General features: G+C 42.8%; 91 protein-coding genes and 4 pseudogenes (2 of these 95 cut by a window edge). 51 read left to right on the forward strand and 44 right to left on the reverse strand.

Annotated elements, in window-relative coordinates:
• The 5 genes and pseudogenes from BROSI_RS05250 to rnk all read right to left on the reverse strand — a co-directional run.
• On the reverse strand, nt 1-127 hold the 5' end (the start) of the coding sequence (locus BROSI_RS05250) for a hypothetical protein (RefSeq protein WP_052562715.1). 686 nt of this gene lie to the left of the window's left edge; the window shows 127 of its 813 coding nt (coding positions 1-127); its start codon is at nt 125-127; its stop codon lies beyond the left edge, outside the window.
• 7 nt (nt 128-134) lie between these two features.
• On the reverse strand, nt 135-1,418 hold the full coding sequence (locus BROSI_RS05255; protein ID WP_052562716.1) for an ABC transporter permease: 1,284 nt from the start codon (nt 1,416-1,418) through the stop codon (nt 135-137).
• Between the two features lie 18 nt (nt 1,419-1,436).
• The gene (locus tag BROSI_RS05260; RefSeq protein WP_052562717.1) at nt 1,437-2,285 is read right to left on the reverse strand and encodes an ABC transporter ATP-binding protein; all 849 of its coding nucleotides are present in this window, start codon (nt 2,283-2,285) and stop codon (nt 1,437-1,439) included.
• A 159-nt stretch (nt 2,286-2,444) separates the two neighbouring features.
• Nucleotides 2,445-2,579 (reverse strand): annotated as a pseudogene (locus tag BROSI_RS21255) (group II intron maturase-specific domain-containing protein); the annotation flags it as partial.
• Nucleotides 2,580-3,161: 582 nt separating this feature from the next.
• Nucleotides 3,162-3,578 carry a nucleoside diphosphate kinase regulator gene (gene rnk, locus BROSI_RS05270; protein ID WP_052562719.1) on the reverse strand — a complete coding sequence of 139 codons (417 nt, stop codon included), beginning with the start codon at nt 3,576-3,578 and terminating at the stop codon, nt 3,162-3,164.
• 288 nt (nt 3,579-3,866) lie between these two features.
• Here rnk and BROSI_RS05275 point away from each other — a divergent pair, with 288 nt between their 5' ends.
• The 10 genes from BROSI_RS05275 (at nt 3,867) to BROSI_RS05320 (ending at nt 19,962) form a co-directional block, all read left to right on the forward strand.
• The gene (locus tag BROSI_RS05275; RefSeq protein ID WP_052562720.1) at nt 3,867-5,117 is read left to right on the forward strand and encodes a Glu/Leu/Phe/Val family dehydrogenase; all 1,251 of its coding nucleotides are present in this window, start codon (nt 3,867-3,869) and stop codon (nt 5,115-5,117) included.
• A 360-nt stretch (nt 5,118-5,477) separates the two neighbouring features.
• Nucleotides 5,478-8,915 carry a helicase-related protein gene (locus BROSI_RS05280; protein ID WP_052562721.1) on the forward strand — a complete coding sequence of 1,146 codons (3,438 nt, stop codon included), beginning with the start codon at nt 5,478-5,480 and terminating at the stop codon, nt 8,913-8,915.
• Between the two features lie 353 nt (nt 8,916-9,268).
• Entirely contained in the window at nt 9,269-10,018 is a 750-nt protein-coding gene (locus BROSI_RS05285) for a TIGR04255 family protein (protein WP_052562722.1), read from the forward strand.
• A gap of 2 nt (nt 10,019-10,020) precedes the next feature.
• Nucleotides 10,021-10,386, forward strand: a complete 366-nt coding sequence (locus BROSI_RS05290; RefSeq protein ID WP_157842398.1) for a hypothetical protein — start codon at nt 10,021-10,023, stop codon at nt 10,384-10,386.
• Complete coding sequence (locus tag BROSI_RS05295; RefSeq protein ID WP_052562724.1) at nt 10,383-10,802, forward strand: type II toxin-antitoxin system VapC family toxin; 420 nt, start codon at nt 10,383-10,385, stop codon at nt 10,800-10,802. The genes BROSI_RS05290 and BROSI_RS05295 overlap by 4 nt, the downstream gene beginning before the upstream one ends.
• A 5-nt stretch (nt 10,803-10,807) precedes the next feature.
• Nucleotides 10,808-13,903, forward strand: a complete 3,096-nt coding sequence (locus tag BROSI_RS05300) for a DUF1156 domain-containing protein (RefSeq protein WP_052562725.1) — start codon at nt 10,808-10,810, stop codon at nt 13,901-13,903.
• A 170-nt stretch (nt 13,904-14,073) separates the two neighbouring features.
• The gene (locus BROSI_RS05305) at nt 14,074-14,292 is read left to right on the forward strand and encodes a DUF433 domain-containing protein (RefSeq protein WP_052562726.1); all 219 of its coding nucleotides are present in this window, start codon (nt 14,074-14,076) and stop codon (nt 14,290-14,292) included.
• Nucleotides 14,293-14,345: 53 nt separating this feature from the next.
• A complete protein-coding gene (locus BROSI_RS05310) occupies nt 14,346-17,123 on the forward strand; it encodes a DUF499 domain-containing protein (RefSeq protein WP_052562727.1) in 2,778 nt (925 codons plus the stop codon).
• Between the two features lie 162 nt (nt 17,124-17,285).
• Nucleotides 17,286-18,557, forward strand: coding sequence for an MFS transporter (locus tag BROSI_RS05315; RefSeq protein ID WP_052562728.1), 1,272 nt, complete (start codon nt 17,286-17,288; stop codon nt 18,555-18,557).
• Between the two features lie 118 nt (nt 18,558-18,675).
• Nucleotides 18,676-19,962: an ArsB/NhaD family transporter gene (locus tag BROSI_RS05320; RefSeq protein WP_052562729.1), complete on the forward strand. Its 1,287-nt coding sequence runs from the start codon at nt 18,676-18,678 to the stop codon at nt 19,960-19,962.
• Nucleotides 19,963-20,108: 146 nt separating this feature from the next.
• Here BROSI_RS05320 and BROSI_RS05325 read toward each other — a convergent pair whose 3' ends face one another.
• Nucleotides 20,109-20,702 carry a hypothetical protein gene (locus tag BROSI_RS05325; RefSeq protein ID WP_052562730.1) on the reverse strand — a complete coding sequence of 198 codons (594 nt, stop codon included), beginning with the start codon at nt 20,700-20,702 and terminating at the stop codon, nt 20,109-20,111.
• Nucleotides 20,703-21,071: 369 nt separating this feature from the next.
• Here BROSI_RS05325 and BROSI_RS05330 point away from each other — a divergent pair, with 369 nt between their 5' ends.
• A complete protein-coding gene (locus tag BROSI_RS05330) occupies nt 21,072-21,827 on the forward strand; it encodes a DUF1264 domain-containing protein (RefSeq protein ID WP_082059051.1) in 756 nt (251 codons plus the stop codon).
• Between the two features lie 910 nt (nt 21,828-22,737).
• Here the strand turns inward: BROSI_RS05330 and BROSI_RS05340 are convergent.
• Together BROSI_RS05340 and BROSI_RS05345 are read right to left on the reverse strand one after the other, a co-directional pair.
• Nucleotides 22,738-24,606, reverse strand: a complete 1,869-nt coding sequence (locus tag BROSI_RS05340; protein WP_052565655.1) for a proton-conducting transporter transmembrane domain-containing protein — start codon at nt 24,604-24,606, stop codon at nt 22,738-22,740.
• Between the two features lie 240 nt (nt 24,607-24,846).
• On the reverse strand, nt 24,847-27,345 hold the full coding sequence (locus BROSI_RS05345) for a YbcC family protein (RefSeq protein WP_052562733.1): 2,499 nt from the start codon (nt 27,343-27,345) through the stop codon (nt 24,847-24,849).
• Between the two features lie 823 nt (nt 27,346-28,168).
• Here BROSI_RS05345 and BROSI_RS05355 point away from each other — a divergent pair.
• On the forward strand, nt 28,169-30,817 hold the full coding sequence (locus tag BROSI_RS05355) for a DUF2309 domain-containing protein (RefSeq protein ID WP_052562735.1): 2,649 nt from the start codon (nt 28,169-28,171) through the stop codon (nt 30,815-30,817).
• Between the two features lie 9 nt (nt 30,818-30,826).
• A complete protein-coding gene (locus BROSI_RS05360) occupies nt 30,827-32,824 on the forward strand; it encodes a proton-conducting transporter transmembrane domain-containing protein (RefSeq protein ID WP_052562736.1) in 1,998 nt (665 codons plus the stop codon).
• 151 nt (nt 32,825-32,975) lie between these two features.
• Here the strand turns inward: BROSI_RS05360 and BROSI_RS05365 are convergent, their stop codons facing one another.
• Complete coding sequence (locus tag BROSI_RS05365) at nt 32,976-36,032, reverse strand: radical SAM protein (RefSeq protein ID WP_052562737.1); 3,057 nt, start codon at nt 36,030-36,032, stop codon at nt 32,976-32,978.
• 346 nt (nt 36,033-36,378) lie between these two features.
• Between BROSI_RS05365 and BROSI_RS05370 the strand changes: the two genes are divergently transcribed.
• Complete coding sequence (locus BROSI_RS05370) at nt 36,379-36,939, forward strand: Uma2 family endonuclease (RefSeq protein WP_052562738.1); 561 nt, start codon at nt 36,379-36,381, stop codon at nt 36,937-36,939.
• A 12-nt stretch (nt 36,940-36,951) separates the two neighbouring features.
• Here BROSI_RS05370 and BROSI_RS19750 read toward each other — a convergent pair whose 3' ends face one another.
• Nucleotides 36,952-37,164: a DUF433 domain-containing protein gene (locus BROSI_RS19750; RefSeq protein WP_052565657.1), complete on the reverse strand. Its 213-nt coding sequence runs from the start codon at nt 37,162-37,164 to the stop codon at nt 36,952-36,954.
• A gap of 302 nt (nt 37,165-37,466) precedes the next feature.
• Between BROSI_RS19750 and udp the strand changes: the two genes are divergently transcribed.
• Nucleotides 37,467-38,234, forward strand: coding sequence for a uridine phosphorylase (udp, locus tag BROSI_RS05380; protein ID WP_052562739.1), 768 nt, complete (start codon nt 37,467-37,469; stop codon nt 38,232-38,234).
• A gap of 62 nt (nt 38,235-38,296) precedes the next feature.
• Here the strand turns inward: udp and BROSI_RS05385 are convergent, their stop codons facing one another.
• The 12 genes from BROSI_RS05385 to BROSI_RS05440 form a co-directional block, all read right to left on the reverse strand.
• Nucleotides 38,297-39,445 (reverse strand): glycosyltransferase family 4 protein, encoded by a 1,149-nt coding sequence (locus BROSI_RS05385; RefSeq protein WP_052562740.1) that lies wholly within the window; start codon nt 39,443-39,445, stop codon nt 38,297-38,299.
• Nucleotides 39,436-40,260, reverse strand: coding sequence for a glycosyltransferase family 2 protein (locus BROSI_RS05390; RefSeq protein ID WP_052562741.1), 825 nt, complete (start codon nt 40,258-40,260; stop codon nt 39,436-39,438). Before BROSI_RS05390 ends, BROSI_RS05385 begins: the two co-directional genes overlap by 10 nt.
• Nucleotides 40,257-41,582 carry an O-antigen ligase family protein gene (locus BROSI_RS05395; RefSeq protein ID WP_052562742.1) on the reverse strand — a complete coding sequence of 442 codons (1,326 nt, stop codon included), beginning with the start codon at nt 41,580-41,582 and terminating at the stop codon, nt 40,257-40,259. Before BROSI_RS05395 ends, BROSI_RS05390 begins: the two co-directional genes overlap by 4 nt.
• 14 nt (nt 41,583-41,596) lie before the next feature.
• Nucleotides 41,597-42,568, reverse strand: a complete 972-nt coding sequence (locus tag BROSI_RS05400) for a glycosyltransferase family 2 protein (RefSeq protein WP_052562743.1) — start codon at nt 42,566-42,568, stop codon at nt 41,597-41,599.
• Nucleotides 42,569-42,677: 109 nt separating this feature from the next.
• Nucleotides 42,678-43,793: a glycosyltransferase family 9 protein gene (locus BROSI_RS05405; protein ID WP_052562744.1), complete on the reverse strand. Its 1,116-nt coding sequence runs from the start codon at nt 43,791-43,793 to the stop codon at nt 42,678-42,680.
• A 250-nt stretch (nt 43,794-44,043) separates the two neighbouring features.
• Nucleotides 44,044-44,931 carry a glycosyltransferase family 2 protein gene (locus tag BROSI_RS05410; RefSeq protein ID WP_082059053.1) on the reverse strand — a complete coding sequence of 296 codons (888 nt, stop codon included), beginning with the start codon at nt 44,929-44,931 and terminating at the stop codon, nt 44,044-44,046.
• Nucleotides 44,932-44,961: 30 nt separating this feature from the next.
• Nucleotides 44,962-45,948, reverse strand: coding sequence for a glycosyltransferase family 4 protein (locus BROSI_RS05415; protein ID WP_082059054.1), 987 nt, complete (start codon nt 45,946-45,948; stop codon nt 44,962-44,964).
• Nucleotides 45,945-47,615 carry a lipopolysaccharide kinase InaA family protein gene (locus BROSI_RS05420; RefSeq protein WP_052562747.1) on the reverse strand — a complete coding sequence of 557 codons (1,671 nt, stop codon included), beginning with the start codon at nt 47,613-47,615 and terminating at the stop codon, nt 45,945-45,947. The genes BROSI_RS05415 and BROSI_RS05420 overlap by 4 nt, the downstream gene beginning before the upstream one ends.
• Nucleotides 47,616-48,776 (reverse strand): glycosyltransferase family 4 protein, encoded by a 1,161-nt coding sequence (locus BROSI_RS05425; protein WP_052562748.1) that lies wholly within the window; start codon nt 48,774-48,776, stop codon nt 47,616-47,618.
• Between the two features lie 684 nt (nt 48,777-49,460).
• Entirely contained in the window at nt 49,461-50,486 is a 1,026-nt protein-coding gene (locus tag BROSI_RS05430; RefSeq protein WP_052562749.1) for a hypothetical protein, read from the reverse strand.
• Nucleotides 50,487-50,635: 149 nt separating this feature from the next.
• Nucleotides 50,636-51,991, reverse strand: a complete 1,356-nt coding sequence (locus BROSI_RS05435) for a hypothetical protein (RefSeq protein ID WP_052562750.1) — start codon at nt 51,989-51,991, stop codon at nt 50,636-50,638.
• A 59-nt stretch (nt 51,992-52,050) separates the two neighbouring features.
• Nucleotides 52,051-52,662 (reverse strand): Reeler domain-containing protein, encoded by a 612-nt coding sequence (locus BROSI_RS05440; RefSeq protein WP_052562751.1) that lies wholly within the window; start codon nt 52,660-52,662, stop codon nt 52,051-52,053.
• Nucleotides 52,663-52,793: 131 nt separating this feature from the next.
• Between BROSI_RS05440 and BROSI_RS05445 the strand changes: the two genes are divergently transcribed.
• From BROSI_RS05445 to BROSI_RS05520, 16 genes and pseudogenes are all read left to right on the forward strand, one after another.
• On the forward strand, nt 52,794-53,681 hold the full coding sequence (locus BROSI_RS05445; RefSeq protein ID WP_052562752.1) for an MBL fold metallo-hydrolase: 888 nt from the start codon (nt 52,794-52,796) through the stop codon (nt 53,679-53,681).
• Nucleotides 53,682-53,770: 89 nt separating this feature from the next.
• Nucleotides 53,771-54,604 (forward strand): bifunctional hydroxymethylpyrimidine kinase/phosphomethylpyrimidine kinase, encoded by an 834-nt coding sequence (gene thiD, locus BROSI_RS05450; RefSeq protein ID WP_052565660.1) that lies wholly within the window; start codon nt 53,771-53,773, stop codon nt 54,602-54,604.
• 160 nt (nt 54,605-54,764) lie between these two features.
• Nucleotides 54,765-55,397: an HNH endonuclease gene (locus BROSI_RS05455; RefSeq protein ID WP_052562753.1), complete on the forward strand. Its 633-nt coding sequence runs from the start codon at nt 54,765-54,767 to the stop codon at nt 55,395-55,397.
• Between the two features lie 90 nt (nt 55,398-55,487).
• On the forward strand, nt 55,488-56,540 hold the full coding sequence (gene lpxK, locus BROSI_RS05460; protein ID WP_052562754.1) for a tetraacyldisaccharide 4'-kinase: 1,053 nt from the start codon (nt 55,488-55,490) through the stop codon (nt 56,538-56,540).
• Nucleotides 56,541-56,553: 13 nt separating this feature from the next.
• Nucleotides 56,554-56,724, forward strand: a complete 171-nt coding sequence (locus BROSI_RS05465) for a DUF362 domain-containing protein (RefSeq protein ID WP_052562755.1) — start codon at nt 56,554-56,556, stop codon at nt 56,722-56,724.
• 27 nt (nt 56,725-56,751) lie between these two features.
• Nucleotides 56,752-57,723, forward strand: a complete 972-nt coding sequence (locus tag BROSI_RS05470; RefSeq protein WP_052562756.1) for a GSU2086 family protein — start codon at nt 56,752-56,754, stop codon at nt 57,721-57,723.
• Entirely contained in the window at nt 57,716-58,333 is a 618-nt protein-coding gene (locus BROSI_RS05475; RefSeq protein WP_052562757.1) for an endonuclease III domain-containing protein, read from the forward strand. The genes BROSI_RS05470 and BROSI_RS05475 overlap by 8 nt, the downstream gene beginning before the upstream one ends.
• Before the next feature lie 168 nt (nt 58,334-58,501).
• A complete protein-coding gene (locus BROSI_RS05480; protein WP_157842399.1) occupies nt 58,502-59,788 on the forward strand; it encodes a dihydroorotase in 1,287 nt (428 codons plus the stop codon).
• A pseudogene (locus BROSI_RS05485) lies at nt 59,782-60,455 on the forward strand (NYN domain-containing protein). The gene BROSI_RS05480 and the pseudogene BROSI_RS05485 overlap by 7 nt, the downstream one beginning before the upstream one ends.
• On the forward strand, nt 60,439-60,876 hold the full coding sequence (locus tag BROSI_RS05490) for a VanZ family protein (RefSeq protein ID WP_052562760.1): 438 nt from the start codon (nt 60,439-60,441) through the stop codon (nt 60,874-60,876). The pseudogene BROSI_RS05485 and the gene BROSI_RS05490 overlap by 17 nt, the downstream one beginning before the upstream one ends.
• Before the next feature lie 353 nt (nt 60,877-61,229).
• The gene (locus BROSI_RS05495) at nt 61,230-62,180 is read left to right on the forward strand and encodes a UDP-glucuronic acid decarboxylase family protein (RefSeq protein ID WP_052562761.1); all 951 of its coding nucleotides are present in this window, start codon (nt 61,230-61,232) and stop codon (nt 62,178-62,180) included.
• Entirely contained in the window at nt 62,177-62,755 is a 579-nt protein-coding gene (locus BROSI_RS05500) for a flavodoxin family protein (RefSeq protein WP_052562762.1), read from the forward strand. The genes BROSI_RS05495 and BROSI_RS05500 overlap by 4 nt, the downstream gene beginning before the upstream one ends.
• Nucleotides 62,756-62,767: 12 nt before the next feature.
• The gene (locus BROSI_RS05505; RefSeq protein WP_082059059.1) at nt 62,768-64,300 is read left to right on the forward strand and encodes a phosphomannomutase/phosphoglucomutase; all 1,533 of its coding nucleotides are present in this window, start codon (nt 62,768-62,770) and stop codon (nt 64,298-64,300) included.
• A gap of 11 nt (nt 64,301-64,311) precedes the next feature.
• Nucleotides 64,312-65,190: a HEAT repeat domain-containing protein gene (locus BROSI_RS05510; RefSeq protein WP_052562763.1), complete on the forward strand. Its 879-nt coding sequence runs from the start codon at nt 64,312-64,314 to the stop codon at nt 65,188-65,190.
• A 346-nt stretch (nt 65,191-65,536) separates the two neighbouring features.
• Complete coding sequence (locus BROSI_RS05515) at nt 65,537-66,106, forward strand: winged helix-turn-helix transcriptional regulator (RefSeq protein ID WP_052562764.1); 570 nt, start codon at nt 65,537-65,539, stop codon at nt 66,104-66,106.
• A 153-nt stretch (nt 66,107-66,259) separates the two neighbouring features.
• The gene (locus BROSI_RS05520) at nt 66,260-66,937 is read left to right on the forward strand and encodes a DUF4159 domain-containing protein (protein ID WP_230400648.1); all 678 of its coding nucleotides are present in this window, start codon (nt 66,260-66,262) and stop codon (nt 66,935-66,937) included.
• A gap of 147 nt (nt 66,938-67,084) precedes the next feature.
• On the opposite strand, the gene ahbC is transcribed toward BROSI_RS05520, so the two are convergent.
• From ahbC to BROSI_RS05575, 11 genes are all read right to left on the reverse strand, one after another.
• Nucleotides 67,085-68,308 (reverse strand): 12,18-didecarboxysiroheme deacetylase, encoded by a 1,224-nt coding sequence (gene ahbC, locus BROSI_RS05525; protein ID WP_052562765.1) that lies wholly within the window; start codon nt 68,306-68,308, stop codon nt 67,085-67,087.
• A gap of 175 nt (nt 68,309-68,483) precedes the next feature.
• The gene (locus tag BROSI_RS05530; RefSeq protein ID WP_052562766.1) at nt 68,484-69,623 is read right to left on the reverse strand and encodes an outer membrane protein assembly factor BamB family protein; all 1,140 of its coding nucleotides are present in this window, start codon (nt 69,621-69,623) and stop codon (nt 68,484-68,486) included.
• A 21-nt stretch (nt 69,624-69,644) separates the two neighbouring features.
• On the reverse strand, nt 69,645-70,511 hold the full coding sequence (locus BROSI_RS05535; protein WP_052562767.1) for a LysM peptidoglycan-binding domain-containing protein: 867 nt from the start codon (nt 70,509-70,511) through the stop codon (nt 69,645-69,647).
• Between the two features lie 174 nt (nt 70,512-70,685).
• A complete protein-coding gene (locus tag BROSI_RS05540) occupies nt 70,686-74,222 on the reverse strand; it encodes a protein translocase subunit SecDF (protein WP_052562768.1) in 3,537 nt (1,178 codons plus the stop codon).
• A gap of 69 nt (nt 74,223-74,291) precedes the next feature.
• Nucleotides 74,292-74,666, reverse strand: coding sequence for a preprotein translocase subunit YajC (yajC, locus tag BROSI_RS05545; protein WP_230400649.1), 375 nt, complete (start codon nt 74,664-74,666; stop codon nt 74,292-74,294).
• Nucleotides 74,667-74,741: 75 nt separating this feature from the next.
• A complete protein-coding gene (gene tgt / locus BROSI_RS05550) occupies nt 74,742-75,845 on the reverse strand; it encodes a tRNA guanosine(34) transglycosylase Tgt (protein WP_052562770.1) in 1,104 nt (367 codons plus the stop codon).
• 21 nt (nt 75,846-75,866) lie between these two features.
• Entirely contained in the window at nt 75,867-77,054 is a 1,188-nt protein-coding gene (locus tag BROSI_RS05555; protein WP_082059061.1) for a SpoIID/LytB domain-containing protein, read from the reverse strand.
• Between the two features lie 33 nt (nt 77,055-77,087).
• Nucleotides 77,088-77,723, reverse strand: a complete 636-nt coding sequence (locus tag BROSI_RS05560) for an epoxyqueuosine reductase QueH (protein WP_052562772.1) — start codon at nt 77,721-77,723, stop codon at nt 77,088-77,090.
• A gap of 11 nt (nt 77,724-77,734) precedes the next feature.
• Nucleotides 77,735-78,760 (reverse strand): Holliday junction branch migration DNA helicase RuvB, encoded by a 1,026-nt coding sequence (gene ruvB, locus BROSI_RS05565; RefSeq protein ID WP_052562773.1) that lies wholly within the window; start codon nt 78,758-78,760, stop codon nt 77,735-77,737.
• A gap of 43 nt (nt 78,761-78,803) precedes the next feature.
• The gene (ruvA, locus tag BROSI_RS05570) at nt 78,804-79,394 is read right to left on the reverse strand and encodes a Holliday junction branch migration protein RuvA (protein ID WP_052562774.1); all 591 of its coding nucleotides are present in this window, start codon (nt 79,392-79,394) and stop codon (nt 78,804-78,806) included.
• 56 nt (nt 79,395-79,450) lie between these two features.
• Entirely contained in the window at nt 79,451-80,821 is a 1,371-nt protein-coding gene (locus tag BROSI_RS05575) for a tetratricopeptide repeat protein (RefSeq protein WP_052562775.1), read from the reverse strand.
• Nucleotides 80,822-81,141: 320 nt separating this feature from the next.
• Between BROSI_RS05575 and BROSI_RS05580 the strand changes: the two genes are divergently transcribed.
• The gene (locus BROSI_RS05580; protein WP_052562776.1) at nt 81,142-81,342 is read left to right on the forward strand and encodes a cold-shock protein; all 201 of its coding nucleotides are present in this window, start codon (nt 81,142-81,144) and stop codon (nt 81,340-81,342) included.
• A gap of 268 nt (nt 81,343-81,610) precedes the next feature.
• Here BROSI_RS05580 and BROSI_RS05585 read toward each other — a convergent pair whose 3' ends face one another.
• The gene (locus tag BROSI_RS05585) at nt 81,611-81,820 is read right to left on the reverse strand and encodes a ferritin family protein (protein WP_157842401.1); all 210 of its coding nucleotides are present in this window, start codon (nt 81,818-81,820) and stop codon (nt 81,611-81,613) included.
• Between the two features lie 201 nt (nt 81,821-82,021).
• Between BROSI_RS05585 and BROSI_RS05590 the strand changes: the two genes are divergently transcribed.
• Together BROSI_RS05590 and BROSI_RS05595 are read left to right on the forward strand one after the other, a co-directional pair.
• Nucleotides 82,022-83,719: a M4 family metallopeptidase gene (locus BROSI_RS05590; protein ID WP_052562778.1), complete on the forward strand. Its 1,698-nt coding sequence runs from the start codon at nt 82,022-82,024 to the stop codon at nt 83,717-83,719.
• A gap of 312 nt (nt 83,720-84,031) precedes the next feature.
• Nucleotides 84,032-84,460, forward strand: a complete 429-nt coding sequence (locus BROSI_RS05595; protein WP_052562779.1) for a hypothetical protein — start codon at nt 84,032-84,034, stop codon at nt 84,458-84,460.
• A gap of 178 nt (nt 84,461-84,638) precedes the next feature.
• Here BROSI_RS05595 and BROSI_RS05600 read toward each other — a convergent pair whose 3' ends face one another.
• Together BROSI_RS05600 and BROSI_RS18955 are read right to left on the reverse strand one after the other, a co-directional pair.
• Nucleotides 84,639-85,559: an SDR family oxidoreductase gene (locus tag BROSI_RS05600; RefSeq protein ID WP_052562780.1), complete on the reverse strand. Its 921-nt coding sequence runs from the start codon at nt 85,557-85,559 to the stop codon at nt 84,639-84,641.
• A 109-nt stretch (nt 85,560-85,668) separates the two neighbouring features.
• Nucleotides 85,669-86,043 carry a DUF481 domain-containing protein gene (locus BROSI_RS18955; protein ID WP_082059062.1) on the reverse strand — a complete coding sequence of 125 codons (375 nt, stop codon included), beginning with the start codon at nt 86,041-86,043 and terminating at the stop codon, nt 85,669-85,671.
• 895 nt (nt 86,044-86,938) lie between these two features.
• Between BROSI_RS18955 and BROSI_RS05610 the strand changes: the two genes are divergently transcribed.
• The 7 genes from BROSI_RS05610 to BROSI_RS05640 all read left to right on the forward strand — a co-directional run bounded on the left by BROSI_RS05610 (nt 86,939) and on the right by BROSI_RS05640 (nt 95,538).
• Nucleotides 86,939-88,963, forward strand: coding sequence for a hypothetical protein (locus BROSI_RS05610; RefSeq protein ID WP_052562782.1), 2,025 nt, complete (start codon nt 86,939-86,941; stop codon nt 88,961-88,963).
• A 494-nt stretch (nt 88,964-89,457) separates the two neighbouring features.
• Nucleotides 89,458-90,837, forward strand: a complete 1,380-nt coding sequence (locus BROSI_RS05615; RefSeq protein ID WP_162183221.1) for a flippase — start codon at nt 89,458-89,460, stop codon at nt 90,835-90,837.
• Nucleotides 90,834-91,766 carry a sulfotransferase domain-containing protein gene (locus tag BROSI_RS05620; protein ID WP_052562784.1) on the forward strand — a complete coding sequence of 311 codons (933 nt, stop codon included), beginning with the start codon at nt 90,834-90,836 and terminating at the stop codon, nt 91,764-91,766. Before BROSI_RS05615 ends, BROSI_RS05620 begins: the two co-directional genes overlap by 4 nt.
• Nucleotides 91,718-92,740 (forward strand): sulfotransferase, encoded by a 1,023-nt coding sequence (locus BROSI_RS05625; RefSeq protein ID WP_157842402.1) that lies wholly within the window; start codon nt 91,718-91,720, stop codon nt 92,738-92,740. Before BROSI_RS05620 ends, BROSI_RS05625 begins: the two co-directional genes overlap by 49 nt.
• A 35-nt stretch (nt 92,741-92,775) precedes the next feature.
• Complete coding sequence (locus BROSI_RS05630; RefSeq protein WP_052562786.1) at nt 92,776-93,672, forward strand: sulfotransferase family protein; 897 nt, start codon at nt 92,776-92,778, stop codon at nt 93,670-93,672.
• A gap of 46 nt (nt 93,673-93,718) precedes the next feature.
• Complete coding sequence (locus tag BROSI_RS05635; RefSeq protein ID WP_052562787.1) at nt 93,719-94,507, forward strand: class I SAM-dependent methyltransferase; 789 nt, start codon at nt 93,719-93,721, stop codon at nt 94,505-94,507.
• On the forward strand, nt 94,504-95,538 hold the full coding sequence (locus BROSI_RS05640; RefSeq protein ID WP_052562788.1) for a glycosyltransferase family 4 protein: 1,035 nt from the start codon (nt 94,504-94,506) through the stop codon (nt 95,536-95,538). The genes BROSI_RS05635 and BROSI_RS05640 overlap by 4 nt, the downstream gene beginning before the upstream one ends.
• A 264-nt stretch (nt 95,539-95,802) precedes the next feature.
• Here the strand turns inward: BROSI_RS05640 and BROSI_RS05645 are convergent, their stop codons facing one another.
• Both BROSI_RS05645 and mtaB read right to left on the reverse strand, forming a co-directional pair.
• Complete coding sequence (locus BROSI_RS05645; RefSeq protein WP_052562789.1) at nt 95,803-96,393, reverse strand: phospholipase D-like domain-containing protein; 591 nt, start codon at nt 96,391-96,393, stop codon at nt 95,803-95,805.
• Nucleotides 96,394-96,442: 49 nt separating this feature from the next.
• Nucleotides 96,443-97,903 carry a tRNA (N(6)-L-threonylcarbamoyladenosine(37)-C(2))-methylthiotransferase MtaB gene (mtaB, locus tag BROSI_RS05650; protein WP_052562790.1) on the reverse strand — a complete coding sequence of 487 codons (1,461 nt, stop codon included), beginning with the start codon at nt 97,901-97,903 and terminating at the stop codon, nt 96,443-96,445.
• Nucleotides 97,904-98,172: 269 nt separating this feature from the next.
• Between mtaB and ald the strand changes: the two genes are divergently transcribed.
• Complete coding sequence (ald, locus tag BROSI_RS05655) at nt 98,173-99,276, forward strand: alanine dehydrogenase (RefSeq protein WP_052562791.1); 1,104 nt, start codon at nt 98,173-98,175, stop codon at nt 99,274-99,276.
• Nucleotides 99,277-99,400: 124 nt separating this feature from the next.
• Nucleotides 99,401-99,598 (forward strand): hypothetical protein, encoded by a 198-nt coding sequence (locus tag BROSI_RS05660; protein WP_052562792.1) that lies wholly within the window; start codon nt 99,401-99,403, stop codon nt 99,596-99,598.
• Nucleotides 99,599-99,670: 72 nt separating this feature from the next.
• Here the strand turns inward: BROSI_RS05660 and argJ are convergent, their stop codons facing one another.
• Both argJ and BROSI_RS05670 read right to left on the reverse strand, forming a co-directional pair.
• On the reverse strand, nt 99,671-100,882 hold the full coding sequence (gene argJ / locus BROSI_RS05665; protein ID WP_052562793.1) for a bifunctional glutamate N-acetyltransferase/amino-acid acetyltransferase ArgJ: 1,212 nt from the start codon (nt 100,880-100,882) through the stop codon (nt 99,671-99,673).
• Between the two features lie 165 nt (nt 100,883-101,047).
• Nucleotides 101,048-101,593, reverse strand: coding sequence for a pyruvoyl-dependent arginine decarboxylase (locus tag BROSI_RS05670; protein ID WP_052562794.1), 546 nt, complete (start codon nt 101,591-101,593; stop codon nt 101,048-101,050).
• Nucleotides 101,594-101,978: 385 nt separating this feature from the next.
• On the opposite strand from BROSI_RS05670, the gene ppa reads away from it, so the two are divergent.
• A complete protein-coding gene (gene ppa, locus BROSI_RS05675; RefSeq protein ID WP_052562795.1) occupies nt 101,979-102,515 on the forward strand; it encodes an inorganic diphosphatase in 537 nt (178 codons plus the stop codon).
• Between the two features lie 96 nt (nt 102,516-102,611).
• On the opposite strand, the gene BROSI_RS05680 is transcribed toward ppa, so the two are convergent.
• A complete protein-coding gene (locus BROSI_RS05680) occupies nt 102,612-104,303 on the reverse strand; it encodes an electron-transfer flavoprotein:ubiquinone oxidoreductase (protein ID WP_052562796.1) in 1,692 nt (563 codons plus the stop codon).
• Nucleotides 104,300-106,381 carry an FAD-binding protein gene (locus BROSI_RS05685; protein WP_052562797.1) on the reverse strand — a complete coding sequence of 694 codons (2,082 nt, stop codon included), beginning with the start codon at nt 106,379-106,381 and terminating at the stop codon, nt 104,300-104,302. Before BROSI_RS05685 ends, BROSI_RS05680 begins: the two co-directional genes overlap by 4 nt.
• A gap of 167 nt (nt 106,382-106,548) precedes the next feature.
• Here BROSI_RS05685 and BROSI_RS21260 point away from each other — a divergent pair.
• The 7 genes and pseudogenes from BROSI_RS21260 to BROSI_RS05720 all read left to right on the forward strand — a co-directional run bounded on the left by BROSI_RS21260 (nt 106,549) and on the right by BROSI_RS05720 (nt 113,219).
• Nucleotides 106,549-107,832, forward strand: a pseudogene (locus BROSI_RS21260) (type I restriction-modification system subunit M).
• 239 nt (nt 107,833-108,071) lie between these two features.
• A complete protein-coding gene (locus tag BROSI_RS05695) occupies nt 108,072-108,302 on the forward strand; it encodes an antitoxin family protein (protein ID WP_052562798.1) in 231 nt (76 codons plus the stop codon).
• Nucleotides 108,286-108,675 (forward strand): type II toxin-antitoxin system VapC family toxin, encoded by a 390-nt coding sequence (locus BROSI_RS05700; RefSeq protein ID WP_052562799.1) that lies wholly within the window; start codon nt 108,286-108,288, stop codon nt 108,673-108,675. Before BROSI_RS05695 ends, BROSI_RS05700 begins: the two co-directional genes overlap by 17 nt.
• A gap of 129 nt (nt 108,676-108,804) precedes the next feature.
• Nucleotides 108,805-109,620, forward strand: coding sequence for a restriction endonuclease subunit S (locus BROSI_RS05705; protein ID WP_052562800.1), 816 nt, complete (start codon nt 108,805-108,807; stop codon nt 109,618-109,620).
• Complete coding sequence (locus BROSI_RS18960; RefSeq protein WP_082059066.1) at nt 109,550-110,578, forward strand: DUF559 domain-containing protein; 1,029 nt, start codon at nt 109,550-109,552, stop codon at nt 110,576-110,578. Before BROSI_RS05705 ends, BROSI_RS18960 begins: the two co-directional genes overlap by 71 nt.
• Nucleotides 110,579-110,671: 93 nt before the next feature.
• Nucleotides 110,672-111,684 (forward strand): annotated as a pseudogene (locus BROSI_RS21170) (virulence RhuM family protein).
• A gap of 296 nt (nt 111,685-111,980) precedes the next feature.
• Nucleotides 111,981-113,219: an IS110 family RNA-guided transposase gene (locus BROSI_RS05720; RefSeq protein WP_052562801.1), complete on the forward strand. Its 1,239-nt coding sequence runs from the start codon at nt 111,981-111,983 to the stop codon at nt 113,217-113,219.
• Nucleotides 113,220-113,454: 235 nt separating this feature from the next.
• Here BROSI_RS05720 and BROSI_RS19760 read toward each other — a convergent pair whose 3' ends face one another.
• Entirely contained in the window at nt 113,455-113,592 is a 138-nt protein-coding gene (locus BROSI_RS19760) for a hypothetical protein (RefSeq protein WP_162183222.1), read from the reverse strand.
• Nucleotides 113,579-115,343 carry the 3' portion of a ribonuclease R gene (gene rnr / locus BROSI_RS05725; RefSeq protein ID WP_082059067.1) on the reverse strand. Its footprint extends 428 nt past the window's final position, so the window shows 1,765 of its 2,193 coding nt (coding positions 429-2,193); its start codon lies beyond the right edge, outside the window; its stop codon occupies nt 113,579-113,581. The genes BROSI_RS19760 and rnr overlap by 14 nt, the downstream gene beginning before the upstream one ends.

Raw genomic sequence — 115,343 nt, forward strand, 5'->3', positions numbered from 1 at the left:
TACTTTCCGTTGGGTCATAGTGAATTGCCTTGGTTCTTGATGTATTACGGAAAGAGATAATGCATACGTTGACAAAAAAAATAGCACAAAGCAATACTAATAGAAAAATATACCTCTTCCCGGACATCAGATGTTTAAAAAAACTCTCTCTTTTTAAATATTATGGCGGATATAAAGAGGCAGATGCTTGCATAAATGGCAGTATATCCTAAAGAATATCCAACGGTTTCTAAAGGGATGTTTACGCCTTTCAGGAGAAATTTCAAACTGTCGAATCTTTTAAAATCCGGTAAAATAAAAGAAATCCATTCCAAAGGTTTTTTCATAAGGTAATCCATATATAAGAAAAGGATATTTGGTTTTTTTAACACCGACGGCAGGCCATGGTTATGTACATCCTGGTGTTGCATCAGCAAAGAGAAATCTTTGATGAATCCTAGGATATGCCCGCACAGGAAAACAACCAGGGCAGAAACGATACTCACAGGCGCAGAGAGATAGGTAGAACCCATCACTGCAATAATTACGATTAGCAAAAATTTTAAAAAGGTTATCGCAACGGCCTTTACATAATTAGATACAAAACCTTTTTGTGTGGAGAATACCGTAACATCATCGTGTCTTGCACCGATATAATCGGTCATGTGTACGGGGAAGACGGTGACATTTACGGCGCCATTCTCCTGCAAAATTTCAGGATCCAGCTTTACGGTTAACGGTTTATCTACCTTTGCCGATAAAACCTGAGTTTTACATCGGCCAGAAATAGTATTTTCTGTCCCTACAACTAGCGGTACCGCGTCAATAAACCCCCTGCCACACTCAATCTTCAGTTTTAACTCTATTTCAAAGGTAGATTTATTCTCGGGCTTTTTGCATAAATCAGAAAAACTCCAGGATGCAATTCCGGTTCTCCCCCCCCCAACCCATAGAATTCCCTCACGGGTATGGTGAGGTTTGCCTTTGATGGAGAACTGCGATGCCTTAAACTCTTTTCTCGCCTTTAATATACCTTTATATTCTTCCGGTAATTTTGATGCAATCCGTTGAATGGTTACCATGTTCAACAGGCTCAAAATTATTAATAAGAAGGCGGATAATGAGGCGAAACCAGCGATTTTACCCACAATAATTTTCAGTCTCGATATGGGTTTTGATAAAATGCCATAAATTGTCCTGTCTTCTATTTCGTGCGGTAACGATGTGGCAGAGAGGAAAATCACTCCCAGGATACTCAACAGCATCACTACCTGAAAAAACACTACCAACATCATTTTTATCCTGGCATCAGGCTCATCTGTCGTTGGGACTACAAGTAAAACGGCCATAATGAGGACACAAAGCCCGGTCAGTATGTGTAGTGTTTTTTTCCGGATTGCCTCTCGAAAGGTATGACTGGCAATGGTTAGTATCATCATAAATAAAGAAAAGACCGTTTATGAGCGATGTTGAATGATATTTACAAACAGCTCTTCCAAGGTGGAGGAAGGGTGGTTGATAGATAACACATCACCATTTCTGCTTTTAATAAAAGCTGCGACTGCTTGGATGTCATTGCCTGAAAGATTCTTCACCATAAATTCTACGACGTCTTTTTGAGACAACAATTCTTTCACGCTACCCATTACCTGCACAACACCCTTGTTGAAGATGGCTATCCGGTCGCAAATATCTTGCACATCAGACAACAAGTGCGAGCAGAGGACAACGGTCTTTCCCTGCCTTTTAAATTCCAGAATAAGGTCCTTCATCTCGCGGCTGCCAATGGGATCCAGCCCGCTTGTGGGCTCATCCAGTATCACCAGCTCAGGGTCATTGATAATGGCCTGTGCCAGCCCAATTCTCCGTAACATCCCTTTTGAATATTGGTTTAACGGACGTTTGCGATAGTGTCCCAATCCCACATCGTGGAGCAAAACATCAATCCGTCTTTTTCTTTCTTTTTTGGAAATATCAAAGAGCTTTGCGTAAAAATCCAGAATTTCTTCCGCATTGAGGAATTTATATAAATACGATTCCTCTGGTAAAAAACCTATCTTGCTTTTCGTCTGTAAATCGCTTGAAGGATATCCCAACAACCAGGATTTACCGCTGGTGGGAAAGAGGAGGCCGAGCAATAATTTTACGGTGGTAGTCTTACCTGAGCCATTCGGACCAAGTAATCCAAATATCTCTCCCCGCTCAATAGTCAGATTAAGATTTGTTAAGGCTGAGGTACTTTTGCGTCTCCAGAAATCTTTGTAGACCTTAGTAAGTCCTTCTGTTCTAACTGCGAAACTATCCAAAATATTGTTAATCTTCCCACCTTAATAAAATACGTATATTTATTAAAAGTATGGAATAAATGTTTATCAATTTAATCAAAATTATTGGATAAGTCAAATACTATTTGGGGATTAAAACTTATCGAACAATTAGTATTATAGTATTATAGTATTATAGTATTATAGTATTACAAGGATTCTGCATAGTTGTTCAAAGATACAGGTGCCAACACGGATGAATGCTTCCGATGATACAACATGCCTGTGATAATTAGCCCAATCTCGAAGAACAGAGTTGAGCTTTTCAAACAAGGCTTCATAGGAGCACTCATCTGTTTACGTATAATATATCCACCTTTTCTGAAGAGAGATTGAACACCCTCTTTGGATGGGGTAATATGTAATCTATTACCCTGTTTGCGAAAAGTTTGCCCCATGGACGTAAATCCCTGTTTGATATAAGTGATACAGGTCTTCTCCACAGAGAGTTTGAGATCTCTTTCAGTCAGGAACTTTTCCAGAGCGGGTTTTATCTTCTATTCCAGAATCTTTTTAGATTTTCCGGAATAGTATCCAGCATCCACTCTTTGGCTTTATTGCCTTTCTACAGGTGCCGTCTATACCGGGAGTTTTCTTGCCTTGCTTTGAGGTCACTCTTTTAACAGCACTGATGGGAATACATCAGGTATAACCAAAGATATAACTCCTTGTTATACAATCAATTATGCAACATCAAATCGCAAATAATGGGCGAAAATCGGCAGCCATACTTTTTACGGTCGGCCGGATTTTTCTTGTTAGGTATTTTTGTCTTTTTGATTCTTCCGTGGTATATCAGGGGGATTTTGTTTTCTTCACTCATACCTCTAATGACAACACCTCTGACCACACCGCCTGCTATCGATGAAAATCGCCAGATGCTTCGGGCTGGTATAGAATCTCCTCGATGCTGATTCGGCGTACTCCATACGGAACTGGCCACTCAATAACATCTCCTTTGGCATAACCTAGAATAGCTGTGCCGATAGGCGCCAGAATCGAGATAGCGCCCGCATTGATATTGGCGTCTTTGGGAAAAACCAGAACACAGGTCATTTCCTCGGAAGTGTCGATGTCGCGAAGAACGACCTTCGAGTTCATCGTTACCACGTCCGGCGGCACGTCTTTGGGTAACACAATTTCTGCGCGTGACAGTTCTTTTCCCAAAGCCTCTATATCCCTCCTGTCATGGCCGCCGAACTCTTCAACCACCACGATGAGTTCCTCAAGTCGTGTTTTGTCAAATTCGGTAATGTATATCTTTCTTTCCGTCATGGTCCCCTCCCGTACTTATTACCAACTCTATATTAGGCTTCCCAATTATCATAATTATACGTCATTTGCTAAATTTACTTTCATATTATACAGTAATATAGCTAAAATCGATAACACATTATTCTATATATTAGGATAAGCTTTATGAGGAATTTTAAAATTTCTACGCGGGAAAAATATCTCGTAGACTTGCATTCTCCGTTTTAACTTACTATAATGTCTTTCGATTTTCCTGGCGACTCAGTTCTGGAGTAAATACTTTGATTTAATGTGAGGTAACGGTGTGAGATGAATGCAAACAATATCCTTTATGAAACAGCACTCAAGCAATTTGATACCGTAGCAGATATGCTGAATATAGAAGATGGCATAAGGGGGCGTATGAGGAATCCAAAACGCTCCCTTATCGTTTCCGTGCCCGTTAAAATGGATAATGGTAAAACAAAGGTATTCAAAGGCTATCGGGTACAACATGATATTACGCTGGGCCCCTCCAAAGGTGGGATTCGGTACCATCCTAACGTCGACCTTGAAGAAGTTTCAGCCCTTGCCATGTTGATGACGTGGAAGTGCGCCCTCATGCACATGCCCTATGGGGGTGCCAAAGGCGGCGTTCAATGTAATCCGGAAGAAATGTCAGAAAACGAGCTGGAACGTATGACCCGGCGTTATACTACGGAAATCGTTCAGATTATAGGACCGGACAAGGATATTCCCGCCCCTGATCTTTATACCAACGCACAGACCATGGCCTGGATGATGGATACGTATAGCATGCAGCAAGGCAACACGATTCCCGGTGTCGTTACCGGTAAACCCTTATTGTTAGGCGGTTCGCTGGGAAGGGCGGAAGGAACAGGACGCGGGGTTGCCTATATGGTTATGGAGGCGGCACGGGTTTTATATAAAGAACTCCGCGGTTTGCGTGTGGCCATTCAGGGTATGGGAAATGTTGGTTCCGTGGCTGCACGCCTCCTGTACGATCAGGGCTGCAACATTGTAGCCGTAAGTGATGTTAGCGGTGGCGCATACAATCCGAAGGGTATTCTTGTTCCCTATCTTTTACATCATATTAAAGAGCATAGACATGTTACTGGTCTCAGGGAAGCAGATTCCATTACAAATGAAGAGCTTTTTGAACTGGATTGCGATGTCATTGTCCCTGCTGCCATAGAGGGACAGATTACCGAAAAAAATGCGGATAAGGTCAGGGCCAAAATTGTCGTTGAAGGCGCCAATGGTCCGACAACACCCGAGGCCGATAAGGTATTACAGGCAAAAAAAGTGTTTTTAGTGCCCGATATCCTTGCCAATGCAGGTGGTGTGACGGTTTCGTATTTTGAATGGGTGCAGGACATTCAGTATTATTTCTGGAGTGAAGAAGACATTCAGAAGAAATTAAAGGATGTCATGGTTGGTACATTCAACCGGGTGCTGGCACTTTCTAACAAGCAGGGTGTGGATATGAGAACCGCCGCATTAATGCTGGGCATAGGACGTGTGGCAGAAGCCAAGAAGATGCGTGGATTATACCCTTAATGAACAGCACTATACGGCTTCAATATTTGTGATGTACAAGAACTTTAGTTTGTTTAATTGTTCTTATTCTAACCCTCATCCACAATAAGTCTAATCACGATTATTTACGCTGATCTCAAATTGACATGGTACATTGGCTCTTCGTTCCTTTTGTGCCACCTTCCCTATTTCTCTATTAATAAATCATCTCCATAAAATTTAATACCGGTAAAAACCATCTATAATCTATTAAACCCTTATTTTTGTCTCTATCTTAATCTTGATTTAGTATTGTATTCAAATATCTTTTTTTGTATATTCTGCATCGAACTTTAGAGATTAATAAGAGAATAATAAAACATTGCCTTTAAGAGCCATTATATGAGCGCGAATCAACCTATCCATGAAGGGCAAGTTTTAACCAGTGCGCTGTTTAGCGAACCAATGCGCGTGGAAACTGTAAAGGCCAGCGGCACCGATAGCTGGATTATCGGATTAGTAGGAATACAATCGGAACAATTTCGTAGAGTTACTCTCAATTGCCAGGATATTAAAACCCTTACCATCCTTGACTCAAAATTCAGTTACAAAGGCGATGGGGCTCTTTTGCGTCTCGGTCTTCAGGCGTACTCTCTTGGAATTGCATACGAATTCGATCCCTATTTCGGACTTTCAATATCCCGCGTTGATCCCCTTCCCCATCAGCTTGAAGCAGTCTACGATTACTTACTGAAACTTGCCCGTGTGAGATTCCTGCTGGCAGATGATGCAGGGGCCGGCAAAACAATCATGGCTGGCCTTCTTATTAAAGAACTCAAGCTTAGAGGCCTTATAGAACGTATCCTCATTGTATGCCCGGCTAACCTTACATTTCAGTGGCAGCGTGAACTTAAAGAAAAATTTGATGAAAAATTTTTGGCCCTGAAAGGACAAGACATTCGTGAACAATTCGGCGTAAATCAATGGCTGGAACAAAAGACAGTATTAACGTCCCTTGACCTTGCCAAACGCACTGAAATTCTGCCCGGCCTCCAGCAGGTACACTGGGATCTGGTCATCATAGATGAATCTCATCGCATGTCGTGGACACCACCTGCCCGCAAAACTGCACGGTACGCCCTGGGTGAACTCCTGAGAGACCAATCTGACCATATCATGCTTCTTACTGCCACTCCCCATAAAGGAGACCCGGTCAATTTCAGCCTTTTTCTCCAACTCTTGGATAAAGATGCGTATGCCGACGTGAAATCCATACGCGAGGCAATGACTCGCCGACGCGCACCCTTTTATCTCCGCCGCACGAAAGAGGCAATGGTGTATTTCCCTGAACGCAGGTCAGATGGCACATGGGCAGCCAAAAAGATTTTTACCCGACGTATCCCTCACACCGTGGACTTTCAGATAGATGGGCAGGAATTTGAGCTTTACCGTGATATCACCAGGTTTGTGAAACAGCAGAGTACACAAGCAGCTGCGCAGGGTGACGACCCACGGGCCAGGGCTATAGGCTTTCTTATGTCACTTTACCAGCGCCGTCTTGCCTCAAGTACCTACGCAATCCGGCATTCCCTTGAGAATCGCACCAGAAGACTGAAAGAAGGGTTAAAACGAGCACAGGAACTAACCCGTATGTCACCACCAGAACTCCCTTCACCGGAAGAGCTTGAAGAAATGGAAGAAGGGGAACGTGAACGGCTCGAAGAAATACTGGAAGCTATCACGCTTGCAGGCAATGCCGAACAGATCCATAAGGAAATCGAAGAGCTTCATAGCCTTGCTTTAAAGGCAAAGGCAGTAGAAGATGCGGAAGCAGAGGCAAAGCTTTTCCGCCTTAAAGAGCTTCTCCACAAAGAGGGTTTTTTCGATCACCCTGAAAAGAGGCTCCTTATTTTCACGGAATTCAAAGATACGCTTGATTATCTCATGGCGCGCTTCAAGACGTGGGGCTTCCGGGTTGGTTGTATCCATGGTAGCATGAGGTCTGGCTCGCGGGATGAGCCGGGAACCCGTCTTTATGCAGAACAACAATTTAAGGAAGGGAATATCCAGATCCTTGTTGCAACTGAGGCGGCAGGAGAAGGCATCAACCTGCAATGCTGCAATGTCTTGTTCAACTACGATATCCCGTGGAACCCGAATCGCCTTGAACAACGCATGGGACGAATCCACCGTTACGGGCAGCAAGAGAATTGTCTTATCTTTAATTTTGTTGCTACGAATACCATCGAGGGACGAGTATTACAACGGTTACTCGAAAAACTGCAGGAAATCCGTGATGCCCTTGACGATGACGCCGTTTTCAATGTCGTTGGGGAAATCCTTCCTGCTGCCCATATAGAAAAGGTACTCCGGGATTATTATGCAGGCCGTCTGGGTGATGAAGACCTGGAAGACCGTCTCCTGAAAAATGTTGATGAGGCACAGTTTCGTGCTATTTGTCAGAACGCTCTCGAAGGACTTGCATCCAAGAAACTCAACTTAGAAATGCTTATCGAACGTCGCGCCAGGGCGCAGGAATGTCGTGTCGTCCCGGAAACGATTGCACGCTTCCTGCGTGAGGCATCTGAATACGTACCGCTTCATTTGAAATTTGTCCCAACTATTCCTCACGCCTTCGAACCTGGGAAAACACCTGCTGTGTTGAGAAGATACGAAACACATTCCAACTGGAAACTGCCATACCTTGCAAACAAGTATCCGCTCAGTTCAACAGACCGCGAAACTGCTGAAAATAACAAGCTCGAATGGGTAACGCCAGGCCACCCATTATTTGAAGCCGTAAGACGTCATATTTGCTTTCTTGCCCAGGATAGCTTCGCAAAAGGCGCATGCTTCTATTCGCTCAAACATGATACACCGTCGCGTCTGGACTTCTACCGCGCCCGCATTGTGGACGGTCTTGGCCAGGTAATACATGAGCGGTTATTTGTTATAGAGATGAAAGAAAATGGCGACCTCCATCTTCAGGAACCTAGCTTGCTTGGGAATCTTATTCCTGCAGATGCCCCGGAAGGCCTGCCTGCTGTTGCATCTGTTCCGGAGTCATTGGCATGGCTCAACGAACATGCGCTTATGCCGTTTCTTGAAGAAACCCGTTCAGGGCGTATTGCTGAGGTCGAACGTATCGCTGCACACATTGAACTATCACTTACCGAATTACTTCAGAAGGCAGATGAAGAAATTGGTAAAGCCGCATCAGATATGGAGCAAAAGGTACACGGCGCAGAAGGGCGTCTTGCACAGGCAGAAGCGCGTCATGCAGAAATCCTCAATCGTCGCGAAAACCGTAGGCAGGAGCTTGAGCGCCAAAAATCGCTTTCCTTGCAGGCAGTAGAAAGGATAACGAGCGTTCTTATCCTTCCTCACCCTGAAAGAGAAGCCCCGGAAGTCCGGCGTTTGAGACCCGACTTTGAAGTAGAGGCTGCTGCCATGCAGGTTGTCCTTGAGTATGAAAAGTCTCAAAATCGTCAGGTATTTGATGTCCATGAAAAGAATCTCGGTTATGACATTACCAGTCTTGACCTGAATTCCGGTGAACTAAGACTCATAGAGGTTAAAGGCATTGGCAGTTCTACAGGACAAATCCTGCTTACGCCCAACGAGCGCCGTGTTGCCGAAGATCGCAGGGACTGTTACTGGCTCTATGTAGTTACCGATTGTAACACAAAGCCACAACTACAGGAACCAATCAAGGACCCCGCACGGTTTGAATGGCGAGAAGTAACCAAGGTTGCGCACTATTATCTTTCTGTTGATGCACTAAAGCAACCGATGCAGGTAAGGGAAGAATCGCATCCGTTTGGAGAGAAAAAAGGATAATACCTTTAAAAGAGGATAGTAATAAATGTGTGATAAGATAATTTGACAAGATATGCAATTGTATGAACGACCAAACGCTAAAATAGGTAATACCAAATTAAAAGGGTAGCAAATTGAATAATACCAGAATTCATAAAATTAGCTACTCTTCAGGAAATTATGTGGACATCAAGGCTTATTATAATTACATTAACTGTATGGAAAAAACCCGCCTGCCAATAGGTAGAATGCTCAAGCAGACAATTTATTGCCTGTTTATTGGTGTTTTAAAAATTTTTTATTGACTGTTAAATGCAATTTAATTACAAGATTAAAAAACTATTTCTAAAATCCGATTGAATTAAGGTAATTAAATGGGAGAAATACTTAAAAATCCACCACTCGTTGAAGCAGTATGTGAGTTTCAGTTTGACCCAGAATCAAAATGGGATTGGACGATTCCTGGCCTCTTATTTGAAAAAATAGGTGGAGAGTTTTCCGAACGGGCAGAGGTGCATCGTTTAGGAGTAACAGTTCAGCAGTTAAGCAGAAAAATTACACAGCCATCTGTCATTGAATCGGGACCTGAAAGGATTCAGCTAAAGCGTTCAGATAGTAGCGCCATGGTCCAGGTTGGCCCAAGGCAACTAATTATTAACCATTTACGACCTTATAAGAATTGGGACACATTCTGTGAGTTAATACTTCGGATTTATTCAACATATTTAAGCGTAATCCAAAGTGGACGAATATCACGACTCGGCCTACGATACGTCAACCAAATAGAGCTCACAGAATTTAGTTCTGATTGGAAAAACATAATTTCCATATGGCCATCATTTCCGAATAAACTTAAACGGGATGTTGCTACTTTTTTTCAAAGATATGAATTAAAACACAATAAGCCGGAAGGAGTACTTATCCATCAGACTGGTCTCATTCAGTCCGATGATAAATCCATGGTTGTGTTAGATCTTGATTTTATCTCAACTGCGGTTTCTGAATTAGTCGAAAAAGATCAAGTTGCAGAATGGCTTAATCAGGCACACGATCGAATTGAAGAGTCTTTTATTGACTCATTGACGCCGGATGCTTATACATGGCTCAAGGAAGGGAAAAAATGAATATGGGTACTTATTCTATCAAAAATTATCCTGAAGTTATAAAAGGTGAACACTTAGATGATGATGTACAGAAATGTAACATCAAATTACGGAGTATACCTCCGCATAGAACCTGTACCAGCGTTTTATCAACGGTGGCGATTAGTCTAATGCTTACGGCTCAGACCCCAAGCACCTATGTTATCGACCCATTCCCGGAATTTAATGTCATAGAAGAGTGGCAGTTATTACGTCAGCGTCCTGCAAAGACTCCTCTTGGTGAGCGACTTATGCGCATACGGGAACGTATAATTAAATCTGGAGTACCGCTTTTGGATTGGGATGGCATTGAGCATGAAGTAGTTGAACGCCGCGGTGAAAAAGCATGACAGAAAATAAAATCTTAACGTATGTTGATGCAAATATATTGATAGCAGCAGCACGTGGAAGAGATGATATTCATCAGCGTGCAATGAAAATACTTGATGATCCCAATCGGGAATTTACGGCAAGTGAATTTCTCCGACTTGAAGTGCTACCCAAACCATTATTCAATAAATTAAACGACGAAGCGGAATTCTACGAGGCATTTTTTGAAACTATAGAAAAATGGGCTAGTAATTTTCAAGACATCGTTAAAGATGCTTACAAATATGCGGTTCGTCACGGTCTCAGTGCGCTAGACGCTTTGCACGTTGCCTCAGCGTTAACCGTTGGCGCTGACGAGTTTGTTACAGGAGAAAAACCTACAAAACCTATCAATAGTGTATCCGCATTAAAGATCCATTCTATCCATAGCGAATAAACATCGTGATCCCCAAAGAATGCAAACGGTTGGCGGAGGTGGATTTCCCGATTGCTGTTGTTTCAAAACATTCGGCAAGAGAAAAGTCTATTCGTCACGGGCATCCGTCAACGCTCCACCTATGGTGGGCAAGGCGTCCATTGGCGGCGTGCCGGGCGATGCTCTTAGGACTCTTGCTTCCTGACCCATGTGATAAACTTTGTCCAGAAGACTTCAAGGAAAAGGCACGAAACTTACTGCCGGCGGTACAGGGACAGGTTGGCGCAAAAGATGAAGACCTGCGGCGTGCGCTCCTCCAGTTTATCGGCGATTTTGCCAATTGGGACCTTTCAACAAACAGAAAATATCTGGAAATCAGCAGAGGTTTGGTAAAGGCAGCACATCCGGAAGAGACACCGCTGGTGGTTGATCCCTTTGCAGGCGGTGGTTCAATCCCGCTTGAGGCACTGAGGCTTGGTTGTGAAACCTTTGCCAGCGACCTGAATCCTGTGGCTTGCCTGATTCTCAAGGTGATGCTTGAGGACATACCACGACACGGTCCTGAGCTTGCAGAGGAACTTCGTTGGGTAGGTGCAAAGATTAAGCAGGAAGCGGAAAAGGAACTTGCCGAATTTTATCCTGCGGATTCTGATGGAGCAAAACCAATTGCCTATCTCTGGGCAAGGACGGTAAGGTGTGAGACGCCCGGTTGTGGTGCTGAAATTCCCTTGGTACGTTCCTTTTGGTTATCAAGGAAACAAGGACGAAAATACGCTTTACGATATAATTTAAAGCGATCAATTGAAAAACCTCCTTATCTCATATTCGAAATATTTGAACCAAAAGATGACTCAGAAGTACCTATGGGAACAATTTCTAATGCCAGAGCACTTTGTGTGGCATGTAAAAGCGTTCTCTCTCCAGAACGAGTAAGATATCAATTGTCAAATCAAAAGGGAGGCGCAGAATGTTTTTTTGATAATAGCGGAAAAAGATTAAATGGTTCAACACCTCTTGTAGTAATAACAACTTCTGGAGAGAAAGCAGGCAAGAAATATAGAGTTCCACGCGATGAAGATATACAGGCATTTGCTCGTATTCAAGATAGAATAGAGAAAAAAGAGGCGGTACTAATGGGGAAAGGAATTATTTCTCCAATTCCAAATGAACCAATCAGCGAGATACGACCGTCGCCAAATGCAAGAGGATTAACGGCTGTTACAAGATACGGTATAAAACGATTTGGTGATTTATTTACACAAAGGCAAAAACTATCGCTTTTAACCTTCGTAGACAAAATTACTTCTATTGACTTATCAGAAAGTAAATTTCCCAATGTTTTAAAAGAACTTTTAGCAATGGCCTTTGGAAAATTAATAATGCATCATAATACCCAGTGCAGGTGGAATCCTCACGGTGAAAGCGCGCCTGGTGCATTTGGAAGACAAGCACTGCCGATGATTTGGGATTTTATTGAGTTGATACCATTAGGTGAAAGTATGGGAAGCTTTTACTCTACTGTTGAGTTGATATCTGAAACAAGTGAAAAGATTGGTACATGGCAAAAGACAATTGGTACAGTTGAGCAATCAGATGCCGTTAAACATCCTTTGTCTGATTCAAGTGCTTCATTATGGTTTACGGACCCACCATATTATGATGCTATACCTTATGCTGACTTATCTGACTTCTTTTATGTATGGCTTAAAAGAATTTTACCAAATCACAAAATAACAAAGGGAGATAATAATGATTCCGGCAATCCTCTAACACCAAAAATTCCAGAATGTGTGTGGAATCAGGCTCATATTGTCAATGGTAAGGTTAAATCTCAAAAGTTTTTCGAAGAAACTGTTACAAAAGCCTTCATAGAAGGAAGAAGAATTCTGAAGAATGATGGTATCGCTTCAATTGTTTTTGCACATAAATCTACAGAAGGCTGGGAAGCCTTACTTAATGGTATCATAAATGCGAGCTTTGTTATACTTGCTTCTTGGCCTATAACAACTGAAGCAAAAGGTAGATTAAATGCACAAGATGCTGCTGCTTTATCTGCAAGCATCCACCTCGTCTGCCGCCCCCGTCCCGAAGATGCCCCTGTGGGAGATTGGGGAGATGTTCTACAGGAACTGCCCAAACGTGTCGGCGACTGGATGGAAAGGCTGCAATCTGAAGGGATTCGCGGGGCAGACTTGGTCTTTGCCTGTATTGGACCAGCGCTTGAAATCTATAGCAAATTTTCAAAGGTGGTAGACGCACAGGAACGTGAGATTCCCCTCGGTGGAGACCCGGAGGATCAGGAACCCCACAAACGGGGTTTTCTCGCATACGTCTGGGAGGCGGTGGGTCGCGCTGCGCTTGAGCAAGTTCTTGGAACCGCTGAGGCGAAGGCCAGAAATGGTGCATCAGGCTCGTTGGAAGAAGATGCCCGTTTAACTGCCCTATTTCTCTGGACACTGCAAAGCACAAATGGAGAGAAAAACGCCCCCTCACCCCAACCCTCTCCCACAAGGGGAGAAGGAGAGATGTCCCTAGAAGGTGAAATTGAAGTCGAAGCTGAAGACGAAGAGGCTGAAGCGCCAAAAGGGAAAACGAGGGGTTTCAGCCTTGTCTTTGATGTCGCCCGACGCTTTGCACAGCCACTCGGTATCCACCTGGCGGAATGGGAAGGTCGCATCATAGAGACGAGCAAAGGCGTCGTCAGACTCCTATCCGTATCAGAACGTGCAGGACAACTCTTTGGCAAAGCTGGTACACAGGCATTTTCTGAACATGTTGAAGAACATCCGAAAGGTCCTGTACAGTTAAAATTATTTCCTGTAGAAGAGGAACGAACATTGCCTGAAATCAAAGGCCGCAGCAAACGACATAAAAAAAGCGGCGCTCATGTTTCTGATGATTCACTCAAGACACAGCATGATGCAACAACGCTTGACAGGGTGCACGCCGCTATGTTGTTACAGGCAGACGGCAGGACAAATGCCCTTCGAGCGTTACTTAAGGCAGAGCAGGAGAAAAGTCCTGATTTTTTAAGACTTGCAAATGCCCTTTCAGCATTGTATCCTAAAAACAGCGAGGAGAAACGACTTATTGACGCCATGCTTTTAGCTGTGCCAAAATAGCGGGTCTTATACTAAAATTAAATTTAAAATTCAGGAATTTCAAACTGGTAGCCGCAGACTTTAGTCTGCGCAATTCTCTGATTGTGGGTAAGTTCACGCAGGCTAAAAGCCTGCGGCTACCCAAAATGTTGCTGCCAAGGCAACCTAATTTAAAGGAGGTTATATCTGTAATGATGTTTGACAGAATTACATTTGACCCTAAAATAATGGGTGGCAGGGCTTGCATCCGGGGAATGCGGATTCCTGTTTCTGTGATTGTGGGTCAAATAGCCCATGGTGCAACTGTAGAAGAAATCTTTGCTGATTATCCTGACCTTGAGGCAGAGGATATCCGTCAGGCGCTCGAATATGCAGCGTGGCTTACCCAGGAAGAAGTTTTTACAGCATAATAGAGATGAAATTCCTTATCAGACGTATGAAATAAGATTAATAAGGGCTGTCCATGGAACCATGGTATAAAGTAGTAACACCGCGCAAGGAAGTCAGGGAAGGCCGATCATTCAATCCTGATGAGTTCGCCATTGCCCTCGAACAAGTTGTTGCAGGCACGGCACCTGAAGATTATTGTAATCCCGAGCAGTTTTTCAAACGCACCTGTTTTACCAGGGCACTCAGGGAAAATGCAGGAATGGCGCTCAGGCGGCTGGCGGGAAAGACTGAGAATACAGCGCCTGCCCTTACCCTCATCACACAATTTGGTGGTGGCAAGACACACACACTAACGGCGCTCTATCACCTAGCAAGAAATGGAGAAAAGGCGGCACGGTACACAGGCGCCTCTGAACTCCAGAAAGAAGCGGGTCTTTCTATAATTCCTGAAGCAAAGGTGGCAATATTTGTTGGAAACGCATGGGACCCTCAGGAAGGGCGTGAAACCCCGTGGATTGACATTGCCCGGCAGCTTGCTGGAGACAAAGGTGTAATCGAACTCGGACCAGCAGCCAGAACCACTCCTCCGGGGACTGAGGCGCTTCTTCGACTCTTTAAGGTGTCAAATGGCCCGGTACTTATCCTGATGGACGAGGTATTGAACTTCTTTAACCGCCACCGGAACTTAGCAGATCATTGTTATGCATTCTTTGATAATCTCTGCAGGGCAATGATAGGAACCACCCATGGGGCTGTGTTGATCAGCCTTCCCCGAAGCCGGGTAGAGATGACGGATTGGGACCTTCAGTGGCAGGACAGGATTACTAAGGTCGTCCGGCGTGTTGCCAAAGACCTTATTGTGAATGATGAAGCGGAGATTAGCGAGGTAGTGCGCCGGAGGCTATTCGAAGACCTTGGGGGCGAACGGACTTTTAAGAACACCGCCAGGGTTTATGCTGATTGGTGCTATGAACGAAGGGCACAGCTTCCTTCTGAATGGACGGCAGTGGACACCGCCTCTACGGAGTCAAAAGCGCGGGAATTCCTGCGAAGCCGATTTGAGGTATGCTACCCGTTTCATCCTGCAACGCTTTCCGTCTTCCAGAGAAAATGGCAGGCGCTTACTCAATATCAGCAGACGCGTGGGACGCTGGCAATGCTGGCTCAGTGGATTTCGTGGGCGTATCGTGAAGGCTATCAACGGGCGCGGCGTGAGCCCCTTATCACGCTTGGCTCAGCGCCGTTAGAGGTGCCGGAATTTCGTAGCATCATTCTCGGACAACTTGGTGAGACAAAGCTTATTGCTGCTATTGATTCAGATATTTCTGGTGAACAGTCACATGCCCGGGCGCTTGATGCAGATACAAAAGGACCGCTTCGCAATATTCATAGAAGAACTGCAACTGCTATCCTCTTTGAATCTTCAGGTGGACAGAAGGACAAGATGGCCCATCTTCCTGAGTTGCGATTTGCACTTGGAGAACCAGAGATCGATACCACGTCAATAGACAATGCGGCGCTAGCCCTTGAATCCAGGGCTTTCTTCATCAGAAAAGTAGGTACGGACGGCTTTCAAATACGGCATCAACCTACCCTGAGAAAGGCAGTAAACGACAGGCGGGCATCCCTTGATTACGAAACAGAAATTAAGCCAACGATGCGAAGTATTGTCCAGAAGGAGTTTGAACGCGGCGCAAGCATTCCTCTGGTATTTTTCCCTGAGGACAGTGTTGCTATTCAGGATTCCCCACGGTTGACGTTTGTGATAATGGAACCTGAATGTGAGTGGAGAGGAAATGGCACACTTCGCCAGCAAATTGCCGAATGGACCAGGCAGCGTGGCAAAACACCAAGGCTTTATCCCGGCTCCCTCATCTGGTGTATAAAAAAACCCGGGAGAGAACTGCGCGAGAAGGTGGAACTCTGGCTTGCATGGAAACGCGTTTCGAGAGAAATCGCAGAGGGGACTTTAGGAGGTGACTTTGACCGTACAGACCGTGCCGAAATTCAATCCAGGGTTGCAGATGCCGATGAATCAGTGAAGGACGAGGTGTGGGGTGGATACCGATTCGTGGTACTTGCTGATAACAAAGAACCTGACGGGCTGAGTAAACCTATTGACCTGGGCGCAGGGCATTCCAGCGGTAGTGAGACCCTTTGCGGAAGGGTGATAAGCGCTTTAAAAGCCGGAGCGCTCTTGAACGAATCAATAGGGGCCGGATATATTGACCGTAACTGGCCTCCGGCACTGAAAGATTGCGGCGCCTGGTCTCTCACAAGCCTCAGGCAAAGTTTTCTGAACGGGTCTCTGACAAGACTGCTTGACCCGGATGCGATATTAAGAGGCAAGCTAGTTGAGTTCGTAGGAAAGGGTGATTTTGGCCTGGCATCAGGACAAAAACCCGATGGCACATACGAGCGTGCCTGGTATATGGAACTCATTTCTCCCGAAGAGGTGGCATTTGAATCCGGCGTATTTCTTCTGAAAAAAGACAGGGTCAAGGCTCTTAAAGCAGGGATAGAAGTTCAGCCATCGCCAGAATTGCCACTTAAATCCTTTTCACAGCCAGAACCGAAGCCAATACCAGACTATGAACCGGGTGTTGAAACTATTATCAAAAAGCAGACCTGTACCATCCGTTTAGCAGGTACAATTCCTCCAGAGGTCTGGAATCGTCTCGGAACGAAAATATTACCAAAACTCAGGTCCGGAATAGAACTACAAATCGGGGTAGATTTCAGGGTTACTCTAAAGTCAGATATGGCTCAAAGCATAAAATCTGAACTCCGTCAAATTCTCGATGATCTAAGCTTGACTGGTAAAGTGGTAATTGAGGAACGGACATCATAAAGTATGTGATATCTAAATGATCGAAGTGCCACCGAAAAATCAATCCCTCTAAAGAAGTTTATCCACATCGTAAAACAAGAATTAAATCCCCTTGAACACCATAAAATTACTGGTAAAATCAATGACTATTTAAAAACAAAAAATACAGAAAAAGTGCTAATAATGGCGTATAATTCTATTCCTGATAGACAACACGAAGAAATTGCTGTTAAAAAAAGTCTTGACCTTTCCATCAAAGACGGTGTGGCATTTGCTGCAACTGCCGGATTTGGAGACAATTATATAAACCCTTTTGCCGTAGCCCTCGGTGCAAGTAATTTCCAGATTGGTTTGTTAAGTTCCATACCGCAGTTCCTTCCCGCGCTTATACAACTGAAGGTTGCCGATGTGACCGAGCGGCTTGGGAGTCGCAAGAAGATTATCGTACGTTCAGTCTTTTTCCAGGCCTTTATGTTGCTCCCCATTGCATTCATCCCATATCTGCCTGAATTTGTTCAGGTCGGTGCGCTTATTGGTTTTTGCACAGTGTATATGCTCTTTGCCTCTCTTGCTGGTCCGGCATGGGGTTCTCTTATGGCAGACCTTGTACCCGTGAGAAGAAGAGGGGCTTTTTTCAGTAAGCGTTCAAGGCTTATTGGTATCGTTACTTTAGCCACCACATTTTTGGCGGGCTATATCCTGCATCTATCCAAGACCCAGTTGCTTATTGGTTTTACCGTCATTTTCTTCCTCGCCATGATTTCACGATACATCTCATGTTATTTTTTAAGCAGGATGTATGAACCACCTCTGGAAGTAAAGCGCGAGCACTACTTCTCGTTTGGGGCATTTTTGCGAAGGCTCAATATCGGAAATTTTGGGAAATATGTGATCTTCCAGAGTGCTTTTAACTTTGCAGTATTCATTGCCTCGCCATTTTTCCCGGTATTTATGCTCCGCGATCTGGGGTTTTCATACCTTACCTATACCATTGTTGTAACAACCGTTCCTCTCGCTACGATCTTATCAATAAGTTACTGGGGGCGGTACTCAGATGTCCTTGGGAATCGCCGGGTTATGGGGATATGCAGTATCGTCGTATCCGTTTTACCGGCCCTCTGGCTCGTTTCTCATCAGGTATACTTCCTGATAGGAATTCAGGTACTGGCTGGCTTTTTCTGGGGAGGGTTTAATTTATGTTCTTCCAATTTTATCTATGAATCTGCAATCCCTGAAAAGCGGACCCGCTGCATTTCCTACTTTAACACCATCAATGGTCTTGCCATTTGCCTGGGAAATCTGCTTGGTGGTTTTCTGGCCACCCACATACCGCCTGTTTTTGGATATCGGTTGCTTACCCTTTTCGCCATTTCATCATGCCTGAGAATTATTTTATCCACTACCCTGCTAAGCCGGGTAAAGGAGATCAGAAAAGTTGTTAGCAATTCCATGTAGCATTGCGTGTTTAGCTTATGTTTGCATTTTTTTATTTTTGACGGTATCCTTATCTTGATTTTTATTGCGACGAGAAAAATATGGTTAATGACTGATTAAAGAATTACCAAATCTACCATTGAATAAGCCACCCACGCCTGGTTTGATGAACCGGGATATTCTGTACCTTTTCTCAAATACTCCATTGCTTATTAAATCACTACTTATTTTTATCCTCACCTATTTCATCATTTCTGCCCAGAAGATGAAATGGCACAAACTGGATAGGCCTTCTGGGGCCTTGTTCGGTGCCGTACTAATGGTGCTATCCGGCGTATTAACACTGGACGAGGCGTACCGGGCAGTAGATTTTAATACCATTTTGTTGTTACTTGGCATGATGATCCTCATTGGCTATCTCAAGATAGCGAATTGTTTCAGATATCTCTCGTATTTGCTGATTACCCATGCCAGAAATTCCTTTCTTTTGTTATGTTTTGTATCCTTTTCCAGTGGTATCTTATCGGCGCTATTTGTCAATGATACCATCTGCCTGATGTTTACTCCTCTTTTGATACTTGCCTTAAACCAGACAAAACTCAATCCAGTCCCGTACCTCATAGCCCTGGCAACGTCATCCAATATCGGAAGCGTAGTTACCTTAACCGGAAATCCTCAAAATATGCTTATTGGCGTTTTTTCAAAGATATCCTATCTGGATTTCACCCTGCATCTTATACCTATCGGGATAGTAAGCCTTATGGCCAATGTACTCATCATTTATGGAGTATTTAGAAAGGATATTAACTTTAAAAAATTGGAGCCGATTGTACTGGTAAAACCAGAACTTGATGGAAAGCTTACCACGAAATCTCTTGTTGTACTCTTCTGCATTTTTTTGGGATTCGTATTTACGGGAAATCTTCCATTATCGGCAATAACCGGTGGACTTGCATTGATTATCATATCAGGGACAAAACCGCAATATGTGCTGGAAAAGGTCGATTGGACGCTTTTATTGTTTTTCAGCGGATTATTTATTGTGGTAGGTGGTATCAATAAGGCCGGTTTTTTAACCCTGGCACATAATGCCGTTGAACCCTATCTGGGAAAGACCGAATCCAGCCAGGTTGTTCATTTCAGCATCTTTTCCGTGATTGCCTCCAACCTTGTCTCTAATGTGCCTTTTGTCTTGTTATCGGCTGCCTGGATTGAGAAATTTATTGATCCAAAGACCATGTGGTATGTGCTGGCCATGAGCAGCACGTTTGCCGGAAATCTTACTGTTATGGGTTCTGTGGCTAATATGATTGTCTTAGAACTTTCGAAGGAATACGTTCACGTGGGATTCTGGGATTTTTTTAAGGTGGGGTTTACAACGACCGTAGTTTCTACCATTATTGGGATCATTCTTTTGATTCATTAATGCAGATTTTTGTTTTTGGTTAAAGTAAATCTCCATAGCAGGGCTATTTCGCAACCCCCTGAGTCCCCTTTTTCTCAGGGGGAGATTTTTATGCACTACACCACTAAAACCCGCATGAAGAAAATGCAAATTCTTGAACTATTGGGTTAAACGCCCTTATCTTGCTTCTTCATAAATTCATCGATTTTTTTCCTGATCCTTTTGGCTTCTTCCTTCCCTAAAACGAGTTCAGCAAAATCCGTGGCAATCCCTGCTGCCTGGTCCGAAGAAATACCCTTGATCCTTGAAATCTTCCAGACACCATCTTCTACCACCAAGGTGCACTCCCCGAATCTTTCTTTCATAGGTAATCCACCGCTATTCAGGAGGAATTTTATATCTTCAGGATGCTGGTTAACCCTCAGGGTTTCCTCCATATCGGGAATCCTTGAGCGGATTTTTACAAGAGCGGTGTTACCGCCGACTGATGTACTTATAATCTCCTGTCGTGCCGCATTGTGCGCGAGGTCAATAACTTCGATGAGCCTTGTCGGTGTGATCTTTTTTACATACTGTATGAGTTTCAGCCAATTGATAATCGTAGTATCAACTTTTGAGATGAAGGAATATGCCTTATTGTAGTCGTTGGTGCGTACTGCATTGAGGTACTTTTCTACTACTACCCGCGGAGAGTCCTGGGCATAGCTAACTCTACAAAAGGCAATTATGGCAACAAAAAGAACGGAAATCAATTTTCTCATATTTTTCCCTCCTCATGAAAATACCGTACAAATTACTCAACTTGTTTTAATTTTATCATCATCAACCAATTTTGCAATGTTTCAGTTCAATAGGGAACGATTGAATCAGCGAAGACAAACTTGTTTGACCGTATTTCATGTAAAAATGCATCTGTTTGCAAACCGAAAGGATTTGTAAACCCTTTTCCCTGATCATTTTCTTGTTATTCAACTATGGATTTTTCTATTTTACCCAAAGATAAAGGATGTGTTATAATGTTTATAGAAATATAGGTTGCGGATATGTAAGAAAAAAGTGAGCCGGAGAAACAAAGTGACATAAACGACCGATACAACAATTTTTTAATCAATCACAAAAGGAGGGGAAAAATGCGTCGATATTCATGCAAGACGATGGTGAATAATGGAGCTTTCGTTGTGGTAATGGCGTTTCTCACTTTGATACTCACTCCATCAAAAGGCGCCATGGCGGAAAAAGGTGACCATGGTGTGGAAAATGTTAATAAGCTGAAGTATGCTGATCCCGTCAAAGATATTCATCTCTACCTTTGCGCATTTCATATCGCCAAGAACAATCCGAAATTGGAGATAGAGGCACACCATTATTGTTCGATGCGGAATCTCAATATTAAGGGTGGCGACATCCATCAGTGTGTCATCTATGACTCCAAGGAAGTGCCCGCCAAGCTCCTTGGTATTGAGTACATTATCAGCAATGAGACTTATCAAACACTCCCGGAAGGTGAAAAGAAGTTTTGGCATCCACATGCGTATGAGATAGTATCCGGACAGCTCATCGTGCCCGATTTAGCTGACATGGGTGACAAGGCTCTTGAAGGTTTTTTAACGAGTTGGGGGAAGACATTCCATACATGGCCTGATCCAACCACTGAGATCCCAATGGGCGAGCCGCTCCTCATGTGGTCTGCAGGGGCCGATGGACAGATCAGCAAAGAGATGATAGACAAACGCGACAAGCAGTTTGGCATCTCTGCTGACGCTCTCCGTGAACGAAGGAAGATCTATGGCTACCAGGTCCCGAACGTAGATGTGCCGAAGTCAATTGATGAGATTGGCCGGCAATGGACGAGTAAGGGGCCGGATAAGCCGGAGAAATTAAAATAAAGAACCACGTTGGCATAAATAAACTGGAAATACCTCTTTAAACCAATACCGAAGAAGGAAGACTCCGCGAAGCCTCTGCCATATCTGAAGATATTACACGGTACCTTAAGGCGGTAATTGTAGATAGTTTTGAAACTCCTGTGGGTTCACTTTATCAATATGAAACTCATAGCTGAGATCTTTGATAAAATTCTTTACCTGACAGTCTGAATTGTAGGAAGCGAAGATTTCATCCTTGGTTTCGTTATCAATCGGCATTGGTAACGATCGCCTCATACAGGGGTGGCAGCTCGAAGAGCGGTTTTTGGCATTTGTCCATCACTCTGACAGGGGTACATTTCCGTATTACGATAAATCCCCGTTCCCTACCCCATACAAATGTCTTTCAAACCCCTTTTTTAGAGATTTTTAAGAGATATCAAAATTTCTCCGGCATCGATACATCTGCAGATGGGGCATTTTTCTTTTGAAACAAGAGACCCGCGCTCTTTCAGCAGCGTAAATGCTTCCTTAAAAGAGCGAGATGTTATCTGCCAATTACCTCCATATTCTTTTAGATTCCCGCAAGCACAATATATTACTGGCTCAAACATGAGCGTTCACCTCTAAATGTATGTATGAAGTTATAAAGTTATCTTTGTAATAATACACCCTAAAAATGAAAAGTCAAAAGTCAAAAATTTCGATTCTTTCACGATTATATTCAATGATGGGAGAAGCAGATGGAATCGGTGCGGATAGCAGATTCAGAGGAAAGCGCAATCTCATTCGTTGCAATATTGAAACACGACACAATAGCTGCGAGAACGAATGAAACAAATTACCCACCCTTTGCCATCTCTAAAAACACAAGGCAAATAGGCTACCCGTAAGATCCAAAGCTAAGGACTCAAATTGTGCCGTCGATTGGTTACGATGACCGGTATGCCATTTCATAGACTGATTTTGAATGCGGACCGAGAAACACGCGCGCATACATCCGGATGAGGGAAAGTCCGTCAATGACATAGCTCAGCGAAACCATGATAGCTAATACGACCTGGTCTTCACGAATGTGGATAAAGATCAGGTCTTCTCCCACAAAGGTCGGTGAAATTGGGAAACCTGATGCCCCCAAACATGCCAGCAGAAAAACAAAGGCAAATTTTGGATGGCGGTACGAATGACCGTGAAACTGATCCATGTCAATGCTGCCTTCGTGAGAACGCAGCCACCAGAGAATGATAAACCCTACGATTCCAGCAATGACAATACCGCTTAAATAAAGGCGGTCCTCGTTGAAATAGAAGCGTTCATTGACGGAAATCGCCAGCGCAATCCAAAAGTGATGCATGATCACCAGCAGCCAGCTCATGCGCGCCAGTTTTCTTTCGGCGAATGATTTCAATACCATCATCAGGGCAATGGAACAAAACAGGTAAGGAAGAGATTTTTCGAAGGGTTCCCAAAGCAGTTCCCGGTAGTAAACAAGGGCTACACCTGCAAAATAAGCCGGGATACCGTAATAGACAACACGGTTTAAGGTAAGGAAATCCAGCCATTTCCCCAACCACTTTAATGGGTTCCACATATAGCGGTACATCAGGTTGTCAAGATTCCATTCTTTCAAGCAGAGCATGTAAATGGTGTATGCAGTCTTTCTGGAAAAGGAATCTTCAAAGGTGTGCTCGCGGGGTTTAAAGTTGTAAAACTGTTCCCGTATCAGATAACTCACCACCGAAGGAGAAACCAGGAGCTGGTACGCCCGCAGGAAGGCATTTCCGGCAAAGTGAACCAGGGCAACTTCCTCAAAACCGGCTGCTACTTCAATAAACATGATCCCGATTTGTGCGGCAGACGCATAAGCGATCTGGGTTTTTATTGTTGACTGTACCCGCGCAATACCCGTGGCAATGATACTGGTCGTTAACCCGATCACACCGATAACAATCCGAACGGCTAACTGATGCTCCCAAAAGGGAAATGTACGTAATAGCACAAAAACCCCTATGTGAACGGAAAGACTACCGTAAAAAATGGCACTGGATGGAGTGGGCCCTTCCATGGCGCGTGGCAACCACGAGGTAACCGGAAGTTGCGCCGACTTTGCTACTGCTGACATTAATATCGTCAAGGAGATAAACAGGCCCATGAGGGTGTTTGCTTGAAGATGTGCGCTTACCAATTCATGATTAAGCAACTGCAAAAAGGAGACATTTCCGTGCCACAGGTGATGGCTCAGCCACATGGCCAGTATTAGCCCCACGTCGCCGAGCCGGTAAACGGAAACTACTTTTACGGCATTTTTTGCAGGCAGATAGCGGTCACGGTAGAAGGCGATCAGCAGGAAGGAAGAGATACCAAGCATTTCCCACCCGATAAAAAGTGTTTCCAGATTACCGGAAAAAATGGTGATGTTATACCCCAGGTAAAATAAAAGAATCGTACTGAAAAACCTTTTATAACCTTCTTCGCGATGCAGGTAGTAGCGGCTGTAAGCAGCTACCTGGAAGAGGATGATATCGCCTACGATCAGATAGGTAGCTGTGACGTTGTCAAAATAAAAACTAAGAAAAAATGAATATTTGGAAGTCTGGTAGAGCACCCATCCAGGCAGGTTCAGGTAATGATGATGTTGCAAAAGCCAATATATAATAAATCCGGCAGCCGTCAGCAAATGCAAACCCACGGTGACAAAAGCTACCCAGGAAATGACCTTTTCGTTTTTCTTCGGAATTGACCAGCTTATCAAAAATCCTAGTATCGGGATGAGAATAAAATACGGAAGAAACATTGCCATGTCTCCCGTTTTATACATTGTCGCTAGATAAAACGATAAACTCTCATTCGGTATTTGAGATGATTGCATAGCTCCCTTCTCCGCGGAAAACATTCCGGACGAGATTCATGGTAGAAAATTCCCAATCGGTTACCTTGATACCCATTTGGTAAAGACCACAATTGCGTTCTGCACTGCCTTTTGTCCAATTGCTGGTTGTAACATACTATTGCTCTATTGCTTTGGCAGAAATACGTATAACTATTTCAATACGTAGACTGGTAAATTATCAATATTCTCTTCTATCAGCGGCGTTATGTCCGAAACCGTCTCGATTGTTTGCCTGAGTGGCTTATACGGAAAGAAAGCCCCATCCTTAAAACGGAAAAGTTCCTGCGTTTCAGGATTGATTGCAACGAGATGTACCCACTCATTGACAAACCATTCATAGGTTGCCGGTACCGTTTGGATTGTTTTCAGCACCACGTGGGGAAAATGCTCCACGATGACCAGGAGCCGGACGGGGTCATGCACTTCAATCATCTGGCTGGGAAGCCCCGGCCGCAAATCCCCGTCAGCGCCATTGGCGACGGCAAATAGTCCCATGACATTGTGGGGAAGTTTTGTCCCTGCTCCCAATTTCTGGTTATCAACCCGCGAGAAAAAATATTCAAGGTTAATGCCGCCGCACACGGGGGCAACGGCATTTAAAATATTGAGCAGATATTTTCCCTCCGGATCGACCCGGTAATCAAATGAGTTAAAAAATGCCCGCCTGTCCAAAAACAGGTGCGAGGTCAGTGACCTTCTGCCCACAACGCACAGGGCGTTCGTGGCATGGTTTAGCTCCGGGCGCGGTTCAAACAGAGATACCGAACGCCGGAGAATTTTTTTATGAATGGTTTTTGGTTTTTGTCTGGTATTAATGGAAACAAACCTTCTCGATCGTTCCTTGGCATTAAGGTCCAGTGCCTTTTCAAAGGTTTTCAGGTTGATTTGATGTCTTTTCTGGTTGCCAAGCGATAGAATGCCTTCATCAAAAAAGATAATTTCATCTCGGGTGGTATCATGCAGACCGCCCACAAACTGGGTCTCAGGCGGAATGGCAATTCCCCGCGTGCTCAGAATCTTTCTCACCCCGGAATGATTAAGGATATGGCACATAACGCGTGAGTTGGCAGAGCCGGCCTTTCCGGAACAAGCACCGCAATCATATGCTGCAAAGTGGGGATTGTTCACACTGCTCGCTCCATGTCCTAAGATATACACAATCGGGGAAAAATCTTTCACCAGTCCAATCATTTTCAGAAGCCCTTCAGCGCGGTTTGCCATCTCCTCAATGGTGTACCCTATTTGCAGGCCATTTTCCGTATCACCCGGATGGATATTTTCGATGGTGAGCTTTGAAAACTTGTCCATATGGCGGAAGGAATATGACGCAGCAGGTCCCATGGTTGGCCTGAAAATGTTGAAAAATAAACGAACTGCCGACCAGAACCCGATCGTATGGGCGATCAATGCTCCGCCAAAAAAAGAGTGGGCATGTTTAGAGAAATGCACATCCTTTTTCCGTTCGCTTTTGCTCTCGACCTGCTTGATTAAATGTTTGGGCGTCACAGGCCAGGGGCACAGCTTCGTATAAAACTTTCCTCCTTCGGGCTGGTAGAAAAACTCCGCACTAAAGAATCCGGGCGCACCGAAGGTTTCACTGTCGGGATCCAATTCTTCAACGTAACGACGGAACGAACATTCCCGGTCGTCAATGCAAAAAACCGCCTGGAAACTGGCGTAATGTATCTTCTTTACTTCTTGTTTTTTTGCAATGAGACCTGCGAGAACTTCATCATAATAGCTCCATTCAAACGCCTCCTGCCAAATCTGTCTCATTGCATGCAGCTCCCGTTCCGGAATCTCTGCGAATAGGTCAACAGGTTTTTCCGTAAGACTTTTGCAGAGCGGCTGCCAGTTTTTGCCAAAACGAAAATCGAGCGCATCTATTTCCAGCAGGAGTTCAAATATAATCAGTTCCTGGAGGGTAATTTTCTTTCGGTCCAGTAGGGTTTGTGGTATGTCCTCCACCAGGGAAGCCATCCCTGACCAGCCCTGGTGGGCAAACTGCTGGTCAAACAAGTATTGCTTATAGAGAGATTTATTTCCAATCAAGATGTCCAGCAACGCTTCGATTTTACAGTCGCTTTTCAGTAAAAGCCTTCTTGGCCAGTCTGTTCTGAAAAAGCTGGTGAAACTGAGTCGTTCCATTTCTCTGATTGAGGTGAGAAAGCCCTCATTCCGGACGGGAAAACTCCATATGGAAATGCCCTGGTCCAGATAACTGCAAAGGACACGGAAGAGCAGTGGATGCACCAGCGAATCCAGATCAATCTTATAATGCCTTTTCCAGTTGGCGCGCAAGGAACCTATCCGGGGTGACGGGAGTTCGCCGTATTGCTTGAAAATCGCATTCTCCTTCCATTCTTGCATAAGGGCAGGACTCTTTCGCTCGACAATAACTTTTTCAAGTATATCTTCCCGGATGCGGCCCGATTTGTAAAGGGAGCGGAATTCATCAATGGAGAAACTCACGCTATAACCAAAGATTTCTGAGGCGCGGCTGAGGCCGTTGTGAAATTTCAGATTCTGAAATGCATGTAACGTGTTGTGATGGATAAAGTCTTTTAAAGGATTCTGGACGGGTAAATAGTGCTTCAGCTCATGGATCACTGCGTGTTCATCGAAAGAAGAATCATGTGTTTTCGTCATGCTGGCAGGCAATTTTTTCGGTTTATAAGAAGATGAATAATGGCTAATTGAGACAGAAATACGTTTTTCAAGGTATCTATTCTAAAAAGGGCATTCCAATGAAAAATCGGGAAACGCATAGGGTAAAGAGAATCATAGTGTATTATTCTGATACCGTTCACCACAATTAAATTTCCTACTATAGCAAAAAAAGAAATAATTACAAGTTTTTTATGGGAATTGCAGGGTAAAGGTAACTGAGTGCAAGTGAAACTGTGCGATTAAACACAAAACGAATGAAATCTCCGCCTTTCTGACCCTCATTGGTCTGTATAAAGGCTATAAATCTTAATCTTCGACTACCTCGATTTTCTTTATGCCGGATAAACAGATCTAAATACATCAGAAGATTTTCAATTGAGTGAATCCGATTAATAGCCCGAATGGGGTATTGCCAAGCAATTTATCAAAAATAAAATATTTACTCAGAATAAACTTGCTTTTTAGAGAACAATCCCTATAATATTTCGCTTTTTTTAAATAGCACTTGCATTTCAAGATATTTTCTGTATCATATTTACCTGAGTTTACTGCGTAAAGTAGTTCATTGATAGTTAATCTGGGTGGGTTTTTCATTGAGACATTTCATTCCTCGTAGACACAGGTTATGCGATTTTTGGCTGCCATTACTGCCATACCATCATTTAGAAACGTCTAAATGAATTTATCATAAATGAGTAAATCTATCTCTATTGTTCCCCTTTACCAAATTCTGCGGGGAATTGTTTATCCTTAATTTTTTATTTTTTACTTATGGTGTTTTTCTCTTTCATCAGCGGAAACGATGTCTGACAAGATTAATCACGCAATCGAACACGCAAAGCACCTGATGCCTGATCAAGGCCCGCTTCCATTCTTTGTTCATCACAACACCATTCACCACTTTGAGGCATACGACTTTTTTGAAGGCGTCAAGCAGGCGGGGCGTGCGTATGGCGCCAAGGCCTTTATGTCCGAAGAGGAGTTTCACCTCGCGTTTGAACGGGGGCGCATCACCGCAAATGCCCTTCTCAAGAATATCCGGGAATATATTGAACGTCATCAGCTTGCGATTCAGCCTGAAATGCTGTTTGACCTCATGACGGAGAAGCCTCATACCCGTCCCACGCCGGACGTCCGGATCGTGCAGTTTGTAAAGAATACGGCTTATCAGCGGCCCGGCTATTACCGGGAGGCAATTCGAACTGCCCACAATATAGATATTGACGAATTGATGGGACCTATTTTCTTCAAGTTTATGGCATCCTATTTTGACTTTGGTCTTGCCTACTGGCCCATGCCGCACCGGGAGAAGGGGCTATGGCATTGCTTTTGTGACATTTACTCGAAGGGTGGTTTCTTAAGCACGAAATTTCTCAAAACCTTAAAACAAATCATCGCTTTGGTGAAGCAGTATCAATGCAGTGATGCCACGTCTTTTCTGATTAAAGTGCTGGCTATTCCCGATGAACATCTTGATGATTATATATTCCGTACCCTCTACCGGTACAAGGGATGGGCAGGCACCATAAAAGCGCTGGAAACCACGGTGGAGTGGGTCCCAAAGCATGATGTAAAAGCTGTGTTCGAGGAGGCCGTTTCCATCATTCTCGCGCTGGAGTTAGCCGCCATAGAATCCATACGTGAGATATCAACTTTTAAAATACCCGTCTATGAGCCGGAACCGTTGTATGACCCGTATTTTGTTGCTGCTATCGTGAATGCACTGGGTATTTACACGAGCGCTCCGTTTCCCAAAGAGGTTGCCCAGATCACCGATGAAAATCGCCAGGAGATTTGGCAGCGCGCCTATGAGGATACCTTTTACAACCAGTTCCTTTCCGCATACCGGCAGTGCGCCATTATCGAGAAACCACAGTACAGGCCCAGGAACTATCAGGTCCTCTGCTGCATCGACGACCGTGAAGAATCTTTCCGTCGCCATCTGGAGCAGATAGATCAGGGAGCAGAAACCCTTGGTGCGGCGGGTCATTTTGGCCTTGATATGAGATTTAAGGCGGCGCCGGAGAAGCACTACCGCAAGATGTGTCCTCATCCTTTGGTTAAGCCATCCGTGCAAATTTACGAAAAGGCGGTAAAGCCTGAAGATGCAATGCCCAAAAAACTCCAGTTCTACGGCAGAGTGCAGTGGGCGATTACGCAGGCGTCCAAGACCCTTTTCGGGAGTTTTGTTCACACGATTTTCAGCGGCCTGGTTAATCTCCTTCCCTATATAATGGATATCCTTTTTCCCCAGTACAGCTCCAGGCTGCGACGGTATCTGGCCGCCCAAGAACCCAAAACTCAGTTGATCTACAAAAAGGAAACCGGTGAAAACAAAAACGGGTGGAGCCTGGAAGACCGCATTGTCCGCGCTACGGCTATCCTCAAGGGCGCCGGATTTTCAGATAACTTTTCACCCTATGTATTTGTTCTGGGACATGGATCGAGTAGTCTTAATAACCCTCACGAGGCTGCTCATGATTGTGGGGCATGCGCCGGGGGACGCGGCGCGCCTAACGGACGTCTTTTTGCGACTATCTGCAACGAGCCGGAAGTGCGTGCCGGGCTGGCAAAAAATGGTGTAAACATCCCGGATTCAACAAGGTTCATCGGTGGATATCACAACACCTGCAGCGATGATGTTATCCTGTTCGATCTTCCCAACCCTATTGAGCCGCGCCTGAAAAAGTATATAAATGCCATTCGACGTGCGGCTGCGCTGGATGCAAAGGAGCGGTGCAGGCGCTTTGATGAAGTAAAAACGGAATTGTCAGAAGAGGCATTCGCCGATTATGCCCACGGACGGGCGATGGATTTTACCCAGCCGAGACCCGAGTACGGGCACTGCACCAATGCCATTGCTATCGTAGGTCCGCGGTATCTGACGAGAAACCTTTTCCTGGACAGGCGCTCCTTTTTGATTTCCTATAATTATACGGTTGATCCTGCCGGAAAATCCCTGAGAAACATCCTCGGAGCGGTTGGGCCGGTATGCTCGGGAATTAACCTTGAGTACTATTTTAGCTTCATTGATAACGAACATTACGGCTGCGGCACCAAATTGCCCCATAACATTACCTCACTGTTAGGGGTAATGAACGGACATCTCAGCGACCTGCAGCTGGGGCTGCCCTGGCAGATGGTTGAGGTACATGAGCCTGTCAGACTGATCCTGCTCGTTTGCTGTAAGGTGGAGATGATGGAAACCATCCTTGGAGAGACATTCGGATATACTGCCCAACCCGGACACTTTCAGTGTCTCGTAAAACACAACTGGATTACCCTTGCCGTTCACGATCAGGATCAGGAAAAGATATTCTTGTGGAAGGGCGGAAAAGAAGGCAGGTTCGAAGAGTTTGAAGAAACGGCGGATGTGCCTGTATACCAGGGTGACGATCCGCGGTTTTTCCTTGAACAGGAGCATCTCTTGTTTGGACACATTACTACCTAGGAGCGCCGTGTGGAAGAAACATCTCTGGTTCCCTATCTCATTTATTATTTCATACTGTCCCCGATTGCCAAGATATTTTTTGTAAATATCCACTATTTTACCAGCCAGCAGAAACGCAACGAATATTTAATTCGCAAGCTGGTCAAATGGGGAAACGTCACTGACTATATCCATGTCGCAGTTGCCCTGTATTTCCTTGGATTTCGTGAGGTTACGGTGCGGATCGAATCTTTCGGCTTCCTTGGCTGGCCATTCATTGTGCATTGGAACACCATCACGTTTGTCTTTCTGTCCTTTGCGACGATCATTATTGGAGTCATAGGCCACTTTTCCCTCTTTTACCTGCACCGCGATGCGTATTATCATAAATTCTTTTCCCTCTATTTCATCTTCCATCTGGCCATAAAACTTATCGTTCTCAGTTCAGACACCGTCTTTTTCTTTATGGGTTGGGAATTGCTGGGCTTTTCCTCAGTGCTTCTTATTGCTTTCTATGAACATCGTACCAATCCACTTAAAAATGCTATGCGGGTGCTGTTTATTTACGAGGCTGGCGATATCTTCCTGTTCGCTCTCATAGCGCTCCTTACCTTTTTACACACCGATGACATGGCCCGCCTCGCGGTGCTTCAGGAACGCAGCTACGCATGGGCAATGGTCTTGTTGATTATCGCATGCTTCTTTAAGTCCGGTATTTTTCCCTGGACATGGCTCCCGCGGGCGATGGAGGGCCCCACACCGTCTAGCGCTGCTTTCTACGGTTCATTGTCAACGCATATTCCCATCTTCCTTCTCTTGCGCTTCTGGCCCAGCGAGTGGTCTCTTCCCGCGTATTGGCCTGAAGTATGGACGATCTCGCATCCGGCAAATGCCATTGCCGCTGCTGTTGGCATTTGCGCATTTTCGGCCTTTATTACGACCCACATGAGCAGGCAGCATGCCGACGCAAAGAATACCATTGCATATGCCACCATGACACAGTTAGCCATTATCTACATCGAAATATTCTTTGGATTACGGACACTGGCGCTGGTTCACGTAGTGTCACATGGCATCTATCGCACCTTTGAATTCCTGCGCACCCCGTCATTGTTACATTTTTATCATACTATGGAGACACGGCTACCCCAAATGACCAACACCGGGAAACACTTCATCAGGCTGCTTCCCGAGTGGTTACGAACCTGGCTCTATGCGCTCTCGTTCAAAGAGTTCGGTTTTTTCCTGCGGACATTCGACTTTATTGACGGGTTTCTTGGTTTAAAATTCCTCCGCTTCGACGGGAAAACGGCGAGACGTTTTGCCGGTATCATTGCTGTGACATGGGTAGCCTTTAGTATCGTAATGTTTATTCTCGATAGAAACTTATTTAATCTGGAATCTGCTGCTTATGCCAGTGGAGATGCCGTTACGGCCTTCATTATCAATTGGAAATATGTTAACGCAAAAGATGAGATACTGTTTGCGTTGGCGGTTGGTTTCAACGTGCTAACGTTCTGCAATATTAGAAAAGTGGGGATGTTCTTTGTAACCCTTACATGCTCAGCGACCACGGTTGGAATAGAACACACCCTGCTCCTGTTGAGGCATCTGGACGCATCAAACCTGCTTTACGGAATTGCAATGACGGCCTTAGCTGTTGCCTTTGCGGGGCTTGCCTTCTACTCGGTATACCGTTTTACAACTGGCAGTGAGGGTTCTGCAAGCTACACCGCAAGGCTTTCCCGTTCGCCCCTTGCGAATTTATTGCTGTTTATAGCCGGTCTTTCCATTGTAGGCGTGCCTGGACTAGGCATCGTCCTGGCATGGGAATACCTTCTTCACTATACGTCACTGGTTGCGCCGTTTATGGTGATAAAGGGATTTTTTATCGTTAAATTAGACACTCTGCTGGTCTTCCTCTTTTACTTCAGCAACTTCCTTGGCTTCCCCGAACACAAGGTACAGGTGTTGCATCATTACAAACTCGATACCCTGCACTTGCGCTGGGCACAGAAACACACATAGCATGCCTCATTTTTAACTTACATGGGGATCCGGCGAGAGAACCGGTGGACTTCATGTAAACATTGGGATTTCATGTGGAAAAGTGGAGAATATCCGAATTCCTGCTTTCGCAGGAATGAGAGCCGAGTTTTTTCGTTACCATCCATTGGCATTACATCATTTTCCTGTCAATGCTGCAAACAAGGCATCGGTGTTCTCCAAAGGGTTGACCAAAGAGAAACGTTTCACTGATAGAGTCGTTACACGACGCACATCTTTCAACATTTTGCAAAACAGGATTTTTCCCGTAATATCCCAGGGCCTCTATCTGCGTACGAACGATTTCCTTTTTCCTCCCGAATCCGTAGCAAGTCATTAAAAATTCCTGGATATGAAAACGTTTTGATACTACCATGAAAATTGAAAATTCGGCATCCGGCTCTTTCATTTGCTGGGTTTTGTAAATCCTCGCATACAGGACAACGGCATTCTTTTTATATCTTGTATCTACCTTGAATATCGTCTGACCTTCCCTTTTTAACAACGTATGCTTTACATAATTTGCGTGAAGGTATTCTCCCAGTTTTTGCTGTAGAAAAGATGCTGTAAATTCTTTCGTGAAACATATCTTATAAAGGATATAGTGCACATCCGGCATATCACCAGGATCTAAAACAAATTCCTTGATCCTGAATCCACGACAATATGTCTGTATTCCAGTGAGCTTTTGGGAAAGAGTCCCATTATTCAGCAGGTCTTTTGTTCTGTCGTTTGATAAAAAAGCCAGGTGATAAACATTGATACCATGAGTAAAATCAACCGCGGCCTTTTCTTCTCCAAAATCTCTTAAATGTGTAAACAATGATTGATAATAGGATACAACTTCGGGCATGGCAAGCATAAGGGCACGTGCAATGGCCACTCCTATAAATCGTTTTTGAACTAAACGCAGGGTGGGCTCGACCTCCACAACAGCTCTTAATATGAGCAAGTTTTGTTTGCTTTTTGCAATTTTGTAAAGTTCTTCCAAAAGAAAGGGTTGAGAAATCGTATGGTGTGTGATCTTTTTTCTCTGGGCAGCCGTTGGGCAAGCCCCGCATCCCAGGCATTGTGCTTCGACCTGTGGACGACCCAGGCAGTACTCACGCTCGGTAAAATGGATTGAACGCTCATATTCTTCCCACAAAAATTTCTTGGAAATGCCCAAATCGATATCATCCCAGGGGAAAATTGTGTCTTTCCCCTTTGCACGAAAGTAATTTTCTTCGGATAATCCCAATTCCATCAGATAATTCCGCCAATTCCTGAGTATCTGTTTGGGTATGGTATTATAGTAGACAAAACTATCCGTAAGGGATGAGCGGATAAGGGCGGACGTTAGCCTTCTATCGCCCATTGCCAGCAGTTGCGTCAGCCATATCTCTTCATGTGATGCGCTTTCCCGGAATTCCATGCCATTCAATTTACAGATACGCTCGATTTCCCTTCGCATCTGCTTTTTCTCTTCAATAGCCGTTAAACACTCATGGAATTGCAGAGGTGTATACGGTGGATAATAGAGGGGCGTCAGGCTAAAGATAATGCGTACGTTGCTATCCAACATACTTTTCAAATCCCCAATATGCTTTACAAATCTCCCAAATTCCCCAAAATCTTCCGCTTGTTCCAATCCTGTGCTAATTAAAAATATCTTCAGTTCTCTGATGCCCCTCTCAAACAAGAACTCGCAGGCCTTATAGATCTGTTCTTCCGTAAGATTCTTGTGCAGGTAACGTCGTAGACGCTCGCTGATACCTTCCATTCCACAGCTAACCGTTGTCTTTCCGATTATCTGTTGTACCCCGACAAGGAACCGGTCGGTGGACAGCAAATCAAACCGCTGGCTCTTGAGGCTGACGCTGGCCATTTCCCTATAAAATGATAGGATCATGGGATACAGTTCCGCATGGGTGTTGAAGTTAAAACTCAGGAGATTGACGGTATCAAGTCCTTGCTGTGCTTTTGCTGCCTTCATCGATTCCAAAAGCTTCGATAATGACCGTTCCCGGTACGGTTTTCTCTCCCAGCTTTCAGCGCAGAAGGCACAAAAGCATGGGCATCCGTTACTGATTTGCAAACTTCCGATACCGAGGCTTTCTGTCTCGTACCACAGGGGACCTGATTCCAGCGTTCTCGCCTGATCAAGATCATAGACGGTCGCACTTTTTACCGGATATGAAACATAAGGTTCTTTCGGTTTAACTTCTACTAAAACACTTTCCTCTGAAAAGAGATTCTTTACTGCCTCTTTGCGGGGTGGATATGGGAATATGTTTTGATTTACCCCCCCTACGTTCCCCCCTTGCGAAGGGGGGGATAGAGTGGGGGTATTTTCATCTCCCAGATCGGAATCAAGGGAGGACTTTTTTGTGAATCTTTGGTCAACGTGGGTTTCTTTTTGTTCGCTACATATTTTTTCTGGTATCGTTTGTATCTCTGGTGGATTCTGCACAACCACTTTATACCGATGCTCGTATTTATCCGGTTCGTAGAATCCATCAACCTTTCCATGACATGTATTGAGAATTTCAGTTTTACGGAGTCCCTGCGCCTTCCCTTTTTTCACAATTTCCAGAAATTGTTTTATGGAATATTCTCCTTCACCAATAAACACGGCATCTACAAGACCATGATTATTTTCAAATCCCTGCTCTTTAATAGGTCCGTGCAGTACTGAAGTGACTGCCGAACTGGCGCCCCCCAGCACAATAAGCGGGATGTCCTGACATATCATGCGTTCGTTTTTAAAGAGAGGGATGCCCGAAAAATGAAGAAGTTTCGGGAGGTTCAGCAATTCCAGTACAAAGGAGTTGCTAATACCAAGGACATCGAACGAACAGGGAGGTTCTTTCGTGGTGGTACCTACCCAAAGGGGAATTTTCGAGGCAGTCATCACCTCCAGATCTTTAGGGGGCGGGAGGAATGCAAAATCCGTGAAAACGCCTTCAACCTCTTGTGCAATCTGGGCTATCAGTGGGTGAGAGATAGAAATGGATACATCACGATATGTTGACAGCCTGCAAATCAGAAATCGTAGCCCTGCCTCATGAAACAAGGCAGGGTCCATGGTATTGGGTTCTCCCCCCCTTAACCATAATCCAGCCAGTGAAAGTAAGTGATAATTATTTTCATACCATTGCCTGATCTCCTGTGAAGATTTCAGGCAATCATAAGGTTTGATATTAATCATATTTATTTTTTAGAAATGCATGAGCGAAACGTGCTATCGCCTGTGCATTGTAATTGCAGTATACTTTGAAGAATATTATAATATATAAATAGGAACTTTTATTTATTATACATAAAATTTCCAAATTAACCACAGCGCTGCGAAGCCACAACCAAAAAGATTTTAACCACGAAGAACACGAAGTTCACGAAAAAAACCTGAAAAGGTAGATTTTATAAATTCTGTATTGCAGTGAACACGTAGTGTAACAAGAAAAAATTGTAAGGGCGAACGGTCTTTCACCCTAACAGTGCGCGCTGTGGCCTGAAGTAGCTGGAGTTCTGATTTAAGTCCGGGAGGTCTGAATATGACATCAATTACTGATAAAAAAAGGTATACCTATAAAGATTATCTCAATATGCCAGACGATAAGAGATATGAATTGATAGGAGGTGAACTAATACTGATGGCACCATCGCCGATTCCTTATCATCAATGGATATCAAAAAATATAGAGTATGAAATAGAACGCTTTGTGAGAGAAAAGAAGCTCGGCAGGGTGTTTGATGCCCCGTGTGATGTCTATCTTGATGAGGAAAATGTCGTCCAGCCCGACATCCTTTTCATTTCTCAAGAAAGAACCCATATTATTGGCAAAAACAATATTCAGGGTGCCCCTGACCTTGTGATTGAAATACTTTCAGAATCTACCGCATATAACGATTTAATGAAAAAAAAGAGACTCTATGCAAAATTTGGAGTTAAAGAATACTGGATTGTTGACCCTGAAGGAAAAACGATAGAAATATATTGTCTGAAAGAAGGGGTACTTGTACCTGTAAAAAGCTTTTCTGAAAACAATGAGCTGGAGTCATCGCTGCTTCCAGGGTTAAAGATAAGACTTTCTCCGGTTTTTGCTTTTCTATAAAAAGCAAAAACTTTATAGTACTGATTTTTCAGTAGCCAGATATGCTGCGTACTCTAAACAGGCAATTATATCTTTCTTCTGAATGCGGGGAAGCTGTTTCACGATTGTGGCGCAATCTTTCCCTGCAGCAATGTGACTTAATATTATACGTATAGGGATGCGGGTTCCCTTGATACAGGGTTCACCACCACAAACCTGAGGATCGGACGTAATGCGTTCAGTCATTATTTTTCCCAAATTGTGTTTTTTATAATGTGATAATAATTCATTTACTTTTGGATATTTTGAGCATGTATCACTATTAAATCGATTGTTATAAACAAAATTACGGAATTCCTCTTTTTGTTTAGGCGACAAAGAATTATATAACCTAAATCCTGCAACAAGGCTAAGCCTTGTTGCAGGATTTAGGAAGAATATAATTTGAGAGGTACTTAATACCGCATTTAGCTGCCAATCGGACCGTTTTAATATATTTATCCTTTAGACTAAACCTATCAAAAGCAATTCTTAAAGGTTTTAATGGTATGAACTCCGTATATCACTTAGATCTTGATAGCGAAAAGATACAAGGCGCAAAAATTGCATTACTGCCCGGCGACCCTTTCAGGTCACAGGTTATTGCGGAGACAATTTCCGGGATTTACGGAACGTACAACAGAAAATTAGCATGGAAAAGGGAGTTTTGTACATATCTTGCTGAGATAAAAGGCAAACGGCTTCTTATTACTTCAACGGGTATTGGTGGTCCCTCTGCATCCATAGCAATTGATGAGCTGGCACAACTGGGAATTGACACATTCATTCGGGTGGGAACAACGGGCGCCATTCAAGAGCATATCAATATTGGAGATGTTATTATCACCTCTGGTTCTGTGCGTCTTGACGGGGCATCAACTCATTATGCGCCCATTGAATATCCCGCAGTTGCCCATTATGAGATTCTCAATGCCCTTGTTGAAGGTGCAAAAAAAGCAACAGTGCGATATCATGTGGGTGTAACAGCGTCTTCAGATACATTTTATCCCGGTGAGGAGCGATACGATTCATTCTCAAAATATGTACTCAGAAGATTTCAGGGAGCAACGAAAGAATGGCAGAGACTGCATGTGTTAAATTATGAGATGGAATCATCAACTATCTTAACTCTTACGGCTTCCTTGGGTCTCAGAGGGGGGTGTATAACAGGTGTGGTGAACGAGGGTGGCACAGGGAAGATAACAAAAGAGTCGCTTAAGGCTGGGGAGGAAAACGTGATAAAGGTTGCCATAGCCGCTGTAGAGTGCTTGATATAGTATTTCGAGTTACTCTTTTTGATTGCGGCATAGCACATAGTGAATTATAATAGAGCCAATTGCTATCCCTTCCCAAAGCGCTTAGAGTATGTTGCCTGATAAAGGTCTCCAATTCGCTTCGTCATTTTTTCTGCAGTAAAGTTATCAGATATCGTGGTTTTCATAGAAGCTGAAAGGTAGTTTCTTAGTCCGGTATCTTCGATCAGTCTCATCATTGCAGCCGCAAGGGCATTCGGGTCTTTTGCCGGCACCAAGAGCGCATTTTTTTCGTTAACCAAAATGTCTGCTATGCCATCAATGTTCGTGGCAATCACGGGTTTTCCGGCTGCACCTGCCTCCAGGATTGAGATGGGTTGTCCCTCCCATAAAGATGACAAAACAAAGACATCTATGGCAGGCAAAAGCTCATGAACATCCGTTCTTGCACCGAAAAAGTGAACCGAGCCATGAATATCCAATTCCTGCGCTAGTTTTTCCAACTCGCATTTAAGTTCACCTTCTCCGATAATCCATAGCCGGGCGTGAGGTTGCCTGCTCTTTACTGCCTGAAATGCCTCAAGAAGATAACGTTGTCCCTTTTGCATATGAAGACGTCCCACGTTTCCAAACACTATGGCGGATCCGTCAAGTCCGTATTGAGTTCTCAATGCTTTTCTTTCCTTGAGATTCTGGAATCTTTTTATCTCAATTCCATTGTGAATTATGACGCCTTTCTTTTTGCTTACGATTCCTGCCTCTAACCCTTTCCGGTAATCGGATGGGCAAACGCAAATGACCTTGTCGGTCAGGCAGAGAAGAAGTCGGTCTATCACCCGCAAATGGCGGGGGAATGCATGGTTTTTACTCAGGTAATGCATGCCGTGATAACTATGGATACGCCCAATGGGTCTGCCCGCAACAAAGGCACCTATTCGTCCCCAAAAACCAGCCGTACCGCCGTGGGTATGGAGGATATCAAAATTTGACCGGCGAAACATTTGTGCAACTTCACGAAGGGTTTTCAAACTAATATGATTATCCATGGAGACGGAAATGGTATCGATGTCCAGCTTGCCGGCTTCATCTACCAGAAAACCTTGACCTTTACATGCTATACCGACTTCAAATTTCCCACGGTCAAGATACTTTGCAAGCATCAACACGTGAACTTGACCGCCACCAATGCTTGCATCATCAATCATTTCCAAAACACGGATTTTCTTTACAGACATTGCAGCTTTCCCGTTGCGCGGAGATACAATCGGAGTATTTCAGACTGTAACCATCCCAGGTGCTTGTGATAGTAGTAGATCTGGCTGGTGCGATAGAATTCGTTGATTTTTTGCTTATCAACAGTACCGGAGCTTCCCGCGAGCAAGTGGACAATAGATGTCAATGGGTAGTACATAATTTGCCATCCGGATAAGCTGATCCGTTTGCAGAGATCTTTATCTTCGAAGTACATGAATATCTTTTCATCGAAGCCGTTGACCTGCACAAAGGCCTTTTGACGAACCATGAAGCATGCGCCGGTTAACCAACCAACGGCCTTTGTTTTGTTAAATCGCCGCTCCAATAAAGGGCACATAACTGTGTGCCATCTGCGAGCGAGGGAATATATAATTTTGTCAAAAAATTCTCCCAAAAGGTTGGGGAGCCGGCCAGCGGAAAGCTGGAAGTATCTATCCTCAAAAAGGATCTTGGGACCCACTGCCCCAACCTCCGGATATGTATCAAGAAAACCTGCTAGTACTTTGATTGAATTCTCAAAAAGAATCGTATCTGTATTGAGAAACAAAAGATATGTACCTTTTGCCAGGCTCGCGCCAAGGTTGTTTCCCCGGCTGAAGCCAAGATTTCCTGAACTTTCGATAAGTTGAGCGGTGGGAAACTCCGAACGGACAACCTGCCTGCTGTTATCAGAAGATGCATTATCAACAACAATAATCTCGAAGGAAATTTCCTTTGTTTGTTCGTAAATCGATTTCAAACACTGCCGGAGAAGCACAGCGGAATTGTAATTTACCAGAATAACGGATACCTTCATACTTCTTTATTATAGCAATTATTTGTTTGTTCACAGTTTGACGCATGATGAATAACAACGAATAATATTCCAATGATATGCCAGAGAAACAGCGCATCGGGTTTCTTCCAGAAGCTATCGGTAAAACCGTGCAAAAAGATGGAAATGAGACTTGCCGCGATACCCATCAAAAGCGCCTTTTCATATTCTGATCTTGAAAGCCGCCATGATCTTATCGCTGTATAAAATACCATTGCAAACAGCCACAGGAATGTCAGCAAACCAAGGATACCTGATTCTACCAGGAGATGAAGAAAGACATTATGCGGATGGGATAATCTTTCAATATTCTTTATTCTGGCCTTTCTTTTGACCTTTGTTTCCTGGGATTGGCCAACCGTTTCGTTTTTTTGCTGTTTTTCCGTATTTCTTATTTTTTCTGCGTACTGTTGATATACGTCTCGAAAATTCCTTTTGCCTGGCCCTATGCCTAACACAGGATGATCTTTAACTATGGCGATTGATGCCTTCCAGCATAACAACCGTTCGCCCAGGATTTCTTCGGATGTGAAAAATTTATTAACCTGTGCAACGGTTTTTACCTGCGTGATAAACCTGGAGGGTAAGATGAAGATACATAAGGTACACATGCCAATCAATAGAAATATCAGGTACCTCTTTTGAGCGGCAAAACAGATAAAAAACGTTGTAACTAAAATAGCCACCCAGCTTGTCCTGTTCATGGTTAAGATTAAAGAAAAGCTGCATAGGAAAATGAGAACGGTTACACACAGGCGGCTTACTCTCTTTTTGTAATAGAAAAATAAGCAGACAGCAATAGGCAATACTAACGATATATATTTTGCAATCCGGGAATGATATTCAAAGGTGGCCACAAGTCTTTCGTCACGGATAGCTATTCCCGTGTAATATCCATACAATCCGTATGTGCACACGAGGCCACAGGTAATGAGCATGGCTGTTACGATGCGTTTTATCTGCTCCTGACTTTGAATGGTATTCACCATGCAAAAAAAGATAATAAAGTATGTGAGATAATCATGGAATATCGTTCCAAGGCTGTATTGGATACGAACCGAATGAAATGAGGCCGCCAACGAACACAAAAGGAATGAAAAGATAGGCACTGTGAGCTCTGTTTTCATGAAAAGCACCTTCTTTTCGGACAGCATCTTCGCCGTCCAGCACCCGATAACAGTCAAAAGGCACAATAATTTCAGGATATCTGCACTGAATGGAAAAAAAGAGATGACAAAAAAATAAGCAATAAAAGTATACTCTGCAATGAGGCTTGTATAGGATGTAATATGCTTATTATCCATGATGAATTCTTAAATTAGTTTTTCTTATCTCTTTTTTTACCAGGTTTTAAACCCATCCAATCAGGGCATAAGAAAAGATGCCACAGAAAAAGCTTCGTGTATATTGATAGCCGATAGCGCAATTTTTCATTTTGAAAGAATACGAACACATTGCCAATGATATTTGTGGCTAAATTCAGAGTAATTTTTGCCAGATAGAATGTCCGAAGCATGATATACGAAAAGGCGGACCTGTTTTTCCTGAAAAAAGTATACAGCGAACGGCAATACTCTACCTGTGATTGCCATGGCGCCCTCTTCTTGCTCTGTCCTCCCAGATGAATGACCCTGGCATCCGGTACATGATACACCTTCCAACCTCCCTTTTGCATGCGATAGCACCAATCGGTTTCCTCGAGAAAAAAGAAGTAATCTTCATTCAATTTCCCAACATCCTCTATTGCCTTGTTCCTTATCATCATACATGCTCCAATAACTGATTCCACCTCTACAGGTTGTGTTGCCTGCATCTTTTTACTGGGATATCTCTTAGGAAAGAGCCACCGCAATACACTTTTATTGAAAAGTTCTGTTGCCAGGGTAGGATGATTATCATAGCTATGCTGCCTTGTGCCATCAGGTTTTTGCAGTTGTGCGCCAACGATTCCAGTGTCTTTATGCTGTTCCATGAATGAATACATTGCCTGTATGGCGCCTTTCTGTAAGAGAGTGTCAGTGTTGAGCAATACACTATAGGTATATCTGGCGACATTTTTCTCCAATGCCTGGTTCACAGCGGCAGCAAATCCCCTGTTCTCCCGGTTTTCTATGACGAAAATCTGCGGAAATTGGTTATGCAAGGCTTTTACACTGTCATCCCCGGAACCATTATCGACTACAGATATTCGGTAACTCAGACCGGTAACCGTTGTATAAATTGAGTCTATGCAATGTATTAATAGATCCCTGGTATTCCAGTTTACAATGATAAAATTCAGGGCAATCATAGAAAAAAGTGAAAAATGGAAATTAAGCTTTACAGCCGCAGGATAACCTGATCATCGAAACAGCAACATTGAAATGCAAACATTTTTCATTTTAACCACATTTGGTGAATCAGAAAAGTGAGATGTTACATAACTCTTCATCAGCAACTTTCAGGACATCTTCAACCAGGATTCCTTCAGAATTGTAAATGATTTGCGCAATATCCGGCGGGGGACCCCAGCGGTTAAAATTACGCTTGAGAAATAGTGCAATGGTACGCACACCCAATGCACAGGAAAGGTGCATCGGGCCACTATCACAAGTAATGAAGAGATTGCAATGTGAAACCATAGATGCAAACGTTCTCAATGAAGGTTCAAGGATGAGGGGGACATCCTTACCCAATGATTGTCCAAAAAACCCCATCAATTTTTTTTCATCAGGCCCAAAAAAAACGATAACGTGTATTCCCTGAGCACGAAGGGTTGTAATCAGTTTCAGGAAATTCTCCGCAGGCCATTTTTTCCCTTTCGATTTCCTGCCACCAACAAAAACCCCAACAACAGGAACCTGATTCACTCCAATCAATGCCGTTACTTTCCTCTTCCCTTCATCCCTTTCTTCGGAAGACAATATCAGTTGTGGAAATACCTGTTGTGTTTCCATTCTCATGGCATGGAAAAATACCGGCAGGACTTTATACTTGTTGTTTTCCGCCGGCCTCGGAATGGAAATGTTAAACCAACGGTCCCATTTCCCCTGAGATCCGGCGCGAAAGCGCGCCCCGGAAAATCCCACGATAAATGAACTCGTCATTGACTGTGAACAACTCACATCAACTGCCAGATCATACTTCATGGATCTGATTTTACTCACGAGAGAGAAATAAGCCCATAAAATACCCGGGAAACGGCGGGTTATGCTATAGTGGTGATCAATAGGCAGATGTTTATAAAGTAATCCTGATGCAGGAGACCCAACAAAATCAATAGTGGCATGGGGGAAATTTTTCCGGAATATATTTATGGCCGGTATTGCAAGGATGGCATTTCCTATGCGAAAGTTGGCACGCGCCAGCAAGATCTTTTTTATTTGTTCTTTTGGAAGATTGATTTGCTCCTTCTTTACCTCGCGCGGGAACAGGTTTGTCGTCCTCATAATCAGATGGCGGATTTTCTTATTCAAAAAATATGGGAGTGGATGCTTCAGCAGACCTTCCCTACTCTCTTTCTTTGTTTTAACCATATATTTCTAACTATTTATCGTGAATAACAAAGTAACTTGATTATATAGAAATTTTTATTTATGCGATTTTTATGGCGATAAGAGCATAAAAATCCCCCCAAGAAAAGGGTGACAGCGGGGGTTGTATATAGCACTCATTCGGGAAAAATCACAACCCCCCTGTTTCCCCCTAGTTTGGTAAGGGAGATTAACGTGATCGTTTGTTTTTTCAGTTTCCATTTTACACTTCTGACTCGTTCGGGTTGGGTGATTACCATAACCGGAAATAGTATCTTAGCGTTCTAAAATGTAATGGATCATATTTCAAAGACAGACGGAAACTTTCATTTGCCAGGCGTTTATTCCCTATCCGTAAATAATATCGACCGGCCTTTGCATAATGCAAAGCCAGCCGCTTTTTATAAAGTCTTTCACTGATTCCGCACATCGTATCTTTGAATGCAGTGTAGGTTTTATCTATGACCTGTTTTTGATATTTTAAGACATTATCCCTATTTTTGCTCAAAGAACGTGGATTATGTCTATATTTAACCAGCGGTTTATCGATCCCTGAGATTTTAAAATAAAATGCAATGCGTAGCCACATATCCCAATCCTGGCAATTAAAAAGTTGTTCATCGAAAAAACCGGTTGTCTCAAATACCTCTTTTCGTACTACCGCAGATGAGCATATGATAAAATTCTGTTCGGAAAATAACTGGATAAAAATATTACCGGATGGCAATCGTCTCTTCTGATACCCATCAAGCGCATATCCTTTTTCATCGATATTTATGTGTTTTGAATATACCATACTGACCTCCGGGTGTTTGTCAAAATGTTCCATGTCTGCCTGTAATTTTTCCGGCAACCATAGATCATCTGCATCAAGAAAGGCTACATACTTGCCTTGAGCTGATTGAATGCCGACATTTCTTGCCGTAGGGAGCCCTCTGTTTTGTTCCAGATGTATGTACTTGATCTTTTGCATGAACGGAATCAATACTTCTTTTGTATTATCTGTAGAACCATCATCAACTACAATAATCTCGTACAGATCATACGTTTGCAATAAAACAGACCCCAGAGAGTCCGGCAAGAACTGCGCACAGTTATATGTGGGCAATATTACACTAACGAGAGAACGATTGTCATTCATGGTTATACATTCAGAAGCGCTGATTTTCGGTTACAGTTCTTTTATGATGCTGATAAATTTCGGTATATTTGCTTTCAGGGAATAAGAAAATTCCACCGTTTTCTTTCCTTCCAGTCCGATACGTTCCCGAAGGGCCTTATCCTTTATGAGAAGACTCACCTTTTCGATCCATTCTTGTGTGGAGGCAGCAAATAAGCCGTTCATCCCTTCCTGTATAATCTCATTATGCACCCCTACAGGAGAACATACAACAGGAATTCCCACAGAGAGATATTGGAGTAATTTGGTCGCGCATTTACCTTTTGTCCATTCATGATCAGGCAAAGGCGCCAGACCAATATCAATGTCCTGTAAATCCGCATTTTCATCCTTGAGTGCCCACCTTTTTTTTATAACCGACATCCGTTTGCACTCGAAAAAATCGTTACAAATAATCTTTAGTTCTACAGATTTGTATTGGCTTGCTACATGATCAAAGGCAGGGGTTAACTCCTTTAAGAACGGGAGAGAAGACTTGCTTCCTATCCAGCCAATGGTAATCTTTTCTTTGCTTCTGCGATAATCTTTTGTCGTATATTTCCTTGTGTCAATTGCAGTTGGTAAGATAGCTATATTTTTGTTATAGGGTATAGCTTTTGATTTCAGGTACTGATTTCCGGCTATAATCTGGTCACTGCACCGTACCATCCTGGCAAATGTCCTTTGCCTTTTAAAAGACCGTCCACCGCCATCTACCGGGCTTTTAAACATAATGGCATCATCGAAATCGTATATGATCCTGATGCGCTTCCTTCTCAGATACCAGAGTTGCCAGTGCCACAGCCGTTTCTTCTGGATAAATATGGTATGATAGTCTTTGAGTTCTGAAAACAGTTTCATCCATTGAAAGAAGGAATTCGGAAATAATGCAACGTGCATCACTATCTGTGCTTCTTGAAGAGAAGGGAGGTATTGCAATACCCTGTATCTACTTGCAGGGTGGTCCCATCCTTGTATAAGAAAATAGACCTTTTTCATTTTTGATTATTATTTATTTGCGAAATCTGCACAATCTGTGTTTTTGGATTCCATACATGTTTCCGCCGTATGCTTAATCGAACAATTGCCCGTACTATTTCTTTGTCATCTTTCGTAAGATTATTTATGCCTGCATACACCCGATAAAATCGTAATCTATCGGTATACGTAATACAATGGGGAATAGATGCATTTAATTGGGATAAATTTTTCACCGTTTTTTTGATGGTTATTTTTTTTTGAAAAGATACCCGATCCAGATCCAGATAAAAAAAATCCCAGCTATCTGGTAGTTCCATAATCATGATATTATTCGCCTTTAAATCACAGTGATATATGCCTGTGTCGTGGAGTTGCTGAAAAGACCTTGCTAAGCAGGAAATAAACCTTCGTTTCTTCCCGGATGCAGCATTCTTACAGGGGTCATGAAACTTTTCACTCACATATTTGTTACACGGAAGACAAGCAGAAATATCTTCCATAAGAATAAAACTTTTTTTGAGTATACCCGCTCTTTTTTCCTCAAATAGTGCAATGGGTTTGGGAGTCCGAAAGTTTGCCGCCATTAAACCATGAGCAGCAACCCATGCCCTTCGTGCAGGAGAACTCCAGAAGGAATACAAGCATCTCTTCACTGCAATTGGATATCGGTATTCTTTGATGCACACGCTTTTAATGCCTTCGTGAGATACAGGAATAAGCGTGATGCCTGTTTTTGCGGATGATTTTACAATAGTACCGAGCCGTTCCTTGAAAGAAAGCATATGTTTCTTGATCAAAGAAGCCAGTGTGCTAACTTCCCATTCATTTCGCATGTTTACTGTATAACTGGCATGGGTAGTAACCTTGAATACATTATTCGTTTTTAAACATTTTTTTGTTCTACTGTGCCAGAGTCTGTACTTAATCTTGTAAATTTCTTTCAAGACAGCCCTGCGAAAAATTTCCCTGTCTTTGGAAACCAACAACTGACTTGCATAATTATCTATCAGCCTTGTTATTTCTTCATTGGTACATGTCTCTGTGACAGAATATAATAACCTCGATAGTTCTCGAATCCGTAACGATAATGGAGGTCTCTTTTTAAATGCTACTCGTCCGAGGTCTAGCAAGTAAAATAACGTGGTATTATCCCGATCTACCAATATATTTTCAGCATGGAGTTCTCCATGAAAAATACCGTGATCATGTACCGTTTTAACGTAAGAAATAAGATTGTTCAGGAATGTATTTTTCTTTGACAAATGTACGGGTGATTGTTGGATAGCAAGTAATAATTCCTTTGCCGTCGTGCTGTTTGGTACTGCCTTTGAGATGATATAACAATCCTTCAGCATCCCGAAGCGTCTCTTCTCTCCCACCGCGACAGGTTCTGCTGCCAGCAACTGATTTCGGAGCAGTTGATGACTGTAGTTCCATTCCCTCCGTGCCTTTGATAAAGAAAATAATGATTTCACGCCTTCCAGCCAATTTCTGGCCGTGTATTGCTTTAGGTAAAAGGACCCTTGATTATGCGTGTATCGTAATACTTTTTTACAATATCCATTACGGACAATCTCACACTGTTTATCTTCATGAATAGCCTGAAACATTTCTCTTAATACATCCGGTGATACCTCTTTTGCCGACCATCGAATGCCATCGCTGATAAAAGTATTTACAACCATCTATTCTCTTGGATTGGTATCCAGCACCTTACGATAAATCCGGAGCGTTTTTTCGATATTTGCTTCAAAGGAATACCTTTCTGCCTTTTGTCTTGCAGCTAGGCCGATTTGTTCCCTTTTTTCCTTTTCCAGAAGTACGTTAATATAATTTGCTATGTCCTTTGCATCGATGGGGTGGCTAATAACGAAACCATCTTGCCTGTGGGTAATAATCTCTGATACGCCACTGGTATTGCTGGCAATAACCGGAAGTCCTGATGCCATTGCCTCAAGACAGGCAGTACCAAAGGCATCATACTCGCTGGGAAAAACAAAAATATCTCCCCCCCCGTATATCTCTTCAATTTGTTTGGATACCCCCGCAAAGACCACCTTGTCGAGAACGTCTTTTTCATCTGCGAGCCGTTGATATTCCCGAACGTTTCCTTTCCCCACAACAAGCAATTTTACTTTTTGAGATTTATTAACCAGGGGCAATGATTCGATGACATATTTCAGTCCTTTTCTCTTGAAACCGGAACCAACAAATAACAGGAGAACTTCATCTGGTGCAATTCCGTATTTAGCCCTTACTGCATCTCTGTATCTTATTCTGTTTTGGGGCGTAAATATACTGATATCTACCCCATTATAAATAACCTCTATGTCGCCTGGAGATAATTGATAATGGTGTATAATTTCTTCCCTGCATTGTTCGGAGATACAGGTAATCTGCTTATAGTGTTTCCTTTTAAAAATAGCTCTTTCTAAAAACAGAAGGCTAAAGTGTCTTGGATTCAGGCATAGGAGAATCTTGCCAAACAGAGATTGCATCAAGGGGTAGGTATGCATCATATAGTCCCAGTGGCATCCCCCACCAACCCGGTAAATATCCTGAAACAAAGTCTGGGTAAATCCGTGAACAAGATCAAATTTTACCTGTGTTTTTTTAATAATCTTAGGGGCATTTACTGCAAATGTCCAGTATTTTAATGGTGACCAGAAGGTAATAGCTGGAACAGGATGGCAAATTAATTCCCTATACCGGCCTTTACCAAATCGATGTGCAAATATATGAACTTCATGACCGCGACTGAGGAGTTGTTTGGATAAATGAAATACATAACTCTCCACACCACCTTTTTCCCTGATAAACTGATACACCACCAATGCAATTTTCATCGTAAATGCTGTGAGTATTCCGGAATATAATTTTTACAAAATTTGCTTATAATACCATAAAAATCCGAAAGTTAAATTAGCAAAAATTAAATAATGTGATATAATAAAAATGGAGAGGAAAGAAGATGTGGGAGGTATGAGGTTAAACATCTCAGGATACAAAAGGGTTCAATAATGTATCTAAAAGTAACCACCTTCAATCCTCTCCAGCAAGTTCTTTGAAAAGTATCAGTAGCGTTTAAAACAGACACGTGCAACAAAAAAAGAAAAGTTCAATAAAGGGCGTCGAGGTCTTTAAAGCGCTACTGTTAACTATAGAGCTTCCTTAACCCGATGGAAAAACAGAAAGGGGTATACGTAATGAGGAAGTCAGACAGGTAGCCTGATACATCAAGAATGATGTATCAGGCTATTTTTATTTATGATTGTCAAATTTTTGGTTATTCTATTCGGGAGAATAAAAGTATCGGGAGGATGAGCAATTTGCGTTATGCATAAATATCGGTTACAATTAAAACTACATATCTGTCAGGGCGCATCCAAAAAGATTTAGGGTTGTTTTGTTGACCCTTTACAATACCTAAGCACTTTGCGGATGCGTCTTTTTTGTTTCTGCATTAATGATCTACCGTAAAAGCATTGATCAAACTTGTGTTTTTACAGCGCAATGCTCTAAAATGGCAATTACCGATTGTGGCAAACCGTACAATGAATACCCATAGGTTTTGGATGCGGCGGTTCGCCGGACCTGCCCGGCGGATGGCAACCTAATTGGGTACAATTTCCAGCAAAGGGCGGGTGGGGGGAATCTATCGCCGAAGGATGCGCTGGATTGGGATGACATGCCGTACAATTGACCATTGACACGGGGAAATGGCAATTGAGACAATGGCGGTTCCTCGTATTTACACCGCCCCACGAAGCATTATGGCTTAAAGGAGTTGTGTTCTCATGACATCGAATACAAAAATCCTCCTGATGGCATACACTGCATTTCTTCCTGTCCCATGATGCCACAAAACCATGGGTCTTTCTGCGCCATGCATTGTTATGACTTTTCGGTTTTTGGTCCTGATGGCAATTTACACACCAGTAATTGTCATTGTGGCATCGCTTACAATAGTCTTGATTGTAATAGAACTCGCTACCGTGTTTTTGTATCCAGTGTGGGTCATCATGTTTGACCCATCGGTCTTCGTGATACAGTGGCATACGATTCTTTTTGATATGCTTGTGGCAAACATCGCATGCAATCTTGTCTTCCCCCTGTTCTTTGTGACATGGAATGCAGGCGCCAAACATATCCGGGATAAGATCCGGGGTAATTGCATCACTCTGTTCGATACCCGCATGACATTGATTGCACTCTACTTTGTTTTCGAGGTGTACCTTATGGGTAAATTTTAAATCCCGGTATTTTTTCGGGATATTGTGCTTAACCTTTATTTCCATGCCCGGCTTTGTATGGCACAACAGACAGGATTGAGGATTAGCGGTATCAAAATTTTTCATATGGCAGCTAAGACATTTTGCCATCTTGGGCCATTTTGGTTCGAGGTCATCTTTATAGGCATGACAAATATTACAATCCTTTAAACCCCTCTCCATATGCCTGGCATGGCTGTAATGGATTTCAGACTCTTTACAGCCTCCCAGCATCGTAAGAGTAACAAAAGTTACGATGGAAATTAGATAATAGAATTTTCTCATCCTAAATACCGGTAATTTAGGCATTCAAGCCTGACAAAGTTTGAAATTAGGCCCTAGGCTACTTCCCAACTGTAGAGCGAAGAGCCTCTTCGCTCTACAAATGCAGCTTTGAAATTCTAAACGTCAAGACTAAGATACTATGTACATCTTCAGAAATTCGTACTATAAGTAATCAATAGCTGATGAAAGGTATCTGGCTTTGTGTCGCTTATTTCAGACGACCAACGCATACTTATATCAGAATGTTTCGATAATAAATACTTCAGCCTCAGATAATACGTACGCACATCGATCTTTTGCTCAATATCCCTTGTGTACTCACTATCCAGGATAGTCTGCAGATCATTGCTTCCAACAAAATTATATTTATACAGTGAATAGCTCGTGCCAACACCCACATCAAATTTTCCAATTTTTTTATCATAGTCAACACCAAGGTCTACCGTATGATCAATACCCTTTACGTTCCAATATTCTACCGTAAAGGATGCTTTGGATTCCTGTAAAAGGACATTATTCACGTTGAATGATAAAAAGGTTCTGTTATAGTCACGATTGAAGGTATCTTCGTCATCTTTGTCTATCACACTCCTGTAATCAACACCGCTGGATATGCCAAATTTTTCACCCAAACCCTTATACCCTGTCACGCTGATGAGTTCGAAAGACTCTAAAGTTCCCAGGAGTTGAAAAAAAGGAGAAATGTTGTTGCTTTGTTCGCCTAATGAGTGAATGAATCGGTAATATGATACCTGGATGTTTGCATCCCAGTCAATCTTATCCCAGGACAATTTGACCAGGAAATCCTTCGGTAGCGTATTCAGGAGGGTATATCTTCCATAAAAATTAAAGTCTTCATAAATTTTTTGCCACAGGTTAAGTCCCACCTCATCATCAACAAAATCATCGTCTATAATACGAATGTAGTCAAGAGTTGTACGGGTATCCACAAACGGCCGGAAAGCCACCCCGCTTCCTGTCACGGTATCAAAATAGGTGCTGGAGTATTGTGAAACCCTGAGACCACCGAAGACGTAGCTTTCAACAGGCCCAATTTGTTGTTCGTACTTTGCTCCATCAAAGAGAATGTTTTCGAGAGAGTATAAATACTGACGTCCGAGGCGTAGATTTGACTTATCAATGACAGGGTTCTTGATATCTGCATATAAATAGTAAAGACGCCCGTTGTATTGGTGGTCGTAACTGTCAAGGATGTCTCTGAATGCCCCTGATTTTGACTCTCTTCCGTCGAGGTCTGCCGTAAACCTCCCTGAACCTGATATTGTTACCTTGTCACGGAAAAAAGGTCTTGTGGTAAAGCGCAGATAATCATACGTGTCGTGGTCTTCTTCCCCCCCTTCCGCCCAACGGCCTTCATATTGAGCCCGAAAATTTCCGGATATAAAGTCTTTGTACGTAAAACCACTTTCGCTTACGCCTGTTATTATATCGGTGGTATTCCCGGTTTGAGCAAAAAGAATAGTTGAAAACGTGAGGACACTCACAAAGGAAATTACGACTATTCTTGATATAGAGAAACACAGGCGCATTACAATGGTATGTATTAGTTATGGCCAAAATCGGAGGTCTTTACAGAAGACACCGCATTCATTTCCTTTGTAGTTGTATAGATGAAATCGCCGGTGGGGTTATCGTTACCGTTTGCATCGTTTCCAGCGGCATAAAATGTTATTGGATCGGTTGCGTCAGCGGGGGCCTTCCACTTGACCCTCCATTTCGCCTTTTTATTACCGGCAGCGGTATGTTCTATATATTTGCCCTTATCTGCCGCATCAAGCCCCCGAAAATCATTTGGACGAATTACTTGCGTTTTGCTATTTATTCTCTTGAACTTTCCAACCCTGTTATTATTGGCATCCAGCGCCGTCATCTCAAACCCGTGCAATTCCCCGCTTGACCCCGTAAATGAAATCTCTATTTTGACGAACTTGCCCGGAATGTACGTGTCAGGCCCCATAATTGAAAATACAGCCTCTCCTGAATTGAGTTCAAAGGAATTATGACAGCCTATGTCATTACAGGTGCCTATGTCGTTTGGCGCACCTGTCCGGTAAGCTGGGGGTCCCCCAGACCAGGCATAGAGGGTATGTACGCACAAGCTGTAAAAAACAATGCTCAACACAAGACCTGATATAGATTTTTTGATCATTCTCATCAGCGCGCCTCCTTTTTTCGTTAAAGCTACACAAAGCAGGTGTTTTTTTCAATAAAATTATTTTGGGGTGCTTTTTATGAAACGGTGTAGTAGTAATCATTCGTGGGTTATGATATAATATGGCATATTTCATGAATAAAATACAACGCATGGGTAGGCAAAAGGAAAAAATGAAAGCGGGCAAGTTCGTAATTTATCCTGTAACCGATGTCAACATTTACCTGGATGGAGGGGCGGTCTTTGGAATTGTGCCCCGCGTCTTGTGGGAGAAGGTCTATCCGCCTGATGACAGAAACAGGATACAACTATCTCTCCACTGTCCCCTGGTCGTGACAGGGAGATATAACATCCTGATTGATTCGGGAGTTGGAACAAAGCATAACGAGAAATTTTGCCGAATTTATGGTATTGATAAAAAATCAAACCTGCTGGAATCCTTACATCGTTTTGGTTATCAGCCCAAAGATATCGACCTGATTATCAATACCCACCTCCACTTTGACCATGCCGGTGGAAATACCACTGTGAATGAGAAAGGCAAGATTGTTCCGGCATTCCCAAATGCAAGGTATTTTGTCCAGAAAGGAGAGATGGAGGCGGCAACGAATTCAAATGAAAGGACAAGGGCAAGTTACCTGACTGAAGACTTTTTGCCTATAGATGACCAGAAGCGTCTCTCCATCGTAAACGAAGAAATTATAGAACTGGATAAAGGCGTCTCCCTCATAAAAATTGGGGGTCACACCCAACATCATCAATGTGTAAAAATCGAATCTGAGGGACACGTGGCCTTTTTCCTGGGCGACCTGGTTCCCACCGTTGCCCATCTTCATTATCCTTATATCTCCGGATATGACTTATTCCCTTTGGAAACCCTGGAAAACAAAAAGAAGGTATTAAAACAGGCATACGAAGAACACTGGCTCCTGATCTTTCAACACGACCCTAAAGTGCGCATGGGTTACCTTAAGAAGGTAGATGGGCGGTTTGAGGTTGAGGAAGTAAAAATATACCTATAGTAATGGGGGAGCAAGAGCATATTAATCTCTTAAAAGAGAAAGGCTTACCTGTTCAACCAAAAATACAAATCCAAAAATTGTTATTCAAAATGAAGAAACAAGCGCCATCTCTGTATAAAGTCCTTTCCATTGCCGGTTCTGATTCCGGCGGTGGGGCTGGAATACAGGCGGACATTAAGACGATTACGTCCATTGGTGGCTATGCAACAACGGTCATTACTGCTCTGACCGCACAGAATTCCCTGGGTGTCCATTCCATCTTTGAGGTACCGGCATCCTTTGTCGGTCAACAAATAGATGCCGTAATGACGGATATTGGTACTGATGCCGTTAAAACGGGGATGCTGCTGTGCAGGGATATCGTAGATGTGGTAAGTCTGAAAATCAAGGAGTATAACATCAAACGTATTGTTGTCGACCCGGTCATGCTCTCCAAAAATGAAAAGAGCTTGTTATCCACTGATGCGGTTAATGCCCTCACCTCCCAATTATTTCCTCTTTCTATTGTCGTCACACCAAATATCCCGGAAGCAGAATATATCAGTGGTTTACAGATAAAAAATGTATCCCATGCAGAAGAAGCCGCTAAATGTATCTATCAATTAGGTGCTTCGCATGTACTCATAAAAGGCGGACATGCCGGGAAATTATGGGATACGAACAAAAAAAATAAGGTTATCGATATTTTCTATGATGGAAAATCCTTTGAGTATATTGAAGGTGAATACATACCGACAAAAAACACCCATGGCACAGGTTGCACCTATGCCTCAGCGATAGCTACCTATTTGGCAAGGGGAAATGGGCTAAGAGAGGCCATTATTCAGGCAAAGAGATTTGTTACCACCTCTATTCGGAAGTCCTTTAATCCTGGGAAGGGATACGGCACTTTGGATCAGTTCGGGGCGGTACAATTCCCTTGAATTACTTAGGCTTTATTGATATACTTTTGGTAATAGTATTCTGGAAATCAATCTTTTTAAAAATTCCCTGGGGCTATTCCTGCTATGTGTCTATGCGATAAATTATTTTAATTGCGGCTTCTCGCAATAAATATTTGTTTTATAGTGAGGATGTACTAATATGCAACAAATTGCTTCTTTAGAATCAAGCGTATTGGTATTAAACAAATTTTTCATGGCCCTTCATGTAATTTCGGCAAAGAGGGCATTTGTTTTATTATGCAAGGAAGCCGCAGAGGTCGTTTCTGTAGATGACGGAAAATTCAACTCCTATAATTTTGAAAGTTGGAAAGACGTTTCTCTCTATAAGGCTAAATTAGGTTTACCCGATGAAGACACCAGTTGGATCAGGACTGTCTCTTTTGAAATCGAAGTGCCAAAAATTATCCGTCTTTTATTCTATGACAAGCACCCGCAATCCAACGTAAAATTCAATAGACGGAACATCTTTGCCCGTGATGAAAACAGGTGCCAATACTGCGGTCAGCGGTTTCCGACATCGGAACTTAGCTTAGACCATATTGTACCGAAGGCGTATAATGGGAAAACTACCTGGACAAATATCGTATGCGCCTGTACGGAATGTAATAAATTGAAAGGTGGAAGAACCCCTGAAGAGGCGAGAATGAAGTTAATACGTAAACCAGTCAAGCCAAAGCATAGTCCCATCTTAAGCCTTAAACTTCGTTCAGATAGATATCGCTCATGGAAGCAATTTTTAGACGAGGCATATTGGTCTGTTCCGTTGAAATAAAATCTGCTCCAGACAGGTTCAGGTATTTGAGAAATTTTCCTTTTCCAGTATTTACCCATAACTATTTTTAGGGAATATTATTTAAAAGTCTTGAAAGAGGAGCCTTCTGATATATGCTCCCAGGCGGTTCTGAAGGCACTTTATCCCCTCTCCAAAATATACGGGTTTGTGGTTAAAACTCGTATTTTTTTTTATGAGAAAGGCATTCTGAAAAGCGTTCGTCTTCCCGTTCCTGTAATCAGCGTGGGAAATATCACGATGGGGGGAACCGGCAAGACACCGGTAGTGGAATATATAGCAAAATATTTACAAGAGAAGGGAAAAAGGGTTGCTATCCTCAGCAGGGGTTACGCAGCTACCATAAAACAGGAAAACAGTTCTTTGGCTGAAAATGTTTGCAATGATGAGTATCTCTTGTTTCAGGAAAATATCCCGAATATTCCTCATCTGTTAAATAAAAACAGGGTGAAAAGTGGATTAGAGGCGATCAGGCGCTTTCAGGCTGAATATTTATTACTGGATGATGGATTCCAGCACATCCACCTGGCAAAGGATTTGAATATTGTAACTATTGATGCACTAAATCCATTTGGGCATGAGCATATAGTCCCGCGGGGGATGTTGCGTGAACCTTTAGAAGAACTAAGACGGGCCGACATGATTATGCTAACCCGCGTAAACCAATGCAGCCACGATGAAATTCAATCAATCATTGATCGGTTGCGTGAGGTTGCAAGACATGTTCCGGTAGTAGAAACAGTTCATAAACCTATTTGTTTAGAATCATTAGCGGACGCGGCGAGGTTGGATATTCACTGTTTGCATGGAAAAAAGGTCTTTGCATTTTGCGCCATAGGCAACCCTGTATCATTCAGGAAAAGCATTGAAAGCTTAGGGGGAGAATTGCTCGGTTTTCGGGTATTTCCAGACCATCATGTGTATACCTCATCTGAATTGAGAGGACTAAATACAGAGGCGCTGCGTATCAGGCCGGATGCAATTATTATTACTCAAAAAGACAAGGTAAAAATAAAAAATGTTCGTAATCTATGGGATTTCCCATTGTGGACATTAAAGATGGGAGTTCGTATTGTAAAAGGATATGAAATTTTTGAAAATAAGATCAATGCCATTCTACATTGAAAGGAGAAATATAATGGCTCATAAAATCACGGATGATTGTATAAATTGTGGCGCATGTGAGAGCGAATGCCCTGTCAATGCCATATCCGAGTCCGGGGATAAGAGGGTGATTAGCGCAGACACCTGTACTGATTGTGGCAATTGCGTGGCCGTATGTCCAGTCGAAGCAATTCTTGCCCCATAGAGATATTCCTGTAAGGAAGAAATTGGAATGGTGAGACAACGTGAAGATAGGACTAATTTTTTCGAGCCATTAGACCTTAGCAAAATCAAGACATACTCAATAAAGGAACGAAAAAATCTCTCAAATATCAAACTATTCGCCAGGCCTGTCTTACCCACTGATGGAATACATGCCTTTTTCGAATCCCTGCCAGAGATCCTGGCTTCTGCCAATTTGCGGAAGGTAATTGATGCAATAGTCCTGGCGTATCAGAACAAACATCCCGTAGTAATGGCCATTGGTGCACATGTCATAAAGTGCGGGTTGTCGCCATTAATCATAGATCTCATGAACCGGCGCATAATAACCGCCCTTGCCATGAATGGCGCCGCAGCTATTCATGATTATGAAGTTGCGCTCATCGGGGCGACCTCTGAGGATGTGGCACTCAGTCTAAAAGACGGCAGTTTTGGTATGGCAAAGGAGACTGCAGAGGCATTTCAAGCTGCCTCTGCTCAAGGAATAAAAGAGGGCAGGGGTCTCGGACGGGCACTGGGAGATAAAGTAATTGAAGAAAAAAATCCGTATAATGACCTAAGTCTGATGGCCTGGGGTGCAAAACTGAATATACCAACCACGGTCCATGTTGCTTTGGGCACCGACACAATACACATGCACCCGAACATTTCAGGAAGGGATTTGGGAGAAGCCAGTCATATCGATTTTAAAATTCTTTCCTCTGTGGTTTCAAAACTCGAGGAAGGGGTTTGGCTCAATGTGGGCTCTGCCGTCATTATGCCAGAGGTTTTTCTTAAAGCACTTTGTATTGCAAGGAATGTTGGTCACAAGGTTGAGAATTTTGTAACGGTAAATATGGACATGATTCAGCACTACAGACCACAGACCAATGTCTTAAAAAGGCCAACCCAGCGCGGATATGCGATTACAGGCCATCACGAAATTATGCTACCTTTACTGAGGATGGGGATTCTTTCAAAACTTGGTACAGGAGATGAATAAAGCCAAAACTATTTTCAAAATATACCAAAAGATGTTCGCTGCTTTGGGTCCACAGCAATGGTGGCCGGGAGAAACACCTTTTGAGATAATCATTGGCGCCATATTAACACAGAATACCAACTGGTCTAACGTTGAAAAGGCCATCAGAAACCTCAGGACAGCCGGAAAGCTTTCTCCGGAAGGCATTCATGAATTGAGTGTAACAGAACTGGCACAGCTTATTCGCCCTTCCGGCTTTTTTAACGTCAAAGCAAGGCGTGTTAAAACATTTATCAACTGGCTATTTTCAAGATACGGAGGCAATCTCTCCGGGATGTTCAACCAGGATCTGCAAATACTCCGAGATGAACTGCTTTCCGTAAAAGGCATTGGGCCAGAAACAGCAGATTCTATTTTGTTATATGCAGGAAATTTACCTACATTTGTTGTGGATGCTTATACACACAGGATTTTTTCAAGGCATGGTTTTGTTTCTGAAGAAAGCACCTATGACGAGATGAAGTCTTTCTTTGAAGAAAACCTCCCCAAAGATGTAAAATTATATAATGAATACCATGCCTTATTGGTAAATATCGGCAAAATGTTTTGTAGACCAAAAAAAAGCCTGTGAACAATGCCCCTTAAAAGATTTCTTGTAATTTTGGTTCAAGCAGGATACTGTAAAAATACCTGATGTATGGAAAATAGAGTCAGAGAGGGCACGATAAAATATTTTCAATCTTCTCCTTTTTCCCCGTTTCTCCTTAATCTTTTTATATTTTTGGAGCGAATAAATACAATGATATGTAACGAGGTGTTAATAAAAGGCGGGCATGTCGTCGACCCGTCAACCGGGCTTGATGGTTGTGCAGACATCCTTATCAAGGATGGCAAGATTAAAACAATTTCAAACGATATTAAAACGAATAACAATACAAAGGTTATTGATGCTACTTCTCACTATGTAATTCCGGGTTTAATCGATTGCCATGTTCATCTTCGCGAACCCGGCCTGGAATACAAAGAAACCATAGAAACAGGTTCACGGGCTGCAGCAATGGGTGGTTATACAACCCTGATATGCGAACCGAACACCATTCCCCCCATTGATTCATTAGAAATGGTGGAATCCTTCATGGAAAGAGTTTGTCAGAAAAGCATAGTGAACATCTATACAAAGGCATGCATCACAAAGGGATTATTGGGAGAGGAATTAACAGATATTGATAAGCTGGCAACGGACAAGCGGGTACGCGCACTCTCGGATGATGGAAATCCGGTATTTTACGAAACCTTAATGAAAAAGGCGTGTGAGCTAGCTGCAAGAAACAAACTTATCATAAGTCCTCATTGTGAAGATTCTCAAGTCTCTTTAGATAAGGCCAAAAAAGATACCCATGTAGCACACTTTCCCGGCAAACCATTTTGTCATGAAACGGACTTTGTCCTCCGGGAGATCAAATATACTGAACAGGCCAGGGGATGGCTCCATGTCTCGCATGTTAGCCTGAAAAGTACCCTGGAGGTTATTCAACAAGCGAAAGAAAGACACATTGCAAATATCTCCTGTGAAGTTACACCTCATCATTTACTGTTGGATGAAACCTTCAGAGATTCAAGTGGAAATGTACCGAAAACCAACCCCCCTTTACGTTCCCGGGAAGACAGAGAGGCACTCCAGAAAAGTTTATCAAATGGTCTCGTTGATGTCATTGCTACAGATCACGCTCCACATACCCATGATGATATAAAAAAGGGGGCTTCGGGTTTTGTTGGACTTGAGAATGCACTTGGCGTCATTCTTACAAAATTAGTCCATCCTGGCATCCTGTCATTGAAAGAGATTGTCCAAAAAATGTCCACCAATCCCGCACGGATATTTAATGTAACCGGAGGCCGTCTCGCTGTGGGCATGCCGGCAGATATTGCTATTATTGATTTGACAAAAGAATGGACAGTTGAAGTCGAAAAATTTGAGTCAAAGGCCAGAAACTGTCCCTTTAATGGTTGGAAATTAAAGGGACAGGTCGTAACCACTATTGTTGGTGGAAAGGTAATCGTTGAAAATTGCCAAATGGTATGTTAATCATCATCGATGGCTATAACTTTATATTTACAGTACCAGCTCTCGAAAAGCACGTTGGAGTAAACCAAATTGAACACGTACGGGACTATATAATATCCCTGTTTGTAAAATATAAAGAAAAAAACATTACGATGTCATTGTGGTGTTTGATGGTAATTATACTCAGGCCGCTTTACCAAAAAAACAAACCTGTTCTGGTATCACCGTAATTTATTCAAAATCAGGTATAAATGCGGACACAGAAATCAAAAACATCACAAACCTTTGTCAAAACCCAGGAGATGTTTCCATTGTAACCTATGACAACGATATAAAACGGCACGTCAGAAAATGCGGTTGTCATATTATTGAACCAAAGGCAATGTACAAAGAAATCCTGGAGATTCTGAATAAAGATAAAAAAAATACCTCTGATGAGCCAGAGAGTAAACGGGAAGGCCCTTCGGAAGACGATGCAAAATACTGGAAAGACATTTTCAAAAATCTTCCCAACGAAGAGGTAAAACCTTCCGTAATAAAAACAGAACTACCAAGGACGAAGGCAAAAAAGAAACTGCCGCATACTGTGGATGACCCGATCTACAAATACCTGGGACCCGCTGCCGATGAGACACAATACTGGCTCCGTATCTTTCAAGAAACTGAAAAGAATGAACATCAAGATTAGAGTACCTTGGATTTTTAAATGTCTGTTAACACTTGCATATGCCTATCTTATCTTTGCCGCATCTTCGGAGGACACCTCTTCTATCAACCTTCCACCTTACACAGATAAGCTTATTCATTTTATGTTGTTTGGTTTCTTATGCCTCATGATCTGCTGGTCGCTTTCTTCCGTCACAGTAGGAAGCAAGTGGATATATAAGATTATTCTCGCAATTAGCATCACTTCCCTCTACGGAGCGTCGGATGAGTTCCACCAATTTTTCACACCGAACCGTTCAGTAGATATCCTTGACTGGTTAGCAGATACGGCTGGTGCAGCGACTGCCGGTTTCTTATGGCATATAGTAACTTCCAAACGACAAATAAAGAAGAAATTCCTTGCAATGGAAAAAACTCCTATTACTGATGTAGGGGGAAATTAAATCCCCAAATTCTGCAACCGACTTAAAAAATATGAATCAGAAATATAGTCAAAGAAATGTATTTTTCGGTCTTTATTCCGCTCCAACAAACTCATTTTTAAAAAGTTCTGACTGTAGTCAAATTGTAGTCAACCACAGCGTAATTCTACGGAATTAATCGGAATTGACAGGAAAACTTGAAATCTATAACACGTTACAATACAATTAGTTGCGGTCATAACAAACACAGTACCAGCCAGTTATGAAAAATACAAAAAACACTATGTTCTTGAATATTGATGAAAATGTTGTAGAATTCACCGTAAGTTCTTTATAACATTGGAATTTACAGTATTCTAGAGGGATATTCTTCCATGAGAACGGTAATTACCGGTGGCGCTGGGTTTATTGGTTCGCATCTGTGTGATTATTTAATTGAGAAGGGACATCAGGTTATCTGTATCGACAGCTTGCTGACGGGCAAGGTGGAGAATATAGTCCACTTGATGGGAAATAGCCAATTCCGTTTTATAAAACACAATGTAAGCGATTACATTTATGTAGATGGACAGGTGGATAATGTGCTGCATTTTGCTTCACCAGCCAGTCCCTTTGACTACCTGGAATTCCCTATACAAACCTTAAAGGTTGGTTCCCTGGGTACCTTAAACAGCCTGGGGTTGGCCAAGACAAAGAAGGCAAAATTCCTGTTGGCATCTACCTCGGAAGTGTATGGAGACCCGCAAATCCATCCTCAACGGGAAGATTATTGGGGTCATGTGAACCCTGTTGGCCCGAGGGGGGTCTATGACGAGGCAAAACGATTTGCGGAAGCAATGACTATGGCATATCATCGATACCATCACATGGATACCAGAATCGTGAGAATATTCAATACCTACGGACCCCGGATGCGGGTAAAAGACGGCCGTGCGCTCCCGAATTTTATATGCCAGGCGCTCAGGGGTGAGGATATTACGGTGTTCGGGAACGGTTTGCAGACGAGGAGCTTCTGCTACGTCTCCGATCTTGTCGAAGGTATCTATCGGTTACTTCTTTCAAATGAGTATGATCCTGTAAATATTGGTAATCCTGAGGAGATAACCATTCACCAGTTGGCAAAGGAGATACTTGCCCTAACCGGAAGCAAAAGCAGGATTATATTCAAAACCCTTCCGGTTGATGACCCCAAGATTCGGCAGCCCGACATTTCCAGGGCAAAGAAGGTTTTAGGCTGGGAACCAAAGATTGTTCGTGAAGAAGGTCTGCGTAAGACGCTTCGATATTTTAAAGATACGTTATCTTCTTTTGAAAAAAATCGATGAAAAAAGTGATTGGCATTTTCGGTAGCCCGCGTCCCCATGGTAACTCAGACATATTGCTCGATCAAGCCATGAAGGGATCTATGGCATGTAATACCGAAGTCCAGAAGATCATTGTTCGTGATTTACAGATTGCCCCATGTAATTCTTGCGGCGGCTGTTTTGAAAAAGGTGTGTGTGTTATCAATGATGATATGCAAAAAATTTATTCCCAGCTCGTGGATGCTGACGCTATTATTGTTGCCACTCCCATTTACTTTATGAGTGTAAGTGCTCAACTGAAGGCGCTTATCGACCGTTGCCAGGCCTTTTGGGCCCGGAAATATATTTTAAACTTACCCATCAGGGAAGATGGAAGATTTGCAAGGGGTTTTTTTATCGCAACTGCGGCGCGCGATGCCAAAGAAGGGTTGTTCATCGGTGCTATAAAAACAATAAAGTCTTTTTTCCATGTATTAGACACGAAATATGCGGGAGACATATTGTGTGCCGGATTGGAAGAGAAAGGCTCCGTAAATAAGAGGCAGGAGCTATTACAACAGGCATTTGATGCAGGCAGACAGTTGTTGAAACTGTAAGGAGCAGCATGTATGAAAAAAGGACAGATTATCGAAAGGGGTGAAGAACGTCAACGCCGTTGTCCGGGTGAGTCGTATACCATTAGCGATTCCGTATGTAAGGGCAGACAGAGGGTGAATTACCCGAAATGCAATGTATGTCTGGAGAAGGTCGAACCAGCGATTTTTAACCAGTCACATGCTGAGTCTAAACTTTCTATGAATATCTTTAAAAGTTACGATATCCGTGGGAAATATCCATCAGAGATTAATGATCAGACGGCACACAAGATCGGAACGGCCCTCTGCCAGTTTTTTAAGGAAGAAAATCCGGACGTGAAAAACATTGTTGTAGGCAGGGATATGAGGCCATCTTCGAAACCACTTGCCAATGCCTTGATCGATGGCTTATGCACAGCGGGGCTGAATGTTGTTAATGTGGGCGTCGTTTCAACGGAGATGACCTATTTCGCTGTGGGACATTACAAGTACGACGGAAGTGTCATGGTTACCGCCTCTCATAATCCCGCCGGGTATAACGGATTAAAAATATGCAGGAAACAGGCCATTCCACTCAGTTACGAGACGGGGATAGAGCGGATTGCAAAACTGACAAAGCAGTATCATCCCTTACGCGGGGAGCAACTTGGCAAGGTCATTCAGGGCGATATCTTTGGAGATTATAAGAAGCATGTCTTAAAATTTGCCAGCAACCTCAGACACCTCCGTATAGTAATCGATGCGGGAAATGGGATGGCAGGCAAAACGGTTCCCGTTGTTTGTGGAGGGCTTCCCATCGAAATTATTCCATTGTATTTTGAACTGGACGGAAATTTCCCCAATCACGAAGCCAATCCATTAAAGCCTGAAAATCTTGTTGATTTGCAAAAGAAGGTGCGCGAGACACGGGCCCATCTGGGGGTTGCATTCGACGGAGATGCCGACCGGTGTGTCTTTATCGATGAGATGGGACGGACAGTTGGATGCGATATCATTACGGCGTTGATTGCAAGGCAATTTCTTGAACGGGAAAAAGGGGCAACGATTTTGTATGACCTCCGATCGAGTTGGGTCGTTCCCGAAGAGATAAAGGCTGCAGGTGGTGTCCCTTATCGTGAGCGGGTTGGTCATGCCTATATGAAGGCTACACTGCGGGAAAAGAAGGCAGTTTTTGGAGGTGAACTCTCGGGGCATTACTATTTCAGGGATAATTACTACTCGGATTCTGGGATGATCGCTTTTCTCATGGTTTTGGACATCTTGAGTTCAAAACGCATTCCATTTTCAAACATCGTGGCGCCACTGAAGAGGTACTATTCTACCGGTGAAATAAATTTTGAGGTAGACGATAAGGATGCGAAGATTGCGGAAATTACCAATAAATTTTCCAACGGAAAGGTAGACCATCTGGACGGAATTACCGTAGAATACCATGACTGGTGGTTTAACGTGAGAAAATCCAATACCGAACCCCTGCTCCGTTTAAATCTGGAGGGAAGAACACATGAAATTATGGAGAAGGGGAAAAGGCTGTTAATCAACATTATTCAAGGGAAATCCTTCTAGAATGATTATTTATGTTTCCTTTTATCAACACAATGTATAAATATACGCGAATTGGCTTACTTACCGGCATGGTATCTTCGCTTGTTTTCACAGCCAACATAAGGCATGCCCTTTGGGCTAATGTGTCAACAGGCGGAGAAGTCCTCGATATCAAATTCAGTAATGGCCAATTATCGGTAAAGATAAAAAATTCTCCTTTGGAAAAGGTCTTAAAAGAAATCATGTCACAGAGTGGCGCCAGAATATGGCTCAACGATTCAATTGACGGGATTGTTACCGTAGAATTCCAAAACATACCTATCGGAGAAGGGGTGCGCCGGATCCTGAAAGATAAGAATTATGCCTTTGCCTATGCCCTCCACGAGGTGAAAGAAGGGAAACTTTCTATTGTTCGTGCTAGTAAGTCCAAAGAAATTTTTACAAAAGTAAAGAACGAGCCTCCGAAAAAAGCCACTCCCAAGCCAGGGATGCCAGTTGCCAAAAAAGAAAAACCAAAAAAGGAAAAACCCTCCTTTGAATCCTTAGTAAAAGATGCCCTGGAAAATGAAGATCCTGGGAAGAGAGAAGATGCAATTACCGCTCTGGGGGAAAGCAAAGATCCAAGGGCAATAGAAATTATCTCAAAGGCGCTGACGAATGACCCCACCGAAGACGTGCGATTAAGCGCTATTGATGCCTTACTGGATATGGGCGACAAAAGCATTGTCGACCCCCTTTCTATAGCACTCAAAGATCGGGACCCATGGGTGCGTGAAAGTGCCGTAGAAGCATTAGGAGAAGTGGGTGGAGAGGCTGCTATCGAATTTATAAAGAGCGCCCTCAATGATGAAGACGGTTCTGTGCGGGAGCTGGCGCAGGAAACATTAGAAGAACTTAATACCGGAAAATAAAAGTTTTTTACTTTTGTGTTGACATTTTCTCAAAAAACGTTTTAAATAACAAACGTTTAAAAAAATAAACGTTTATTCTTGTAAACACAATCTCTCACATCACCCAATTGAGAGACCCCGTTCCTCCCGTAGCGAACGAAACTGCGGGAGGAATATCTAGAAAGTCGCAAATCGAATATTTGCTTACTGACTTCCCATTCATACGCAAGCTCTTCATGGAAAATAAGTTGTTTCAAAAAGAAAGCGTGTTGATTCATTCCCTCTACGTACTAAGATTCGTGGAATTTACTCAGGATTACAGAGGAACTCAAGGGATTTGCGCCTGATTTTGAGTAATTAACGCTTTATGTCTAACCAGGAAGAAATCACCCAATATAACATCCTCCAATCAATTGAAAATGGAGAGCAGATCTCCCAGCGCCAGCTTTCTTTGCAGTTGGGCATTAATGTAGCTTCCATAAATTTTGCTTTAAAAAAACTCACGAAGAGGGGTTTGGTGAAAATGCTGGGTGTAAACCCCAGAAGGATCCGGTACATTCTGACTCCCAAAGGGATTGCTGAAAAAACACAGCTTGCCTATAAATTTTTTGACAGGAATTTTCATTTCTATAAGGCTGTGAGAAAAAATGTTGAAAATAAGATTGATAGCATCTCCTTTCAGGATAAAGACTCCGTTGCCATTTATGGTGTCACAGACCTCATGGAGATGGCCTACCTCGTTATCCAGGATAAAGAAATAGACCTTGTTGCGATTGTTGATAATGAAAAAAAAATCAGGATATTTGGCTATCAGGTGGTAGGAATCGAAGAAATACACAAGCACTCCCCCCGATTCCTCTTAATAACGAAAGAATTGGACGTTCATTTAGCAAAACTCATACCTGACTCTGTAGAAATTGTCGATATCAGAATTTAGCAAAAATTTAAAAAATTGAGAATAAAAAGTATGTTTTATAGTTTCAGTGTCTCCGTGCTGCGGTGGTCTATTATTTCCAGGAATCTCAGGTTCTTTATCTTTGTCATCTGTACAATCTGTGGTTTCAATTTTTTCTCCTTCAGCATTTTCGCCATGGGTGAGGTTTCAAAATTCACCTTCGCCCAATTGGAATATTCCGGAGGAAACTGGAATCCCAGACCCAATGCAGGAAAACGCCTGATGTGGGAGCTTATCAAACGAACCAGCGCTGAGGCACGTATCGACACCGTAATCCTTCATGCAGACGATATCAATATCTTTGAATACCCCTTTCTGTACATGTCAGGTGATCAGGAATTCCCACCGCTCAGTGAGAAAGAGATTAGCAATTTAAAGTTATACCTGGAATTTGGGGGAACGCTTTTAATTGACGACTGCATCGGAAAGAGCGATTTTGGGTTTGATATATCTGTCCGGCGGGAGATTAAACGGCTATTTCCCCATAAATCCCTGGAAAAGCTGCCTGCTGATCATACCATTTTCAAATCTTTTTATTTGCTGAATCAGGCTTATGGCAGAATTATGGAAAAAACTTACTTGGAAGGCATAACGATAGAAAACCGAGCGGCTATCATCTATTCCCAGAACGACCTTGGTGGCGCTTGGGCAAAAGATCCGCTGGGAAGCTGGGAATATGAAGTAATTCCTGGCGGTGAGACGCAAAGGGCTATGGCTTTCCGTCTTGGTATCAATATTATCATGTACGCCCTGACAGGTAACTATAAACAAGATCAGGTACATCTGCCTTTTATCTTAAAAAGGCAGATGTAATATCCAAAACGGGCAAGCCAGAACCAAACAGGCCTAATACATGACAAAATTACCGTTCACATCGCAAAATATCAAATTTCAACTCTTCAAAATTCCAAGCATCTTACCTATTACAGTCGTGCGCATTTTTTCCTGAAGTTCAGATTATTAAACAGTTACCTTTTGCCTTGTTTTTTTTGGAGATCCGGATTCAATTCCTATTTCTTCGTCGGTAAGGTAACAGGCAGGATCATGTTCCCACATATCACCATAGTATGCCTCTGCCCTGGCCCTGAAATTTCCACTGCAGATATTAAGCCATCTGCATTTAGCGCAACGCCCTTTGATATATGGGTTTTTGTTCTTCAGTTTAGCCATTAACTCATTGGAAGTGTCCTCCCATATCACGCTAAACTTCCTTTTCCTGACATTTCCGAAGGAGTATTGCCTCCAGAATTGATCAGCGTGTACCTCTCCATCCCAGCTAATACAGGCAAGTCCCTTACCGGAGCTATTCCCTTCATTCATCTGGAGGAGCTCATAGACCTCTTTTGCCCTTTTGGGGTTTTCTTTTAATAGTCGTAAATACACGTACGGACCGTCGGCATGATTATCTACGGTGAGCACCTCTATTTTTCTGCCTTTGTCATGCGCCTCTTTGGTCTTATTGATAATAAGATCGACAACCTCACGGGTTTCTTTGTGAGAAAGGTCTTCCTCGATCAGATTGGATCCTCTCCCTGAATAGACCAGGTGATAGAAACAGACCCTTGGAATATTTTCTTTTTCAATCAATTGAAATATACCAGGGATATCATGTGCGTTCCTCTTATTAATCGTAAAACGTAAACCCACTTTAATGCCCACCGACATGCAATTTCGAATACCTTCCAATGCAGCGTCAAATGCGCCTGGAATACCACGGAAACGGTCATTCGTCTCTTTAAGACCGTCCAGACTGATCCCCACGTAGGAGAGCCCGAATTTTTTCAATTCATTTGCCTTTTCTCTGGTAATTAAAGTGCCATTCGTACTAATGACCGCCCGCAAACCCTTCTCTTTGGCATAGCCAATTAACTCAAGGAGGTCTGCCCGCATAAGGGGTTCTCCTCCAGAAAACAGAATCACAGGAGCCCCATAATCTGCAAGGTCATCTAACATTGCCTTTGCCTCATCCGTAGTCAATTCATTGGGATATTCAATATCCTTTGATTGAGAATAGCAATGAATGCATTTCAAGTTGCAGCGTTGCCCGACGTTCCATACTACAACAGGTTTTTTATCATGAGAAAATTGTAACAGATGGGATGGCAGTTTCCTGGATTCTCTCCCATAACGTAATGCATCTGACGGTTCTACGGTGCCACAGTATAATTTTGATATACCAATCATGTTACTCCATCTCCTGCACAGGGTATATGTGCCAAAGTAACACATGGTTACTCACCACATGTACGATTATAATGAACGGTGTAAATGCGTTAGCATAGTGCCACAGATAAAATTATGTTAATAATTATAACTGAAAATGATTATTAAGTAAAAAAGATTTTGTGACTCCAAAAACTCATTGCCCTATTGCATAGAGTTTCCAATCTACACAACCAACATAGAGCGTATTTTTGGGATCAATCGCAGGGGAAGAAAGTAATGGGTCACCAATTGTTGCAATCCACTTGAGAGTACCGTCACTATTCATGGCATATAACTTACCATCCCATGAGCCGACATAAATAACGCCATTCGCATCGATAACAGGTGTGGCCGTAATAGAATTTCCGGTTTTGAATTCCCACTTCACAGTACCATCTCTTTTTACAGCAAATAAGCTACCAGCCTGGGTACCAATATAGGCTACTCCATCAGCGTCTACAGATGGAGAAGAATGTGTTCGGCTGCCTAAGTCAAACCCCCACTTTAGCGTCCCATCTAAATTTACAGCATATAATTTCCCATTCATATCCGCGACATAAACAACATCATCAGTTATAGCAGGCGTAGAATCTATTTTACCTTCGGTTTCAAGACTCCACTTCAAAGTTCCATCCTGGTTTATGGCATGCAAATGTTTATCCCAGGAACCGATATAAATGGTATTATCGCGACCTACGGCAGGAGAAGAAATCATAATAGGCGCCCCGGTTTTATAGCTCCACAAGAGTTTTCCGTTTGCGCCTAAGGCATAGAGTTTCCCGTCATAGGAACCGACATACACCGTGCCTTTATCGTCAACAGCAGGAGACGAATGTATCGCCCCGGCAGCCTGGAACTTCCATTTCATCTTTCCATCAGGATTGATCACATAGAGCCTTCCGCTAACTGTACCAAAACAAACAACACCATCCAGGCCAATTGCCGGAGAACCAAATATCTCATCACCGCTCTTAAATGCCCATAACACCTTTCCCTTTGGAGTCATGGATAACAAACTGCCATCAGTGCTTCCTGCGTAAACAACTCCATCGGCATCCACCACAGGGGACGACCATATTTCACCAGAGCTGGAAATACTCCATTTTACATTGTTATTGGAAGGCCCTGCAAAAGGCACACAACCAGTCCTCTGCAAATTATATTTATACATGGGAAACGTGTCAGCTGTGCCCTGAGCATGAATAGAAGAAATCCGTGACGTGCTATAGAGCAAAAGAATATTCATCACCACAATGAGGGTTACAATACACGGGAAAACTCTTTTCATTTTCATTAATTTGCTCCTTCCAAAGCGTTAAAGATCTGGAATAACCAGTTCTTGCCCAATTTTCAAAGATTTTTGGTCCTTCAGGGTCTTTCTGTTGGCGTCAAATATTTTATTCCACTTTGAGCCGTCGCTGTAATACTTTGTGGCTAACGTATACAGCGAATCACCCTGCTGAATTATGTGTTTCCTAACGGTTGGTTTTGCATCTTCCACTTCGATTACCTGGGAAAGAGTCGGCGTAGTTATCTCTGTCTTTATTTCTGCCTTTGTTTTTTGTATCGCGGTCTTTTCTGCGGGTATAACAAGTTCTGTTCCAATCCTAAGGCTGTTGCGATCCTGAATTTTATCCTGATTTGCATTGAAAATCAGCAACCACTTGGACTCATCCCCATAGTATTTTCTTGCTATTTTACGAAGGCTGTCACTATATTGCACCTTATGCATCTTGAATTTAGAGATAGTCTTTCCATCGCCAGCGGGAACGTCTTTCCAATCTTCCTGATCTGAGACTGCTTCTGCTTTTGTATCATTTGCGGCTACATTTACGGGTTCTTTTTCCTTTGCCTTCTTCCATTCCCCCTCGACGATATTGTCTTCTTTTTCCGCCGTTTGCTCATCGATTTTCATTGTATTCGTAACGACGGATGCCTTTTGTTCTGTCCTTTCATCCGTACCTTGCAAGGAGGTCGTAGTCTCCTGAAGAGATTCCCGGGATGCGCTTTGTAGTTCTGGTGATAATTCGCTTATGTCCAATGCGCCAATTTGTGCTTCTTCCTCTGCTTCTGGAATAGGAATAGACGGTTCTTTCACACTCGTTCTTGTGCTCAGAAAGACGCCAATAATTGCCAGAATAATCACTCCTAAAGTTACGCCAACTTGCACATCTCTTTTCATCGTTTTTTATTCCTTTCGAAGGTTTTAAAGGAACGAAGAACCCAATAGAACACTTCCGATATTTTCGTGTTTTTATGAATCAATATTTATATGTATTTCCGCAAAAAATCCTACTCATACCCAATAGTTATTTACATAATGGGAATTGAACGATTGTTATCCTTCAAGTGTTTTTTATTTTGTCTCCTTTCCCTGAGTTGGATAATTTTGTCTTGGCGATACTTGACTTGTGGCAGAAAGGCCTTTCCAGTTAAGCAACATTGGACATGCAATGAATAAGGTAGAATAGGTACCCACAATAATTCCTACTAGCATAACAAATGCAAATCCATGAACCTCAGCCCCACCCAGGAAAAATAAGGCACACAATACTCCAATAGTCGTGACGCCTGTCAAGAGGGTACGGCTCAGGGTCTGGTTAATGCTATCGTTAACCAGCTGCGGAGTCAATATCTTGCCCCGTCCTCCCATATTTTCCCTAATCCTGTCAAATACCACAATCGTATCATTCAGAGAATAACCCACTACGGTAAGAAATGCTGCTACCATGGCGCTGTCAATCTTCATATTCCCAAATAAGTAGTCAGCAACAGCCACGGCACCAAGGGTAATCAGAATATCGTGAATAACGGCAATAATTGCAGCGGACCCAAATTTAAAGTCACCAAAGCGAAACCACACATAAAATATTGTTGCAATGCAGGAAAAGATTACCGCCAGGATAGCACGACCCTTCATTTCACCTGCGACAGTAGCGCCGATACTCACAATCCTTTTTAGTGGCTGAGGTATTTCAAATGCACTTTTTATAGTCTTTTCCACGGTTTCTGCGTTTTGGGAGCCAAGAACAATCTTGACAGTTTGATATTCACGTCCTTCTTCCAAACCTTGTTCAAGAATATTGGGGTATCCTGCCGCGGTCAGCACCTCTTCAATAACCTCTTTTTTCAAGGGTTTTGATAACATCATACGAAATTGTGCCTGATTTGTCTTCATTATTTGAGGTGTTTCAACGCCTGCTGTATCTCCAGAGCCCTCTTTCATCAACTCAAAGGAAACATCAACCTTTTCTTTATACCAGTTATCTTTAAATGTACGAATGATATCTTCCTTAATCTTTTCCTGAACTTTTCCTGCGCTCAGGGGCTCCATACGAATTACAAATAGTGGTGCCGGGGCATTTGTTGAATAAACATTTTTTATGGCACCTTTTACAGACTTAATCCCACGAATCATCGTCACAAAATTTTCTTTACCGATACCCTCTTTCAATTCTATCCGAATCGCTTCATTTCCGATAATACCAACGCTCGGACGGGAGATCGTTTCCTTCAAAGTCTGCTTTATTTCCTGCAAACTCGTTCTTGTACCTTCAATTTTAAGCTTACTTGTAAGTCCCATGGGGGTTTCTTTTGACTGCCCCGTTACAGAAACATTACTAAACCCCTGCTTATTCAGTTCAAAATTGAGAATAGCAGGATCTATGGGCTCACTTGCTTCCACATCCATGAAAGGCTTAGGCGTCTGCATACCTGCGTCCTGAGCCTGTAATGTTTCAGTAATTTCACCCAAGGTTATTTTAACCTCGTGGAAAACCAGGTTGTCTTTTAGTCCATCCACAACAGAGCCAACCAGTTGCGGGCGTTTTTTAGCGTCTTCCAAACCTGAAATATTCACAATATATTCTCTGGCTTGCTGATTAGCAGGTGTTATCGATACCACATCATCTTCACTATAACCTGCATCTTTCAAGCTTTTTTGAATGGCCACTTCATCCACTGGTTTTTGTAATTCAAGATTAAAAACCAAAGGTTCAATAAAATCAATCCTTCCAAACAGGCCTGCCTTATCCAGAACACTTTTTACATCCTCTGTAATTTTCTGTTTTACCTTTTCCTCGTGAAGCTCTTTTATCCTGATGCCAAATTCATTTGCTGTCGATGCGAACTGAGTCAGATTTTCCTCAGACCAGATACTTTGTACCTCAGCCTCTTCATAGCCCGTCTCTGCCAATGCAGCCCTTATAAATCCAGGTGGTGTTGGATTGTTGAGGTGTAAATGCACAAGAGTGCCACCGGTGAAATCAATATCATATTTCTTATTCCCGCGAAGAACAAATATGGTAAGTCCCGTGATAATACATGCACCAGAAACAGCTACCAGAATAAAACGATAATTCAGAAATCTTATGTGAGGAATCCCAATCAGCTTGAACATGGAAAAATTCCTGATCCAGCTTAAATCCATGAACAAATCATAGATAACCCTTGTCACGAAAATGGCAGTAAACAGGTTGATAATCAAACCCAGGATTAACGTCCATGCAAATCCTTTTACAGGACCGGTACCTACAGCGGCGAGTATTACCCCGGTAATCAAGGTGGTAATATTAGAGTCGAAGATAGCAGAAAATGCCTTTTCATATCCTGCCTTAACGGCTGCCCGGATAGGTTTCCCTTTGGCTTTTTCCTCGCGGATCCTTTCAAAAATAAGCACATTGGCATCGATTCCCATACCAATCATGAGCACCAAACCTGCAATACCCGGAAGTGTCATAGTAGCGTCAAGCAGCGCCATTGCAGCAACTATGAGGAAGATATTTAATGCGTTTGCACAGTTGGCAACCCAACCTATTCCCATGTAATAAATGCCGATGAAGAGAATGGCAAAAATGCCACCTATTGCTCCTGCAATCAAGCCTCTGTTAATGGAATCCCTCCCCAAACTTGGTCCAACCATTGTTTCCATTTCAAGTTCAAGGTCAGCAGGTAAGCTTCCTGCCCGCATTATAGCAATAAGTTCATTCACTTCATCCTGCGTGAAATTCCCTTCAATAATCCCCGCCCCGGGGATGCGGTCGCGTATAACAGGAGCCGAATACAGAATACCATCCAAGATAATCGCCAGGGGTTTGCCAATATTACGTTCTGTAATCTGCCCGAACTTGGACTTACCGATAGCGTCAAATTCAAACCCCACAACCGGTTCAATCCCTTTGCGGTCAGCATATATCCTGGATAAATGTTCTCCGGAAATTGCTATTTTATTTTGAACAAGGAACCACTTACCAGCCTCACCCTCTTCACCCTTTTTCTTTCTTAACCAGTGTTTATAAAAACCGGGGACTTGTTTTCCCTCCATGGCCTCCGCATATTCCGGACCGTCACTGCTGGCTGCCAGCCTGAACTCAAGCTTGCCAAGCCGCGTAATTCGGTTCTTCAGTCCTTCTATTTCCATCCTTGTTGCCCCAGGGACCTGGATAAGTATCCGATGGCTACCCTGCTCTTGTATTCGGTACTCTATGACCCCCTGAGGGTCTATCCTCTTCTTTAGCACCTCGATAATTTCTTTTGTAATGCCCGGACGATCTTCCTTTTCATCCACCCTTACCTTATAGAGTAATTCGGAGCCACCTTTGAGATCTAATCCAAGTTTAATTTTACCCTTTGACACATATTCAACAACCTTGCTCCGGATATTCTTGCCGTCTTTGTCTGTTTCCTCGCCGACAATCGTTTCCCGGATAACGGGATTTGTTATGAAAAACTGTGTCCATGATTTTTCCAATGTAGTCCGTTCTACGATCTTGCCATCAATCTCTTTGACACGCTCTCTCTTCAAAACCTTTTCTGCCGGTGGATACAAAACCATGGTGCCAATAGCAATGACTACCGCAACGAGAGGTATCCTCCACCTTAAGTTTTTAATCATTTCTTTCTCCTCAACAGGCTCCCTTTCCGCTGTTTATTATAAACCGCCGATTCATGAAATATTATACCCTTATTTTGCTTCTTTGCTTCCCTTTATCTCCTCTTTAGACTCTTCAGTATCTTCTACATCGTGAGCAACCTCTAATACCGTGACAATCGCACTCCTATCGACCTTGATCTTTACATCTTTGGCATCATCTACACGGAGGATAATTTCATTCTCTCTGACAGATGTAATAACCCCATGGACTCCACCAGCCGTTACAACCCGATCGTTCTTTTTGATTCTGGACAACAGCGCCTTACGCTCTCTTTCTTTTTTCTTCTGCGGTCTCAGTATCAAGAAATACATCACGACAAACATGAGTATAAATGGAAGCAACATCGACAGCATGCCACCTGGTGATGATTGTTTTCCTGCCGCTTGTAATAAAAAAAGCATCATATTCCTCCTAACCGTGGTTAAAGATTTTCACCCGAAAGTACGATTTCTCAATCTGAGTTGTATCGCTAGCGCTGGTCACTCAGACTGTTTTAATAAAAATTCTGCTTTAAAATCCTTAAATCCGCCTTTCATAATGGATTCTCTTATCTGCTGCATCAGGTTTTGAAAATAAAATATGTTGTGTAATGAAATCAAGGTTAAGCCCAAGATTTCGTTTGCCAGAAAGAGATGCCGCAAATATGCCCTTGTAAAATTCCGGCATGTATAACAGCCACACGTCTTGTCCAGAGACTCTTTGTCTTCTTTATATTGGCTATTCAGGATCTTTATTTTACCGGCGCTTGTAAAGGCACACCCATTTCTTCCATTGCGTGTGGGAACAACGCAATCAAACATATCAATCCCGCGTTCTACAGCATTTATGATATCAATGGGAAACCCAACACCCATCAGATACCGGGGTCTCTCCTGCGGTAAATAATCTACGGTATAGTCAAGTACCTCGTTCATCAGGAATGCACCTTCACCAACACTGAGACCCCCAATTGAGTATCCCTCGAAATTCATTTCTACAAGTTTTCTGGCACATTCAATACGCAATTCCCTGAAGACACTTCCTTGAACAATACCAAAGAGCGTTTGTTGTTTATTTTTGTGTGCATTCAGACAGCGTTCCGCCCATTCAACTGTCCTTTTTACCGCCACACCCGCTTTGTCCTGTTCACAGGGGTACGGCACGCATTCGTCAAACGGCATAATAACATCCGCCCCGATATCATTTTGTATTTGCATCATCCTTTCGGGGGTAAGGAACATCCTTGTTCCATCAATAGGGGATTGAAATTCCACTCCGTTGTCTGAAACCTTTGTCAAACCAGTAAGTGAAAAAACCTGGTATCCACCACTATCAGTAATAATCGCACCATCCCATCCTATAAATTTATGGAGTCCGCCTGATTGTCTAATAATTTTCTCCCCCGGCCTGAGGCAGAGATGATATGCATTACACAAAATAATCTTTGTATTCGTCTCCTTGAGTTGCTGCGGCGTTAAAGTCTTGATCGTTCCTTGCGTGCCAACCGGCATAAAAACTGGTGTAGAAATACTGTGATTCGCCAACCGAAGTTCACCACACCGAGCTTTAGTTTGCTTATCAACTGCCAGGGTCCTAAAAATCAAAAACACCTCCGCAGAGAGGCATTAATATACCCGAACCAATTCTATCTTTGGATAGTAATGTTTTAAAATGGCAGTCCACTGAAAACCTTTTTGGGCCATGGCTTGAGCACCGTACTGGCAAAGTCCCACGCCATGTCCCCACCCTTTACCAGAAAAGGTAATATTCTTTCCATTGCTTCTAGAATGAAATGCCGTGCTAAACAAATAATTTGGACCAACCAATAACCGAAAATCATTAGCATTCAATTCTTTACTTCCATTAGCGGAAGTAATTGAAACTTTCGACCCATGATCGCCAGCCCCGGGATTTATTGCCGTTACGGTACTGATATTCGAGACGAAGATATTAGCTTCTCGTAATTTTGTCTCTATTGCTGCTTTACTAATGTCTGTACTCCAGTTGGAATGTTTAGAGTTATTACAATAATTACATGACACTCCACTGAGGGGTGGTATACTATCTCTCCCAAATACATGGTTGATATCTTCCGTATGTCCCCCGCAGGTACTGTGGAAATAGGCAGGGAAAATATTCCAGTTGTATACCATGACAACACCTTTAGTTTCTTGTACAATTCTATTGAGTCGTGCTGTTTCTCCGGCCACGCCTTTATAAGCAAGCTCCAGCATATCCAGGTGATATACCTCATCCCGCCTTACCTTTTTTTTATACATCGCATAGGTCCTTGCCGTTACCGCCTGAGCACGCAAAGCGTCTTCGTCCCAGCTCGGCGGCATTTCACTGCCAAGTACACCACCAATAAAACTTTCAAGGTCTATTTCTTCGATTACCGAAAATTTGTTATTAAATTGCTGCATTATCCTGATTTCACCGCGATATCGTATGTTATTTAACTCAATTTCTCCATCTCGCTGACTGGTGATCCTTAGTTCGCTGTTTTTATAACGCTTATTTCCTATATTGATACCGCCGTTATTTACCGATATTATACACTTCTGGAGTCCTTGCCCCTGATCTATAATATTCGTCAGGCTGCCGGTAATCTGGTAACATCCACTGATGGCTAATTGTGCCTCCTGCTTGTCATTCACCAGGAGGACACGCACAACAGGCGTTTTATCCAGAAGGGGACCGTAATCAAGAACCTCATTTTGAACCACAGGGACTCCCCTCTGGCATGAAAGGGGTAATCCTGCGGAAATAGTCGGTAATATCGCAGCAATCATTAAGAATAATACCCTACCCATATCGTCTTGTATTCACAGTTACTCTCAAAATATCTATCCAAAACAATCGCATCTTTGCAACACATCTTTCGTATTTAAAACTTTACGAGTACTTTCCTTGTCCTTGCTATGCGGGTTGTTACCTTTATACAATTCCCGGGTGGTGTCTTTATACCTTTCATATTCACTGAATATGCATCCACAATAGCCTTGCCGGTAAATCATTTTTTTCCTGGCGATATCATGGCTACATTCAGACAAATGACGGTAATCACGATAGATAAAATCAATCCCGTATTCTTTTGATAAATTTTCCGAAAACATCTTTAACTGCTCGTGATTCTGATAGACGCTAAACAACATTGTGGATGTAAAGGCGTCAAATCCGTTTTCCCGCGCATAGGCAGCCGTAAATTCTAGTCTCATAGTGTAACAATCGGCGCATCGGTCATCTCCCTCATAATTAACTTTCTTCAGATATTCCCTCAAGCCATAATCCTCACAATAAATTACGGAAATGGGATCGCTTTCCTGGAATACGCGCAGCGCTTTCAGCCTTCGCCTGAACTCAAGCAATGGATGTATATTTGGATTGTAAAAGAGCCCGGTTACTTTAAAACCTTCTTTTCTCAGTTCATTGAGTGGCGCACATAAACAACATGCACAACAAATATGAAGCAATAGATTCATAAAACGACCCCTCAAAATAGTTTTTTTTGGAGTCCGGCTTCAGTGCGGTACCGATATCCTAAATGTTCATAAGCCTGCTTCGTGACAACTCTTCCCCGGGGTGTTTTATCAAGGTACCCCCTTTGAATCAAAAACGATTCATACACCTCTTCAATGGTATCCTCCTCTTCGCTTACCGAAACCGCAATGGTCTTCAAACCGACAGGACCTCCGCCATACCGAATGACGGTTTCCAGTATTTTCCGATCCATGTCTCCCAAACCATTCTCATCCACCCCCAACATCCCTAATCCCATATTGGCCACCTCTTCGTTAATAACGTCGTTTCCACGCACCTGGGCAACATCCCGAATCCGTCTTAAAAATCTATTGGCTATTCTTGGGGTACCCCTGGATCTTTTTGCAATAATTTCAGCCCCCTTCTCTTCTATGTGAATGGAAAGAATGCGGGCAGAATTACACACGATCTTGTAAAGGTCATCCCAGGGATAAAACTCCAGCTTCTCAAGTACGCCAAAACGCGAACGAAGGGGTGCTGTAAGCAACCCTTCCCGGGTGGTTGACCCAACAAGTGTAAACTTTGGCAATTTAATTTTCACCGACCGCGCCTTGGGTCCCTGATCAATAATGATATCAATGAAAAAATCTTCCATCGCCGAATACAGATATTCCTCTACCGTGGTATTTAATCTGTGAATTTCATCAATAAAAAGGATATCCCCATATTGCAAATTCGTAAGGATACCTGCAAGGTCTGCCGGTTTATCTAAGATGGGACCAGAAGTCGTTTTAATCGTTGTGTTAATTTCGTTGGCGATAATTTGTGACAACGTTGTTTTCCCTACACCGGGAGGTCCGGAAAACAAGATATGATCTAATGGTTCTCCTCTTTTCTTTGCAGCTTCGATGTAAATGAGCAGATTTTCTTTTATGCGATTTTGTCCAATAAAATCACTGAATCGTTTTGGCCTCAGCGTAAGATCGAGATTTTTATCATCGACAATTGCCGTAGAAGATAAGATATCTTCATTTACCATGTTTCAATCCTGCAATTGGTTTAAAATCGCACACGAGGATAAATCAGGCTTTATACTTCAGCGCTTCCCTTACAAGCATTTCAACATTATCAACGGTTCTCAATTTTTTTATTGCCTCGCTTACTGCATTTTCAGCTACTGATCGTCCGTAACCCAAAGAAACAAGCGCCATAACAGCATCCGATACAAGCGCCTTTTGCCGGACATCTCTGTTGCCGGGCGGGGACGTTGTAATTTCCTTTATAATTCCCTTTAACTCCAGGATAATCCTCTCAGCTGTCTTCTTTCCCACCCCTTTGATCTTTTCCAGTGCCTTTGCATCTTCATGGGCAACTGCATACTTGACGTCCTCAACGGTAGTGCCAGAGAGTATCATGATTGCTGTATTGGGTCCTATGCCATTCACGGAGAGTAGCAATTGAAACAAATCTCTTTCTTCAGCTGTTGCAAACCCAAATACCTTTATCTGGTCTTCCCTTATAAATAACTGGGTGAGAATTGTAATCTCTCCATGGTTAGGTATCTTCTCGAAGGTAGATAGCGGAATGTGTAATAGATAACCGATGCCTGCTACTTCCAGGATAAGTCTGGTGGGAGATTTACCAACCACCTGTCCTCTGATGTAATCTAGCATGTACACATCATCCCCAGATCATTGTACTTGTGGCATCAGGACATTGTCCAAATAGACTATTCGGTAGCGTTCCTTTCCATCTCTGCCTCAGAATTATCACCGGTTCTAAGGCTAAGGCCAAACTTGGAGAGATTCTCCTTAATCTCATCTAGATAATTTTCTTTGACGCCTTTTTGGCTCAACTCTACGTCGGTCATTTTTAGAAGATCCTCAACTCTTTCAATGCCTGCCTTGCTAAGGACATTTCTACAACGAGCAGAAAGATTAAGTTCCGAAATATCCTCAATTGCATCACCCTCTTCTTCCATTGTCATTTTTGCGCTAAACAACTCTGATTCCGTATCACTTTCTAACGCCTGGCCTAAACGCAATCCCTTTTGCGCTAAAATAGCCTTTATCTCATTTAGTGAAGTTTCGCCAAAATTTTTAAATGAAAGCAATTCGGCCTCTGTAATCTTTGTAAGATCCTTTAAAGTACGGATATTCATTTTTTCTAAGCAATTTTTACTTCTTACAGAGAGCTCAAAATCCGAAATTGGGATATTCAACACTTCGCTTTCCTTCCCCTGTTTTTTTGAAATCTCCTCATCGTAATACATTGAAATCGAGGCTTTTGCATCTTTTAAAAACAACAATGCTCGTGCATTGGTTGGCTCAGCATCCAAAACCATCTCAAAACAATATGCCGCTTCATCATAGTTGCCTCTATCTTCATGTAATATTCCCAGGTTGATAAACGCATTCTTATGGTTAGGGCTTAAATTGATACATCTCTCGTAGTATTCAAGAGCCTTTTCATCTTCTCCATTCATGTCGTAATTAAAAGCCATACGGAAAAGGGCCTTTGCATAATTCGGGTCAATTTGAAGCGCCTGCTCATAATGCTTGAATGCTTCCTGATACTCGCCCAGTTCATCCAGACAACACCCCCATTGGCAATGCAATTCGGCGCTATTGCCATGCGCTTGTAAAAAACCCTTGATAATTTTCAAAGCATCTTCAATATCACCGGACATTCTTTTGGTTTCGGCAATATCCATATGAATATCAAACTCTTCCATATCCGTTTTTTTCGCACGTTCAAAACACTCCAGGGCTTGGTTATAATCACCCAACTCTTGATAACACTTTCCTAAATAATACGCCCCTGTCTTCCTTGACTTCACCTCTTTCAGAAGCTCCGATGCCTCTTTTACCTTTCCGACTATCCATTCGCATATTCCCAATATGAGTATTAAATCCTTCACTTTGACACTATCGTGCTCCTTTTTTATATCAAGCTTTAACGATTCAATCTTTGCATCCAGTTTTTCCCTATTTTCTTTGGAACTGTACACTTGATCCTTTATGTATGTAACAGCTTCCCTGGATATCGTTTCTCCTTCAAGCAGTTTATCAAAATCAATATCTGCAATGGCTTTGATCATTCTATTATTCAGCCTCCATCACTTCTTAAAATATAGATATCTCTTTTCCCCAAAATATCAATTTTGGGTAACTTTTGAAAGGTGGAGTGTAACAAACACGCATCGGAAATTCAAATAAATTTTATTACATAACCTTATGATAATTCTATCATTTTTCCTTGCTTTCGTAATTGTTCTTTGATAATATTATGCCATGTGGTTTGGTCGTATTGTACAGTTTTATAGTAATTCGGTCGCATAGCAAGGCTACGAGGGCTAGAACCTGTAGCCTTTTTTATTTTATTACATTCACTGAGAAGCGAGAGGGGGTGATTTTTAGAATGGCAACTGGAACAGTAAAGTGGTTTAACGACAAAAAGGGATTTGGCTTTATTTCCCAAGATAATGGTCAGGATGTTTTTGTACATCAAACTGCAATCCAATGTGAGGGTTTTCGGACACTTGCAGAAGGAGACAAGGTAGAGTTTGAAGTTATAAAAGACCAGAAGGGTTACAAAGCTACAAAAGTCGTCAAATTATAAATTTATTAAAACAAGAGCACTCTTATATTTATAGCAAAATCGATGTTAGTTAACTGGTGTATAAAAATATGGAGTTGACACTTAATTATAATTGCGACATTAAAAACCCCAATATCTGAGAAGATATTGGGGTTTTTTGTTTCAGTAATCACTTATACATCATGAATCATTGCCTATTCAAATCATATCACGATACACATGCAGAATTCTTCATGCAACTCACGTGTGCAATAAGACCTTTACTTCATAATTTATGATATGACATATTCTAATAGGTTTTCTTGCTTACTGTATGTAAAATCTTTTCGTATTTCTTATACACTTTCTTTTCGTGCCTTACGGCATCTTTCACAATCCTATGAAAAAAAGCCTTTACGAAGGGATCTGTCTCCTGCTCTGCCAGCTTTAAATATTTTTCTTGCACTTGCCGCTCATCTTTTGCAACCATATCGAGCGCCTGATATAAATCCATTATCATACCTTCCTTTCTACGTTTTTAGAGGTAAGATACATTTAGCAGAACTCATATTTACCAAATAGAACAATAAATATCAATGATTCTTTTAACAAACATCAATGAATTTTTTTATTGACAATTAACAGTAGAAGAATTTGAATGTGTAAGCGTTGCGTTTTAGAGAAAGCTTGCTTATGCCATTTCCTGAAAGGAGATTAAGCCGTGAAAAATTTGACAAGAGGAGCTGTCCTTTTTTTGGTAACTTTTTGTTATGGTATTGTGATGGGGGGAGAAAGCCCTACCTTAGCAAATGAAGATCAAAAAACTGCCATTTCCGAGATACAAAAAACCTCCTCAGGAGATGTGATTATTAAATGGGACGAAAGGAGGGGTGTTGTTAAATATATTTCGGGGCAGCTTTCTAAACCTTCTGAGAGTCCTATAGAAGAATCATCAATAGATTTCATTAAACACTACAAGGCGTTATTTGGCGTGAAAGATCCTGAAAAAGAGATAGAATTGGACAGTGCCAATACGACACCAAAGGGTTATTTCATCAATTTAAAACAGAAAAAGGACGGATTGGACGTTATAGGTGGAAAGATCACGCTAAGGATAGATAATGGTATAATAACCACCGTAGCTAACTACTTCGAACCCAATGTCCTTGTTAAAACGACACCCGCTCTTTCCAAGGAAGAAGCAGTGGCTATCGCCAGACGTGAGGCAAACCTCACGAAAGTGGCTACTGATGTTGCGCTGGTTATTTTTCATTGGGAAGGAAAATTCAGACTTACTTACAAAACAGATTTCCAGTTTAATCCCAATCCAGAACCTTCAAGGTATCGAGTATATGTTGATGCAAATGACGGCACTGTCGTCCTTGTTGAAAACAGAGTCATGCACGCCGGTTCTGCTGTTGGATCAGGTATTGGTGTGGATGGAAAGTTAAAGAGTTTTGACACCTACGAGAAAAATGACATCTTCTATCTCGGCAACGCCCCTCTCCCCAACACAACCTCTACAACGATAAAAACTTATACGGCTAATAACATCAAATCTCTCCCGGGAAAAATACTGAAGGACGCAAACAATTCCTGGGAAGACCCGGCAGGAGTGGACGCCCATTTTTACGGAAACTTTGTCTTTGATTTTTATAAAAACAACTTCAGTAGCTTCTCCTGGTTTGCTGGAAGTGGCTTTGATACATCTCATGGCCTCTTATCAACCGTACATTATGGCACGGCATATGACAATGCCTTCTGGAATGGAACACAAATGGTATATGGCGATGGCGGCACAACATTTTTTCCCCTTTCAGGGGCGCTGGATGTAGTTGCCCATGAGATTACTCATGGTGTTACGGAGGCCATAAATAACCTCATATACAGTCAAGAATCCGGAGCGCTGAATGAGTCGTGGTCTGATGTCATGGGAATATTTGCATCTATCGACTACGGCGATGACCTCCCTTACTGGCTTGCAGAGGATATTATGAAGATCGCTAAAACCCCGGGAAAAGAAGCCTACTATGCGCTAAGAAGAATGGATGATCCCCCGTTTAGAACCGATAGTTACCCAGAAAACGACTACGATCCGAAAAATCCATTAAACAGCTGGGGTCAGCCGGAGCATACTTCTGAACAGTATCATGCAGCGAGCAGACCCTGGACAGACTATGGAGGTGTACATATAAACTCTGGCATCCCCAATAAGGCCGCTTATCTGATTATTACAAATACAAGCATCGGCGCCGAAAAGGCAAAACAAATCTATTACCATGCCATGTTCTACCTCTCGCCTAATTCTCAATTTGTAGATGCCAGGGATGCGGTAGAACAAGCTACTATAGATCTTTATGGCAAAGGACTGGAACTTGCTGGAGTACAGACGGCTTTTACAGCAGTTGGAATTAAATAAAGTTTTATATTTAATTACCAGGCACGTACAGAATATTCCTATAATAACATCTCATTGAGTAAACTTTTGCATAAGGCCTCCTAAAAAGGGTTCCAAAAATTTCTTTGAAAACTTATTTAAAATTTCATCCAACAATGCCGATATATATATTTGAAAAAGACAACGCCGTATCTTCGCTTGTGAAATAGCGTATCTCTTGTCCGGGAAAAAGCATTGAGAAAGGAGGTAAGGTGCCATTCTTATCTGAGCGGGAAAAGATGTAAGCAGGGTACAGTAACTCTATTAAATCATTTTTGAAAAGGAGTAAGGAATATGAAGAAGTTCTTAGGTATTTTCTTTGCAATATTTGTTACAATGGCTTTGGTAAGTTCGGCTTATGCAGGACCTGCTGACGATACGGCGCCTCAAGTTGGCGACGACACAACATTCTTTGGTAAATCAGAAGGACTAACCCTTCCAAACTTATGTGATAATTTTGGATATGTGTGGAGCCTCCAGGTAGCTGGCCCTGGCAAATTGGTAGGAAAGGTTGATACCGGAACCTGCGGTGTCTGGGACGTAGCAGGTACCTTTGATGCCGTGAACATACAACTTGTAGCAACGAACAATACTGGCAACTCGTGTTGTAAACAATTCACCTATACAGGTACCCATACAGGCAAAAGCGGCAGGAGCGCTTCCGGCACCTGGAACAATACCTGCGGTGGTAAAGGCAGCTGGTCAATGGCTGTTTGCAAATAAAAAAGTTCAAATACAAGAAATATGCTAATAGTCAATAAGAACAAAGGCATATAATGCCCAATTTTTCATTTAGTCACTGATTAGGATGTAACAAGGCGCATTTCTCATGAAAAGGGAATGCGCCTTTTTGTTTGGAACTGGGTATTCTGCCATTCGGCCGCGCTCAACCTTTTGAGACCTAGCGGTAGTGCCGACCCAACTCAGAGGCATATGTGGTTCCAATATTCTCTGCATTGCAAGTCAGCCAATCACTCAAGCGCATGCGCCCCGTTGGAGTTTTTTCTGAAATCAGGAGATTTGACATCAATCCATAAACTTCCTCTCGAGTTAACACCACATCATTGACGACATAGCCAACCAGCCTTGAAAAGAAAAGCGCCAATTCCGGCCAGAGATGAACAATCTTTGCTTTACTATGGATTTTGCTGGCGATAAGTTTAACCATTTCATTAAACGGGTAAATCTCAGGACCAACCGCATCGATAATCATATTCTCCTCGTGCTGGCCAGCCTTTACCGCTATTTCGGCCACGTCTTCCACAAAGACCGGCTGTAGTTTGTAATCACCGGAGCCCAGGATGACAAATATCGGAAGCCGCCTGAGGAGCCAGGCAATATTATTGATAAGGATATCCTCATGCCCAAAGAGCACAGTTGGCCTAATGATGGCGTAGGACAGCCTTGACTGGCTTATGGCCTTTTCCAAAATTCCCTTTCCTCTGAAATAAGGAAAAGGCGATGTTTCAGAGGCGTTCGTGATGCTGATATGCACAATCCTGCGGATACCTGCCTCTTCAGCCGCTTTCGTAAGGATCTTCGTATTCTCAACTGCCTTATCAAATGTAACTTGTCCGTAAGAAAAGCGTACCCAGTAGGTATTGTAAAGGATTGTTGCTCCTTGCAAACTCCTGATCAGGTCTTCCGGCTTGTCGAAATTAAATGGAGCAATACTCACCCGGTCGCCAAAGGGGTTCGGACGGTTGGGATGCCCGGTGAGCGTTTTGACTTTCTTTCCCATGTCCAGGAGTTTTTGGGCTATATATTTGCCCGTATAGCCAAATGCACCTGTTACAATATTTAATTCATCAAATGTTTCCATAGAAAAGTAAATCGGAGACCGCACTCTACCAACGCAACTTCACCTGTCGGTTTTATCCGAACAGAGAATGGCAATGCTACCCCAATTTTTCAAAGGGATACGTCGATACTTAAAAATTATACCCCACGCTCCCTATCATTGTGATATCATCTTTCTGGTTACCCTCCAGCGGTGTATTATCGTATTGGTTGAGGATTTCAAAGCTTAATGCTATAGATTTTGTCAGGTTGTGCCTGACTCCTACACCTGAATCTAAACGCCAATCTTCTTGATTTTCAACACTTTGTACATATTCTTGTTTAGCATATAATTTTGTATCCTGCAGGAAGATCCAATCCAAATAATTGCCAAACCTTAGACCCCAATAATCATCAGTGATCCCACCATGGAATCTTTCATAGGTATATGCAGGACCAGTTTCTGTTTTATATTTCAGCCTTTCTTTGATGGGTGGTAGTTGACTCTGTATTTCCGTCTTTAATATTCATACCGGCATCAGTATTTCCCTTCCATGTCTTTCGGGGAGGGGAAACTTTCTTTTCCTCTGATTGGGCAAGTTTTTCTCCGTTCGTATTCGAAGATTGCTGCAGACTACTTTTTGCTTCGGCTTCCTGTGTACTTGATTGAGATTCTTCTTTATGGGTACTCTGCGCATCGACGGAACTTGTCTGCGCTTGTTCCGATTCTTTTGTAGCAACCGTGATTGTTTCAGTTCCCGTCTCAGAAGAAGCTAATGTATCCGTAGTATTAATATCGATATCTTTTAATGTTTAGGGACTTTACCCCATCTATCAACAGACAACTTTCCGGACGCATTATTACACATTACACGATGATTTCAATCTGCGGGAGGGGCACCCTGAGGCTCAAGCAATTTTTCTCCCAAATGCCCCTATTGTAAATTGCTTCCGGAGGTACCATGCAAAAGAGTCCAGCAAACTTCATCCGTTCCAGAGTTGGCAATACTATATCCACATGACCTTCATGTCAAGATTAAAAGGTCTCCGTAAATTGCGTTTTATCCGGTAGAAAAACCTATCTTACTGGGTCTCTTGTTGATTGCATTTAGTATCAAAAGGATATGTCCTTAAGGCAAAGGGGAGAAAGATAAGGGCATTTATTCTTCAAATGCTTCGGGGAACGCATTTTTCTCTTCTGTTCAGAAGCCTGTCAATAATCAGCGTAACGAGCAATACTTCAATTAGAATAAATGCTCTATCTCCTGATCAGAACGAATCAGAAGAGTTTTTATTGTTTTAAGATGGGTGGGAGTAATATACTATTGATTGAAAACTTATCATAAATCAACCAAAGGCAGACCAAACAAAGTAGTAACAAGCAGTCCTTACAGTAGAACTGTCTTTAAATGAGAACTATCCATGAATAAAAAGTTTTTCATATCTTTTATTGTACTCTTGGTAAGTCACATAACCTTTTTATCACCACAAAACGCAGGTCTTCAATCCACAGAGAGCGCTTCAACATCTGTTTCAAATGCCTCAATATACAACGTCGATACTATCGGCACCACCTATAAAGAGGTGTTTGGACAATTTGGTGACAATGCTGAACGACTCTACCAACAATATGGCACGTTTGCTCTTGAATTTTTGGAAGAGTATAAAATTGAAGGGCTTGCACTTCTGGAAAAATACGGCAGGGAAATGGCCGACTTGTTCCCACTCTTGGATCACAGAGACATCTTTCATCTCTATAACAATCCTCATAATATCATAAATAATCTCCACATATTCTCACCCAAAGCCCTTGCTGACTTTTATAAATCCGTTGGAGACGAAGGGCTAAAATATATCGCCAGCAACCCGGAAAACTTTTTTCTTATCCGTGAAAATAAAGAGAAGGGGTTCGACTTAATCAAACTTGCCAATGAAAAGGGCGATATTGTCTTCCCCCTGGCACAAAAACATGGAATCGTTTTTGCAAAACTTTACGACGAAGACGTATTAAACATCGTCATGAAGTTTCAGGAGGATGGCCTCCTGGCCTTGAAGGAATATGGGGAAAAGGCAAAGACCTTATTCAATCTTTTCATTGATGACGATACCTTTTATCAGGTAATTAAAACGTACGGACACAAACAGACCATTCCCATCATTTACCTTTTTTATAATAATAAAGATTTTAACAGCCAATTATACAACTACTTGAAGACAGCAAGCGCCTACGAATGGATAACAACCTGGTGGTATAACACAGGCACATCTACGGCAAATAGACAAGGAGATGTAACCGTACAACGTGAAAATGCCAGGAGGGCTATTAGTCTTATTTTTGAGTTGGGAAACGATTTCATGGATAGATTTGAAATCCTCGACATCAATAATGTCAAGGAAGAAGCTATAACCACCATTACGAACAAATTAAGGAATTTCTTTATTTCCGATGTCGAGAAGGTCAGCCGGAAAAGAATTCGACAGGAAGACATTACCTTACAGGACAAGTTATTTGCAGGACTGGATATCCTGGGACTTGTCCCAGTTGGCAGCGGGATATCCAGGGGAGCAAAACTTGCAGTAAAGGGGGCACGTTTTACAAAGACCACAAAAGGGTTTAGTGGTCTTGTCCATTTAACCGATGATCTTGTAGCGGCCTATGGCGATGATGTCATTCAGTTTGTAGCAAAATACGGAGACGATGGAATTAAGACGTTGAAGGCAACGAACGGCAAAATCCTTAACCTCTCACAGCAATATGGAGATGATGTGGTTCGATACGTTTCTCAATATGGTAGTACTGCGGGGGATGTAATTGAAAGATATGGTGACGATATTTTAACCCTGGCACATAAATATGGAGATGATGTTATCAAATACACTACAATCTATGGCGAAGATGGCTTCAGGGTTATCCAGAAGCATGGCAAAGATATTGTGCTTTTAGGCTCAATTTATGGCGACAATGTTATCAAATTATCCGCCCTCTACGGAGACGAAGTTATTTCGTATGTATCCAAATATGGTACAAACGGTGTAAAAGTCATTGAAAAATATGGTAACAATGTAATTCAAATGGCAAAAAGTCACGGAGACGATGTCATTAAGTATGTTAGTATGTACGGTGATGACGGTCTTAAGCTTGCCGGCAAAGGGAAGGCTGGCCTTCTGGTAATGCGCTTTCTGTCGCCCAGGGTATTTGCAAAATGTGTGAAGTTTATCAAATATGGCCTGGTTGCATCCATCTTGCTCATTTTTCTTACCCACCCCATTGCATTCCTATCCGGACTAATCAGCTTTCTTGCATGGCTATTTTGTACCAGCCCCGTACTTATAATTATCATTTTATGTTTTATAGCGGTTTTTTTCCTTATAAAGTTTTTGAAGAATTTCAAGGTTTTTTTCAGACCATTCTCGCTCATTTTACGGGTATTGAAAAGATTTGTATAATTACATGAGAAGCCGTTTTTCACAATAAAGAGAATAAGCCACGGTATAAAACCCTCACAAAAAACTTTACGAGAAATATTTTTTAAATTTTGTATTGACATTTTAGCCAAAAATGTTTTGAATAATAAACGTTTAGAAAATTAAACGTTTGCCAATATAAACAGAAATCTCTCATATCTCCCAACGAGAGACCCCGGTTCTTCCCGCAGGTTAAAACCTGCGGGAAGAATTTAATGTGCTGCACAACCGCAATCCAATTACTTCCATTATCACCCACCTTACACTGGGAAAAAACTTGTAAATAAAATGCATGTATAGGGTATACTATGGAAAGGCAGACAGAAATAACCTTAATGGGTTACCGTTTACAATCATTTTCATCTTAGAAAAACACACATGACACGGGTGACTTTTGATGAAAGATATGGAACCAAACCAGAAAGACTATGCGATGGACTGACCTATTGGTGTCAATAATACCCGTAACCCGTAATATGACTATCTCAGACAAAATAAACCACCTCAGATATCTGTTTCAACATCTTTTGGGGAAAAAAGGAGTCACCAACCTGAAAGGCCGTCTTGCGAGAAGTGCTTCTGGCTCATTTGGGCTCAGAATAGCCTCTACAGGCCTATCATTTATCATTGGCTTATTACTCGCCCGATTATTAGGTACCGCAGGTTATGGCGCCTATACCTATGCCATAACCTGGGTGGGATTTCTTGCAGTTCCTGGGGCGTTGGGACTGGATAAACTGCTTGTTCGGGAAGTTGCCATATACGAAACCACATCTGAATGGCATTTCATGAGGGGTCTCCTCCGGTGGGCAAATCAGACGGTATTGATCGTTTCGCTAGGGCTGGCATTATTAGCCGCTTTCATCGGCAGTATCTTTGCCGGTCGCCAGGATTCTTTGGTTTTAATCTCCCTCTGGATAGCCATGGTCTCGCTCCCCCTGGTTACACTTACCAGGCTAAGACAGGCCGTACTGAAGGGGCTCAACAGGGTAATAGCCGGACAAGTACCAGAAATGCTCATCCAGCCAATACTCTTTCTCTGTTTTCTTGGCATTACCTATCTGCTTCTCGGGAAAGCTTTGACTGCGCCACGAACGTTGGGAATAAACATTGCAGCTACAGGAATTGCCTTTATTGTCGGAACGCGGGTATTACTCAAAACGCTTCCACCATCCATCAAAGAAACTGGTCCTTCCTATAAAATTCGGGAATGGATGCGAAGCGCTTTACCCCTGATGCTCATCACCGGTATGCAGATAATAAATGCCAAAACAGACATCATTATGCTTGGAGCAATGAAGGGCACAAAAGAGGCAGGTATCTATTCGGTTGCTAATCGTGGGGCAGAATTTATTACCTTTATCCTGCTTGCTGTCAATACAGCACTGGCACCCACTGTGGCAAGTCTCTATGCAGCAGGAGACATGAAAAAATTACAGGATGTTGTCACAAAGAGCACCCGGGTAATTCTATTATTTTCGCTACCTATCGGTCTTGCCCTTATATTATGCGGCCATTGGTTCCTGCTCCTTTTCGGAGAAGCCTTCACCCAGGGCAGAATGTCCCTTGCAATCTTATCGGCCGGTCAGCTTGTTAACGCATCAATGGGCTCTGTCGGCCCCCTGCTCGTTATGACCGGGCATGAGCGGAATGTTGCTATTGGTGTGGGAATCAGTGCAGCATTGAACATCATTCTGAATGCGCTATTAATACCCGGATGGAGTATTGCGGGAGCGGCAATTGCTACCGCAAGCAGCATGATTACCTGGAATATTTTGCTGGCAACATGGGTATACAAAACGATTGGAATCCATTCCACCGCATTGGGAGAATTTGTTCCCTGGAGAAAAGGATGACGAAACCCGAGTTCTTTATCGCAGGTGCGCCAAAGTGCGGCACTACTGCAATGCAGGAATATTTGAGGCAACATCCGGGTATATTCATGCCGGATATGAAGGAGATAAATCATTTTGCCGATGATTTATTGAAACAAGATGACCCTTTTCTCAAGAGAGAACGGTACCTTTCGTTATTTGAAGGAGCAGGTGAAAACCAACTTGCAGGTGAAGCTTCGGTTTACTATTTATTTTCAAAAAATGCAGCACGAAACATCAAGTCCTTCTGTCCCGGTGCAAAAATTATTATCATGTTGAGGAATCCTGTGGACGTTCTCTATTCGCGGCATGCGCAGCTCGTTTATAATGGTGCCGAGGATATTTTGGATTTTGAAGCATCTCTGGCAGCGGAAGAGAAAAGGAGAAACGGCGAACTGATTCCCCGGAATATCCGGATAGAGAAAAAACTCCTCCACCGCGAAGTGGTGAAATTTACAGAACAGGTAAGAAGATATTTTGACACCTTTGGGAGAAATCACGTTCACGTAATCATCTATGATGATTTTAAAAGGGATACCGCAATGGTATACCGTGAGACGCTCAGGTTTCTTCATGTCGATACCGGTTTTCGGCCCGATTTCAAAGTTATTAATCCGAACAAACGTGTCCGCAACAGAACCCTTCAGCGCTTCTTAAAAACCCCTCCTTCGTTGGTGCGTACAATCGGCAAATCGCTTCTACCTCAATCGTTCCGCAACGTGCTGCTGAACAGGCTCAGAAAATTAAACACCCACTATGTTTCCCGGCAGCCTATGTCCCCGGAATTACGGAGGCGTTTGCAGGAAGAATTTGCTTCAGAAGTAAAGGGTTTAAGCGAGCTTTTGGGACGGGATTTAAATCATTGGAGTACAGACAAAAGCATAGATGCGCAGGAGACACCAGAAAACTGAAATACTTCCTGACGCAGCAAAACAGCAACCAAAATTCTTACCATGGAGTAATGGAGTGGTGTATTATCGATAACTATATGAATAACAAATCAAACTGGCTGGGGCCGGTTGCCATTGGCGGCGTTGGGGGGAGTGGTACAAGGGTTATTGCCGAAATTCTCATACAACTCGGTTTTTACCTGGGAAAAGATATGAACCCCGCCCGTGATAATTTATGGTTTACACTACTATTCAAGAGGCCTGATTGGTTTTTTAAAAAAGTAACCAGGAAAGAATCGCACATTATGAAAGGCCTCAGCATCTTTGAAAAGGCAATGACTGCTCATGGAAAACCCCACTCTGAAGAATTGAGTTTTATCATGCGTGCGGTTGTTGAAATGATGTTTAAAGGGCATGATTATTCAGGATCGGGTCGCGGTTTATGGCCAATAAGGAGGGCAGTAACCATGCTCCACTCAAAAAAAATTAACCGTTTAAAATACCTGGGTTGGGGCTGGAAAGAACCGAATACCCATATTTATCTTGAGTATTTAAACAACCATTTTCACCGTTTGAAATACATACATCTTATGCGACATGGAATCGATATGGCATATAGCCGTAATCAATCCCAATTATACAACTGGGGAAGGATGTTTGGAATTGCAGTGAATGATTCATCGATTCCTCTTCCCAGGCTATCGCTTCAGTACTGGAATGAGGCGAATAGAAAAGCGATAACCCTTGGCCGAAAACACCTAAAGGAAAGGTTCCTGGTTATTAATTTCGACAAGCTGTGCACGGATCCACGACATGAAATAGAATTGTTAATACATTTTCTGGGATTAGATACCAGATGTGTAAATATGGATGAATTGGAAAGACTCCCCAGATTACCGGAATCTGCTGGCCGCTATAGAAAGTATGATTTATCCATTTTTGGCAAAGAGGAAATTGAAGCTGTAAGGGAATTAGGGTTTATTGTCGATATTTAGATATTTATACGGGCAGGATGAAATAAACAATCAATATGAGAATACCAGATTTCTTCATTGTCGGCGCGCCGAAAAGTGGGACAACCGCTATGTGCGCGTATCTCAGGCAACATCCGGAGATTTTCATGCCGGGAAAAAAGGAGTCTCACTTTTTTGGTACCGATCTTAATTCACCGAGATTCATCAGAGACAGAGAAATATATCTTTCTTTATTTTCCTGGGCAAAAGATGAAAAGAGGGTCGGAGAATCCTCGGTTTGGTATCTTTATTCAAAAAAGGCTGCTTCTGAAATTAAGGAATTTTCACCTTCCGCAAGCATTATTATTATGTTGAGAAATCCCGTGGACATGCTCTATTCTCAGCATAGCCAATTTCTTTATAATGGTAATGAAGATATCGCATGTTTCGAAGAGGCCATTAACGCCGAGGATGATAGAAAACGCGGCTTACGCATACCGCCTGGCGTCCATTTTATCGAAAGTCTTTTTTACCGGGAAACAGTAAAATATACTGAACAGGTTCGGAGATATTACGATGTTTTTGGAAGAGAAAATGTGCATGTCATTATTTATGATGACTTTAAAATGGATACAGTCAACGTTTACCGGGAAAATCTGCGCTTTTTAGGTGTAAGAGGGGATTTTCAGCCGGAGTTTAGAACTATCAATCCGAATAAGCGTGTACGCAGCAATATATTACGAAACCTTTTACAAAATCCACCGCAAATCGTCAGGGTGCTTGGTAAATTTTTTATGACTCACACGCTGCACCAGAGGTTTGTTAAAAAACTGACGTCTTTCAATATGAAATACGAGACTCGTCCACCTATGGGTACGGAGCTAAGGAAGAGACTACAAGCTGAGTTTGCATTAGAGATAGAACAATTAAGCGAACTTTTAAGACGTGACTTGACTCATTGGTGTAAAACATAAATTTACGGAAAAAATATTTTGATGATACTTTTCAAAAAATTAGCGTATGGCTGATACTATTGAGTATCATAACCCACTCGGCAAATCAGACTATTTGTCAATTCAGCATCTGGAACGGTATAAGTTCTCCGTTTCTCGTCTTAAACCAGGCCAGCGGTTATTGGATATTGCTTGTGGTGCCGGTTACGGAACTGCCCTGCTTTTAAAACATGGTTGTAAAGCTGTAGGTGCCGATTATGATGAACAGGCGGTCGCTGATGCTCAAACCAGATACAAGTATGGAAATTTTGTAAGGGCTGATGTCTTAGACATTCCATTTAAAGACGAATCTTTTGACGTCGTGGTAAGTTTTGAAACCATAGAACACGTCCATGATGGCAACAGTTTTCTTTCCGAGGTATATCGGGTATTAAAGCCCGGCGGCACCTTCCTCTGCTCTACTCCAAACCTTCGGTACACAGCCCATCCACCGTACCATGTCAAGGAATACTGCCCCGAAGAATTTTACGGACTTGTAGAGCAGCGATTTTCTCAGGTGGAACGTTATGGTCAGTATTTCAAACCTTTAGACAGAGCATCCGACTTATATCATCGGCATTTCCATGCCTTTTTCGTTTCTCTCCTTGAGAAGACGAATATCAAAAAAACGTCAAAATGCATACTCCGTCCTGCTGTCAGGAAAGGCATAGAAAATCCTGCATGTCAATCTCCTGGAGATTTGATGATCGGGCAGGCTTTTCAAGAAAATGGTAATTCATACTATCGGGTACGCCCATTCATCAATACGAAACGACTCAGGATAATGGTCGTTGCGGCGAAAAAGGGGACAGATTGAAACTTGCTATTCTAACCTACCATCACGAACCTTTCAGTCACCGTATTTATCGCGAAAACATCGAGCGTGAGCTGGTTTTGCTCGGAATAGAGGTATTCCCTTTTACGGACGATAACCCTATTCCAAAAGAATGCGATCTTGTGTGGGAACCGGGGATTGCTGGCAGCCGTTCACCTCACCCAAGTTTAAAAAATACTCAACGACCTGTTGTAGTAACTGTGCATGGAGTCGGCCCTTTTACCATGTCATGGTATGAAATCTATCCAAACCTTTTACAAGCTTTACGTGGGAAAATACAGGAACACAGAACATTGAGTGCCTGGCAGTGGTTTTGGAAAAAGATTTCTGCAGTAATTACCGTTTCTGAGTTTGCGGCACAGGAGATATCCAGTGTTTTCAGCATTCCACGGCACATGATTTACCCTGTTTATCATGGCATTGACCATACTATTTTTTACGCAGATGGTAAAAAATCAGACATTGAATATCCTTACCTGTTGCATGTATCACAGTACAAACCGAAAAAGAATACAGATCGCATTCTGGCAGCTTATGCAAATTTGCCAGAAGATAAGAGGCCTGCCTTCGTAGCAATCCTGCCAGGCTATAAAGAGAAAAAAATTGCCATAAAAGGCGTCAAACTCATTGCTGAGGAATGTTCTTCAGCAGAACTGGCAACATGGTACCGGAGTGGGATGGGATTTGTGTTTCCGTCGTTGCACGAAACGTTCGGCATGCCTATTCTGGAGGCTATGGCATGCGGGTGCCCGGTAATTACCTCTAATATCAGCGCCTGCCCTGAGGTAACCGGGGATGCTGCCTTATTCGTAAATCCGCGTTCTGTGGCTAGTATTACCAGCGCCATGAAACATTTGATAGAAGACAAATCACTGCGTCAATCGTTCCGCCAGAAGGGTCTGGTTCGGTCTCAGCAATTTACCTGGCGGAAAAGTGCGGAAAAGCATCTGGAAATTTTTGAAAAAGTATTGGCAGAAAATCGAGAACCCAAGATCAGAAACGAGATAAACTAGGCCTTCGGACTTGTAGTTAATTACCTCCCTCATGCACACTTCTGCTTTGATATAGCTACTAACACCGGTATCCATGAAATCTGGATGGTTAGTATCTAATACATAATCTGTTTCTTTTATAGGTTCACTAGTTAATGATTTATTTTTGCTTGTGCCCAAAAAAGTGATTATGACTTCCTGGGATTCATTAATATCAACTTTCTCAATGATTTTTTTAATATCAAATACCCTCTCCAAAAGATTTCTCTTGCTGCTAAGTACTCATCACTTCGGCTGGTATTTTGAAATTGTCCCGAGCTTTTCAAGGAATGCCTCTGCCACACTCCGTGACTTTATTAGTACAGATGCCTCATGATTTTTCTTTAGTGCGCTATACGTCCAGTTCGTACTGCCTACAATGGTAATATAGTTGTCTACGATCAATATCTTATTGTGGGTAACGCGGTCGTTACTGTCGTAGTATACAGGGACGTCATTTTTTTTGAGCAATTCATACGCATCGTCGCTTTTTCTTTCTGTTTTTTTTCGCTTTTTCCCTGTTTCCCAAAACATGATATTTTGATCAAAGATAACAGTTACATTTACTCCACGTTTATGTGCGGTAATAAGGTCATTAACCAGATTATATTCCCAACCCCGATTATATTTCGGATTAATATCGGCTATGTACATGACGCACATGATGGATTTCTTTGCAGTGGTCAATGTCTGGTGTACCTGTGGGTAATAGTCTTCATCCACGAGCGGTATGACATCGTCAGCAGGCAGACCGAAAGAAGAAGGGTTGTAAAAGATACAGGAAACGAAAATGACCGTAATGGAAAGTTTATTTATTGTGCGTTTCAGGTATTTCATAAATATTCTATTTGAATTTCAATGTATCATTTATTTTTAATTTTTGTATTTATTGTAAAGTTCCCATCACAAGCAAAGGGGTAACCTCTTCTATCTGTACCGAAACAATTGAATTTTTGACCGTGTCTGGGCCGTCAAATAAGACCTTGATGTACCGTTCAGAGTATCCACATAATTTATTCGTTTTGGAATCCCTTTCTGCTTCTACGAGCACTTCTGCATGAGTGCCTAAAAATTGTTTTTTGTAGGAAAAGGCTAAAGTCTTTGCCGTAGCGTCTAACAGTGCTTTTCTTCGCTTAATAATTTGAGGTGGGCAATGGTCAGTCATCTTCGCCGCTGGAGTGCCTTCCCGTGCGCTGAAAGGGAATATATGCATACGGCTAAAACCAGCATTCTTACAAAGACCGATGGTATTTTCAAAATGTACATCTTTTTCTCCAGGAAAACCCACTATAACATCCGTAGTAACTGATGGTGAATCAATCTTTGAACGAATGCTACCAAGTATCTCTAAATAGTGCGATGAGGTGTATTTCCTGTTCATCCTCTTAAGAATAAAATCATCTCCACTTTGTAATGGAATATGGAAGTGAGGACATATCTTTTTTGTATGCACAACAAGGTCGATTAAGTCGTGCGTTATTTCATTCGCTTCAATCGAGCTTAGCCGGATTCTTTCTAGTCCTGATAAATTACTGAGTATCTGAATAATATCCAATAAACGGTAGTTTTCCTGCTCGTCCTTGCCATAAGCCCCCAGATGGATACCGGTCAGTATAATCTCTTTGTAACCATTATCAATTAAACGTCTTGCTTCTTCAAAAATATCCTGTGGCCTCCGGCTCTTGATACCTCCCCGAACGTAAGGGATGATGCAATAGGAACAATACAAGTCACATCCGTCTTCGATCTTGAGGAATGCCCTTGTATGACCTGCAAAATGGCTTATCTTAAGATTATAAATGGGGTCTTCAGTCGGTTCGGAAAGAGATTTTCCACCTGAAAATCTATTTTCACCCTCCCCCTTACCCACCCCATGAAGGGCGGGGAGAATTGTTATTCCCCTTGTTTTTCTTCCCCCAAGCGGGAGGGGGCTAAGGGGAGGGGGATTTTTATGGTCATTTGAACTTTCTGAAGGCACGGATGTTTCTTGCGTAGGGGCACGGTGCACCGTGCCCCTGCTTACGATTTCTGCCAGGTATGCCTCTTCCGCCTTGGTAATCACATAGTCTACCCCTTCTATGTTTTTTATGGCTTCTGAATCTGCCTCGGCATAACAACCAGTAACGACAACTGTCGCACTCGGGTTTTTCCGTCTAACCCATTTAATATATTGTCGTGATTTTTCATCACTGGCTGAGGTGACCGTGCAGGTGTTGATTACGTAAAGGTCTGCAGCCTGTTCAGGGACGATTTCTACAAATCCCTTTGAGGTAAGGGATTCCCGGAGTGCCTGGGTCTCATACTGATTAACCTTGCATCCAAGTGTAATAAAGGCGCATGTCTTCATGTTTTTGACAGGATTTACAGGATAATATAGATAGATTTAACAGTGAGGAACTTCAAAGTTGCCAAAGACCTAATCTAATTTGGCTTGACAAAAATAGCTGTCAGTGTACACTACGGTTGACAGATATGTCCCGAAGAATTCCTTAGCGAAAAACGGGCAATAATTTGCGCGAATATTGTATCCCTTTTCTGTTACTTCGTGCCCATTCGTGGCTAAAAAGTTATGTGTGATTTTATCAGACCATACCTCCTTTTTGAAGAGAAATTCAGATGATTGTTGGCATACCGAAAGAAACGAAACCGGACGAATATCGGGTGGCTCTTATTCCTGCTGGCGTGGAGGAGATGCTGAGACACGGGCATACCGTACTTATAGAAAAGGGCGCTGGTTTGGGAAGTGGCATCTCTGACCAGGAATATAAGAAGGCAGGCGCTAAACTCATTGATGAACCAAAAGAAATTTATGATCAGTCACAACTCGTAATGAAGGTTAAAGAACCCCTGCCGGAGGAATACCCTTTCCTGAGGGAAGATCAGATCCTCTTTACGTTTTTTCACTTTGCCGCCTCAAAAGAATTAACGGACGCTGTAACAAAGACAAAAATAGTTGCCATTGCCTACGAAACGATCCGGGATGAACATGGCCAACACCCGATCCTGACACCCATGAGTGAGGTTGCCGGACGAATGTCTATTCAGGAGGGAGCAAAATATCTTGAGAAACCCATGCTTGGACGTGGAATACTTTTGGGTGGAGTACCCGGAGTAGCTCCGGCTGAAGTAGTCATCATAGGCGGTGGTATTGTAGGCACTAATGCCGCAAAGGTGGCCGCTGGGCTTGGGGCACGAGTTACTATCCTCGATATCAGTGTAAATCGACTAAGATACTTGGATGACATCATGCCAAAGAACGTTGTTACACTCATGTCCAATACCCAGAATATCCGGGAAAAAGTAACATCTGCGGACTTACTCATTGGCGCAGTGCTGGTTGAAGGAGCCCGGGCGCCGCGAGTTGTTACAAAGGAAATGGTTCAAACAATGAAATCCGGTGCAGTGATCATTGATGTAGCCATTGACCAGGGGGGATGTGTGGAAACCAGCAAACCAACAACCCATAGTAATCCTATTTACAAGGAATATGATGTTATTCATTACTGTGTGACTAATATTCCCGGTGCCGTGGCATGCACATCAACCCATGCACTAACCAACGTGACGCTGCCATATGCCCTGGAAATTGCTGATAAGGGATACGGACGTGCAGCACGAGAAAACCAGGCCATACTGAGAGGTGTCAACATGGTAAAGGGAAGGCTTACAAACAAGGCAGTTGCAAGCGCTTTTGATATGACATATAGTACATTTGAATAGTTTGAAAAATTTTAGTTGCGCATATTAGTTGAATTGCGTTGTATTTTAACATGGATTTTATAAAATAGGATGGATTTTAAAAAGCAATTCATTCATTGTATTAACAAAAGAAAGGAAAAATAACATGAGTGAAAAAGAAATACTGGTCGTTGTGTCTAAACTCAAGAACTACATACGTTCTACCTCTGGCATGAATACGGCGAGCAATGTTGCGGAAATATTGTCTGATACCATTCGCCGTTTGTGTGATCAGGCAATCGAGAAAGCAAAAACAGATGGCCGCAAAACAGTAATGGAGAGAGACTTTACTTCGGAAGTTTGAAATATTTGTTGGTGCAATCTGTTGTTTTTAGTGTATCTTGGCCGGTTGAAGTGATGCTCTGCCACAAAAGATTCATGTATGGTATTCTGCATTAATGGTAACGTATTCATGAGACAAGTCACACGTCCAGATAGTGTCCTTGAAATCCCCCAGCCCAAGTTCCAGGCGAATTTTGATATCTCTACCTTTCATGGAGGTACTAAGGACATTGAGGTCGCACTGTGTTGGCATCCCTTTGGCAAAGATCAGGATGTCGTTGATGTAGAGATTGGTCTTTGATTCATCCAGTTCCACACCTGCATAACCGGCGGCAGAGACGATGCGTCCCCAGTTGGGGTCTTCTCCGTTCATTGCCGTCTTTACCAGTGGAGAATCTGCAATGGATCTGGCTATCTTTGTTGCATCACTGCGTGACCATGCACCAACCACATCAATCTGAATAAATTTTGTAGCACCCTCACCATCCATCACAATGGCCTTTGCCAGATAGCTGGTTACATAATCCAGTCCTTGTTGAAAGATTCGTAAATCGTTATTTTTCGAGGGGATGTTTACCCCGGATGCACCGTTTGCGATAATAGCGATGGTGTCGTTGGTGCTCATGTGGCCGTCAATGGTGATGCGGTTAAAGGAGGATTCTGCTGAATTTCTGAGGCATTCGTTGAGCAGTGAGGCAGGCATGGAGACGTCTGTCGTAAGAAAACACAGCATGGTTGCGAGGTTTGGTGCAATCATCCCCGCTCCCTTCGTAATACCGCCAATCGTTACATCTTTGTTGTTTATCTTTAACCTGACGGCAATGTCTTTTTGTTTTGTATCCGTCGTCATGATGGCCCGTGCCATGGTATTGCCATGCTCCGGGGTGTTTCCCAAAGTCGCTGCAGCGGTCTTAATACCCGTAAAAATCTTATCCATGGGAAGCGGCCTGCCAATAATCCCGGTAGAGGCGACCAGTATCTCATCCTCGGGAGTTTTCAGGCATTTTGCCGCAATCTGCCCCATCGCTTCGGCATCTTTGTAACCCTGCTCTCCTGTGCACGCATTCGCGTTGCCGCTGTTGATGACGAAGGCACGCACGCGACCCTTTTGAATGATTTTTCTGCTAAGCTTTACCGGTGCGGCATAAATCTGGTTTGTGGTAAACAAGGCGGCGCCAGTTGCAGGAAATTCTGAAAAGATAATTCCCAGATCAAAACTGTCTTTTGCTGTTTTGATTCCACAATAGGTAGCGCCTGCCTTAAAACCCGTGGGGGCAACAATACATCCTGTCGTTATTACTTCCATGCTACCAGATATCCTTTCCTGCATTGCAGACCAAACAGCTGCATGCTGATGAAATCAAAAAGCAACAGAGATTTGTCATATTGAAGGTATGAGGAAGGCAAATAACAAACGGTTTGAATTGTTTGAGTTGTTTACACGGCTTCTTTCGGTTAGATAAAAACATGGTTATAAAATAAATACAGCCGCTGCAACTACGGTAGTCCACAGGCCATTTTTGTCCCCCCGCGCTGCTTGTGTGATGTTTCTGGTTTTTACGATTTTACCACTCATCCGATACGTTTCTTTCCGTTCATCATAGTTTTTTGCAGGGTCGAATTCGATACCCAGAGTAGTGGCCAGCATGGTGGCGGCAAGGTCTTCTGCATAATCGCCCGATTTTTCTTCGGTTTCACCATAGGCATGGTGTTCGCTGAGATATCCATAATGTTCGTGCTCTCCCGGAACTGCCATACCGACAGAGGCGGAGATCATCCGATTAGGCTCATTGGTAGAATTCTCGCTCATTACGCAAAAAATCACCTGTCCACCCTTTAGCATTGCAGTACCTTGTTCCTTGGTAACAATCTTGCAATTCGGCGGGAAGATACTTGACACCCTCACTAAGTTGCATTTTTCAATGCCAGCTTTTCGCAGGGCGAGTTCAAAGGACTGTAACTTGTCTTTGTGTTTTCCAACACCTTTGGTAAAGAATACCAACCTCGGTATCATCATATTGATTGGCTCCCTCATATAGTTTAAAAACAGAAAACGGGATAAGTAAATTTAAGTTGCTTAGTGAAACAAATTTCTCAATGAAATTCAATAGAATTTTGAAAAATCGAGGTATATTTTTTCATTCATTTATTCACCGTGTAGAATACCGGGATGTGACGAAATTCTTAGCGCTTAATTATCTTTATTTTTGATTTTTTCATCGCTTCGTGGTATCGTGTTCTTACAATTTTCTGGAGAGCACAAGAAATACGGTATTCTGTAAAATTTTTTGCATCACGTGTTGCTTCCAGGCCTGATTGTTTCTGTACATAACATAGTTGCGTGCTATTTTAGGTTCTTCACGATACGAAGGACCGCACGCTGATTAAATACGAGGTATACCATGAACCTTGAAAAGATTCCTACCGGTTTTCGTCCACCCTGGGACGTTAACGTCATTATCGAAATTCCGCTCGGGAGCGAGCCAGTGAAGTATGAGGTCGATCCGGATTCGGGGGCTATCTTCGTGGACCGCTTCTTGCATACTGCGATGTTCTATCCGTGTAATTATGGTTTTATTCCTCATACCTTAGCAGATGATGGCGATCCTGTTGATGTTCTGGTAATTGCACCTGTTCGGGTAATACCTGGATCAGTAATCCGGTGCCGGCCAATTGGCATGTTAGTCATGCGTGACGAAGAAGGCAGGGATGAAAAGGTACTTGCCGTTCCCGTTGACAAACTTCATCCCTTCTACAAAGATGTATCTTCATACAAACAGCTTCCGGCAATTTTGCTCGACCAGATTGTCCACTTCTTCAAACATTACAAGGATCTTGAACCGGGGAAATGGGTAGAGCTAGAAAACTGGCATGATGCGGATGAAGCCGCGAGCTATCTCAGTACGACGATTGAGAGAGCAGCTTCTCAGAAAACATAGCGTGGTGTAACCGCAACCAAAAAGAACTGCTTTGGTGACGAATAGAAAATATCGCCATTTTTAAGAAAATTCAAAATGCAAATATCGAAAAATGAATTACATCTGTTTGTATCTGGGACCGCCACCACCCTCTGGCACAGTCCATCTGATATTATCAAACGGACACTTCCTTTGGCAGGTCTTGCAGTGGATACAATTCGAAGGATTTGCCGGAAGGGTATCATTCCCAATCTGCTCATAGACACCTCCGGGACAAAACGTTATGCATGCCCGGTCAAAAAAGCGATCGCACGTATTGATACAAAAATTTTGGTCTAAAATACTGAGATGCGCGGGTTGGTCTTCCCTGTGCTTCGTACCAGCTAGTGCGACAAACGTCGCCTTGTCAAATTTGCCTGGAATATCATATTTGAACCTGGCTGAGGTCATGGCCTTAAAGTCTCTTTCCATGCCAAACCTGGGTAAGAACTTGCCAATAATCGAAAATGGGAAACCGAACGTTGAACCAAATTTTGCGATTATTGCACGAAAATTTCTGGCTGACTTCATCTCAGTCATTACTGAATTTTGTTCTAACAGGTGAGTGTAGACTTCAGCAGCCTTGTTAGAATCGTTGAGACACTGAATTGATGCCTTGCCAGCAAGTAATCCGGATTCAATGGCGTTGTGGAGTCCCTTGATCTTATGCATATTCACGAATCCAGCGCTGTCGCCAACTACCATCACATTCTTGTAACCGATGGTATTTATCGTATTGCTATTGGCGCTTAATTGTACGTAACGGGGCAATGCATAATAACCCCCTTCGGGGATCATTTTTACACCGGCTTCAATTATTTCGCTGCCTTCAATGAACTGACGGATAAACGCATGACGTTTAAAATCTTCCAGGGCCTTTTGCGGATTAAAGTTACAATACTTCCAGTCCGCTCCCGCAATAATGCCAACGGCAATCTGGTTATCACCATAGCTGTACGCAAATCCACCACCAAAGATATCGGGGCCAAATAGGGGAAACCACAACGGATAACCCAGAGTATGAACCACCCGGTTATTGCCGAACGATTCATAGCGCTCTTTACTCACGCGGATGATTTCTTTCACGCCAACCGAAAATACCTGATTGATCTGGCGTTTTAGACCAGCCTTTACAACCAGATCTTCAGTAACAAGACCATCCGCTCCTTCTGCAAGGATGATAATATCCGCGGTAATCGTCTCTCCTTTACGGTAATTGGGTTGTGGATGCCCCTTTTTGTCAAGACCCTGATCAACAAGTTTTACTCCAGTAACCTCTTTCTTGGTTTGATCATATAATATTTCCTTCACACCAAAGCCTGTATAAACTTCAATACCCAGTGAGATGGCAATTTTCCCAAGGAATCTTGTCAACTTGCTTATGGAAACAATATGATCACCACTGTTGTCCATTTCACCAAATGATAATCCCAATTTCTTGCCAAACTTGATGAGCAGCGAGATGTTGACGACAAATTTTTTCCCCAGGAGGAAGCACACGTCATCATCTTTCACCTCCCTTTCCATGATATGACCAGCCCCCTCCATGCTAAGCCAATCATGGCTGGCTTCGTCAAGCAAGCGCTTTAGTGCGGCCGTTTCCAGAACAGCGCCAGACAGATTGTGATCACCAAGCGACTCTCCCTTTTCCAAAATCACGACATCTGCATCCTTATGAACACTTTTAGCGGCAATCGCAGCAGCCAGGCCACCAGGTCCGGCGCCAACAACCAGGATTGAAACGTGTGTATAATCTTTTTCTTGTATCATCTTAAGGCCTCAATGATTTTGGGTACGATCTCCTCTGCATTCCCGATGATATAGTAATCTGAGTGCTTGAATATGGGTGCCTGTGGATCGGAATTGACGGCCACAATTATGCCGGCATTTTCAATACCGATTAAGTGCTGAATGGCACCTGAAATTCCAAGAGCAATGTACAGCTTGGGACTAACAGCGGTTCCCGTTTGCCCGACCTGATGGATACGGTCAATAAATCCATGCTCTACGGCTGCCCGGGACGCCCCACGCTCGACCTGACAATGAAGTTTTTCCTGCAGCGCTATGGACAAATCACTCACAAGCTTATTATAAGTATCTCTATTCCTCAGGCCCTTGCCACCCGACACAATTACATCCGCGGTAGTAAGTTTTGCACTTCCACCACTCAATTCTGTACTGACAATATCAAAATCAATATCCGATTCCGAAAGGGCAGCCCTGTGCTCTATAATATTCCCCTTTCTCGAAGGTTCCGGTTTCATTCTTTTCATGACCCCCGGCCTGGCTGTTGCCATTTGTATTTGTGAATTTATGGTGCATATGGTAGCCATGACGTTACCGCCCAATGCCGGACGGGTCTGCATCAATATTGCAATAGCGCCTCGCCTTGTATTATCTCTGATGTCTAATCCAGTACAATCTGCTGTCAATCCGCAACCGAGGCGATAAGCAACCATGGGCGCCAGGACTCTTCCCTGAGGAGTAGCGCCAAATAAGACAATCTGTGGATTGTGTTTTTCTATCACCTCGGCAATAACTTTTCTATACGGCACAGGCCTGAATTCCTTCAGGAGTTCATCTTCAATTACATGAACATCATCAGCGCCAGCGGCAACGAGTCCATCCGACATATGCCTGCATGTATGTCCCGCAATCACAGCGCCAACCTTTACCTGTAAAGATTTTGCCAGGCTATTGGCCTTACCAAGGAGTTCTGATGTAACATCAATCGTCTTTTCACCATCATGTTCCGCAATTACCCAAACATCGCCCGCGTAAGCCGGTTGCGTAATCTTGTATCCTTCAAACATTTCCAGGATCATCCGTTTGGGCGTTTTTTCGCCAAGAAGCTCTTGAATCTTATCGACCAGCGACTCATGAAGCTGATGTACATCGATTACTCCCAGCTTGGAAAGCGCTTGTGCAACTTTTTTAAATAATGTCATTTCCTTATCAGTAAATTCATAATCGCGGTTAAATGGGTCGCCCGCTCTTTTTGACGGAAGTACATAATCTGTCCCTTCTGTTTCAAAAGCACTATGGAAACCGCCTTTTTTATAATCCATCATTAATTCAGTAACAAATTCATCAATAGTAAAAATCTGTTTATTTTTCCTGGCGCTCTTTGGCGGCGGAAAGACCCTTATCACACGTGTCTTTGAGCCATTGGCGCCGAATAAAGTGGGTTTTATATCCTCGGCAGACCAATTAGTAACGGTAAATTTGTTGGCCCATCGCGACCTCTGAAATGATGCAAACAACGGATATTCATAATTGGCAATCGTTATCACGTAAGGGAATGTTTTAGGGATTACCCACTGATTACCACCAGCAACGATTTTCTTAATCCGGAACTTATCGTCAATGAATTCTACATCCGTGGCATATGCAATACAGGGTATCTGCAATTCCTCAGCTACCTGTGGTGGAACCTGTGCGGTATCGCCATCAACCGATTGCATTCCTGCTATCACTGCATAATCATCATTGCCGCTAAACATGTCCCTCACGATCCGTCGTATTGCATAGGCCAATGGATTAGCCGTCGCAGGGGTATCCGCCCCTCCTAGCGCCTTATCGGTAAGAAGCACCGCAGAGTCGGCACACCTGGTCAATGAATATATCAAGATATCTTTTGCCATGGGCGGACCCATGGTGAGACAAACAATCTTTCCTGGTGAAATCTGTCTCATCTTGCTGGCAAACGCCAGTGCATCTGTATCAAGTTTGTTGATAACGCTGGGCAAAACGCCACGTTTAAGGGTGCCGGTTTCAGGATCTAAGGCATTGCCGGTAATTTGGGTTACGTCGGGAACCTGTTTGACGAGAACAATATAATTACTCATAACGTACAAAAAAATAGATTCTTCTTAAGAGATATACATACATACTTATTTACTGTAAAATTCTTATTAAGGATAACAAATTATTTGAAAAGGAGTCAAGTTTTAGGTGAAAAGATAATGAATTAGAAAAGACCCTATGGGCTGCGGCTGATAAGCTCCGCAACAATATGGACGCAGCCGAGTATAAGCATGTTGTGCTTGATTTGATTTTTTGAAATACATTTCCGATGCCTTTCATGATCTCTATGAAAAATTGAAGGCCGGAGAAGGTGAATTTGAAGGCGCTGATCCGGAAGATAAAGACGAGTACCTTGCCCATAATATCTTCTTTGTCCCTGAGAAAGCGCGCTGGCAGTATCTCCAGGATAAGGCAAAAAAACCGGAGATAGGAAAGCTCGTTGATGACGCAATGGATTCCATAGAAAGGCTTAACAGTACTTTAAAAGGGATTTTGCCAAAAATCTACGCAGACCCCGAATTGAATAAACAACGGCTGGGAGAACTTATTGATCTTATCGGCACTATTGGATTCAACCAAAGTGGGCATAAGGCAAAGGATTTACTTGGCAGGGTGTATGAATATTTTCTCGGCCAGTTTGCCGATGCCGAAGGGAAAAAAGGGGGTCAATTTTACACACCCGCCTGCATCGTAAAACTCCTTGTGGAAATGCTTGAACCGTATAAAGGCCGTGTCTATGACGGGTGCTGCGGTTCCGGCGGGATGTTTGTTCAGAGTGAAAAATTTATTGAGGAACATGGCGGGCGTATCGGCGATATATCCATATTCGGGCAAGAGTCAAACCCAACAACACTACGCCTTGCCAAGATGAATCTCGCCATTCGCGGTATTGATGCAAAGATTGAGTCCGGAGACACGTTTCTCCATGACAAACATCCTGATTATTTGAAGGCAGATTTTATCCTCGCCAATCCTCCCTTTAATGTGAGCGACTGGAGCGGTGAGCAGCTTCGAGATGATAAAAGGTGGAAATATGGCGTGCCGCCGGCGGGCAATGCCAATTATGCCTGGCTTCAACACTTTGTGCATAAATTAAGCCCCAACGGCACTGCCGGAATAGTTTTGGCGAACGGAAGTATGAACTCAAACTCCGGCGGTGAAGGAGAAATCCGTCAAAACATGATTGAGGCTGGTCTTATTGACTGCATGGTCGCCCTGCCTGCCCAGCTTTTTTATAATACCATGATTCCCGCATGCCTGTGGTTTTTGGCGCGCAATAAGGCGAATGGAAAATTTCGCAATCGCTCAAATGAAATTCTCTTTATTGATGCCCGGACGATATGTAGGTACTGAGACAGAAGAAGTTGACGGCGTGCCGTTTAAAGAGAAGATGAACGCGTTGACTTCAAAATTGGCAGAACAATTTGCAAAAGGTGCCGAATTGGAAAGAGAGATAAAAAAGAATCTCAAAGGGATAGGGTATGAAATTTAATCTTAGTGGCATCTGTTTTATAGTAAGAGCAGCGCAATTATCCAACAACCTGTTGGACAACTTACAGAACAGCGTGTTTCGTAATTACCAGCACGCAAAATTAGCCAACAGCTTGTTGGACAAATTAAGTAAAAGGTCACTTTACGTTTTATCATAGATATTTACATTTCATCTGGTGTACAATTTAATTAATACTCATTAGTACATAAAAGCATTAAAGGTAAAAGGAGTGTTAAGAAATGACAAAAACTATCCAGGCAGTATTTGAACATGGTGTATTAAGACCATTAGAACCAATTGAGGGAATAAGGGAAAATACAGAGGTTGAAATAACTATTGCTTTTAAGCAAAAGGAGGTGTCTCCTATCCTAAGATTTGCTGGGATATTAAGTGAAGAAGAGGCAAACAGGATGCTAAAAGTAGTGGAAGAGGAATTTGAAAGGGTAAATCCGGATGAATGGAAGGATTAGCCTTGATACAAATATTGTAATACGGTTATTTAAAAATGATCCTGAAATTACTAGGACGCTTGCTGTCGTATCAACCCTTTGTCTTCCGGTGCCTGTAATAGCCGAAATCCTCTTTACTACCAGAAACTCGTCCCGCCAAAAAGAAAACCTGAAAATCTACAATGAATTTATTGATGTCTGCGATGTGTTAAATATTACACGGAAAACAGCTAATCACTATAGTTCCATAAGACTAGAATTAAAGCAGAAAGGCCGTCCTATTCCTGAAAATGATTTATGGATTGCATCAATCTGTAGAGAACACAATTTACCTCTTCTTACAGGAGATGCACATTTTGATAATATAAACGATTTAAGGGTAATTAAATTATAGCGAAATGACGATGAGTGATTTGACTTTTTACAGCAATTTTTTGCAACGGCTTGTTGCAAAAACTACGGACAGTACTCAAAAGAAGAAATGAATTTTGACAATACGGTGCGTATTTGAAGGGGTTTGAGTATGGGTTGTGAAGGTTGGAAAAAATATATATTTTCTGAGTTTGTTCAAATAAATCCCTCTGTAAGGCTTGAGAGCACAAGAGAATATTCGTTTGTGGAAATGAGAGATTTGAATGAAAGAAGCAAATTTGTTTATCCTTCAACAAAACGGAAATTGTCTGGTGGTGCTAAATTTCAAAATGGCGATACTTTGTTTGCAAGAATTACCCCTTGCCTAGAGAATGGAAAAATATGTCAAGTAAAAGGACTAGAAAGTGGTGTTGGATTTGGTTCTACTGAGTTTTTAGTTTTCCGTAGTAAAGAAGGTGTCTCTGATAGTGATTTTGTTTTTTATCTATCACGATATACAGAAGTAAGGCGGTTTGCAGAACAAAATATGCTTGGTACCTCTGGAAGACAGAGAGTTACTTGGGATACTTTTGACAACTTAGAGCTTGAACTTCCACCTCTTCCTACCCAACGCCGCATTGCTTCTATCCTTTCCGCGCTTGACAACAAAATCGAACTCAACCTTCAGACGAATCAGACGTTGGAGGCAATTGCCCAGGCGATATACAAGGAGTGGTTTGTGGATTTCCGCTTCCCCCATTCCCCTCTTGAGGGGTACCCGAAGGGTGGGGTGGATTCCTCTCTTCATCCATACATGAATGGCGAGGTAAATTCCTTGCAGACAACGCCAACCTCTCTCGCACCATGGCAAAAAAACTCACTTTTCCCGTTCTGGACTTTGCCAAAAAAACCGCACATTGCAAGAGCGGGCAAAAGAACTGAGAAAACAAGGAATTTTATCAGAAGTTGTATTTTGGAAAACTTTTAAAGACAAAAAAAAGCTTGGTTGGGATATCGATAGACAAGTTATTATTGGCAATTTTATTGTAGATTTTTTCATTCCGGAACTTGGACTTGTATTTGAGATTGACGGCTCAAGCCATAACGATAAACAGGAATATGACCAGGAACGCGATGCCTTTTTATCTTCATTACAATTAAAAGTTGTCAGGATTTCTGGCAAAGATGTGCTTGGGAATATTGGAGGCGTTTGGAGTTTTGTGACAAGGTCGATCAAAGAGAGAGTTGAAGAGTTGAGTCCACCCCGCCCTTCGGGCACCCCTCAAGAGGGGAATAAATGCGAAATGCAGGACAGTGAACTTGGCCCTATTCCGAAGGGGTGGAGAGTTGTTACATTTGAAGACGAGTTGGAAGCAGAAAGAGGGTTGAGTTATAAGGGCAGGGGATTGGCAACAAGTGATGCGGTGCCAATGCATAACTTGAATTCGGTTTACGAAGGTGGTGGCTACAAATTCGAGGGCATTAAGTATTACTCGGGTGAATACAAGGAAAAGCACATTGTTCAACCAGGGGATTTGATTATTGCAAATACAGAGCAAGGGCATAAATACTTGTTGATAGGATATCCCGCAATCGTTCCTTATGTGTTTGGAGACGTTGGGATTTATAGCCATCATATTTATCGGTTAAGACCAAAACCACATTCTTATTTAACATCGGACTTTTTGTATCAATTACTCTTGCGACTGGAAATTAGAAAGCAAGTTGTTGGCTTTGCAAACGGCACAACTGTAAATATGCTTAAGATTGAAGGATTGCAAAAGCCAAAATTCGTCTTGCCACCAAGATATCTGGTCTCGAAATTTTCTGATTTAGCTGCAAGTATTCGATTAAGGCAAGAAGAAAACATCAAACAATCCACCACCCTTTCCGCCGTCCGTGATGCGTTATTACCAAAATTGATGAGTGGCGAGATAGGAGTATGAGTAATGAAATAAAATACGAACAGAAAAAACCTTTGACCATCTGCAGACTCGTTTTGAATTAGTGAAAGAGGAACTTATACGATTGGCGGCGCCATGAATTCCAAAAATAGAAATAATGAAATTGTTCTTTATACCTCTGAAAAGGGCAATGTCTGTGTTGAAGTCCTTTTTCAGAATGAAAACTTTTGGTTAACCCAAAAGGCTATGGCAGAACTTTTCGGCGTTGAAATTCCTGCTATAAGCAAGCACCTTGCCAACATTTATGAAAGTAACGAGCTTTCTCAGGAAGCAACTCTTTCCATTTTGGAAACAGTTCGGGATGAAGGCTCCCGCAAGGTCAGACGTAAACTGGAATATTACAATCTTGATGCCATTATTGCGGTGGGTTACAGAGTTAATAGTTATCAGGCAACTCAGTTCCGTATCTGGGCAACCAAAACTCTCAAAGAATTTATAATTAAAGGTTTTGTCCTTGACGACGAAAGGCTCAAACAAGGCAACGTTTTGGGAAAGATTATTTCGATGAACTCCTGGAACGTATTCGCGAAATCCGGGCAAGTGAACGCCGATTCTATCAGAAAATTACAGATATTTACGCCCTTTCAGTTGATTACGATAAAAATTCTCCGATTACTAAAGATTTTTTTGCAACGGTTCAGAATAAACTGCATTGGGCGATAACAGGCAAAACCGCGGCGGAGATTATTTATACAAATGCGGATGCGACAAAATTGTATATGGAATTAACCCACTGGAAGCAATCTCCTGAAGGAAAGATACTCAAATCAGATGTTAGCATTGCCAAGAATTATTTAAGCGAACAACATATTAAGGAACTCAACCGGATTGTTTCTGCCTACTTAGATTTGGCGGAGAACCGGGCGCAGCGGCAGATAGTAATGAAGATGACGGACTGGATTCAGTTTTTACATAATTTTCTGGAATTATCCAATTATCCGATCCTGGAAGATAAAGGCAAAATTAGTATGTTAGAAGCTAAGTTGAAAGCAGAACAAGAGTACGAAGTTTACCGAAAAATTCAGGATAAAAATTACATCTCTGATTTTGATCGGGAAATAAAAAAGATTGAAGGGAAAAATGAGTAATTCATTTTACGAGTCAGTCATCATGCCGCTCTAGCGGCGCCCTGAAACCATGAAAATGTGTCTAGTTGAATAACCGTTTTTGTTGTATTATACTCCTTTTTTATTTTGCAGCGGAATAAAGTCGATTTTTCAGTGGAGCGTAGAGCCCGAGAGTGAGTCTGACTTGGACATTGCGTGGAACCAGAAACTGTAGCCAGACGTGACAGGAATTCTTTGGTAAAGCAAAGAGCACGCGAACCAGAATCAAAACGAAAGCAATGTCTTCCGTTGTGCGTAACAAAAGAAAGGAGGTTGTGATGGATATCATTAATAAATGTTGTTGTGGGCTGGATGTCCACAAGGAAAAGGTGGTAGCGTGCCTGAGAAAGATCGGCAGTGATGGCAAGTGCCACACAGAGAAACGGACGTATTTGACCGTAACGAAGGAGTTGCTTGCGTTGTCCGACTGGATGGCCAGTGAGGGGGTAACCCATGTGGCGATGGAGTCCACCGGGGTATATTGGAAACCTATCTGGAATATCTTGGAAGGGGGATTTACTGTATTGCTGGTGAATGCAAGACACATCAAGCAGGTTCCTGGACGGAAAACAGACATGAAGGACTGCGAATGGATTGCGCAATTGCTTCAACACGGACTCTTGAATCCGAGTTTTGTGTCTTCCACGCCTATCCGGGAATTGCGTGATTTGACACGGCATCGGGCCAAAGTAATTGGAGAACGGGCTGCCGTAGCGAATCGGATCCAAAAGACGCTGGAAGATGCCAATATTAAATTGGCATCGGTTGCGACTGACGTTATGGGGGTATCTGGCCGCACGATGTTGAAAGCGATAATATCCGGCCAGGAAGACCCGAAGGTATTGGCCAATCTTGCTCAGAGACGTTTGCGGGAAAAGATACCCCAACTGAAGCTTGCCCTCGAAGGGCGGGTGACCGGGCATCACCGGTTTATGTTGGAAACGTTGCTTGACCAGTGGGAATACCTTGAATCTCTGGTCAAACGATTGGATGATAGAATAGAGGAAGTCATGCGCCCTTTTGAGGAATCGGTGGAGTTGTTGAAGGGCATCCCCGGTGTTGAACAACGTACCGCCGAGAATCTTATAGCCGAAATTGGCAACAATATGGCTCAGTTCCCTTCCGCTGAGCATTTGGCATCGTGGGCAGGGATGTGTCCTGGCAACAATGAAAGCGCTGGCAAAAGGAAAAGTGGCGCTACGCCAAAAGGCAACCGATGGCTTCGCAGAACCCTGAATCAATCCACCTGGGCTGCCAGCCATACCAAAAACACTTATCTCTCCGCCCAGTACCGAAGGCTTGCATCCCGACGCGGGAAGAAACGAGCAATTGTTGCCGTTGGTCATACAATCCTTACTATAGTTTATCATATGCTGAAACACAGAGTATCATACCATGAGTTAGGAAACAATTACTTCGACCATCTCAATTCTGAAAACTTGAAACGTTACCTTGTTAAACGTCTTGAAAAACTAGGACATAAAGTTACTTTAGAGCCTTTAAAAGAAGTCGCCTAATAATAGTCCCATCTTGTATCAACATTTATGGTTATGTAAATGTTTTATCAATAAATTTTCGAACCAGTGAAAGTTCATTGGTATGGGAATAACGAATTCTTAGAGCCGCTGTAACCTTGCGAAAGTTTAGATTCCGGGGACACCATACTCACGTGATTTCGCTGATAAAATGTGTCCCTTACCCATTTGATAAACGTATCGCTCCCCAGTATACTTCCTCCGACAACCTTCTCTTTTAAATCAATACCTGTCGACAAATCATTACAGGTATTCTCCCAATACAATCTTCTTCCTTCTGAAGCCCATCGACAAAGACCTCGATAAGGCAGGCGGGCAAATATCCGGGCTGCAACGGATGTTCATTCTCTAGCATCTTCAGCGATCTTCCGTCCCTTTCCATGTTTTGCTCTTTCCTCGTAATTGCCACAGTGTATAAAATCAATTTCTCTTTTTAAAAAATCGATCTTATAGATCTTTACCCTTACAACTTCTCCGATGCGATACATCTTCCTTCGGCGAGCGCCAACAAGGGCCATGGTTTTTTTGTCTACCTGATAGATATCATCTGACAGGGTGCGGATGTGGACGAGTCCCTCCAGCAGGTACCTATTTAATTGGACAAAGAAACCGAACTCCTGGACACCGGTAATGACACCATCGAAGATTTTTCCAACCTCATGTTCAAGGTGCCGAAGTAGTTTTAGTTTGGTAATTTCACGTTCTACCTCATCTGCTCTGCGTTCAGTCATAGAGCAATGTCCTGCCCAATCGAGTAAACAATTCATCCATGTATCATGCACTGAAGGAGACGACAACTCGCCTGAAAAATATTGGTCTAAAATCCTATGGACAAGCAGGTCTGGATAGCGGCGGATGGGGGAGGTAAAGTGTGTATAGTGATCCAGCGCAAGCGCAAAGTGCCTTCCTTCACCCGCTGAATAAACCGCCTGTTTCATTGATTTCAGGAGTACGAGATTTACGGTGTATGCCTCAGGCCTTCCGCGCAACTTGTCGAGTAACGACTGCAGGTGCCTGCTTTTGAAAGGGTCTATCCTGGTGTGTTCCAGTCCACGGATAAACTCCGCAAATTCCCGCATATCATCTTCTTCTGGTTCCGGATGGATACGACACAATAGCGGCATCTTTTTTTCATACATGAACGTTGCCACCATTTCATTTGCCAAAAGCATAAATTCTTCTATTAATTTATGTGAGATATCCCTTTCGATCTTTTCGACGTCTTTAACGTAACCGTGTTCGTCTAATTTTAAGGAAATTTCAGGGAGATCCAGTTCCAGAGCGCCCCGATCCAGCCGGTTTTTAAAAAGCACTCCGGCAAGGTACGCCATGTTGCGTAGCATGCTTACCGCTTCGTCAGATATGTCTATATCTGTTTCATTATTGAGGATGGCAGTAGCCTGATTATACGTCAGACGCCTGGTAACATGAATAACAGAATGTCTAATCTCCGCTTTGACAAGATACCCTTTGCGATCAAGGGTCATAAAAACACTCTTGGTGAGCCGGTCTTCTCCTTCTTTCAGGCTGCAGATATTGTTTGACAAAAATTCTGGCAACATAGGAATGACTTCACCGGGCAAATAGACACTAGTACCCCGAAAACGAGCCTCTTTGTCAACCGCCGTGTCAGGTTTTACGTAGTATGAAACATCTGCTACGTGTACCCCTAGACGCCAATCTCCATTCCCATCCTTTTCAAGGGACACTGCGTCGTCAAAATCTTTGGCATCTTCCGGGTCGATAGTAATAATGAGCTTGTTACGCAAGTCGAACCTGTCATGGATTTCTTTTTCTGAAACAGCATGAGGTACATGCTTCATCTCTTTCATCACCCTTTGGCCAAAGACGTGAGGAAGTTTGAATTGATAAATAATGGAACGGCGATCAACCCTGGGGTCTCCTTCCTTCCCCAAAACTTCTGTAACCTCTCCCTCCGGGTTGAGATGCCTTGATGGCCATACGGTGATTCGAGCGACCACTTTGTCACCGGGTTGTGCGCCCATTGAAACTTCTTCTGCAACGTAGATGTCCCTGAATAATCTGGGGTCGTCGGGGGCAACAAAGCGCAGCCGTTTTGTTTTTTCGAAGGTGCCCACCACGAGT

It is taken from the genome of Candidatus Brocadia sinica JPN1 (assembly GCF_000949635.1).
Classification (GTDB): Bacteria; Planctomycetota; Brocadiia; order Brocadiales; family Brocadiaceae; genus Brocadia; species Brocadia sinica.

Excerpts from the sequence above, each read along its gene's own strand:
- BROSI_RS05255 (WP_052562716.1), bottom strand. The coding sequence starts at position 1,418 with ATGATGATACTAACCATTGCCAGTCATACCTTTCGAGAGGCAATCCGG.
- rnk (WP_052562719.1), bottom strand. The coding sequence starts at position 3,578 with ATGACGGAAAGAAAGATATACATTACCGAATTTGACAAAACACGACTT.
- BROSI_RS05275 (WP_052562720.1), top strand. The coding sequence starts at position 3,867 with ATGAATGCAAACAATATCCTTTATGAAACAGCACTCAAGCAATTTGAT.
- BROSI_RS05280 (WP_052562721.1), top strand. The coding sequence starts at position 5,478 with ATGAGCGCGAATCAACCTATCCATGAAGGGCAAGTTTTAACCAGTGCG.
- BROSI_RS05285 (WP_052562722.1), top strand. The coding sequence starts at position 9,269 with ATGGGAGAAATACTTAAAAATCCACCACTCGTTGAAGCAGTATGTGAG.
- BROSI_RS05290 (WP_157842398.1), top strand. The coding sequence starts at position 10,021 with ATGGGTACTTATTCTATCAAAAATTATCCTGAAGTTATAAAAGGTGAA.
- BROSI_RS05295 (WP_052562724.1), top strand. The coding sequence starts at position 10,383 with ATGACAGAAAATAAAATCTTAACGTATGTTGATGCAAATATATTGATA.
- BROSI_RS05305 (WP_052562726.1), top strand. The coding sequence starts at position 14,074 with ATGATGTTTGACAGAATTACATTTGACCCTAAAATAATGGGTGGCAGG.
- BROSI_RS05310 (WP_052562727.1), top strand. The coding sequence starts at position 14,346 with ATGGAACCATGGTATAAAGTAGTAACACCGCGCAAGGAAGTCAGGGAA.
- BROSI_RS05315 (WP_052562728.1), top strand. The coding sequence starts at position 17,286 with ATGGCGTATAATTCTATTCCTGATAGACAACACGAAGAAATTGCTGTT.
- BROSI_RS05325 (WP_052562730.1), bottom strand. The coding sequence starts at position 20,702 with ATGAGAAAATTGATTTCCGTTCTTTTTGTTGCCATAATTGCCTTTTGT.
- BROSI_RS05330 (WP_082059051.1), top strand. The coding sequence starts at position 21,072 with ATGCGTCGATATTCATGCAAGACGATGGTGAATAATGGAGCTTTCGTT.
- BROSI_RS05340 (WP_052565655.1), bottom strand. The coding sequence starts at position 24,606 with ATGGCAATGTTTCTTCCGTATTTTATTCTCATCCCGATACTAGGATTT.
- BROSI_RS05345 (WP_052562733.1), bottom strand. The coding sequence starts at position 27,345 with ATGACGAAAACACATGATTCTTCTTTCGATGAACACGCAGTGATCCAT.
- BROSI_RS05355 (WP_052562735.1), top strand. The coding sequence starts at position 28,169 with ATGTCTGACAAGATTAATCACGCAATCGAACACGCAAAGCACCTGATG.
- BROSI_RS05365 (WP_052562737.1), bottom strand. The coding sequence starts at position 36,032 with ATGATTAATATCAAACCTTATGATTGCCTGAAATCTTCACAGGAGATC.
- BROSI_RS05370 (WP_052562738.1), top strand. The coding sequence starts at position 36,379 with ATGACATCAATTACTGATAAAAAAAGGTATACCTATAAAGATTATCTC.
- BROSI_RS19750 (WP_052565657.1), bottom strand. The coding sequence starts at position 37,164 with ATGACTGAACGCATTACGTCCGATCCTCAGGTTTGTGGTGGTGAACCC.
- udp (WP_052562739.1), top strand. The coding sequence starts at position 37,467 with ATGAACTCCGTATATCACTTAGATCTTGATAGCGAAAAGATACAAGGC.
- BROSI_RS05385 (WP_052562740.1), bottom strand. The coding sequence starts at position 39,445 with ATGTCTGTAAAGAAAATCCGTGTTTTGGAAATGATTGATGATGCAAGC.
- BROSI_RS05390 (WP_052562741.1), bottom strand. The coding sequence starts at position 40,260 with ATGAAGGTATCCGTTATTCTGGTAAATTACAATTCCGCTGTGCTTCTC.
- BROSI_RS05395 (WP_052562742.1), bottom strand. The coding sequence starts at position 41,582 with ATGGATAATAAGCATATTACATCCTATACAAGCCTCATTGCAGAGTAT.
- BROSI_RS05400 (WP_052562743.1), bottom strand. The coding sequence starts at position 42,568 with ATGATTGCCCTGAATTTTATCATTGTAAACTGGAATACCAGGGATCTA.
- BROSI_RS05405 (WP_052562744.1), bottom strand. The coding sequence starts at position 43,793 with ATGGTTAAAACAAAGAAAGAGAGTAGGGAAGGTCTGCTGAAGCATCCA.
- BROSI_RS05410 (WP_082059053.1), bottom strand. The coding sequence starts at position 44,931 with ATGAATGACAATCGTTCTCTCGTTAGTGTAATATTGCCCACATATAAC.
- BROSI_RS05415 (WP_082059054.1), bottom strand. The coding sequence starts at position 45,948 with ATGAAAAAGGTCTATTTTCTTATACAAGGATGGGACCACCCTGCAAGT.
- BROSI_RS05420 (WP_052562747.1), bottom strand. The coding sequence starts at position 47,615 with ATGGTTGTAAATACTTTTATCAGCGATGGCATTCGATGGTCGGCAAAA.
- BROSI_RS05425 (WP_052562748.1), bottom strand. The coding sequence starts at position 48,776 with ATGAAAATTGCATTGGTGGTGTATCAGTTTATCAGGGAAAAAGGTGGT.
- BROSI_RS05430 (WP_052562749.1), bottom strand. The coding sequence starts at position 50,486 with ATGAGAAAATTCTATTATCTAATTTCCATCGTAACTTTTGTTACTCTT.
- BROSI_RS05440 (WP_052562751.1), bottom strand. The coding sequence starts at position 52,662 with ATGAGAATGATCAAAAAATCTATATCAGGTCTTGTGTTGAGCATTGTT.
- BROSI_RS05445 (WP_052562752.1), top strand. The coding sequence starts at position 52,794 with ATGAATAAAATACAACGCATGGGTAGGCAAAAGGAAAAAATGAAAGCG.
- thiD (WP_052565660.1), top strand. The coding sequence starts at position 53,771 with ATGAAGAAACAAGCGCCATCTCTGTATAAAGTCCTTTCCATTGCCGGT.
- BROSI_RS05455 (WP_052562753.1), top strand. The coding sequence starts at position 54,765 with ATGCAACAAATTGCTTCTTTAGAATCAAGCGTATTGGTATTAAACAAA.
- BROSI_RS05465 (WP_052562755.1), top strand. The coding sequence starts at position 56,554 with ATGGCTCATAAAATCACGGATGATTGTATAAATTGTGGCGCATGTGAG.
- BROSI_RS05470 (WP_052562756.1), top strand. The coding sequence starts at position 56,752 with ATGGTGAGACAACGTGAAGATAGGACTAATTTTTTCGAGCCATTAGAC.
- BROSI_RS05475 (WP_052562757.1), top strand. The coding sequence starts at position 57,716 with ATGAATAAAGCCAAAACTATTTTCAAAATATACCAAAAGATGTTCGCT.
- BROSI_RS05480 (WP_157842399.1), top strand. The coding sequence starts at position 58,502 with ATGATATGTAACGAGGTGTTAATAAAAGGCGGGCATGTCGTCGACCCG.
- BROSI_RS05490 (WP_052562760.1), top strand. The coding sequence starts at position 60,439 with ATGAACATCAAGATTAGAGTACCTTGGATTTTTAAATGTCTGTTAACA.
- BROSI_RS05495 (WP_052562761.1), top strand. The coding sequence starts at position 61,230 with ATGAGAACGGTAATTACCGGTGGCGCTGGGTTTATTGGTTCGCATCTG.
- BROSI_RS05500 (WP_052562762.1), top strand. The coding sequence starts at position 62,177 with ATGAAAAAAGTGATTGGCATTTTCGGTAGCCCGCGTCCCCATGGTAAC.
- BROSI_RS05505 (WP_082059059.1), top strand. The coding sequence starts at position 62,768 with ATGAAAAAAGGACAGATTATCGAAAGGGGTGAAGAACGTCAACGCCGT.
- BROSI_RS05510 (WP_052562763.1), top strand. The coding sequence starts at position 64,312 with ATGTTTCCTTTTATCAACACAATGTATAAATATACGCGAATTGGCTTA.
- BROSI_RS05515 (WP_052562764.1), top strand. The coding sequence starts at position 65,537 with ATGTCTAACCAGGAAGAAATCACCCAATATAACATCCTCCAATCAATT.
- BROSI_RS05520 (WP_230400648.1), top strand. The coding sequence starts at position 66,260 with ATGGGTGAGGTTTCAAAATTCACCTTCGCCCAATTGGAATATTCCGGA.
- ahbC (WP_052562765.1), bottom strand. The coding sequence starts at position 68,308 with ATGATTGGTATATCAAAATTATACTGTGGCACCGTAGAACCGTCAGAT.
- BROSI_RS05530 (WP_052562766.1), bottom strand. The coding sequence starts at position 69,623 with ATGAAAATGAAAAGAGTTTTCCCGTGTATTGTAACCCTCATTGTGGTG.
- BROSI_RS05535 (WP_052562767.1), bottom strand. The coding sequence starts at position 70,511 with ATGAAAAGAGATGTGCAAGTTGGCGTAACTTTAGGAGTGATTATTCTG.
- BROSI_RS05540 (WP_052562768.1), bottom strand. The coding sequence starts at position 74,222 with ATGATTAAAAACTTAAGGTGGAGGATACCTCTCGTTGCGGTAGTCATT.
- yajC (WP_230400649.1), bottom strand. The coding sequence starts at position 74,666 with ATGATGCTTTTTTTATTACAAGCGGCAGGAAAACAATCATCACCAGGT.
- BROSI_RS05555 (WP_082059061.1), bottom strand. The coding sequence starts at position 77,054 with ATGGGTAGGGTATTATTCTTAATGATTGCTGCGATATTACCGACTATT.
- BROSI_RS05560 (WP_052562772.1), bottom strand. The coding sequence starts at position 77,723 with ATGAATCTATTGCTTCATATTTGTTGTGCATGTTGTTTATGTGCGCCA.
- ruvB (WP_052562773.1), bottom strand. The coding sequence starts at position 78,760 with ATGGTAAATGAAGATATCTTATCTTCTACGGCAATTGTCGATGATAAA.
- ruvA (WP_052562774.1), bottom strand. The coding sequence starts at position 79,394 with ATGCTAGATTACATCAGAGGACAGGTGGTTGGTAAATCTCCCACCAGA.
- BROSI_RS05575 (WP_052562775.1), bottom strand. The coding sequence starts at position 80,821 with ATGATCAAAGCCATTGCAGATATTGATTTTGATAAACTGCTTGAAGGA.
- BROSI_RS05580 (WP_052562776.1), top strand. The coding sequence starts at position 81,142 with ATGGCAACTGGAACAGTAAAGTGGTTTAACGACAAAAAGGGATTTGGC.
- BROSI_RS05585 (WP_157842401.1), bottom strand. The coding sequence starts at position 81,820 with ATGATAATGGATTTATATCAGGCGCTCGATATGGTTGCAAAAGATGAG.
- BROSI_RS05595 (WP_052562779.1), top strand. The coding sequence starts at position 84,032 with ATGAAGAAGTTCTTAGGTATTTTCTTTGCAATATTTGTTACAATGGCT.
- BROSI_RS05600 (WP_052562780.1), bottom strand. The coding sequence starts at position 85,559 with ATGGAAACATTTGATGAATTAAATATTGTAACAGGTGCATTTGGCTAT.
- BROSI_RS05610 (WP_052562782.1), top strand. The coding sequence starts at position 86,939 with ATGAATAAAAAGTTTTTCATATCTTTTATTGTACTCTTGGTAAGTCAC.
- BROSI_RS05615 (WP_162183221.1), top strand. The coding sequence starts at position 89,458 with ATGACTATCTCAGACAAAATAAACCACCTCAGATATCTGTTTCAACAT.
- BROSI_RS05620 (WP_052562784.1), top strand. The coding sequence starts at position 90,834 with ATGACGAAACCCGAGTTCTTTATCGCAGGTGCGCCAAAGTGCGGCACT.
- BROSI_RS05630 (WP_052562786.1), top strand. The coding sequence starts at position 92,776 with ATGAGAATACCAGATTTCTTCATTGTCGGCGCGCCGAAAAGTGGGACA.
- BROSI_RS05635 (WP_052562787.1), top strand. The coding sequence starts at position 93,719 with ATGGCTGATACTATTGAGTATCATAACCCACTCGGCAAATCAGACTAT.
- BROSI_RS05645 (WP_052562789.1), bottom strand. The coding sequence starts at position 96,393 with ATGAAATACCTGAAACGCACAATAAATAAACTTTCCATTACGGTCATT.
- mtaB (WP_052562790.1), bottom strand. The coding sequence starts at position 97,903 with ATGAAGACATGCGCCTTTATTACACTTGGATGCAAGGTTAATCAGTAT.
- ald (WP_052562791.1), top strand. The coding sequence starts at position 98,173 with ATGATTGTTGGCATACCGAAAGAAACGAAACCGGACGAATATCGGGTG.
- BROSI_RS05660 (WP_052562792.1), top strand. The coding sequence starts at position 99,401 with ATGAGTGAAAAAGAAATACTGGTCGTTGTGTCTAAACTCAAGAACTAC.
- argJ (WP_052562793.1), bottom strand. The coding sequence starts at position 100,882 with ATGGAAGTAATAACGACAGGATGTATTGTTGCCCCCACGGGTTTTAAG.
- BROSI_RS05670 (WP_052562794.1), bottom strand. The coding sequence starts at position 101,593 with ATGATGATACCGAGGTTGGTATTCTTTACCAAAGGTGTTGGAAAACAC.
- ppa (WP_052562795.1), top strand. The coding sequence starts at position 101,979 with ATGAACCTTGAAAAGATTCCTACCGGTTTTCGTCCACCCTGGGACGTT.
- BROSI_RS05680 (WP_052562796.1), bottom strand. The coding sequence starts at position 104,303 with ATGATACAAGAAAAAGATTATACACACGTTTCAATCCTGGTTGTTGGC.
- BROSI_RS05685 (WP_052562797.1), bottom strand. The coding sequence starts at position 106,381 with ATGAGTAATTATATTGTTCTCGTCAAACAGGTTCCCGACGTAACCCAA.
- BROSI_RS05695 (WP_052562798.1), top strand. The coding sequence starts at position 108,072 with ATGACAAAAACTATCCAGGCAGTATTTGAACATGGTGTATTAAGACCA.
- BROSI_RS05700 (WP_052562799.1), top strand. The coding sequence starts at position 108,286 with ATGAATGGAAGGATTAGCCTTGATACAAATATTGTAATACGGTTATTT.
- BROSI_RS05705 (WP_052562800.1), top strand. The coding sequence starts at position 108,805 with ATGGGTTGTGAAGGTTGGAAAAAATATATATTTTCTGAGTTTGTTCAA.
- BROSI_RS05720 (WP_052562801.1), top strand. The coding sequence starts at position 111,981 with ATGGATATCATTAATAAATGTTGTTGTGGGCTGGATGTCCACAAGGAA.
- BROSI_RS19760 (WP_162183222.1), bottom strand. The coding sequence starts at position 113,592 with ATGCTAGAGAATGAACATCCGTTGCAGCCCGGATATTTGCCCGCCTGC.